The 114,768-nt window shown below is 50.1% G+C and carries 116 protein-coding genes, 12 tRNA genes, 1 rRNA gene and 1 other RNA gene (1 of these 130 only partly in view); 22 read left to right on the top strand and 108 right to left on the bottom strand.

Annotated features, from left to right (window positions below; genetic code table 11):
- The 11 genes from EDM59_RS11840 to EDM59_RS11890 form a co-directional block, all read right to left on the bottom strand.
- Window positions 1-329 (bottom strand): 16S ribosomal RNA (locus tag EDM59_RS11840); the annotation flags it as partial.
- A 281-nt stretch (window positions 330-610) separates the two neighbouring features.
- Window positions 611-687, bottom strand: a tRNA-Pro gene (locus tag EDM59_RS11845).
- 29 nt (window positions 688-716) lie between these two features.
- Window positions 717-793 (bottom strand) — tRNA-Arg (locus EDM59_RS11850).
- Window positions 794-796: 3 nt separating this feature from the next.
- Window positions 797-872, bottom strand: a tRNA-Gly gene (locus EDM59_RS11855).
- Window positions 873-890: 18 nt separating this feature from the next.
- Window positions 891-977 (bottom strand) — tRNA-Leu (locus EDM59_RS11860).
- Between the two features lie 17 nt (window positions 978-994).
- Window positions 995-1,070, bottom strand: a tRNA-Lys gene (locus EDM59_RS11865).
- A gap of 39 nt (window positions 1,071-1,109) precedes the next feature.
- Window positions 1,110-1,186, bottom strand: a tRNA-Asp gene (locus EDM59_RS11870).
- 58 nt (window positions 1,187-1,244) lie between these two features.
- Window positions 1,245-1,321, bottom strand: a tRNA-Met gene (locus tag EDM59_RS11875).
- A gap of 30 nt (window positions 1,322-1,351) precedes the next feature.
- Window positions 1,352-1,427, bottom strand: a tRNA-Val gene (locus EDM59_RS11880).
- Between the two features lie 101 nt (window positions 1,428-1,528).
- Window positions 1,529-1,602 (bottom strand) — tRNA-Glu (locus EDM59_RS11885).
- Window positions 1,603-1,620: 18 nt separating this feature from the next.
- Window positions 1,621-1,713, bottom strand: a tRNA-Ser gene (locus EDM59_RS11890).
- A gap of 449 nt (window positions 1,714-2,162) precedes the next feature.
- Between EDM59_RS11890 and EDM59_RS11895 the strand changes: the two genes are divergently transcribed.
- A complete protein-coding gene (locus EDM59_RS11895; protein ID WP_122923813.1) occupies window positions 2,163-2,630 on the top strand; it encodes a GNAT family N-acetyltransferase in 468 nt (155 codons plus the stop codon).
- A 29-nt stretch (window positions 2,631-2,659) separates the two neighbouring features.
- Here EDM59_RS11895 and EDM59_RS11900 read toward each other — a convergent pair whose 3' ends face one another.
- From EDM59_RS11900 to EDM59_RS11930, 7 genes are all read right to left on the bottom strand, one after another.
- A complete protein-coding gene (locus EDM59_RS11900; RefSeq protein ID WP_122923814.1) occupies window positions 2,660-3,427 on the bottom strand; it encodes a type III pantothenate kinase in 768 nt (255 codons plus the stop codon).
- Between the two features lie 11 nt (window positions 3,428-3,438).
- Window positions 3,439-4,284, bottom strand: a complete 846-nt coding sequence (gene nadC / locus EDM59_RS11905; RefSeq protein WP_122923815.1) for a carboxylating nicotinate-nucleotide diphosphorylase — start codon at window positions 4,282-4,284, stop codon at window positions 3,439-3,441.
- Entirely contained in the window at window positions 4,274-5,896 is a 1,623-nt protein-coding gene (gene nadB / locus EDM59_RS11910) for an L-aspartate oxidase (protein ID WP_122923816.1), read from the bottom strand. Before nadB ends, nadC begins: the two co-directional genes overlap by 11 nt.
- 234 nt (window positions 5,897-6,130) lie before the next feature.
- Complete coding sequence (locus EDM59_RS11915) at window positions 6,131-6,556, bottom strand: Fur family transcriptional regulator (RefSeq protein WP_122923817.1); 426 nt, start codon at window positions 6,554-6,556, stop codon at window positions 6,131-6,133.
- A 42-nt stretch (window positions 6,557-6,598) separates the two neighbouring features.
- Complete coding sequence (locus EDM59_RS11920) at window positions 6,599-7,438, bottom strand: metal ABC transporter permease (protein WP_122923818.1); 840 nt, start codon at window positions 7,436-7,438, stop codon at window positions 6,599-6,601.
- A gap of 33 nt (window positions 7,439-7,471) precedes the next feature.
- On the bottom strand, window positions 7,472-8,242 hold the full coding sequence (locus EDM59_RS11925; RefSeq protein WP_122923819.1) for a metal ABC transporter ATP-binding protein: 771 nt from the start codon (window positions 8,240-8,242) through the stop codon (window positions 7,472-7,474).
- Window positions 8,243-8,401: 159 nt separating this feature from the next.
- Window positions 8,402-9,376, bottom strand: a complete 975-nt coding sequence (locus tag EDM59_RS11930; protein ID WP_122923820.1) for a metal ABC transporter substrate-binding protein — start codon at window positions 9,374-9,376, stop codon at window positions 8,402-8,404.
- A gap of 210 nt (window positions 9,377-9,586) precedes the next feature.
- On the opposite strand from EDM59_RS11930, the gene EDM59_RS11935 reads away from it, so the two are divergent.
- Complete coding sequence (locus EDM59_RS11935) at window positions 9,587-10,078, top strand: PCYCGC domain-containing protein (RefSeq protein WP_122923821.1); 492 nt, start codon at window positions 9,587-9,589, stop codon at window positions 10,076-10,078.
- Between the two features lie 135 nt (window positions 10,079-10,213).
- On the opposite strand, the gene nadA is transcribed toward EDM59_RS11935, so the two are convergent.
- The 18 genes from nadA to EDM59_RS12025 all read right to left on the bottom strand — a co-directional run bounded on the left by nadA (window position 10,214) and on the right by EDM59_RS12025 (window position 30,559).
- The gene (gene nadA / locus EDM59_RS11940) at window positions 10,214-11,158 is read right to left on the bottom strand and encodes a quinolinate synthase NadA (protein WP_122923822.1); all 945 of its coding nucleotides are present in this window, start codon (window positions 11,156-11,158) and stop codon (window positions 10,214-10,216) included.
- Window positions 11,159-11,291: 133 nt separating this feature from the next.
- Window positions 11,292-12,038: an alpha/beta hydrolase gene (locus tag EDM59_RS11945; protein ID WP_122923823.1), complete on the bottom strand. Its 747-nt coding sequence runs from the start codon at window positions 12,036-12,038 to the stop codon at window positions 11,292-11,294.
- A gap of 39 nt (window positions 12,039-12,077) precedes the next feature.
- On the bottom strand, window positions 12,078-14,060 hold the full coding sequence (locus EDM59_RS11950) for an AraC family transcriptional regulator (protein WP_183192897.1): 1,983 nt from the start codon (window positions 14,058-14,060) through the stop codon (window positions 12,078-12,080).
- 130 nt (window positions 14,061-14,190) lie between these two features.
- On the bottom strand, window positions 14,191-15,069 hold the full coding sequence (locus tag EDM59_RS11955; RefSeq protein WP_122923899.1) for an HAD family hydrolase: 879 nt from the start codon (window positions 15,067-15,069) through the stop codon (window positions 14,191-14,193).
- A 99-nt stretch (window positions 15,070-15,168) separates the two neighbouring features.
- Window positions 15,169-17,088, bottom strand: coding sequence for an ATP-dependent zinc metalloprotease FtsH (gene ftsH / locus EDM59_RS11960; protein WP_122923825.1), 1,920 nt, complete (start codon window positions 17,086-17,088; stop codon window positions 15,169-15,171).
- Window positions 17,089-17,157: 69 nt separating this feature from the next.
- The gene (gene hpt / locus EDM59_RS11965) at window positions 17,158-17,697 is read right to left on the bottom strand and encodes a hypoxanthine phosphoribosyltransferase (protein WP_122923826.1); all 540 of its coding nucleotides are present in this window, start codon (window positions 17,695-17,697) and stop codon (window positions 17,158-17,160) included.
- On the bottom strand, window positions 17,694-19,121 hold the full coding sequence (gene tilS / locus EDM59_RS11970; RefSeq protein ID WP_122923827.1) for a tRNA lysidine(34) synthetase TilS: 1,428 nt from the start codon (window positions 19,119-19,121) through the stop codon (window positions 17,694-17,696). Before tilS ends, hpt begins: the two co-directional genes overlap by 4 nt.
- Entirely contained in the window at window positions 19,099-19,545 is a 447-nt protein-coding gene (locus EDM59_RS11975; RefSeq protein WP_092275015.1) for a threonine/serine exporter family protein, read from the bottom strand. Before EDM59_RS11975 ends, tilS begins: the two co-directional genes overlap by 23 nt.
- 4 nt (window positions 19,546-19,549) lie before the next feature.
- Window positions 19,550-20,299 carry a threonine/serine exporter family protein gene (locus tag EDM59_RS11980; RefSeq protein ID WP_122923828.1) on the bottom strand — a complete coding sequence of 250 codons (750 nt, stop codon included), beginning with the start codon at window positions 20,297-20,299 and terminating at the stop codon, window positions 19,550-19,552.
- A 49-nt stretch (window positions 20,300-20,348) separates the two neighbouring features.
- Entirely contained in the window at window positions 20,349-21,299 is a 951-nt protein-coding gene (locus EDM59_RS11985) for a serine/threonine protein kinase (RefSeq protein WP_122923829.1), read from the bottom strand.
- Window positions 21,289-22,050 carry a VWA domain-containing protein gene (locus tag EDM59_RS11990; protein ID WP_122923830.1) on the bottom strand — a complete coding sequence of 254 codons (762 nt, stop codon included), beginning with the start codon at window positions 22,048-22,050 and terminating at the stop codon, window positions 21,289-21,291. The genes EDM59_RS11985 and EDM59_RS11990 overlap by 11 nt, the downstream gene beginning before the upstream one ends.
- Window positions 22,051-22,113: 63 nt before the next feature.
- Complete coding sequence (gene spoIIE, locus EDM59_RS11995; protein ID WP_122923831.1) at window positions 22,114-24,588, bottom strand: stage II sporulation protein E; 2,475 nt, start codon at window positions 24,586-24,588, stop codon at window positions 22,114-22,116.
- 392 nt (window positions 24,589-24,980) lie between these two features.
- Entirely contained in the window at window positions 24,981-25,352 is a 372-nt protein-coding gene (locus EDM59_RS12000) for a S1 RNA-binding domain-containing protein (protein WP_092274998.1), read from the bottom strand.
- A gap of 41 nt (window positions 25,353-25,393) precedes the next feature.
- Window positions 25,394-25,705: an FtsB family cell division protein gene (locus EDM59_RS12005; protein WP_092274995.1), complete on the bottom strand. Its 312-nt coding sequence runs from the start codon at window positions 25,703-25,705 to the stop codon at window positions 25,394-25,396.
- 20 nt (window positions 25,706-25,725) lie between these two features.
- The gene (gene yabQ, locus EDM59_RS12010) at window positions 25,726-26,298 is read right to left on the bottom strand and encodes a spore cortex biosynthesis protein YabQ (protein WP_122923832.1); all 573 of its coding nucleotides are present in this window, start codon (window positions 26,296-26,298) and stop codon (window positions 25,726-25,728) included.
- Complete coding sequence (gene yabP / locus EDM59_RS12015; protein ID WP_092274989.1) at window positions 26,295-26,579, bottom strand: sporulation protein YabP; 285 nt, start codon at window positions 26,577-26,579, stop codon at window positions 26,295-26,297. The genes yabQ and yabP overlap by 4 nt, the downstream gene beginning before the upstream one ends.
- Window positions 26,580-26,685: 106 nt before the next feature.
- The gene (locus tag EDM59_RS12020; protein ID WP_122923833.1) at window positions 26,686-28,716 is read right to left on the bottom strand and encodes a copper amine oxidase N-terminal domain-containing protein; all 2,031 of its coding nucleotides are present in this window, start codon (window positions 28,714-28,716) and stop codon (window positions 26,686-26,688) included.
- A 61-nt stretch (window positions 28,717-28,777) separates the two neighbouring features.
- A complete protein-coding gene (locus EDM59_RS12025; RefSeq protein WP_122923834.1) occupies window positions 28,778-30,559 on the bottom strand; it encodes an SgrR family transcriptional regulator in 1,782 nt (593 codons plus the stop codon).
- A gap of 101 nt (window positions 30,560-30,660) precedes the next feature.
- On the opposite strand from EDM59_RS12025, the gene EDM59_RS12030 reads away from it, so the two are divergent.
- The gene (locus tag EDM59_RS12030) at window positions 30,661-31,944 is read left to right on the top strand and encodes an MDR family MFS transporter (protein WP_122923835.1); all 1,284 of its coding nucleotides are present in this window, start codon (window positions 30,661-30,663) and stop codon (window positions 31,942-31,944) included.
- 31 nt (window positions 31,945-31,975) lie between these two features.
- Here EDM59_RS12030 and EDM59_RS12035 read toward each other — a convergent pair whose 3' ends face one another.
- The 12 genes from EDM59_RS12035 to glmU all read right to left on the bottom strand — a co-directional run bounded on the left by EDM59_RS12035 (window position 31,976) and on the right by glmU (window position 47,647).
- The gene (locus EDM59_RS12035) at window positions 31,976-34,120 is read right to left on the bottom strand and encodes a GDYXXLXY domain-containing protein (protein WP_122923900.1); all 2,145 of its coding nucleotides are present in this window, start codon (window positions 34,118-34,120) and stop codon (window positions 31,976-31,978) included.
- Between the two features lie 185 nt (window positions 34,121-34,305).
- Window positions 34,306-34,602: an RNA-binding S4 domain-containing protein gene (locus EDM59_RS12040; RefSeq protein ID WP_122923836.1), complete on the bottom strand. Its 297-nt coding sequence runs from the start codon at window positions 34,600-34,602 to the stop codon at window positions 34,306-34,308.
- A 3-nt stretch (window positions 34,603-34,605) separates the two neighbouring features.
- Entirely contained in the window at window positions 34,606-36,093 is a 1,488-nt protein-coding gene (gene yabN / locus EDM59_RS12045; protein WP_122923837.1) for a bifunctional methyltransferase/pyrophosphohydrolase YabN, read from the bottom strand.
- A gap of 38 nt (window positions 36,094-36,131) precedes the next feature.
- Window positions 36,132-37,766 carry a putative polysaccharide biosynthesis protein gene (locus tag EDM59_RS12050; protein WP_122923838.1) on the bottom strand — a complete coding sequence of 545 codons (1,635 nt, stop codon included), beginning with the start codon at window positions 37,764-37,766 and terminating at the stop codon, window positions 36,132-36,134.
- Between the two features lie 173 nt (window positions 37,767-37,939).
- Window positions 37,940-38,482 carry a stage V sporulation protein T gene (gene spoVT, locus EDM59_RS12055; RefSeq protein ID WP_092274966.1) on the bottom strand — a complete coding sequence of 181 codons (543 nt, stop codon included), beginning with the start codon at window positions 38,480-38,482 and terminating at the stop codon, window positions 37,940-37,942.
- Window positions 38,483-38,729: 247 nt separating this feature from the next.
- On the bottom strand, window positions 38,730-39,803 hold the full coding sequence (locus EDM59_RS12060; protein ID WP_122923839.1) for a peptidylprolyl isomerase: 1,074 nt from the start codon (window positions 39,801-39,803) through the stop codon (window positions 38,730-38,732).
- 31 nt (window positions 39,804-39,834) lie between these two features.
- The gene (gene mfd / locus EDM59_RS12065) at window positions 39,835-43,383 is read right to left on the bottom strand and encodes a transcription-repair coupling factor (protein ID WP_122923840.1); all 3,549 of its coding nucleotides are present in this window, start codon (window positions 43,381-43,383) and stop codon (window positions 39,835-39,837) included.
- A 131-nt stretch (window positions 43,384-43,514) separates the two neighbouring features.
- Window positions 43,515-43,745 carry an anti-sigma-F factor Fin gene (locus EDM59_RS12070; protein ID WP_092274957.1) on the bottom strand — a complete coding sequence of 77 codons (231 nt, stop codon included), beginning with the start codon at window positions 43,743-43,745 and terminating at the stop codon, window positions 43,515-43,517.
- Window positions 43,746-43,832: 87 nt separating this feature from the next.
- On the bottom strand, window positions 43,833-44,402 hold the full coding sequence (gene pth, locus EDM59_RS12075) for an aminoacyl-tRNA hydrolase (protein ID WP_122923841.1): 570 nt from the start codon (window positions 44,400-44,402) through the stop codon (window positions 43,833-43,835).
- Window positions 44,403-44,574: 172 nt separating this feature from the next.
- Complete coding sequence (locus EDM59_RS12080; RefSeq protein ID WP_122923842.1) at window positions 44,575-45,195, bottom strand: 50S ribosomal protein L25; 621 nt, start codon at window positions 45,193-45,195, stop codon at window positions 44,575-44,577.
- Between the two features lie 94 nt (window positions 45,196-45,289).
- Window positions 45,290-46,240, bottom strand: coding sequence for a ribose-phosphate diphosphokinase (locus tag EDM59_RS12085; protein ID WP_092274948.1), 951 nt, complete (start codon window positions 46,238-46,240; stop codon window positions 45,290-45,292).
- Window positions 46,241-46,261: 21 nt separating this feature from the next.
- Complete coding sequence (gene glmU, locus EDM59_RS12090; RefSeq protein ID WP_122923843.1) at window positions 46,262-47,647, bottom strand: bifunctional UDP-N-acetylglucosamine diphosphorylase/glucosamine-1-phosphate N-acetyltransferase GlmU; 1,386 nt, start codon at window positions 47,645-47,647, stop codon at window positions 46,262-46,264.
- Between the two features lie 196 nt (window positions 47,648-47,843).
- Between glmU and EDM59_RS12095 the strand changes: the two genes are divergently transcribed.
- Window positions 47,844-48,857, top strand: coding sequence for a CobW family GTP-binding protein (locus EDM59_RS12095; protein WP_122923844.1), 1,014 nt, complete (start codon window positions 47,844-47,846; stop codon window positions 48,855-48,857).
- Between the two features lie 57 nt (window positions 48,858-48,914).
- Here the strand turns inward: EDM59_RS12095 and spoVG are convergent, their stop codons facing one another.
- From spoVG to metG, 11 genes are all read right to left on the bottom strand, one after another.
- Window positions 48,915-49,202, bottom strand: a complete 288-nt coding sequence (gene spoVG, locus EDM59_RS12100) for a septation regulator SpoVG (protein WP_092274939.1) — start codon at window positions 49,200-49,202, stop codon at window positions 48,915-48,917.
- Window positions 49,203-49,409: 207 nt separating this feature from the next.
- Complete coding sequence (locus EDM59_RS12105; protein WP_122923845.1) at window positions 49,410-49,793, bottom strand: RidA family protein; 384 nt, start codon at window positions 49,791-49,793, stop codon at window positions 49,410-49,412.
- Window positions 49,794-49,859: 66 nt separating this feature from the next.
- Window positions 49,860-50,684 (bottom strand): pur operon repressor, encoded by an 825-nt coding sequence (gene purR / locus EDM59_RS12110; protein WP_092274933.1) that lies wholly within the window; start codon window positions 50,682-50,684, stop codon window positions 49,860-49,862.
- Window positions 50,685-50,739: 55 nt separating this feature from the next.
- Window positions 50,740-51,618 carry a 4-(cytidine 5'-diphospho)-2-C-methyl-D-erythritol kinase gene (gene ispE / locus EDM59_RS12115; protein WP_092275071.1) on the bottom strand — a complete coding sequence of 293 codons (879 nt, stop codon included), beginning with the start codon at window positions 51,616-51,618 and terminating at the stop codon, window positions 50,740-50,742.
- A 169-nt stretch (window positions 51,619-51,787) separates the two neighbouring features.
- Complete coding sequence (locus EDM59_RS12120) at window positions 51,788-51,973, bottom strand: small, acid-soluble spore protein, alpha/beta type (protein ID WP_092274931.1); 186 nt, start codon at window positions 51,971-51,973, stop codon at window positions 51,788-51,790.
- Between the two features lie 170 nt (window positions 51,974-52,143).
- Window positions 52,144-52,416 (bottom strand): biofilm formation stimulator Veg, encoded by a 273-nt coding sequence (gene veg, locus EDM59_RS12125; RefSeq protein ID WP_055746088.1) that lies wholly within the window; start codon window positions 52,414-52,416, stop codon window positions 52,144-52,146.
- 212 nt (window positions 52,417-52,628) lie between these two features.
- Window positions 52,629-53,525 (bottom strand): 16S rRNA (adenine(1518)-N(6)/adenine(1519)-N(6))-dimethyltransferase RsmA, encoded by an 897-nt coding sequence (gene rsmA, locus EDM59_RS12130; RefSeq protein ID WP_092274928.1) that lies wholly within the window; start codon window positions 53,523-53,525, stop codon window positions 52,629-52,631.
- 3 nt (window positions 53,526-53,528) lie between these two features.
- Window positions 53,529-54,077 carry a ribonuclease M5 gene (gene rnmV / locus EDM59_RS12135; protein ID WP_092274925.1) on the bottom strand — a complete coding sequence of 183 codons (549 nt, stop codon included), beginning with the start codon at window positions 54,075-54,077 and terminating at the stop codon, window positions 53,529-53,531.
- Between the two features lie 168 nt (window positions 54,078-54,245).
- Window positions 54,246-55,337, bottom strand: coding sequence for a resuscitation-promoting factor (locus EDM59_RS12140; RefSeq protein WP_122923846.1), 1,092 nt, complete (start codon window positions 55,335-55,337; stop codon window positions 54,246-54,248).
- Between the two features lie 360 nt (window positions 55,338-55,697).
- Window positions 55,698-56,477 (bottom strand): TatD family hydrolase, encoded by a 780-nt coding sequence (locus tag EDM59_RS12145; RefSeq protein WP_122923847.1) that lies wholly within the window; start codon window positions 56,475-56,477, stop codon window positions 55,698-55,700.
- A 36-nt stretch (window positions 56,478-56,513) separates the two neighbouring features.
- Window positions 56,514-58,544, bottom strand: a complete 2,031-nt coding sequence (gene metG / locus EDM59_RS12150; protein WP_122923848.1) for a methionine--tRNA ligase — start codon at window positions 58,542-58,544, stop codon at window positions 56,514-56,516.
- 818 nt (window positions 58,545-59,362) lie between these two features.
- On the opposite strand from metG, the gene EDM59_RS12155 reads away from it, so the two are divergent.
- Window positions 59,363-59,614 (top strand): AbrB/MazE/SpoVT family DNA-binding domain-containing protein, encoded by a 252-nt coding sequence (locus EDM59_RS12155; protein ID WP_055746082.1) that lies wholly within the window; start codon window positions 59,363-59,365, stop codon window positions 59,612-59,614.
- Between the two features lie 131 nt (window positions 59,615-59,745).
- Here EDM59_RS12155 and rsmI read toward each other — a convergent pair whose 3' ends face one another.
- The 12 genes from rsmI to EDM59_RS12215 all read right to left on the bottom strand — a co-directional run bounded on the left by rsmI (window position 59,746) and on the right by EDM59_RS12215 (window position 68,459).
- Window positions 59,746-60,630, bottom strand: a complete 885-nt coding sequence (gene rsmI, locus EDM59_RS12160; RefSeq protein WP_122923901.1) for a 16S rRNA (cytidine(1402)-2'-O)-methyltransferase — start codon at window positions 60,628-60,630, stop codon at window positions 59,746-59,748.
- The gene (locus EDM59_RS12165) at window positions 60,614-60,928 is read right to left on the bottom strand and encodes a GIY-YIG nuclease family protein (protein ID WP_246011016.1); all 315 of its coding nucleotides are present in this window, start codon (window positions 60,926-60,928) and stop codon (window positions 60,614-60,616) included. The genes rsmI and EDM59_RS12165 overlap by 17 nt, the downstream gene beginning before the upstream one ends.
- Window positions 60,879-61,646: a tRNA1(Val) (adenine(37)-N6)-methyltransferase gene (locus EDM59_RS12170; RefSeq protein ID WP_122923849.1), complete on the bottom strand. Its 768-nt coding sequence runs from the start codon at window positions 61,644-61,646 to the stop codon at window positions 60,879-60,881. Before EDM59_RS12170 ends, EDM59_RS12165 begins: the two co-directional genes overlap by 50 nt.
- A 92-nt stretch (window positions 61,647-61,738) precedes the next feature.
- Window positions 61,739-62,110 (bottom strand): DNA replication initiation control protein YabA, encoded by a 372-nt coding sequence (yabA, locus tag EDM59_RS12175; RefSeq protein ID WP_092274905.1) that lies wholly within the window; start codon window positions 62,108-62,110, stop codon window positions 61,739-61,741.
- 28 nt (window positions 62,111-62,138) lie between these two features.
- Window positions 62,139-62,954 carry a PSP1 domain-containing protein gene (locus EDM59_RS12180; protein ID WP_122923850.1) on the bottom strand — a complete coding sequence of 272 codons (816 nt, stop codon included), beginning with the start codon at window positions 62,952-62,954 and terminating at the stop codon, window positions 62,139-62,141.
- 2 nt (window positions 62,955-62,956) lie between these two features.
- Window positions 62,957-63,937 carry a DNA polymerase III subunit delta' gene (gene holB / locus EDM59_RS12185; RefSeq protein WP_122923851.1) on the bottom strand — a complete coding sequence of 327 codons (981 nt, stop codon included), beginning with the start codon at window positions 63,935-63,937 and terminating at the stop codon, window positions 62,957-62,959.
- A gap of 18 nt (window positions 63,938-63,955) precedes the next feature.
- On the bottom strand, window positions 63,956-64,402 hold the full coding sequence (locus EDM59_RS12190) for a YaaR family protein (RefSeq protein ID WP_092274896.1): 447 nt from the start codon (window positions 64,400-64,402) through the stop codon (window positions 63,956-63,958).
- A gap of 102 nt (window positions 64,403-64,504) precedes the next feature.
- Window positions 64,505-64,834: a cyclic-di-AMP receptor gene (locus EDM59_RS12195; RefSeq protein WP_007719896.1), complete on the bottom strand. Its 330-nt coding sequence runs from the start codon at window positions 64,832-64,834 to the stop codon at window positions 64,505-64,507.
- A gap of 138 nt (window positions 64,835-64,972) precedes the next feature.
- A complete protein-coding gene (gene tmk / locus EDM59_RS12200) occupies window positions 64,973-65,614 on the bottom strand; it encodes a dTMP kinase (RefSeq protein ID WP_122923852.1) in 642 nt (213 codons plus the stop codon).
- Window positions 65,615-65,650: 36 nt separating this feature from the next.
- A complete protein-coding gene (locus EDM59_RS12205; protein WP_122923853.1) occupies window positions 65,651-67,123 on the bottom strand; it encodes an aminotransferase class I/II-fold pyridoxal phosphate-dependent enzyme in 1,473 nt (490 codons plus the stop codon).
- A gap of 97 nt (window positions 67,124-67,220) precedes the next feature.
- The gene (locus EDM59_RS12210) at window positions 67,221-67,403 is read right to left on the bottom strand and encodes a sigma factor G inhibitor Gin (RefSeq protein WP_092275068.1); all 183 of its coding nucleotides are present in this window, start codon (window positions 67,401-67,403) and stop codon (window positions 67,221-67,223) included.
- Window positions 67,404-67,463: 60 nt separating this feature from the next.
- The gene (locus tag EDM59_RS12215) at window positions 67,464-68,459 is read right to left on the bottom strand and encodes a hypothetical protein (RefSeq protein WP_122923854.1); all 996 of its coding nucleotides are present in this window, start codon (window positions 68,457-68,459) and stop codon (window positions 67,464-67,466) included.
- 221 nt (window positions 68,460-68,680) lie between these two features.
- On the opposite strand from EDM59_RS12215, the gene EDM59_RS12220 reads away from it, so the two are divergent.
- On the top strand, window positions 68,681-69,208 hold the full coding sequence (locus tag EDM59_RS12220) for a hypothetical protein (protein ID WP_122923855.1): 528 nt from the start codon (window positions 68,681-68,683) through the stop codon (window positions 69,206-69,208).
- Window positions 69,209-69,227: 19 nt separating this feature from the next.
- On the opposite strand, the gene EDM59_RS12225 is transcribed toward EDM59_RS12220, so the two are convergent.
- The 10 genes from EDM59_RS12225 to EDM59_RS12270 all read right to left on the bottom strand — a co-directional run bounded on the left by EDM59_RS12225 (window position 69,228) and on the right by EDM59_RS12270 (window position 77,955).
- On the bottom strand, window positions 69,228-69,494 hold the full coding sequence (locus EDM59_RS12225; RefSeq protein WP_122923856.1) for a pro-sigmaK processing inhibitor BofA family protein: 267 nt from the start codon (window positions 69,492-69,494) through the stop codon (window positions 69,228-69,230).
- A 12-nt stretch (window positions 69,495-69,506) separates the two neighbouring features.
- Entirely contained in the window at window positions 69,507-69,737 is a 231-nt protein-coding gene (locus EDM59_RS12230; RefSeq protein ID WP_122923857.1) for a DUF2508 family protein, read from the bottom strand.
- 14 nt (window positions 69,738-69,751) lie between these two features.
- Window positions 69,752-70,726: a CPBP family intramembrane glutamic endopeptidase gene (locus EDM59_RS12235; protein WP_122923858.1), complete on the bottom strand. Its 975-nt coding sequence runs from the start codon at window positions 70,724-70,726 to the stop codon at window positions 69,752-69,754.
- A 57-nt stretch (window positions 70,727-70,783) separates the two neighbouring features.
- Window positions 70,784-71,266 carry an SRPBCC family protein gene (locus tag EDM59_RS12240; protein WP_122923859.1) on the bottom strand — a complete coding sequence of 161 codons (483 nt, stop codon included), beginning with the start codon at window positions 71,264-71,266 and terminating at the stop codon, window positions 70,784-70,786.
- A gap of 81 nt (window positions 71,267-71,347) precedes the next feature.
- On the bottom strand, window positions 71,348-71,944 hold the full coding sequence (gene recR, locus EDM59_RS12245; RefSeq protein ID WP_122923860.1) for a recombination mediator RecR: 597 nt from the start codon (window positions 71,942-71,944) through the stop codon (window positions 71,348-71,350).
- Window positions 71,945-72,083: 139 nt separating this feature from the next.
- On the bottom strand, window positions 72,084-72,395 hold the full coding sequence (locus tag EDM59_RS12250; protein ID WP_092275065.1) for a YbaB/EbfC family nucleoid-associated protein: 312 nt from the start codon (window positions 72,393-72,395) through the stop codon (window positions 72,084-72,086).
- Window positions 72,396-72,434: 39 nt separating this feature from the next.
- Window positions 72,435-74,135, bottom strand: a complete 1,701-nt coding sequence (gene dnaX, locus EDM59_RS12255; RefSeq protein ID WP_122923861.1) for a DNA polymerase III subunit gamma/tau — start codon at window positions 74,133-74,135, stop codon at window positions 72,435-72,437.
- 207 nt (window positions 74,136-74,342) lie between these two features.
- Window positions 74,343-75,773 (bottom strand): PAS domain-containing sensor histidine kinase, encoded by a 1,431-nt coding sequence (locus EDM59_RS12260; protein ID WP_122923862.1) that lies wholly within the window; start codon window positions 75,771-75,773, stop codon window positions 74,343-74,345.
- A 262-nt stretch (window positions 75,774-76,035) separates the two neighbouring features.
- Window positions 76,036-76,300: signal recognition particle sRNA large type (gene ffs, locus EDM59_RS12265), an RNA gene on the bottom strand.
- Between the two features lie 71 nt (window positions 76,301-76,371).
- The gene (locus EDM59_RS12270; RefSeq protein ID WP_183192898.1) at window positions 76,372-77,955 is read right to left on the bottom strand and encodes an HD domain-containing phosphohydrolase; all 1,584 of its coding nucleotides are present in this window, start codon (window positions 77,953-77,955) and stop codon (window positions 76,372-76,374) included.
- A 322-nt stretch (window positions 77,956-78,277) separates the two neighbouring features.
- On the opposite strand from EDM59_RS12270, the gene EDM59_RS12275 reads away from it, so the two are divergent.
- Entirely contained in the window at window positions 78,278-79,168 is an 891-nt protein-coding gene (locus EDM59_RS12275) for an EamA family transporter (RefSeq protein WP_122923864.1), read from the top strand.
- Window positions 79,169-79,225: 57 nt separating this feature from the next.
- Here the strand turns inward: EDM59_RS12275 and EDM59_RS12280 are convergent, their stop codons facing one another.
- The 3 genes from EDM59_RS12280 to EDM59_RS12290 all read right to left on the bottom strand — a co-directional run bounded on the left by EDM59_RS12280 (window position 79,226) and on the right by EDM59_RS12290 (window position 81,434).
- Window positions 79,226-80,104 (bottom strand): DMT family transporter, encoded by an 879-nt coding sequence (locus EDM59_RS12280; RefSeq protein WP_122923865.1) that lies wholly within the window; start codon window positions 80,102-80,104, stop codon window positions 79,226-79,228.
- Between the two features lie 81 nt (window positions 80,105-80,185).
- Entirely contained in the window at window positions 80,186-80,824 is a 639-nt protein-coding gene (locus EDM59_RS12285) for a DedA family protein (RefSeq protein ID WP_122923866.1), read from the bottom strand.
- Window positions 80,825-80,846: 22 nt separating this feature from the next.
- Window positions 80,847-81,434, bottom strand: a complete 588-nt coding sequence (locus tag EDM59_RS12290; RefSeq protein WP_092275062.1) for a class I SAM-dependent methyltransferase — start codon at window positions 81,432-81,434, stop codon at window positions 80,847-80,849.
- 249 nt (window positions 81,435-81,683) lie between these two features.
- Between EDM59_RS12290 and EDM59_RS12295 the strand changes: the two genes are divergently transcribed.
- Window positions 81,684-81,992, top strand: coding sequence for a DUF4870 domain-containing protein (locus EDM59_RS12295; RefSeq protein WP_092274849.1), 309 nt, complete (start codon window positions 81,684-81,686; stop codon window positions 81,990-81,992).
- A gap of 146 nt (window positions 81,993-82,138) precedes the next feature.
- Here EDM59_RS12295 and EDM59_RS12300 read toward each other — a convergent pair whose 3' ends face one another.
- Both EDM59_RS12300 and EDM59_RS12305 read right to left on the bottom strand, forming a co-directional pair.
- On the bottom strand, window positions 82,139-82,774 hold the full coding sequence (locus EDM59_RS12300; protein ID WP_122923867.1) for an NAD(P)-dependent oxidoreductase: 636 nt from the start codon (window positions 82,772-82,774) through the stop codon (window positions 82,139-82,141).
- A gap of 158 nt (window positions 82,775-82,932) precedes the next feature.
- Window positions 82,933-83,562 (bottom strand): TetR/AcrR family transcriptional regulator, encoded by a 630-nt coding sequence (locus tag EDM59_RS12305; RefSeq protein ID WP_246011017.1) that lies wholly within the window; start codon window positions 83,560-83,562, stop codon window positions 82,933-82,935.
- 171 nt (window positions 83,563-83,733) lie between these two features.
- Between EDM59_RS12305 and EDM59_RS12310 the strand changes: the two genes are divergently transcribed.
- Window positions 83,734-84,492: an SDR family oxidoreductase gene (locus EDM59_RS12310; RefSeq protein ID WP_122923868.1), complete on the top strand. Its 759-nt coding sequence runs from the start codon at window positions 83,734-83,736 to the stop codon at window positions 84,490-84,492.
- 68 nt (window positions 84,493-84,560) lie between these two features.
- Here EDM59_RS12310 and EDM59_RS12315 read toward each other — a convergent pair whose 3' ends face one another.
- The 8 genes from EDM59_RS12315 to EDM59_RS12350 all read right to left on the bottom strand — a co-directional run bounded on the left by EDM59_RS12315 (window position 84,561) and on the right by EDM59_RS12350 (window position 89,373).
- Complete coding sequence (locus EDM59_RS12315) at window positions 84,561-84,950, bottom strand: rhodanese-like domain-containing protein (protein WP_092274842.1); 390 nt, start codon at window positions 84,948-84,950, stop codon at window positions 84,561-84,563.
- 23 nt (window positions 84,951-84,973) lie between these two features.
- Window positions 84,974-85,240, bottom strand: coding sequence for a metal-sensitive transcriptional regulator (locus EDM59_RS12320; RefSeq protein WP_092274839.1), 267 nt, complete (start codon window positions 85,238-85,240; stop codon window positions 84,974-84,976).
- Window positions 85,241-85,302: 62 nt separating this feature from the next.
- Window positions 85,303-85,785 (bottom strand): DsrE/DsrF/DrsH-like family protein, encoded by a 483-nt coding sequence (locus EDM59_RS12325; RefSeq protein WP_092274836.1) that lies wholly within the window; start codon window positions 85,783-85,785, stop codon window positions 85,303-85,305.
- A 94-nt stretch (window positions 85,786-85,879) separates the two neighbouring features.
- Window positions 85,880-86,671: a sulfite exporter TauE/SafE family protein gene (locus tag EDM59_RS12330; RefSeq protein WP_122923869.1), complete on the bottom strand. Its 792-nt coding sequence runs from the start codon at window positions 86,669-86,671 to the stop codon at window positions 85,880-85,882.
- Between the two features lie 321 nt (window positions 86,672-86,992).
- A complete protein-coding gene (locus tag EDM59_RS12335) occupies window positions 86,993-87,217 on the bottom strand; it encodes a sulfurtransferase TusA family protein (protein ID WP_122923870.1) in 225 nt (74 codons plus the stop codon).
- A 45-nt stretch (window positions 87,218-87,262) separates the two neighbouring features.
- The gene (locus EDM59_RS12340) at window positions 87,263-88,384 is read right to left on the bottom strand and encodes an MBL fold metallo-hydrolase (RefSeq protein ID WP_425455962.1); all 1,122 of its coding nucleotides are present in this window, start codon (window positions 88,382-88,384) and stop codon (window positions 87,263-87,265) included.
- Window positions 88,385-88,454: 70 nt separating this feature from the next.
- Window positions 88,455-89,036, bottom strand: a complete 582-nt coding sequence (locus EDM59_RS12345) for a sulfurtransferase TusA family protein (protein ID WP_122923872.1) — start codon at window positions 89,034-89,036, stop codon at window positions 88,455-88,457.
- A gap of 22 nt (window positions 89,037-89,058) precedes the next feature.
- Window positions 89,059-89,373 (bottom strand): rhodanese-like domain-containing protein, encoded by a 315-nt coding sequence (locus tag EDM59_RS12350; protein ID WP_122923873.1) that lies wholly within the window; start codon window positions 89,371-89,373, stop codon window positions 89,059-89,061.
- A 229-nt stretch (window positions 89,374-89,602) separates the two neighbouring features.
- On the opposite strand from EDM59_RS12350, the gene EDM59_RS12355 reads away from it, so the two are divergent.
- From EDM59_RS12355 to EDM59_RS31585, 4 genes are all read left to right on the top strand, one after another.
- Entirely contained in the window at window positions 89,603-90,133 is a 531-nt protein-coding gene (locus tag EDM59_RS12355) for a hypothetical protein (protein WP_122923874.1), read from the top strand.
- A 17-nt stretch (window positions 90,134-90,150) separates the two neighbouring features.
- The gene (locus tag EDM59_RS12360; protein ID WP_122923875.1) at window positions 90,151-92,313 is read left to right on the top strand and encodes an ATP-binding cassette domain-containing protein; all 2,163 of its coding nucleotides are present in this window, start codon (window positions 90,151-90,153) and stop codon (window positions 92,311-92,313) included.
- A 12-nt stretch (window positions 92,314-92,325) separates the two neighbouring features.
- A complete protein-coding gene (locus tag EDM59_RS12365) occupies window positions 92,326-92,847 on the top strand; it encodes a GNAT family N-acetyltransferase (protein ID WP_122923876.1) in 522 nt (173 codons plus the stop codon).
- Between the two features lie 65 nt (window positions 92,848-92,912).
- Complete coding sequence (locus EDM59_RS31585; RefSeq protein WP_281274561.1) at window positions 92,913-93,038, top strand: hypothetical protein; 126 nt, start codon at window positions 92,913-92,915, stop codon at window positions 93,036-93,038.
- A 125-nt stretch (window positions 93,039-93,163) separates the two neighbouring features.
- Here EDM59_RS31585 and EDM59_RS12370 read toward each other — a convergent pair.
- Window positions 93,164-93,252, bottom strand: a tRNA-Ser gene (locus EDM59_RS12370).
- A gap of 157 nt (window positions 93,253-93,409) precedes the next feature.
- On the opposite strand from EDM59_RS12370, the gene EDM59_RS12375 reads away from it, so the two are divergent.
- Window positions 93,410-94,126 carry a pseudouridine synthase gene (locus EDM59_RS12375; protein ID WP_122923877.1) on the top strand — a complete coding sequence of 239 codons (717 nt, stop codon included), beginning with the start codon at window positions 93,410-93,412 and terminating at the stop codon, window positions 94,124-94,126.
- Between the two features lie 160 nt (window positions 94,127-94,286).
- On the opposite strand, the gene tadA is transcribed toward EDM59_RS12375, so the two are convergent.
- Window positions 94,287-94,772, bottom strand: coding sequence for a tRNA adenosine(34) deaminase TadA (tadA, locus tag EDM59_RS12380; RefSeq protein WP_281274562.1), 486 nt, complete (start codon window positions 94,770-94,772; stop codon window positions 94,287-94,289).
- Window positions 94,773-95,057: 285 nt separating this feature from the next.
- Between tadA and EDM59_RS12385 the strand changes: the two genes are divergently transcribed.
- From EDM59_RS12385 to nagE, 6 genes are all read left to right on the top strand, one after another.
- Entirely contained in the window at window positions 95,058-95,555 is a 498-nt protein-coding gene (locus EDM59_RS12385) for a ribonuclease H-like YkuK family protein (protein WP_092274803.1), read from the top strand.
- Window positions 95,556-95,883: 328 nt separating this feature from the next.
- Window positions 95,884-96,738, top strand: a complete 855-nt coding sequence (glcT, locus tag EDM59_RS12390) for a glucose PTS transporter transcription antiterminator GlcT (protein ID WP_122923879.1) — start codon at window positions 95,884-95,886, stop codon at window positions 96,736-96,738.
- Window positions 96,739-96,865: 127 nt separating this feature from the next.
- Complete coding sequence (locus EDM59_RS12395; protein ID WP_122923880.1) at window positions 96,866-97,360, top strand: PTS sugar transporter subunit IIA; 495 nt, start codon at window positions 96,866-96,868, stop codon at window positions 97,358-97,360.
- A 36-nt stretch (window positions 97,361-97,396) separates the two neighbouring features.
- Complete coding sequence (locus tag EDM59_RS12400) at window positions 97,397-97,660, top strand: HPr family phosphocarrier protein (RefSeq protein ID WP_092274794.1); 264 nt, start codon at window positions 97,397-97,399, stop codon at window positions 97,658-97,660.
- A 32-nt stretch (window positions 97,661-97,692) separates the two neighbouring features.
- A complete protein-coding gene (gene ptsP / locus EDM59_RS12405; RefSeq protein WP_122923881.1) occupies window positions 97,693-99,405 on the top strand; it encodes a phosphoenolpyruvate--protein phosphotransferase in 1,713 nt (570 codons plus the stop codon).
- Between the two features lie 152 nt (window positions 99,406-99,557).
- Complete coding sequence (gene nagE, locus EDM59_RS12410) at window positions 99,558-100,997, top strand: N-acetylglucosamine-specific PTS transporter subunit IIBC (RefSeq protein WP_122923882.1); 1,440 nt, start codon at window positions 99,558-99,560, stop codon at window positions 100,995-100,997.
- Between the two features lie 62 nt (window positions 100,998-101,059).
- Here nagE and EDM59_RS12415 read toward each other — a convergent pair whose 3' ends face one another.
- From EDM59_RS12415 to EDM59_RS12425, 3 genes are all read right to left on the bottom strand, one after another.
- Window positions 101,060-101,923, bottom strand: a complete 864-nt coding sequence (locus EDM59_RS12415; RefSeq protein ID WP_183192899.1) for an IS3 family transposase — start codon at window positions 101,921-101,923, stop codon at window positions 101,060-101,062.
- Window positions 101,884-102,201, bottom strand: a complete 318-nt coding sequence (locus EDM59_RS12420) for a helix-turn-helix domain-containing protein (RefSeq protein WP_122923884.1) — start codon at window positions 102,199-102,201, stop codon at window positions 101,884-101,886. The genes EDM59_RS12415 and EDM59_RS12420 overlap by 40 nt, the downstream gene beginning before the upstream one ends.
- 158 nt (window positions 102,202-102,359) lie before the next feature.
- Window positions 102,360-102,713, bottom strand: coding sequence for a winged helix-turn-helix transcriptional regulator (locus EDM59_RS12425; protein ID WP_122923903.1), 354 nt, complete (start codon window positions 102,711-102,713; stop codon window positions 102,360-102,362).
- A 209-nt stretch (window positions 102,714-102,922) separates the two neighbouring features.
- Between EDM59_RS12425 and EDM59_RS12430 the strand changes: the two genes are divergently transcribed.
- Window positions 102,923-103,333 (top strand): DoxX family protein, encoded by a 411-nt coding sequence (locus tag EDM59_RS12430; protein WP_122923885.1) that lies wholly within the window; start codon window positions 102,923-102,925, stop codon window positions 103,331-103,333.
- A 98-nt stretch (window positions 103,334-103,431) separates the two neighbouring features.
- Here EDM59_RS12430 and EDM59_RS12435 read toward each other — a convergent pair whose 3' ends face one another.
- The 6 genes from EDM59_RS12435 to EDM59_RS12460 all read right to left on the bottom strand — a co-directional run bounded on the left by EDM59_RS12435 (window position 103,432) and on the right by EDM59_RS12460 (window position 108,609).
- Window positions 103,432-104,646 (bottom strand): MFS transporter, encoded by a 1,215-nt coding sequence (locus EDM59_RS12435; RefSeq protein WP_122923886.1) that lies wholly within the window; start codon window positions 104,644-104,646, stop codon window positions 103,432-103,434.
- A 36-nt stretch (window positions 104,647-104,682) separates the two neighbouring features.
- On the bottom strand, window positions 104,683-105,108 hold the full coding sequence (locus tag EDM59_RS12440) for a MarR family winged helix-turn-helix transcriptional regulator (RefSeq protein WP_122923887.1): 426 nt from the start codon (window positions 105,106-105,108) through the stop codon (window positions 104,683-104,685).
- A 131-nt stretch (window positions 105,109-105,239) separates the two neighbouring features.
- Window positions 105,240-106,076: a pentapeptide repeat-containing protein gene (locus tag EDM59_RS12445; protein ID WP_122923888.1), complete on the bottom strand. Its 837-nt coding sequence runs from the start codon at window positions 106,074-106,076 to the stop codon at window positions 105,240-105,242.
- A gap of 77 nt (window positions 106,077-106,153) precedes the next feature.
- Entirely contained in the window at window positions 106,154-107,896 is a 1,743-nt protein-coding gene (spoIIP, locus tag EDM59_RS12450; RefSeq protein ID WP_122923889.1) for a stage II sporulation protein P, read from the bottom strand.
- 205 nt (window positions 107,897-108,101) lie between these two features.
- Complete coding sequence (locus EDM59_RS12455) at window positions 108,102-108,305, bottom strand: hypothetical protein (RefSeq protein ID WP_122923890.1); 204 nt, start codon at window positions 108,303-108,305, stop codon at window positions 108,102-108,104.
- A 227-nt stretch (window positions 108,306-108,532) separates the two neighbouring features.
- Window positions 108,533-108,609 (bottom strand) — tRNA-Arg (locus EDM59_RS12460).
- Window positions 108,610-108,922: 313 nt separating this feature from the next.
- On the opposite strand from EDM59_RS12460, the gene EDM59_RS12465 reads away from it, so the two are divergent.
- Window positions 108,923-110,185, top strand: coding sequence for an MFS transporter (locus EDM59_RS12465; protein ID WP_122923891.1), 1,263 nt, complete (start codon window positions 108,923-108,925; stop codon window positions 110,183-110,185).
- A gap of 91 nt (window positions 110,186-110,276) precedes the next feature.
- Here the strand turns inward: EDM59_RS12465 and aceA are convergent, their stop codons facing one another.
- The 3 genes from aceA to serS all read right to left on the bottom strand — a co-directional run.
- On the bottom strand, window positions 110,277-111,566 hold the full coding sequence (aceA, locus tag EDM59_RS12470; RefSeq protein WP_122923892.1) for an isocitrate lyase: 1,290 nt from the start codon (window positions 111,564-111,566) through the stop codon (window positions 110,277-110,279).
- 27 nt (window positions 111,567-111,593) lie between these two features.
- Window positions 111,594-113,204: a malate synthase A gene (gene aceB, locus EDM59_RS12475; protein ID WP_122923893.1), complete on the bottom strand. Its 1,611-nt coding sequence runs from the start codon at window positions 113,202-113,204 to the stop codon at window positions 111,594-111,596.
- A gap of 477 nt (window positions 113,205-113,681) precedes the next feature.
- Window positions 113,682-114,768, bottom strand: the 3' portion of a protein-coding gene (serS, locus tag EDM59_RS12480; RefSeq protein WP_122923894.1) for a serine--tRNA ligase. The gene runs 194 nt beyond the window's last position; 1,087 of the gene's 1,281 nt are visible here — the last part of the coding sequence; its start codon lies off the right edge, out of view; its stop codon occupies window positions 113,682-113,684.

Genomic DNA, 114,768 nt, shown 5'->3' on the forward strand with positions numbered 1-114,768 from the left:
GGCCGTGTCTCAGTCCCAGTGTGGCCGGTCACCCTCTCAGGTCGGCTACGCATCGTCGCCTTGGTAGGCCATTACCCCACCAACTAGCTAATGCGCCGCAGGCCCATCTCCCAGTGACAGCTTAAAGCCGCCTTTTCTTTTCGGATCATGCGACCCAAAAACCTATCCGGTATTAGCATAAGTTTCCCTATGTTATCCCAGTCTGAGAGGCAGGTTGCCTACGTGTTACTCACCCGTCCGCCGCTAGCCTCCGAAGAGACTCGCTCGACTTGCATGTATTAGGCACGCCGCCAGCGTTCGTCCTGAGCCAGGATCAAACTCTCCAATAAAGTTTGTATCTGGTTCAAAGCTGGCAAATCATTTCATGATAGACTCATCAACGCTTTCGCTGTTCAGTTTTCAAAGAGCATTTTTTAATCCTGTTTAAAAGCGACAGGAATTTCATCTTACTACATCCGAACCTATGAAGTCAAGTGTTTTTTATACCTTATTCAAAGCTCGTTATGTAGTCGCACTCTCTGCGGAGCGCAGGTTTACAATGTATCACATCGCAACCTAGTTATCAACCACCAAAACTTTCCAGTTCAAAGTCGTTTTGAATGAAAGTTCATGGTCGGGAAGACAGGATTCGAACCTGCGACCCCTTGGTCCCAAGCCAAGTACTCTACCAAGCTGAGCTACTTCCCGACTATATCCTTTTCACCTCAGATGAAAAGTGGCGTGCCCTGAGAGATTCGAACTCCCGACCTTTTGATTCGTAGTCAAACGCTCTATCCAGCTGAGCTAAGGGCACATATGGAGCGGACGAAGGGTCTCGAACCCTCGACCTTCGCCTTGGCAAGGCGACGCTCTACCAATTGAGCTACGTCCGCATGTGTTTTGTAGTTGTTTGGTGCGGTCGAGAGGACTTGAACCTCCACGGTGTTGCCACCACTAGAACCTGAATCTAGCGCGTCTGCCAATTCCGCCACGACCGCATGTGAAGTTGTAAAACTGGTGAGCCATGAAGGACTCGAACCTTCGACCCTCTGATTAAAAGTCAGATGCTCTACCAACTGAGCTAATGGCTCGTACTATAAAAATCGCCATGTACACATTTAGAGTATAAATGGCGGAGCTGACGGGACTCGAACCCGCGACCTCCGGTGTGACAGACCGGCGTGAACTCCAACTTCACCACAGCTCCATATTCAGTTGCACCCTATGGGCACTTTGATCTCCCTATGAAATGCAAGGAGAAAATTTGGTTGCGGGAGCAGGATTTGAACCTGCGACCTTCGGGTTATGAGCCCGACGAGCTACCGAGCTGCTCCATCCCGCGACAGGGACCTAATCGGTCAAATAATGATAATGGTGGAGGCTGACGGGATCGAACCGCCGACCCTCTGCTTGTAAGGCAGATGCTCTCCCAGCTGAGCTAAGCCTCCGCGTTTCCCCGACTCATGTCGGGCCCCACAAAGAGACGGTATGCTCTGCAGCATATTCCGAATACTTTGCGGGGGCCCCAACAACTAGTGTGGGTGATAGGTGACCCGTAGGGGATTCGAACCCCTGTATGACAGCGTGAAAGGCTGCTGTGTTAAACCGCTTCACCAACGGGCCAGTATGTAAGGGTGATTATGGCGGATGGAGTGGGATTTGAACCCACGAGACGGGTCGACCCCGCCTACACGATTTCCAATCGTGCTCCTTCGGCCGCTCGGACATCCATCCATGTATGATAAAGGATCGAAGCGATCCGTGTTGTTTCCCTCACGGAATTACTATGTTATCAGATCTCTTTGTTTTTCGCAAGCACTTTTTTAATTTAATTTAAAAAAGTTCAATCAGATAACACATCGCTGTTAGACACAATAGCCATTCTATATCGTGGAACACTCAATGTCAACGATAAACTCCATTCTTTTATCATTTTTTTGTTTTCTCATGGCGCCAAGTGGATCCTGCGATTATCATAACCCTCGAAACCTGAAAATACTCTTCTCATTTCCCCTACAACTTTCAGGTTGATTTCCCATTTTATCCCGCCAAAATTAAAGCAAGGCAACAGATCTAAGTTAACCGACCAGGCATCCTTTATTCCGTACTTGCACATCGCAACATGTTATTCTCTTCGTATGGCATCTCGTCTCTCTCCTAAATCAGAAAGGGGGCTTCCTCTCATGGTCCTAATCCGTCAGGCTACTTTACAAGACCTCACAAAAGTCTGCCAAATCGATGCTGCTGTACTGGGAAATAACAGCCGAGCTCAGGAACTGAGCAGCAATGTGACAGCTGGAGAATGCTTTGTTGCATGCGAAAATGCCGAAATTATTGGTTTTATTGTGATGGATCATAGCTTTTTTAAACAGTGCTTTATCCCACTGGTAATTGTACATCCTCAGCATCAAAATCGAGGAATCGGAGCTGACCTCATTACATATGTAGAGTCGGTTTGCACAAAAGATAAATTGTTCACTTCCACTAACCTTTCTAATCAGCCCATGCAGCGCCTCTGTCAAAAGCTCGGCTTCATTCAGAGTGGAATGATTGAAAATCTCGATCCCGGAGACCCAGAAATCATTTTTTATAAACCGCTCCAGAGAAAAAGCGATTCGGACCCATACAAAACCAAAAGCCGCAAGCTCTAACAGGAGCTGCGGCTTTCTCATCCCACTCATTACTGTTGATTGCGTTCGTAAATCAACCGTAGCCCTTTTAAAGTCAAATACGGATCGACGATGTGGATGCACTCCGTCTCTGTTGCTACTAATGATGCCAGCCCACCAGTCGCAACGACCTTGGGCTGGGTTCCGTACTCGGCAATAATCCGGCGAACGATCCCCTCTACCTGCCCGACAAACCCGTAAAAAATTCCAGACTGCATCGCCGCAATCGTGTTCCGTCCAACGACACTCGCAGGCTTAGCAATCTCGATTCGTGGGAGCTTGGCAGCGCGACTAACCAACGCCTCCGTGGAAATCCCGATCCCCGGGGCAATGGCACCACCCCAATACTGCCCCCGCTCATCCACATAGCAAAAGGTCGTTGCAGTCCCGAAGTCAACCACAATCGTCGGTGTACCGTAGTAGTGGATGGCCGCTACCGCATTCACAATCCGGTCTGATCCCACTTCTCGCGGATACTCGTATTTGATGTTCAAGCCTGTCTTGATTCCGGGCCCGACCAGCAACGGCTTTTGACGCAAATACTTTTCACACATCCGCTCGATCGTATGGTTGGAAGGCGGCACGACAGAGGAAATGATGACCCCACTCACCTCGGAAAGGGTCAAACCTGCATGCTGGAACAGGTTTGCTACCAGCATGCCGTACTCATCTTCGGTCTTGTTCCGATCCGTAGCGACGCGCCATTGCTGCCGCAGCTCGTCGCCAGCATACAGACCCATCACGATATTGGAGTTGCCGATGTCTATCACCAGTAGCATGGCCGTGCTCCTCAGCGCTTACGCGTATTCAAATCAAGGCTGATATCAAATGCCTTGACCGAGTGCGTCAGCGCTCCGACTGATATAATATCCACGCCGGTTCTCGCGATGGAACCGATCGTATCCAGGTTCACTCCACCAGAAGCTTCGACGATAGCACGCCCAGCAATCAGTTGAACCGCCTCCACCATTTGCTCGTTCGACATGTTATCCAGCATGATGATATCGGCCCCTGCCTCCAGTGCTTCCTGGACTTGCCCCAATGATTCCGCCTCTACCTCGACCGTCATCGTATGCGGAATGGCAGCGCGTGCGGCGGCAACAGCTTGCGCAATCCCACCAGCACCCTTGATGTGATTGTCCTTGATCATCACCGCATCGTACAAAGCGAACCGATGATTGTGGCCTCCTCCGACGCGCACCGCGTATTTCTCCAGAAAACGCATGCCAGGTGTCGTCTTGCGTGTATCGACCACGCGGGCCTTAGTGCCAGCTACAGCCTGGACGTACTCATTTGTTTTTGTCGCAATGGCAGACAGGCGCTGCATCAGGTTTAGAGCCAATCGCTCTCCACTCAAAATCGAACGGACAGACCCGCTCACTTCCGCAATTTGCTGGCCGTATTCCACGCGTGCACCCTCCTCTACTTTGGCCGTAAAGGTCAGCTCTGGATCAACCGTTTCAAACACTTGCTGTGCAATTTGCAATCCGGCTACGATTCCCGATTCCTTGGCATAAAGAATCCCGATTCCCTGCTCGCCCTCCGAAATCGTACTCATCGTTGTAATGTCGCCGAAGCCCAAGTCCTCGTGCAGCCACTCTTCGATTTTTCTTTGCAGTTCTCGTTTATTCCACATCGTTTTTGCCACTCTCCTCCTGGACGCCAGCATAGATAGACTGCACCAAGTGCTTGCGCCAAATTAAGTCGTCCTTCTCAGGGAAATCGATGCGATAATGCCCGCCCCGACTTTCCTCCCTCATGAGGGCAGCCCTGGTCGTCAAGACTGCGGTATTCAATAAATTGAGGTATTCAAAATCTTCCCGTTCCACCGGGATATCCTGAAAGTCCTGCTCCATGCGCTCCAGCTCTTCCAGTGCTTTACGCAGTCCCTTTTCATCCCGTTTTACACTCACATAGCGCAGCATCAGCTTTTGCAGCTTCACTCTTTTTTCGCGTGTACCCGCAGCATGACGCTGTCCAGGCTCTGCTACCACCCTCACAGGCAGAACATCCGGCAAATCCGGCAGCTGTTTAATCCGCTCGGAAATCCGATGGCCAAAAACAACAGCTTCTGACAACGAATTGCTCGCCAGGCGGTTGGCACCATGAACCCCCGTGCTCGATGCTTCTCCGCACGCAAATAATCGTTTGGTAGAAGTCTCGCCATGCAAGTCCGTTTGCACACCACCCATCATATAATGGCAGGCAGGCGCTACCGGAATCCAGTCTGTTACCATATCTAAACCATATTGCAGGCAAAATTGATAAATCGTCGGGAAACGATGGCGAATCAATTCCGCTGATTCATGGGTAATATCCAGAAAAACGTTCGTTGCATTCGCTTTTTCCATCTCGGAGACGATCGCCCTAGCCACGACATCACGGGGGGCAAGCTCCTTTTGCGGATGGTACTTGTCCATGAAACGCTCGCCATTGCTATTGCGCAGCACCGCTCCTTCACCTCGAACAGCTTCGGAGATGAGAAAACGTGGTGCGCCTGGATAGTAAAGGGCCGTTGGGTGAAACTGAATGAACTCTACGTCCCTGATGCGAGCACCTGCCCGATAAGCGATCCCGATTCCATCTGCGGTCGCAATTTCGGGATTTGTCGTGTAACGATACAGCTGCCCGGCGCCACCTGTCGCGAGTACCGTCGCATCTGCTTCCAGGAAAAACAGCTCACCGTTTGGCTCCCGCACGATTACACCTACGCACTCGTCATGCTGCGTCACGACATCGATAGCAAAATGATGCTCGAGTACCGCAATGTTCGGCTGTTCCATGACTCGCGCAGATAAAGCACGAACGATTTCCGCTCCGGTGGCATCTCCATTTGCATGCAGGATTCGCCGTTTACTGTGTGCCCCCTCCTGGGTAAGCTCGTAGTGTCCCTGCTCGTCCCGGTCAAACTCGGTACCGTAGGCGATCAGCTCTTGCAGCCGATCCGGTCCCTCATGCACCAGCACGTCCACCGCGTCGTATGAGCAGAGTCCTGCACCTGCGATCAGCGTATCCTGGCGATGCAGCGCTGGCGTGTCTGTTTTGGCTGTCACCGCAGCGATTCCACCCTGCGCCCAGCGAGTATTGCTATCGTCCAATCCCTTTTTACTGATCAATACCACATCTGCATACTCGCTCGTTTGCAAGGCTGTATACAAACCAGCGATCCCTGCTCCAATGATAGCCACTTTCGTTTTCCTTCGCGGCAAAGCGTGCAAATCAAAGTCGACGATATAGCGGGGAATCATCTCGTGTCCCTTCTCTCCTCTTGATAGGTTAAGCATTGAAAAAACCGATGATTTCCAACTCATTATAGCAAATCTTTCGGGTTTATCGACCATGTTCGAAAACTTAGATCGCAAGCCTTTCACACCCAAAGGGGACTTGGCTCTTAAACCGGATAAGGATCTCATCAATCCTTCTTGTACAAAAAAGAGCACCTCCCTCATCGGCAGATGCTCTTCACTGTTTCTAGCAAACGTTTAGTTGGAGTGCTCTACGCAATCCTTACATGTTCCGTACACTTCAAACTTGTGGCCAGTGACCTGAAAATCATCAGGTACAGCTGACATGATATTCATCGGACAGCCGGGTAACGAAGAGGTTTTCCCACATTCCGTACAAATGACGTGATGGTGGTGATGTCCATCTGTCGAACAGGCCAAACGAAATTTGCCCTCCCCGTCGAGCTCGGTTTCCTCGAGAATCCCCAATTCCACAAAAGTGGAGATATTGCGATAAACGGTATCAAAGCTGAGCGAAGGATACAGCTCTTTGATTCGCTCCATAATATCTTTGGCAGACAAGTATCGCTTCTCCGCCGCGCAGATGCGAATCATCTCCTCCCGCTTGCCGGTATACTTGAATCCATGATCTTTTAAGATCTGCAGCGCTTCTTCTACTTTCATCGACAAACTCTCCTTCCTTTTGTCTTTACTGGGTTGGTTGATCTATCGCATGAGAACTCGCAGTTTTTTTACACCTAAAACGACCAGCAAAATCAAAACAGCCATTAACACAATTGTACCACCAGATGCCCAATCTAGCAGGTAGGCAAAATACAATCCGGCCAGCACAGATATTTCCGCAAACAGGATCGAAAAGAAAATCGTCTGGCGGAAGCTCCGAGCGATCTGCAAGCTAGCGGCAACCGGAAGCGTGATCAAGGCCGAGATCAGCAGGACACCGACAATACGCATAGAAGCCGCAATCGTCAACGCCACGAGTACCATGAACCAAAGGTTGATGGCCCGGCGCGCTACACCCGATACACGAGCAAACTCTTCGTCAAAGGAGACCGCGAACAGCTCTTTGTAAATGAGGATCACGGTTCCCAGTACAACAACCGCTACACCGACGAGTGCGTACAAATCCTCGATCGATACCGTCACGATCTTACCGAATAAATAGGAGTACAAATCCGTATTAAAGCCGTCGGCGACACTGATCAGAACCGTAAACAGGCCCAAGCCAGTGGACAGGATAATCGGAATGGCGAGGTCTTGGTATGCTTTGTACACCTTGCGCAGCCGCTCAATAAACAAAGATCCAATCACAGCAAACAGCATCCCGAAAAACAGCGGATTTACAGCTGAGAAAAATGCGATTTTCTTGGAAACCAGCATCCCTGCCGCCACACCCGAAAGTGTTACGTGTGATAGACCATCCGCCATCATCGACAAACGACGTACGATCAAAAAAGTCCCGAGGATGGGACAAATCAGTCCAATCAAAATCCCTGAGAACAGGGTATACCTCAAAAAATCATACTGCCACCAATCAGCAAGCATGTTCATGCTCCTTCTTTTCCATGTTATACACAATCAATGGTGATGAGACAGCAGTTTTACTGAATCACCGTACATTTGCGTCAGGATTTGTTCGTGATTGTGAGCGAACTCGTGCGCCGTTCCGTGGAAATGGATTTTCTTTTGAACGCAGGCTACTTTGTTTACCCACTGCGTCATGACGCCTACATCGTGGCTGACAATCATCATAGTCAAACCATTTTCTTCTTTCAGGGAGCGCAGCAAGCTGTAGAACTGTTCAATCGACTCCTGATCCACGCCGACAGTTGGTTCGTCCAAAATGAGCAGCTCCGGCTCCGCAACCAGGGCACGGGCAATAAATACACGTTGCAGCTGACCGCCCGACAAGCTGCCGATCCTTTGATCGAGCTTGGCTGTCAGTCCCACACGCTCCACCGCATCCCGGACCTTTTCGTGATGGTGAGCCTTCAATCGGCGAAAAAGCCCTACCTTGGCGACCAGCCCGGATGCGACCACTTCCCGCACCGTTGCAGGAAAACCACCTGCGCCATGAGCGACCTGCTGGGCTACGTATCCGATCCGGCTCCAGTCCCGAAACTTCGAGAGCGGCTGCCCGAACAGCTCGACTGTGCCTTTGGTCGGCGATAGAAGCCCAAGAATGAGCTTCATCAGCGTGGATTTACCTGAACCGTTGGGACCAACAATCCCGACAAAGTCACCTCGCTCCAAAGTAAACGCCACCTGGTCGAGAACTAATTTTTCTTCATATTGAAAGGAAACGTCCGTGAGCTTTACCACAGCTTCTCCTTTGGTTATGCGTTCCATGAATCAATCATTCCTCAAATCGGATTTGTTCTGATTTAATCCCCTTCATCCTACTACGATTTTGCGAGGACGACAAGGGCTTAGGTACAAAATATAAAAAGCAAACTCTTCTATAAGCAAAGATGCCGCCCGAAAGAGCGACACCTTCATTATTCCCATTTATTTTAACGCTGCGCGCAGCGTCTCGATATTTTCACGCATGATGGACAGGTAATCACGGCCTGCTTTGACATCCTCTTCCGTCAAGCCCTCCAGCGGATTCAGTGTCGCGGTCTGTACGCCTGCCTCCCTGGCAATCACCTCAGCCACTTTTGGAGACACGAGTGTTTCAAACAAAACGTACGAAATTTGATGTTCTTTCACATGTTCCACCAATTCTTTCAGCTGCGATGGCGATGGCTCATCGGATGGATTCACTCCGGAAATAGCCACTTGTTCCAAGCCGTAGCGTTTCGCCAGATAGCTGAATGCGCTGTGGGAGACCATGAATTCCTTTTTGGAGGACTGCGCTACCATGTCCTTGAATTCTTTATCCAGCTGGTCCAGATCTGCAGACAGCTGCTGGAAGTTCTTCTCGTAGTCGGCAGCATGCGCCTGATCCTTTTTCACCAGAGCATCCTTCACCTTCGCGGCTTGCTCTTTCAGTTTACTAGGGTCCAGCCATACGTGCGGATCTTTGTCCCCATGATCATGACCTTCCTCTTCGGTCGCTGCCTCTCCCTCGTGCTCGTGGTCATGCTCCTCTTCCACCGCATGCAGCAGATCCATTCCTTCTGTCGCATTGACAATGGTCGTTTTACTTTTATCCATACTTTCCACTGCCTTGTCTACCCATAGCTCCAGACCACTGCCGTTAAAGGCAAAGATGTCTGCCCCTGACAATGCCACCATATCTTTGGCTGTAGGCTCGTAATCATGCGGCTCTACCCCCGGCGGAATCAAGTTAGTGACTTCAATATGATCGCCGCCAATCCGTTCGGCAGCGTATTCCAGCGGATAAATGGTCGTGTATACTTTTGGCTTAGCAGCCGCACTCCCCTCTGCTGCTGGAGTGCTTGCTGTTTCCTTGCTTCCGCAGCCAGCGATCCCCACAGCGGTTACGATGCTCAATAAAGCCAACAGGCTCTTCTTCATTTTTCTAGTCATCTCCTTGAGTAATTCATAATCATTCCGATTTACTTGCTTCCCGTTTTTCATTATACGGACAGTCAACCAGAATGTAAATAGGATTTATTACGATTTAATAGGCATATTTAAACATCTATCCCCATACTGCTTTCTCCCGTATGAGTTTGCGCTGGGAAAATCTTATACGGTAAAATAGGCGGGAGGAGGTTTGTCCAGATGAAACGGAAATCATGGTTAGCCATTAGCGTCATGACGGTAGCCCTGTTAACTGGCTGTAGTTCTAACGATCAAGCCGGTCAGGAGCATGCCGGCCATTCCCAACACGCACCAAACGGCGATCTGCAGGAAATGACCGCTTCCGCAGATCAATTGCCGAAATTTCTCGACAATCAGGACCCTGTCATCGTGGAGTCCTACAAAGTGGCCGCTGCCAATCGCGAGCTGTTAAAATCCATCCCTTGCTATTGCGGCTGCGGCGAGAGTGCCGGTCATCAGCATAATGGCAACTGCTTTATTAAAGAAGAAAAATCTGACGGTTCTATCGTATGGGATGATCACGGAACTCGTTGCGGCGTTTGTATGGAGATCGCCGTTATTTCCTCCAAGCTGAAGGAAGCCGGGAAAACGACAAAGGAAATTCGCGATTACATCGACAATACGTATAAAGAAGGGTACGGAAAGCCAACTCCGACTCCCATGCCTTCGTAAGAAATGGAAGGCTACTGCGAAAATGGCAAAGCCCAGAACCATGTGTTCCGGGCTTTTTAACGTTTGGCGGATCGTGGCCTTTCCCATAAAAAAACTGCGCCTGCCGGAGCAAACGCAGCTTGTGATATCCTCTTATCAGCCTGGAGCTACTTCCAGCATTCTTTCCAGCGATGCACGTGCAGCATCAGCCACATCCTGCGGTACGAAAATCTCCGGCTTCATGTTCTCCAGAGCTTCTACGCACTTTTTCAGGTTGTTTACTTTCATGTTTGGACAAACCAGATACTTGGAGGCAAAAATGAAGGTTTTATCCGGACTGTCTTTTTCCAGCATGTAGCGCGTACCGTCTTCGGTTCCGATAATGAATTCCTTGTGGGAGGACTCGCGGCAATATTTCAAAATGCCGGTTGTAGAACCCACATAATCCGCCAACGAAACCACTTCTGGACGACACTCCGGGTGGACGACAATGACTGCCTCCGGATGCTGCTGCTTCAATGTCATGATATCCTCGACAGACAGCTGGTCATGCGTATTGCAGTACCCTTCCCAAATGATCATTTTTTTGTCGGTAAATTGGGATACATAGTGGCCCAAGTTTTTATCCGGCACCCAAATGATCTCATCCGTGTCGAGTGATTCAATAACCTTCTTGGCATTGGACGATGTACAGCAGATGTAGGTTTCTGCTTTTACGTCAGCGGATGTATTAATGTAGGCGACGACCTTTGCGTTTGGATGCTGCGCTTTCAGCTTGCGCAAGCCGTCTACATTCACCATATCCGCCATCGGACAGCCTGCTCGTTCATCGGGAATAATAACCGTCTTTTGGGGATTGAGAATTTTTGCACTTTCTCCCATGAAGTGAACACCACAGAACAAAATCACGTCTGCATCCGTTTCTTTTGCCTTTTGAGCGAGTCCAAAAGAATCCCCGATAAAATCTGCTACTTCTTGAATTTCCGGCCGTTGATAAAAATGTGCCAAGATAATAGCATTACGCTCTTTCTTCAACTGCATCAATCGTTCACGTAACTCAGCGTTGCGCTGGGCTTTTTTTTCTAACGCTAAAGCGTCCATGGAAAAAATCCCCCTACGTAGGTGTCATAATTAGGGTCATTGTAAGCTGATTGCTTGGTCTTGTCAATGTAAGCGGTGTTATACGCCTAATCAAAAAAGCTCATACCCAAAAGGATATGAGCCTTTCTCTTATTTATTCTGACCGAAACAACCATTTTAGGGCAGCTGGAACATATTGCACACCCAATTCGAAGGAATGAAACTCGCTTTCATAAATTTCCTGGTGCACGGTAAAGCCGTTTTGCAGTAAATAATCATACACCCTTTTACTGTTGGGCACCATCCATTGCTGCCCGTTCGTACGAGTAGCTCCTTCGGCATGGCCCAAGTTCATGTAAAGGCGCTGACCCGTATCGATAGTCGTCCGCTGCTTTAGCCATTCGATTATGCCCGGGAACCAGAACGATCCAGAAAAGCTTCCGATCCGCCCAAAAACCTCGGGATAGGTTAAGGCGGTATAGACTGATATGAGTCCCCCCAGAGAAAAGCCCATGATTCCCGTATGCTCTCTTTCAGGCAATGTCCGAAATCGGCTGTCGATATACGGCTTCAGCTCGTTTGCGAGAAACCGGGCGTAGATAGAAGCGCTGCCTCCAAATATCTTGCCTGGCTCAAATACGTTTGGGGACACAAAGGGCGTGTATTCGTCGTTGCGATCAAACGATTCTACCCCTACGAAAATAAAGTCTGGAAGCTCCCCCTGCGTAGCCAGGTCTCGCACCCTCATCAGGACGTCACTATCCTTTGGCTCGATCAAATCCCCGCTGTCTTGCAAATAAACTACAGGATAGCGCTGACCACTGTCCTCATAGCCGTCCGGCAAGTAAACCAGCAGCTGCCTCTCTTGAAAAGCATCGTTTACCACGTCAGACTGACGCATTTGCCCGATCTCCCCTCCGTGCCATATGTAGTTTGGGTGCTATTCCGAAAGAGCACGGAGCAGCTCCTTTGTCGTATACTCCACTGCAATCGGCCCCTTTGTACTGATCGAAACATCTAGCGGATAAACGTGATTTGCTTTTACGGCTTTCAGCGAACGCCACACCTTGCTTTTGTTTAACTCCGCAAGCGTTGTATCGACAGAGTCCAAATGATCGACGAGGAAAATATAATCGGGATCAAGCACCGTTATACCCTCCAAAGTAACGACATCGCCCTCCTGCTTGTACTTGCCGGGAGATGTGAGCCCCAGCCCTGACTTTTCGTCAAAAGCGTAGGATACGTCATTGTCGTCCAGCACATAAAAAGTGCTGCCGTCTCCGGAAGCGCGCAGGAACGTCACGGTCTTGTCCTTTTTCGAGGCCATCTTGTCCTTCGCTTCCGTCATGAGCGCTTCCAGCTTTGCGATGTATGTCTCCGCCAACGGCTCCTTGCCAATGAGCTTGGCGTATTCACGAAGCGTCTGTGCCCATGTCCGCTCCTCGACGTTATCAATCATCGCAACAGTCGAGATACGGCTCAAATCTTCGTAAACATCGTTGTGCGTTCCCGTAAAGGCCACGATCAAGTCTGGTTCGAGCTCTGTCATCAATTCCAGGTTCGGTGTCGTCACTTCACCGATATCTTTGACAGCAGCCGTTTTGGCGTACGGCTTTAACGTTTCAAACGATCCCAGCATGCGCTCAGCCAAAGTAGAAGCAATCGGCGGAGTCTCCAGGGCAAAGAAATATTCCATCATTCCAAAATGAGTGACCACAATGCGCTGCGGCTGCTTGGCCATCACCACTTCTTTCCCCGTCGCATCGACATAGGTTCTCGGCCATTGCTGTTTGGCCTCCTGCGGACTGGCAGCGGCCGGTACGGGGGTGGCTACTTGTGGAGGACTGCTGCTGACTGCACCTCCACTACCAGTACCGGAGCATGCGCTCAACAGCAGGGCAAGCCCCAGCATCCATTTATGCATTTTTCCTTTGGTTCCGTTTCTGAATCGCTGCACACTCTCTCCCTCTTCTTTCTGATAATGATTTTCATTATTAATCAGATTGTAGTAGCGAGGTGAGCTTTGAACAAGAGATGATCTTAGCCTTTTCACAGGATATTCTGAGCCTGCCTCCCAGATTGCCGATTCCGCTTGTTCCTTGAATTGTCCAGGTGTTACTCCCGTATGCTTTTTGAAGGCCCTGATAAAGTACGAAAGATCGCTATACCCAACCCCTTGGGCAATCTCTTGTAAAGGCGCTTCCGTTTGCAGAAGGAACGCTTTTGCCTTTTCCAATCGCACACGAATCAGGTAATCGATCGGGCTATGACCTGTATGTTGCTTGAACTGCTTGGACAAATACGGAGCGCTATAACGCAGCTTTTGTGCGATGGTCGCAAGCGTTATCGGTTCACTGTAATGGGCGTGAATGAATTGCTTAGCTTGCCAAACCAGATCGCCACTCTCCCCCCTCTCCTCTGCATCATGCATTTGCTCCAGGAGCTCTGCTACAAACAGCTGGAACAAAGCCTTGGCATAGAGAGTCTGTGCAGCGGTAGCCGCACCGCCTTGCCATACGTCCTGAAGCTTTTCGATCTTGTCCAGCAGCAAAATCGGACGCGGCACAACAAAATGATAGGGCAGCGAAAACCAGTTACGCATCTCCAAAAGATCCATGATTTCCTGACGACTCTGTAGAGGAATAACCGCTTTATAGAAAAGAATATAGAACTCAAATTCCGTTTTCTCGGCAACGATTTCAAGGGCGATTCCTTTTCCGCAATGAATCACATGACAACCGAAGACAGGATGCACGCGTTCATCGAGCATCACTTCTGCCTGACCGCGAACAGCATATACGTACACACTGGAAGGAAGCGAAGAATAGCTGAATACTTCCATGGGCTGTACAATCTGATGACGTACATCCATGACTTTGACAGAAGCATGATTCCATAGATCCAATAACTCTTTTCGCCTCATACGCATTACCCTCCCCCTGCCCAGTCACTACGCTCATTATAGTTGATAACAATTCTCAGTAACAGACAAAAAAAAACCGTTCGCGTACGAACGGTTTCTTCTCGTGCAAGCTTTACCCAGCTTTTATCCTTTATCGTGAAGGCGTCTCACCAAGGACATGCTTCCAAATAAATTGGGCCACGCCATCCTCATTGTGGTGTGGCGCAACAAATTTGGCGATCTCCTTGATTTTGGACGAGGCATTCTCCATCGCCACCGAGTAGCCAGCCTCGGTCAGCGCCTCCCGATCATTTTCCGCATCGCCAAAAGCCATCACTTTCTCTGGCGCTATCCCCCACAGCTGGCAAAAATGCTGCAGTCCTTCCCATTTGGAAACGCCGTGTGAATTGATCTCGATGTTGGTACTTCCGGATGAAGTAATGGAAATCTGACTTTTCCAGGGTGCAAACTGATCGGCGATCCACTTCAAGCGCTTTGCATCGCTTTCCCAAATGAAAAACTTCACGATCTCAGCTTCACCCGTCTCAATATTTTTCAGCATTTCCTCCAGAGGAGCCACTTTTGCAAGCCTATACAAGGCAAAGCGCCGCATAGAAACTCCCTCTAACGATGTGCCCTGCTCGATGATTGGTTCCAGACGATCCCGATCCTCCTGCACCATCCAGCGATTGCTGTTTGTATCGTGCATTTCGTAGTAAACCGGCTCCGAATCTTGTCTGAGTGCATGGATTGCTCCGATGACCATCTCTTTTGCCAAGGAATAGCGGCGGATCAGTGTACCATCCTTTTCGTAAAGGGCCGCCCCATTGCTGCAAACATAACCGTCGAAGGGAAACGAATCAATCGGAATCTGTGCGGAACCAAACATTCTTCCTGTCGATAGTACCAGCTTGCAGCCTGTTTCCTGCAGCTTGAACAGTGCTTCTCTGTTTCCCTTGGACATTTGTGATGCCTCATTCAACAATGTACCATCCATATCAAATGCTGCCATCCCCGGTGTAAGTAGCATCATTTCTCCCCTCCACTGATTCGGTTGATTATGCTTCTTTATGCTGAGCAAAGTGCCGCTTTTCCCTTTTATGACGAAAAGAGGCACCTGAGGCGCCTCTTATTGTTTCGGTTCTTCGTTTGTTTCGTCTTGTTTTGGTTGAATGTTCACGACCACATCGCTATTTGTCAGTGGATCGTTTTCCATTTTGCCTGTCTCAATCAGCTGTCTGATTTGATCCGCATCGAGAGTCTCGACACGCAGCAAAGTGTGTGCAATCAGATCGAGCTGGTCACGGTGCTTGGTCAACAAGTCCGTACATTTTGCGTAGCATTCGTTGATGATGTTTTGCATCTCCTGATCGATCTCGTAAGCAATCTGATCAGAGTAGTTGCGCTCGTTGCCATAATCACGACCCAGGAATACCTGTCCCTGGCTTCTGCCAAATTGCATTGGCCCCAGACGGCTCATCCCGTATTCGGTAATCATGCTGCGAGCAATGGCTGTTGCACGTTGGAAGTCATTGTGTGCACCGGTACTGATATCCCCGAGCACCAATTCTTCTGCGACACGACCACCCAAAAGTCCGACGATCTTGTCGAGCAAGTCTGTCTTGGTGGCAAAGAAACGGTCTTCTTTTGGCAGCATGACCGTGTATCCGCCAGCCTGACCACGTGGGATGATCGTAACCTTATGTACCATTTCGGCATTTCTCAAATGATAGCCGATGATTGTATGACCAGCTTCGTGGAAAGCAACCAGACGTCTTTCGTCTTCGCTGACAACACGGGACTTTTTGGCAGGACCAGCAATGACGCGGTCGATGGCTTCGTCCACTTCCACCATGTTGATTTGCTTTTTGTTTTTACGGGCAGTGAGAAGGGCTGCTTCATTCAGCAGGTTCTCCAGATCCGCACCGGTGAAGCCCGATGTACCGCGAGCAATCACATCCAGTTTGACGTCCTCACCCAGCGGCTTGTTGCGAGCATGTACTTTGAGTACGGCTTCGCGGCCTTTGATGTCAGGGCGATCCACTGTAATTTGACGGTCAAAGCGTCCCGGACGAAGCAATGCCGGGTCGAGAATGTCTGGTCGGTTGGTCGCAGCCACCATGATGATGCCTTCGTTTCCACCGAAGCCGTCCATTTCTACGAGCAACTGGTTGAGAGTTTGCTCACGCTCGTCGTGGCCGCCGCCGAGTCCAGCTCCGCGTTGACGACCTACAGCGTCAATCTCATCAATAAAGATAATGCAAGGCGCATTTTTCTTAGCATTTTCAAACAAGTCACGCACGCGGGATGCACCGACCCCGACGAACATCTCTACGAAGTCAGAACCAGAGATGCTGAAGAACGGAACGCCAGCCTCACCTGCAACTGCACGAGCAAGCAAGGTTTTACCTGTACCCGGAGGACCTACGAGCAGTACGCCTTTCGGAATGCGGGCACCAACAGCATTAAATTTGCGCGGGTCTTTCAGGAATTCTACAACTTCCTCCAGCTCCGCTTTCTCTTCGTCTGCACCAGCTACGTCGTCAAACGTAACGCGCTTCTTCTCTTCGTTGTACAGCTTGGCACGGCTTTTCCCGAAGTTCATGACTCGGCTGCCGCCACCTTGCGCATTGTTCAGAAGGAAGAAAAACAAGATGAAGATGATCACAAATGGAATGATCGAGGTCAAGAACGTGAGCCAGATGCTGTTGCCCTCCGCCGGATGCACCTCTACCTTTTTCACTTTTTGTTCATCAATCTTCTGCTCTACCAAAGAGATAATGTTGGAATCATACAGTGGAACGTTGGTGAAGAATTTGTTGCTTTCCTGTCCCGGAATTGCTTTAGCCAATGTACCATCCACTCTGTATGTACCATTCTCAGGGCGAATAGCCATCTCTGTGATGTTATCGGCTTGCAACTGTACCCGGAAATCCTGATATGTAAGTTTCCCAACCTTATCAGTACCGGAGAGGATGAAATTCACGATCCCGACCGTGACAAGAAAAATCAGTAGGTAGAACCCGGTATTACGAAAAAAGCGATTCATTCCTTACCTCCTCTCACGAACAGACACTTTTGACATTTTATCATATTAAGCAGGGTCTCCACAACAAACCTACTTTGTGTAGACCTCAGGCTTCAATACCCCAATGTACGGCAGATTACGGTAGTGCTCCGCATAGTCCAGTCCAAATCCGACAACGAATTCGTCCGGAATGTCAAAGCCGCTGTAATCCGGTGAAATGTCCACCTTGCGACGCTCGGGTTTGTTGAGCAGCGTTACTACTTTGACAGAAGCTGCTTCGCGATGGCGCAAAAGCTCTACCAGTCGGCTGAGTGTCAGTCCGCTGTCCATAATATCTTCAACAACCAGGACGTGACGGTTTTGCACCGAGGAATCGAGGTCCTTCAGGATTTTCACCATGCCCGTGGACTCTGTGCCGCTTCCGTAGCTGGAGACAGCCATGAAATCCATTTCGCAGGGAATATCCATATGACGAATCAAATCCGCCATGAAAACAACGGCTCCTTTTAGCACGCAGATCACCAAAGGGTTTTTATCCCGGTATTCTGCAGCCAAAGTCTTGCCCAATTCCTGTATTTTGCCTGCAATTTCGCTCTCAGATAGCAAAATCTTCTCGATGTCTTGATTCATGAAAAAACCTCCCGCCAATCTTCTCCAAACTCTACTCGCACATGTAGGAAACGCTTCGTTCGTTCATCTACAGGCGCTGCGGCGGAACGGCGTACACCCGGTACCAAAACCACTTCATCTCCCGCGATCAAAAGCGGCAGCCGATCTCTCCAGGCTCTCGGAATTTTTGTATCAATCAACAATTCCTTCAGCTTCTTTTCAGAGCCTGAGCCAAATAAAGCGAGACGGTCACCTGGTCTTCGATTGCGCAAAAACAGCGGCCCTGGCAAACGATCGGCATCAAAAACCGCTTCGTTCTCCGGCAGTCGCTCCCAATCCGTAAGGCGTTCCAGATAATTCGTATGTACCCAAACCTCGCTCTCTGCGATCCACACCTTTCCTGGAACAGGGAGCTCATAACAATACATATGTATGCGTTCTTCTCGTCCTTTTGGACAAAAATGAATTCGACCGTACACCCGGCTCACGACCAGCTGTCCAGGCAAATGCAGTTCAGCAGAAGGACGGCTACCACCTGACATGTGCAACACTGCCTCGACATGCTGAGAAGACCACTCAGTTTGTTTAGAGACATAATCTAATATTAGAGTAATCATTCTCCTTTGTAAAGCAACGTCACAGTTTTGAAACGGTTCATTGTCAATCACAATCTCGTCTGGTTTTCGTACGATCAGGACCTTTTCCAGTTGCTCAATCGCGAGTCTCTCCAAAAACGCATGGTCTTGGTGGATCGCCTCTGCCGCCTCGAGAATATGTTCGCGATAACGCTCGTTGACCTCGGCCAGCAGCGGCATGACTTCGAGCCGCAGCAGATTTCGTTTGTACTTGCGGGAGCGGTTGCTGCTGTCCTCGCGTGGATGCAGCCCGTTCTCCTCACAGTAGCTCTCCAGTTCCTTGCGAGTCACATGCAAAAGAGGGCGTACCAGCTCGATGCTTCCCTCTTCCAACCAGCGCCTTTTCGGCATTCCGGACAAACCCTGCATTCTCGTCCCCCGCACAAACCGGAACAAAATCGTCTCAACCTGATCATCGGCATGATGAGCGAGTACCAGCTTGGTCGCTCCTTGCTCTTTTGCTACTTGCCGGTAAAAGCCGTAACGAATTTCTCTGCTGGCCTCTTGTCCCCCCATCCCTGTCTGCTCCATGTAGGCGGGCACGTCGAATTCAAACAGGTGGAACGTGACGCCAAGCTTCCCGCAAAGCTCCTGGGCGTAAGCAGCGTCCTGCCGTGCCTCTTCCCCGCGAAAACAGTGGTTCAGATGAACAGCGTGAAGCTTCCACCCGTAGTGATAGTTTTTATTGAGAGCCACCAAGATATGCAAGAGAGCGGAGGAATCATTCCCTCCGGAAACACCCACGACGAGGGTCTCCCCAGGCAGCAGGAGCTTCTCTCGCAAAATTTCACTGTGCACGCTTGCCAGCATAACGGGCTCCTTTCACGATGGTGACCACGGAAATTCCAAAAATCAGCCCGGAAGCAATAGCTCCCGCTACCATTAAAGTCTTCGTAGCCAACGTTATGCCCTCTACGTAGTCGTTATTCACAAACGCAAGCATGGACTTGTACGCTAAAGACCCTGGAACCAATGGAATAATGCCGGCGACGCTGAAATTAGTAGAAGGCACGCGCAAAAATATCGACATCACTTGGCTGAGCAAGGAAACAATCGCGGCAGATACAAAGGTCGAGAGCAGAACTTCCGCATTTAGGAGCGGCAAGAACGAATAGACGAGAAACCCGACCATGCCGGCGATGCCTCCAGCCAAAATCGTCCGAACCGGCACATTGAACAAAACACACCAAGCCATGGACGAAATGAAGCTGAGCGCCAATCCTTTCAACAACATCTGATCACCTCATAAACCAGAGAATAATTGCTGTAGCCACGGCAACAGAAATAGCGGTCAGCATGGCCTCTACTCCACGTGAAACACCTGCCACCAGATCGCCCGCCATCAAATCACGCAGCGAGTTGGTAATCGCGATCCCCGGAAACATCGGCAGCATCGCCCCAATAATGATGATGCTAATGTGCAGCTCAGGGAAGACAGTCACAGCCAACAAGGCAAACAAGCCACCTAGTAAAGCTGCCGAAAACTCGGTAAAAAATTTCATTCGAACAAACTGTTCCAAATATTCCAGGCTGAGATTGACCGTCAACCCAGCCAGGGCTGACGGAGCGAGATCGTACCAGGTGCCTCCTGCGAGCATGGCAAAAGAGCCGCTGGCAGTAGCGGCCGCCAAATGCTGCATCCACTTCGGGTACAGCGGTTTCTTTTGATCGATCTCACACAATGTCAAATACGCCTGCTCCAAAGTCATGCCTCCACTCACAAAGCGACGGGAAACATCGTTGACCAGCGTAATCTTGTTCAGGTTGGTTGTCCGGGACGGCGTACGCACCATGCGCGTATGGTCCAGACCTTTGCATCGAAAGGAGAGAATAATACTCGTCGGAGTCGCAGAGCTGTTGACGTCATCCATCCCTGCTGCTTGCGCAATCCGCGCCATCGTCTCTTCCGTACGGTAGGTCTCTCCCCCGTTTTTTAAAATTATCGCGCCTGCCAAAAGACAGGTATCCATCACCAAATCTGAGGACAAGACCGTCACATCCTTATCTAAACCTCTATATTGCCTTGTTCCTGCAAACTCACATGAACCAAGCGTAATAAAGTGTGCCAGCCAAAAGCAACAAGGACGCGACAAACAGACCGCTAATCCCCATTCCTCCTGCCCCAGATGTCCGCTTTTGCTTCTGTATGTGCTTCTGCTTTTGCGGGGCGGCAACTGTGAGATCTTTTAAAATCTCCAGCATCTCTGCTCTCATTTCCCCTGCTGTCGAGTACTTCCCGTGAAAGGCTTTCAGGAGTGGCACTCGATAGGGGTACAGGCCGTCACTTTTCCGTATTATATCACAGAGCCATACCGTATGCCGCGATTCACTGTGACTGCTTTTCCACGTTTGCGGATCGACAGCGAGGCGCACCATCATGACTGCCGCAGAAAACAGGTCGTAGCTGATTTCCGCCTTTCTGTCTCCCGCATGCCAGTACGCCCGGTCGTACTCCTCGGTGAACTGCCGAACCGCATTGCCCTGCTTGGTTACTCCCCCAAAATCAATGAGACGGACCTGCTTGCTCGATTTCGTCACCATCACATTTTCCGGCTTCAGATCTCCAAACACCCAACCGTGCTTGTGCAAAACATCGAGACGAGCCAACAGCTGGACGATCATCACAGCGACCCATTCCACTCCGGATTGCCTGATATATCGGTCCAGCTGCTCCCCCTCCAAGTATTCCATCGCGTAAAACGTGCATGGCTTGCCATCAATCACCAGATCGTCCACATCACACAGGAGCGGTCCCACTTGGGAATCCCGCCCCTGCTGCACGCTTTTCAGCACATTGACTTCCATTAAAATATCCATGCCTTCTGCCCCGACCTTGACCGCCCGTTTGACGCCGCCCTGAGTAGTCAAATAAACGGCGCCGTTCGCTCCACGCCCCAACTCCCTTAAGACGTGGTACGATTTTTTATTCCATTTGCCCTGAAACTGACGCGGCAAGCTGGGAATGTGGGGCGCTTGATTAAAAGACATGGTCACGCAGGCTTCCATCTTCGTTATCGTCCGACTCCATGTCGGCATATCGCTCGGATAGAGAGCGCGGGAGCTTCACATGCTCGAACAAGGCGATCGCCTCTACAATAGCCGGACCCGTAGGCGTAATCCCGCTCATCGCCAAATCACTGCTGATCTGATGAGCCTGTTCGACTTTTTCCGTCCATGGAATGCGCACATCCAGGTACTTTTGTTTCCCAGGAAATGAACAAACGGCCATCCGACTCTGACCACTACGTGAGTGCAAGCTGATACTGAAGTCATGTATGGCCTGCTGCACCGCAGACAGCTTTGGCTTCATACTCCCTGAGGTATCCACTAGCATGACGACATTCAGGCTGCTCTTCTCTCCCAGCTCGTCCACCATGCCGGCTACCTGCACTCGTTTTTGAGGCTCCAGCTCTTCTATACCGGAATCGCCCAAAATCTCTTTCAATTCTTTATTGACTACTTGGTGAATCGTACGCGTCATCGCTTTGCGCGTGAGCATTTGCACGGTTTGCGCCAGTTGCTGCGGGTAGACAATATCGCAAAGGCCACCTCCTGCTTCTGCAATCTCGCGGATCTCCATCTCGCCCTTTTCACCCAGTTCGCTTTTTTCAATCACACCGATCACGTTCACCGTAATCCCTTGTTCTCTCGCAAGAGCTGCTGCTGCCACCGGGCTCATCCCGGTATTCGAGCATCCGTCGGTCACAACCAAAATTTGCCGAAGTGTCGCTTCTTTCACAAATTATCTCCCCATTCTGCTTTTTAGCAACAGTATCGACGGGGAGCCGAAAAAACATACTCGCTAACTCACAATCCGAGGCCGCTCCAGCTTCTGCATGCCGTGTACCTGAATGGCCGACCACTGGGGTACAAACCGGTCTATTCGCGCGACCAGAACCGTCATGTCATCGACGATCTGTCCCGAGTGCTGACGAATGACCTTTTCAAGCAACAGATCAGCTACTTCCTGCGGGTCGTCCGTTTCCAGCTCACTGATGATTCGCTTCATCCAAGCTTGGCGATTTTCAATATGCCTTGGCGCTTCGTAAATTCCGTCTGACATCATGATCAGCAAATCTCCGGGCTTGAGGGAACGGGATACGACATCCACCTCGATCTCATCTAGGATTCCCACCGGCAAATTATTAGCTGTGATCGTGATGACATCGGCGTTTCGTTTCACAAAGCTGGGGGTCGAACCGATTTTCACAAAGCGGGTATTCGCCGTCTGCAGATCAATCAGCGCCAAATCAACGGTAGCAAACATCTCGTCGGTAGAGCGCAGCGCTAACACCGAATTGACTGTTTTGATCGAGATTTTCTCGTCCATGCCGGAGCGCAGCAGCTGTTGGAGCATGTCGAGTGCAGACTGGCTCTCTATGGAAGCACGTTCTCCGTTGCCCATGCCATCGCTGATCGCCAATGCCATTTTCCCATTTCCCAGATCCATCGTGCGGAAGCTATCCCCTGATAAAAGCTTGCCGTCCTTGGCTGCACCCGCTACGCCGATATCGATCTCGAAGGTTTTGGCGGATGCGAGGCACATCGTGCATGAGCCGTCTTTTTGGGCTTCGCAGTGCCTTTCTCTGACAACGATGTTTTCCCCCAGGATTTCCGTCAGCATGGGAGCCACGATTTTGGCGCATTCATCGCGCCCGTAGCAGGTAGGCTGACTGATCTCGATATCGACTCTTCCTTCCTCCAGACTGTGTATATCTACGCGGCGCACGGAAAGGCCCAGTCCCTCCAACGCCTGCGATACTTGTTTCTCCTGAAAGCTCAGCTCCATCCCTTCCCGCTGAATCTCCCGAGCAAAATCACTCATAACTCGTGACACGCCAGAGAGCTGATCGGCTACCAGCTTGCGGCTTTCCTTTACCTGCTTTTTCAGCTGTTCAAAGGATTCCTGCCGCTCAAATTCCTGCTCCATGATCGTCATCACTTTTTCGGTCTTGACGCATTTCCGCTCCCACTCCTTTGGTGGTGTAACGCCTGCGAGCGTTCCGTTCTCCTGCACCTTTTCCATGAGCCATCTCATGCCCTGATAGGTCGACTGCATATCCTTTTCCCAGCATTGTTCCTTCTTCCAGCACTTTTGGCAGGTAAATTCCGTGACACGGCTGAGAAAGGCGTCTGCCTGCTCCTCGACTTCCTCAGGGTCCGCCGTCTGGGCGAAGCTGCGAGACAGCTGCGTGAACAGCTCGGAAAACTGCTGGATCTTGCCCGCCGTCACATCCCGTACCCGGCGCATGTACTCTTGATGAGACTGTAGATTTTCCATCGTGCCCGGGATGAATCTCGCGACCTTCTTCCACAGCACAGCCGGTGTCAGGATAAACAGAGTAATGGCAATTGCAGATTCTACGAGGGATAAATACAAGGTTTCCTCCGCACCACCGTAGATCGCCAGGATTGCTGTCCCAATGAGCAAGCCTGCCGAGACACCGACTTTCCCCCCCTCTTTTAGCAAGCCTGCCAACAACCCAGAGAAGGCGAGCAGATTGATTTGCAAAAGGGCACTGACATTTGCCAGACTGAGGATCAGGCCCGTAACGACCCCGACTGCAGCACCCACGGTCCCTCCACCTACAAAGGCGAACAACAGCAGCAAATACCGGGACAGCACGTGCTCCATGGAAATGCCTTCAACCATCCAGTCCACCGTGCCAGTCATCAGCGAGGCTAACAAAATGACCAGAGAGACGATCTCTTCGTTTTTCAAGGGCTCGTAAGGCTTGGCCAGATGAACGATCGAGAGCGATTGAATAAAGATGAGTGTCAGCACAAACCCCAAAACAGCTTCGACTGCGACCATAACCAGCTCGTAAGTATTTACCTGATTGGTCAGCGCATGGTACAGCAGGTGGCTGACAAAGATCGTCGTCATGACGAGCAGTGGCGTTCGGGAAAAATCCTTCCTGCGCATTCGCTGGCTGATCTTGCACGCGGCGAATGCCAGTACAATACTGAGAACCGTCTGCAGCCCGAGCGGCACCGTTTGGGTAAAGGCTCCTAATATCAAAGCGAAGCCGGTCGTAATGATACAATCTCTTCGCAGATAAAACATGACGATGAAGTAGGGGATCACAAAAGGAGTCAGCTCTTCCAAGATGAGAGCCCTTCCTAACAAAAAACCCATTAACAAGGGCAGCACGTTCCACCGATAGGCTGCATCCGCTATTTTTTCTCCCCAGGTCATCGCGGCTGTATCCATTTGCTCAGATACTTGACGCGTCCATACCTGGCCGGTACTCGTAACATTTTTATTTGCGATCATGTCAACACCACCCCGTTCTTGTTCAATGTGTTTCTCAATTATACGGAGGCGGTATTGTAAAATTTGTCAAAAAACCAATGGATATTCCCAGAATCGTCCGACAAATTCATTGACACGTTTGGACATGAGCCCGTGCTTTATGCAGAAGGGGCAACTTGGCCACGCCAGGCTACTAACGAACCTCCAGCGCCTTTGCAAGGGCAAGCTTCTTACCTTCCCTTCTTTTTGCACAAAAAAAACCGACGTTATGGCGGATAACGTCGGCTGACAGGTGATTCGCGCTTTGCGAAACGGGCTTACGATACGTATTCGGCATGATTTACAAAATGCCTTCCTGGTTTTGTAGTCAAAATGCGCAAACTCCAAAGAAAGAAAAGTCAAAATTTTCCGAATTAATGTTGTCGACCGCGGCCCTTCTTGTCCCCATTTTTCTTTAAGGGGGACTGGCGGTCTTCGCTTTCTTTCAAAAATCGATTCAGTTTATCTTCAAAGCCTTCCCCACGTTCACGCTGATGGCGAGGTGGTCGTTCCTTTTCCAACGCCTTTTTTATCGACAATCCGATTTTGCCCTCGCGGATATTCAAGACCTTCACCGTTACGACATCCCCGATTTTCAGGAAATCATGAATATCTTTGACAAACGTGTCTGCGATCTCACTGATATGCACAAGACCGGTCACATTTCCTGGCAGCTCCACAAACGCACCAAATTTCGTGATACCTGTCACTTTTCCTTCAAGTTTGCTCCCGATCTCGACTCCCATGAACGTGGAAAGCCTCCCCCTGCTTGAAGATCAGTCAAACGCTACTCCTCCGGAATCACATAAATGCTCTCGCCAGGCTTGGTATAGTAAATCCGCTTTCTCGCCAGCTCTGCCAAATACTCCTGGTCATTCAGACGACTCGCTTCGTAGGTCAGCTCCTCTTGCTGCTGCAGCAAAACGGCGGACTCCTGCTTCAATGCTTCCAGCTCAGTCTCTTTCTGGGCCAGAACCCCGCTCTGCAAATAAAAGGTATAGCCAGTCCAGACGAAAAAGCAAAGAATGAAAAAGAAAAACAGCCGCATTCTCCGCTTTTGCCCTCTTCGATTGGTTGTAGGGGATGCTGCTTCTTTCATCATTAGGCCACCTCGGATGTTTAATCCCGCTTTCTCTTTGAGTGAAACCAATTCTTCCCATTGGTCCAAATTCCTTTTGTTTTGCCGAACATTTTTTTCCCCAAATGTTGACCCCATCTGGCAAAGGGCGAAGTGACAAAACGCGCCACTTTCCACAAAAAGCCGAGGATCGCGAGCAACACGGAATACAAAAATGCCAGCACCATCAGGATCACTCGGTAAAAAAACAGGATAGGACGCACAACCAGGGTGTCAATGATCTGTAAAACCGTACGGTAAAACCACTGACAAAATTTTATCACGCGGTGTAAAAATTGGATATACTTCTTACTACCTACTACAAAATACACCCAGGCGCCAAAAATCATTCCAAAAAAGATGGGAAACCGAATGATTCCGTCGTTTACTTTCACCAATATCAAGAAAACAGCACCCATGCTGCCGATCCAGAAGAGGACGTCAAAAATGAACACCATCCACAACGGCAGCCTGCTCTTTCCTTTAAAAACATGATACGTATCAAATCCCATTCCCATAAGCGCACCGCACGTGGACATGGCCAGGACCGTCTGAAGCTGGGTTGCGATACTCACTTGAACAGCTTGCCGAAGAATCCTCTCGACCGGTCTCCGGCCTGCCCTTGCTCCAGATAGGCCATTTCATGCACCAGACCCTCGATCGCCACTTCTCCGGTTTCCAAACTCAGATTTTTCATATGCAAATTTTGTCCACGTATGGTTAAAAAGCCGCCTTCTGTCTCCAAGAGAAATTCCTCACTGTCAAAGCTTTCGACGTTCTTCACACCCGAAATCGCCAAAGAGCGCCTGTTGATCATCACGACTTCATGGCGAGGCCGCTTCGTGTGCTCCATCATGCTAACTCCTCCCTTACGTACCCTTCTTGTACAATCGTATGGGAGGGGATGTCCTTTTAGAACAAAAACCCCGCTAGAGAGCGGGGTTAGCAGGGTAGCTTGCTTCTTATTTGTACACGGTGTAGTTGCCGTTGACAAAGATGATTTTGTAGCCAGTCCGGTCGGTAATCGTACGCAGCGGCAAGGTTGGAATGTTGCTCTTCACCTGAACAGCCGTTGGCAGGGTAACATTTTGTCCGTTAATCGTCGCCACATTGGAGCCTACCTTGAACTGCATGACGGTACTGCCGCTAACCACTTTGGCTGTCGTAGCTGTCCAGGTAACGGACATGCCCAAGCCATCGCGGAAGAAGGAAGCAGGCATCAGCGTATTACCGTTCACAATGTAAGGTGCCGCTGTCATTGCTGTCGCTTTTCCTGACTTCGTGAACGAAGCGACGTTTGCCTTGAAGCTGACGCCATTTAGTGCCACGATCGTCGCAGGACGAGCGAACAGAAGACCCTTTTCCTCCGAGGTGTAGACACCAATGCTGTATACCCCCGTAGTTGCCGGATTCACAATGCCTCCTGCCTCCAGCACATTGACCGTCACGGCTGTCTGTGCAGGAATGTCCTGGGACGGAACGATAATCAGGTTTTGGCCCCGTACGCCGACATAGTTGGCAGCCGCACCGTTGACCGTCACGCTCGTCGCCGGTATGTAGGCAGGGACTTTGAAGCCTGCAGGCAGGACTATTTCAAAGAATCCTTGCGAACGTGTGATAGGAGCCCCGAGTCCTTTGATGGCAATCTGCACGCCAGTCGGTGTCGACGCCGTCGCACGAGTCAATCCGATAGTAGCGGCCGTATTGTCCACGGCAGCAGGCGCAGAGGTACCGGAAATTTCAAAGCTTTTGGAACGGTACGTCTTGTTGTCAACCTTGGCAGTCAGGCTGTATGTACCTGCTGTTTTGGGATTCGTCAAATACGCATCATAGGCAAATTTGACGGTCAGGCTGTCCGTGCTTTTAAATCCGCTAGGCGTACGGAAAGAAACCTTGCCATTGCTTGTACTCACGGTATTGACCTGATCCCCGTTCACCGTTACGCTGTAGCCGGATACCACAGGCGGTACCATGTCTGCACTCGGGAACTCAATCGTAATATCCGTATTGGAATACAGCTTTGTCGAAAGATCTATGTCGAAGGAATAGCTGGATCGCGCTCCAGCACCACGATCAGACAAGGCCACATCAAAGGATGACTTCGCTGTCCCGGTCACTTCCATGTCTTCGGAGGTGTACTTTTTGCTGTCGTACTCAATCTCAAAGGTGTATTCGTCATCGGCCTCTGACGGATTCTTGATGCCTGCGGACGAGCTGAACTCCAGCTTGATGTAGCTATCTCCGTCGGCTCCGCTCGGAATCTCGATGCGAATGGAGTCACTGTCCAGGATGCTGACATATTCGGCTTTGGTTCCGTTGACTTTTACGTCGGATTTGCTGATGCTCTTTGGCAGCATATCCTTCGTTGGGAAATCTACATAAATGTATTTTCCCTTTTTCAGTTTCCCTTTGGAGGAAAGGTTGAATTTGCCCAGCGTCAAGGAGATGTCAGCCTCAGCCGACTTGCTGCTCTGGACGACGTCAAACTTGCTGCTACTGCTGCTTCCGCTGCTTGACGATTTGCCGATAGTGATTTTCTCATTTTTATAGGTGGTTTCCTTCGAGGTCTTTACCCCGATCGTGTAGGTTCCTTTGTCCTCGGGATTGGTAATGTTGTCGATTGTCAGTGTGAGCAGGGTGCCTTTGCTGACCTTTTCATCCAGCTCGATCGTCACCACGTTGCCGCTGACCGAAACATCATCGATCTCGACTTCATCGCCATCGTCATCTTCCAAATACACGTCGGATGTTTTCAGCTTTTTATCAACCGTGTAATCCGAAGGGAACTTGACGGAAATTTCGTCACCCGATTTCAGTTCCTTGTCGATTTCAAATTCAATCGTATATTCAGTTTCTTCATCTGCGCTCGTATCATCTGCCGAAATATCTTCAACAGTTAGGGCATAAGCGGCTTTTGGCACCACGACAAATGGACTTGCCAACACCGTAGTCGCCAGCAATACGGAAATACCTGTTTTTGCGCTTTTGTGCAACGGTAACGCCTCCTTTAACCTGCAATTCCTTTTATGATAGGAAAAGAACGGCAGGAAAGGGTTACAGAAGGGTAACGAAAGACTTCACCCAGAGCTTGGAGAAGTCGAGCCAACCAAATGAATTGGCGACAAACCCCTGCAAAGCCGGGTCATAGCGGTCAATCCGTTTTACATGAAAGATGAATAAAATCCACAGCTCCTGACGAAAGATTTCTTCGATTTCCATTAAAGCTTCCATCCGCTTTTCCCGATCCGACATCCGCATCACCGCAGACAATTTCTTGTCCACCGCCTCTCGCATCTCGTCATTCATAAACCGGTAGACGATCGTGCTCTTGTTTTTGTACAATTCGAACAGCCCGAGCTCAACGTCACTTTGCAAGACTTCTCCTATGATAACCATATCTGCCTCACGATCCATAAGATCAGACAGGTAATTTGCTTTTGTCACCGGGACAACCCTGATTTCGATCCCCATTTGACTGCATCTGCGTTTTATCCATTTCCCGACTACGTCAAACAATTTTCCCTCACTGATAAACAACGTGAGCGTCTCTCCCTTGTATGTGCTGCGACGCAGCCAAGAAGCGGCTTCCTTCAAATCAGATGATGGCAACGACATGCTTCTGCTCTTCTTTGGCAAAAAGCTCCCCGCACTAGAAAACGCGTATTCTCCCAGTTTTCCTACCAGCTGATTGCGGTCAACCACGATCTGCATCGCCTGTCGAAAAGCAAAGTCATGGTGAACACCCGGTCTGCGGAAATTAAAAGCGATATAATGACACCCCGTTTCCTCAAAAACGAGGTCTTCCTCCTTGTTCCCGGCCCCAGGCTTTATCTCCCGCTCCGGCAGCTGATACAGCTGATTGGAGGAGTGCCTTCCTGCCACAATCCAGATCTCGACGCGATCGAGCAGCGCCCGCTCTCTGTAGTAATCGTCAAACGCCTCTAGCACAAGTCGCTCATCGGTGTACTCAGCCATCCGAAACGGCCCTGTTCCCACTACGGCTTTCTCTGAAAAGGGCAGATCATACGGCAAGACGGACATCGCCATCGAACCCATGAAGTGGAGAAAAAAACTGTTTGGCTGACGTAAATGGAAGGTAACGATTCTTTCGTTTTGATGCTCGATCCGTTCTATGTCATCGACTTGCCAGCGATAGGGAGAGTCCAGGTCGATGAGACGCTGTACAGTGAATTCAACATCTCTGCCTGTCAGGATACGTCCGTGATGAAAGCGCACCCCTTTCCGCAAATAAAAGGTCCAAGCCGTCTGTTCTTCATTGCTTTCCCAAGCATGTGCCAGCTCGGGAAGGATGGTCTGTGTCTCCTGATCATAGAAGACCAGCCTGTGACACATCTGATAAAGAAAATGACTCTCGGCAGCCACTGACACAAAGGCTGGATCGAGACTGGAAAAACCACGCGACCGAGGAATCCGTAGGACATCAAGATTCGCCGTTTTCCCCTCTTCTGAAACGAACCCGAATTGACTGTCCCACGTTTCCTGTAGGGAATGTTTGATCCTTGGCGGCAGCTTTTTATTTTGAATGAGCTCGATCGCCTCTTTGATTTTCCCTTCCGACAACAGCCTCTTGAAGCAGGATCGGAAAAAATGAGCGGTATCACACAGAATCGTCAATGTCGAATGGTTGCCCCGCCCCACTCCTGCCTTCCAGCGCAGCAGACCCTCGTTTTCCCATTTGCGGAGGATCAGTTTCACATTGCGCGGCGTACAGCAAAGAATTTCCGACAATGCCTCGATGCTTATCGACTGTTCATGATTCGTTTCCCAATCGGATAGACCAAACAGCATCTGCATAAAGTGCTCTTCGCTCTTCATCCCAACCACCCTCCCAAAAGGTGAAATTCTTAAATGAATCTTACCCTTTTTCTTCTCCTTTTGACAGGTAAAATGTAGAAAAACGAAAGGTGGTCTGCTCCATGAGCTTTATGCAGCTGCACCCGAACATTCGAATTCGCATCGTGACTTCCTTTCTGATCAGAGCGGTGGGGACGATGATCTTCCCTTTCATGGCTATTTATTTCTCTGACAAACTCGGTCAGGCATTCGCCGGTTTCCTGCTATTCGCCAACATTTGCGCCCAGATGCTGATGGGCTTCTACGGTGGGTATCTCGCAGATCGTTGGGGCAGAAAAAAGGTGATGGTATATGGGGAGATCGCCCAGTGCATTGCCTTTGTCTTCATGGCGCTCGCCAACTCTCCCCTTTTGGATTCCCCATGGCTTACCTTTGCGATGATGCTCGTTCAAAATGCGAGCAACGGTATGATCGGACCTGCTGCGGATGCGATGCTGATCGATGTCAGCACCAAAGAGAACCGGACCTTTATGTACAGCATCAATTACTGGGCAGTCAATCTGTCCGTAGCGATCGGCTCTGTACTCGGCGGGATCTTGTTTGCGACCCACCGCTTTGAACTGATCCTGGGACTGACAGCTGTCAGCCTGTTCGCCCTTGCTCTCACTGTTTTTTTCATGCAGGAGACTTACAAGCCGAGCACCTTCGACAACGCACCCAAAGCCAGCATTCTAAAAGATGTATTCACCAGCTACAAACAGGTAATGAAGGACCAACGCTTTATCCTGTTTTCTCTAAGTGGATTGCTCATCTTTTCACTGGAATTTCAAACGGCGAATTACATTGCAGTCCGATTGTCCCACGAATTTCAAACGCAAATGGTGCATGTCGGAAACTTGTTTTCCTTTGAGCTGAACGGCCTTAAGGTATTCAGCCTGATCCAGCTGGAAAATACGCTGCTGATTGTCTGCTTGTCGCTTTTTGTAAGCAAGCTCGTTCGGCAGGCAAATGAGGCCAGAACCATGTACACTGGCGGGTTCCTGTTTGTGATCGGCTATTCGGTCATTAGCTACAGCAACTCGCTGGTCGTGATCGTAGCTGCGATGCTCCTTGCGACAATAGGCGAGCTGCTCCACATTCCCACTCGTCAGGCCTACCTTTCGCAAATCGTGAAGGACGGTGCACGCAGCTCATACATGGCAGTGAATGGACTCTTTTTCCAATGCGCCAGACTGACCGGAACGATCGGCATCAGTGTCGGTGCCATCTTACCCACGATGGGAATGTCGATTCTCCTGCTCGTGATAGGACTCTCAGGGCTTCTGCTCTTGCGCCACGTACAGCAACAGGATCAACAAATGGGCATTCGCTACTCGCAGGCCAATGCAAAAGGAGCCGCCGACTAACCGGCAGCTCCTGCTCTCTTTTCTTACGGTTTTACTGGGCCGACAAAGACTCCAGGATCGCATCGCCCTTTTTGCTTACACGCACCTGTGCAAATTTCGCGGAACGCTCGACTTCAAGTCCTGTGCCCTCAGGGACAAAGTAGCTCTCGATCCCATACTCGACTTGGCTGGATCCGATCACATTTCCATTGATCATGACGTCGTCCGGCTGCATCTGATACGCTCTGTTCCAAACACCGTTCTGTTCGTAATAGCCGCTGTAATCATACACGCCATCCGCTTGTGGTCGAAGCACCACCTGAATCTTGCTCTCCATATCAGATATGTTTTCTTGCTCGAGGGTCGAGATTGTGTACCCCAATCGCACATAATCGCCTTGCAGCAGGGAACGTGGATCAATGGGCTCGAGCTGCAGCTTGATAGCGCGACCTTGTGTGAGAATGGTCTCGCTGCTGACGATCTGATAGCCGATCAGCACGAGCTGCAGCAGGATAATGAGGAGGAAGGCGAAGCGCTTTTGTGCAAAAAGAGCCGGTTTAGCCGCTTCCCACTCGGATTTTACAGAACGGTCAAACCAGTAGCTGATAGCGAAAAACACGATACTGAGCAGCAACAGGCTGATGGATTTATGCAGGAGGCTCCACAGAAGATCGTAGTATTTCATGAGCAGGAACGCGAACCAAAAGCCGAGCGCGATGGCAAAGCTCACGCGATCCTTCCTATGCATGGTTCGATACACCAGATACGTAGTGATCACGAAATAAACAAGGCTGATCGCGACATTCCACGCGCCCCCCCACTGATTGCTTTCTGTTAATACCAACAGGGAAAGCAGCCCGTAACCCAAGGAGCTGTTCCGCAGGGCGTTTGGCAAACTCGGCAGCAGATACATGGCCATCTGAGAGACAAAGATGATCGCAAGCACCAGGTCGTGGGTATTTCTCCAGTCACCCAATTTGAAATAAAGGATGAACAGAAAGACAAATTGGGTCAGCAACTTCGTGGGAATTCCGCCTGTGATTGTCCAAGCCGCACACAATCCCGCCAGCAGCACGACCCAATAATACCCATCCAAATACAGGCTCGTGGCGACCCCGATCATACATCCCATCGTCATCAGCGTGTAGCGGACAGTCCCGTTCATTTTGTTCTCGGAAAATACCGGGACCAATAGGCCAATCAATGACAGGAAGAAAAGAAAATAGATGACGGTATCATCATCGCCGATCACCAAGAACAAAAAGCCCGCAAGCGAAACGGCCCCAATCGTAGCTGCCACTAGTGTAACGAGCACCGTAAAGGCTTCCTGAAAAAAGCGCACCCATCTGCTGTCATGAGAGGCTGCCTGTCTTTTCAGCCACTTCATCGCCGCTACGGCTCCCCAGACAATTCCTACCGCAGCCAGCAGGCCAATCAGGAAAAAGCCCTCCGAATAATGCTCAAACATAAACCAGAAAAACTGGGCCAGCAAAAACAGCGCAAGCATCGTCGAGGTCACGATCAGCAGGATACGATTTGGCATCCATTTCAGAAAGCCGAAGAAAAGCACTCCACCGATCACCAGGTACAACAGCTCTGGAAGCCCTCCGTAAACCTCCACGAAGGAAGAGGAGAACAAAGCGAGCTGAAAGGCGAGAAAAGAAAGGTAATAGAGGGGACGAGACTTCAGCCGCTCGGATGCGGTCAGCCAAAACAACAGGAAATTGCCCAGCGCGATCAGCCAAAAGACCATAAACCACCACTGCCCATCCCTGACCACATGTATGACCGATGGCTGCAAAAAGAAGCAAAGGGCCAAATGAGCCAGCACATAGCTGATCACATAGAAGGGCTGGTATCTCGACACGATCGCAAACAACAGATTGGGAATCAGCCAAACGACAAACAGCATGTAGCTGTCCGCGTGGGAATTATAGATCTGCCCGAGCAAAGCTGCACTGATGCCAAAGGCAAGCCCGCCTGCCACCAATAGCCAGTTGCTAAGAAAGGTATGTCTTTTCAGGACGAGGGTGGCTACGTACGAAAATAAATAAAAGAGAACGAGCACAGAGGTACTCACACCGATTTTCTCCCATCGGCTAAGCACGGGCCAGTTGGAGGCAAAGAAGTAAAAAAGTGCAGACAGCAAGAGCGAGATCGCCAAAAAATAACCGAGTCGCACTGCGTTTTGTTGCATGTGTTCACATCCCTTCTTCGTCGTCGTGCCTACATGCGTAAACCCATTATATACCATACCCCTATAAGAAAACCTCCATCGAGGCTTTTTCCAGGAGGAGCGCCCCCCGTTGTAGCGGGAAATTTCCATGCGCTCTGATACGTAAAAAAAGACTACCCGTTTTAGGGTAGCCTCTGCGTATGCTTTTACTGGCCTTTGATGTAGGCGTCCTCTTCTTTTTCATCCCGTGGAACCGGCACCTCTCCCAGGACGCTATAAAGGGATGCCGCCTCTTCCTTGCGTGGATTTTCCTTAATGTCTTCCACTTTCACCGTCACGATTTTCTGTCCGAAGCGAATAGCCAGCTTGTCGCCGATTTTTACATTGCTGGCAGATTTGGCCTGACGATCATTGATCTCGACGCGGCCTTTGTCACAAACCTCTTTCGCCAATGTGCGCCGTTTGATCAGACGGGATACTTTTAAGTATTTGTCCAGTCTCATAGCCTATCCTCTCCTTTTAGCGTGCTGCTTGGCTTCTTCCCACCACTGATCCATCTCTTTCAGATCGGTATCTTCAAAGGATTTGCCTGCCTCACGAAGCTTTTCTTCAATATAGGAAAAACGTTGCTTGAACTTGTTATTGGTCAATGCCAAGGCTTCTTCTGGATCGAGCTTCATGAATCGAGCCAGATTCACGACGGCAAACAGCAAATCGCCCAGCTCGCCCGCACGCTCTTCTTCCGAAGCTTCGCGCAGCTCGCGGTACTCTTCCTCTACTTTGCCGTAGACATCAGCAACATCGTCCCAGTCAAAGCCTACCTGTGCCGCTTTCTTTTGCAGCTTGTAGGCGTACATCAGGGCTGGCAAATCGCGTGGAATACCCGCCAGCTGGGATTGTACGGTGACATCGATTCCTTTTGCCGCTTTTTCCTGCGCCTTGATCTCCTGCCAGTTAGCCAAAGCTTCATCGGAGTCGTTCGCACTCTTTTCTCCGAAGACGTGTGGGTGTCGGCGAATCAGCTTCTCATTTAGCGTCGCAACCACATCATCCACGGTAAAGTAGCCGTCCTCCGAAGCGATTTGCGAATGCAGCATGATCTGCATCAGCAAATCACCCAATTCCTCGCACATGGCATCCGGGTCTTCATCGTCGATCGTCTCCAACACCTCGTACGTTTCCTCGATGAGATTTTTGCGGATGCTCTGATGGGTCTGCTCCCGATCCCACGGGCAGCCGTCTGGACTGCGCAGAATCGCTACAATTTCCTTCAAATAGGAAAACTGGCGGTACGAGATGCGTTCATCGTGCGCTGGTGGTACATAGACGAGCGACAAATTGCCGAATTGGTCCAAGCGATCCAGCTCGAACAAAGGAACCGTTTCGATTCTCTCTTGTCCTGCTACCCCGACGGCAGTCGCTACCGTCACGAGAAAATCATCCGGCAGTACCTCCATCAGCGTCAGTTTGACATCGGATGCGACAAAGGCATCGTATACCTGGGCGATAATGGTATGCAGTCCTGGGGAGACTTGCTCGGTTTTCAGCGCCGTCCCATCCAGCAAGGAAAAGCCCTCAATCGGATCGATCTGTAAACGTGCAAACAGAGGATCAATAAAGCTCTGACCGCCGCCGATCTCGATCTCTACCCCTCGCGATGGACCTTGTTCCAACAGCAGCTGTACGGTACGCTCGGCTACCAATGGATGACCTGGCACGGCGTAAACGATCTTGCCATGCTGCTGGGCTTGGGCAAACAGCACTTCTACGATGTCGGCATACACATCTTCAAAGGATTCGTGCTTCTCATAAGTCTCATCAAAAGACGAAAACGAAATGTTCTCTGCTCCAAGCTGTGCCACTACCGGATGCTCCTGGGTGCGCAAGTAGAGATGCTCAGCCTGTTTGAGCGTTCGATAAATGCCATATGGCAATTGGTCCAGATCTCCCGCTCCCAACCCCACTACTGTAATCGTTTGTTTGGTTGTATCCAATCGTCTCGCCCCCTTGTCGAATCTGCTTTCTTCTATTTTTATTTCGGCAACAGATGCAGCTTGGCCAACAGCGAAGCAATCCGTTTGCCTTTCGGTAAAAACTGAATGTCAGTTCGTGTCAGCCCACCTGTTTTCAGCAGAGCCAGCAAGTACACCAGCGCCCCGCAGCCCACGGCCACCAGACCAACAATCGTATGGATCAACCGCTGCGGTCCTGGCATGTTACCCAGCAGCGCATTGGCCCCCCACTCTACGACCAAAACCACGACCGACATGACAATGACCGATAAAAACGGCTTCAACACCGTCTGACGAAGGCCAATTCCGGCCCCCGTGTACTTTTTCACTGCGAGCACGTTTAATCCCATCGCTACCAGGTAGGCAAGCACCGTGGACAGGGCAGCCCCCGAAATCCCCCAAAACGGTACGAGGACCAGATTGAGGACCAGCTTGACCATCACGCCAATGAAAAGATTCCGTGCCGGGCGCATGACCCGTCCAAGTCCTTGCAAAATGCCTGCACTGGCAATGCTCAAGGTCGCAAAGATAATCGTAAAGGATTGGACAGCCAGTGCCTCCGTGCCGTTGGTATCGCCGTACAGCATCACGTTGATCGGCTCTGCCAGCAAGGCCAGTCCAAACGAAGCAGGCAGTCCCAGCAAAAACGTCAAGCGAATCGCAATCTCCGCACGGTTTGCGATCAACTGATGCTGACGCTGTGCGACCGCTTCACTGATCGCTGGCACCAAGGCCAAAGACAGGGAGGTAGCGAAGAAGGTCCCGAACTGAATCAGCGGCTGCCCGCGGTCAAACGCACCTTTTGCCAGCTTGGCGAGATCTTCCTGCATCCCGCTCCACTGCAGCATGTTGACGACGGTCACCGAGTCTACCAGCGGGATGAGCGGCAGCACTAAAGCTCCCATGCAGATCGGAAGGGCGTAGTACAAGAGACTGCGCAGAACCTGGCGATTGGTCCATTCGGCAACCCCAGAGGATTGCTGCTGCTCCCCTTCCAAATGTCGAATTTGCTTGTCCTTACGCCAATACCACAACAGCACGAGAATGGCTGCTACTCCTCCAGGAAAGGCAGCAAATACGGCGCCTGTCCCGGCCAGATAAGCATCCTGATACACATTCATCGCCCAAAAGGCGGTCAACAGGATGAAGATGACCCGAATCAACTGCTCAACTACCTGAGATACACCTGTGGGCATCATATTCTGATGGCCCTGAAAATATCCGCGCAGGATCGCTGCCATCGGTACGAGCGGCAACGACCAAGCAACTGCCCGAAGCGGAGTCGTCAGGTGTTCATCTCCCATAAACTTTGCAACCATTGGTGCTCCTACATAGAGCAACAGAAAGAAAAACAACCCCAGTATGACCAGCGAAATACTGGCTACTCGAAAGGCGCGACGTGCTCCGATCGCATCACCTACGGCCACTCTTTCGGACACGATCTTGGAGATGGCAATCGGAAAACCCGCCGTCGCCAAAATTAACAGCGTGGTATACAACGGATATACTTGCATGTATACGTACAAACCGATGTCACCGGCAATGTTCTGGTACGGAATGCGGTACACAGCGCCCAAAAGCTTGGAGACAAGACCGGCTACCCCGAGAATCGCGGCGCCTTTCACAAACTGAACAGATGCCTTTTCTTGAACCATACGAGTGAATTTTCTCCTCTCCAACCAGAAACTTCGTACATTATACCACATGCGTTTGGAGATAAAGAAAACTTGCAGCGCTAGAAATTCCTATCTGTGCAACAGAAAAACAGCCTCGGGATTTGGGACTGAGAAGGGTCAGTACCTATCGAGGCTGTCTTTTTAAGTATGGTCTACTGTTCCATTTGTTTGGCTAAGAATCCAGCAGCTGTTTCCGACATTTTCATTTCGAGATCGCTCATCTTGGTTGACTCGTTTTTGTTGAGCAAGATCACGGAACCAATCGGGTCACCACCGGCAACGATAGGCGCTACTACAAAGGATCCATATGTCTCACTCATATCGCGACAAATTTCATACGAGCCTGCGTTTTTCTCCAAGCGCGTCTTGCGCTCCTCCAGGCATTTCTCCACAATGCTGCCAATCGCTTTTTCCAGATACTCTTTCTTGGAAGCCCCCGCCACTGCAATCACGCTGTCTCGATCAGAAATCAGTACGGTATGATTCATGCTCTCATACAGAGAGTCAGCGTATTCTTTGGCGAAATCCCCGAGCTCACCAATCGGCGAGTACTTCTTGAGAATGACTTCTCCATCACGATCTACGAAGATCTCCAGCGGGTCGCCTTCACGAATGCGCAGTGTACGACGAATCTCCTTAGGAATCACGACCCGACCGAGGTCGTCAATTCGACGAACGATACCAGTTGCTTTCATGTCATGTTGCCTCGCTTTCCTAAGAGAAGTGGTAGTGAGAAGCTTTGGTTCGTTACCTGTATTTTTTCCTCAAATTCTAATTTTACCTATGCGTGACGACTGCAACTTTTTCCAGCTTGTTTCAGTTACTCTCCCCCGGGCGGTAGCGAGTGACTATAGTATTTGCCCACGTTTCAAGAATATGCGAGAAAACGAAAAAACAGGGAACCCATGTCCCTGTTTCTTTCCAAGAGCCTGCCTAACCCATTTATTTCGCGGCAGGTGTATTCACTTTAGGAAGATTGTACTTGGTAATGAGCTTGTCCAGCTCGTTTTTACCAAAGGCATCGTATGCTTTTTCCAATGCATTGGCACGCAGGCTTTCCTTCATCTCATCAAAGGTCTTTTCCTTCCGGTTTTCCACTTTGATGATGTGGTAGCCGTAGTCCGTTTTCACAGGTGGACCCACTACACCTACTTCTTGCTTCAAAGCAGCATCCTTGAATTCAGGTACCCATTGAGTAACGTCGGCATCGGCATAGAGACCGCCGTTTTCTTTGCTGCCTGGGTCGTCTGTGAATTCTTTTGCCAGCTTCGCGAAATCCTCGCCTTTTTTCAGACGCGCTTCCAGATCGTTCGCCAGCTTCAGAGCTTCTTCCGGCTTGCGTTTCTCTGTCGAAATCAGGATGTGACGAACAGATGCGGTCGTACGGGATGCTTTATCCATCGTGTCGTACTCTTTTTTCAGCTCATCGTCGCTAATGCCTTTTTTCAGTACATTGATCGAATCGTTGATAAGCGCCATTTGGTTTACAACCAGCTCTTTGCTGACAGATTGTCCTTCCATCAGCTTCGTGAACTTGGCCTCATCCTTGTCGAGCAAGCCCATATACTGGGTTTTGATCTTTTCAAAAGTCTTTTCAGCCAGTTCCTTCGAGTCCTTTTTCATGGTCTCATCCGCACGGGCTGCCAAAATCTTGGTCGCAGTGTATTCACGTGCAAATGCCTTCAACGCATTTTCGTCAGCTGCTTCAATCATGCCGCCTTGCTGTGGGTTCATGAAGTTGATGACACGCAGGAACTCTTCAAATTCTTTCCCATTCATAGTACCGCCCTGATATTCCACCAGAGCTGCATTTGGTTCTACTGTAAACGGCAGTGTCAGCTTTGGAAACTTGACCAATGGGTCGTTCGCATCCGCAGCTTGATTGCCTTGACCGCTGCCTTCTGTCTGATTCGTTGGTGTTTGTGGCTGCGCGTTGTTGTCAGCCTTTCCGCAACCTGCCATCAATGCCATCACGAGCACAGCAGACGACAGAATCGCTACAGAACGTTTCTTCATGAGGATCTCCCTTCCTGGCTAGCCCAGCTGTCTAGGACACGGGGCTCTCCGTACCGGTGTCTTTTCGCACCTGGTGAAATTGACGTAGCAGTTTTTCAACCAGCTGTACGCCCTCGTCTTCTCTCAACCCTTTTACTTTAACAGCAATGACGATCTGTTGTCCACCCGAGAGCCCTACCCTGCGACTCCAACTGCTGGCAAGCGCAAACAACGCACCACCGTCAATATTGTTATTTTGGCTCGGATGGAGGAACAGCTTGATCTCATCCGGATTTTTCTGGCTGATCTCGGTAATATGGTGCTGCAGGGCGTACACGCGCATTCTGGAAATGGTCAGCAGATTCTCAACAGGCTTGGGCACAGGTCCAAAGCGGTCGAGCAATTCCTCTGCCAGGTCGTCCACATCATCCAGAGAGGAGACTGCGACGAATTTTTTGTACATCTCGATTTTTTGGCGGCTGTCCGTGATGTACATCGAAGGGATATAGGCATCCAGCTGCAGGTTGATCTCCACCGTCGTAGCGCTCTCCTGCTTGACCTCGCCTTTCAGCTCATCAATCGCGTCCTTCAGCATCTGGCTGTACAAGTCAAAACCGACTGTATTAATGAAGCCGTGCTGCTCCGCGCCCAACAGATTACCCGCACCGCGAATCGACAAGTCGCGCATGGCGATTTTGAAACCGGAACCGAGCTCTGTAAACTCCTTGATCGCCTGCAAACGCTTTTCCGCGACCTCCGTCAGTACTTTATCCCGTTGGTACGTAAAGTACGCATACGCAATCCGATTGGAACGACCTACACGTCCACGCAGCTGATACAGCTGAGACAAGCCCATTTTGTCGGCATTGTAGATGATCAGGGTATTCACGTTCGGGATGTCCACACCGGTCTCAATAATGGTCGTACTTACCAGAACGTCGAAGTTCCCCTCCAAAAAGTCGAGAATGACGCTTTCCAGCTCGCTCTCGTTCATCTGACCGTGAGCGACTGCGATCCGCGCATCAGGGACGAGCATGGAAATCTGCTCGGCCATCTGTTCGATTCCTTGCACCTGGTTGTAGAGGAAGAATACTTGACCATCGCGAGCCATCTCCCGCTCGATCGCTTCCCGTACGAGTGCCGGACTGTAGTCCATCACGTACGTTTGCACGGGAAAACGATTTTCCGGTGGTGTCTCGATAACGGACAAGTCCCGAACGCCGAGCATCGACATATGCAGCGTCCGCGGAATTGGCGTAGCCGTCAAGGTCATGACGTCTACATTCGTTTTCATTTGCTTCAGCTTTTCCTTGTGACTCACCCCAAAGCGCTGCTCCTCATCCACGATCAGCAGCCCCAGCTCGCGGAACGTCAGATCTTTGGAGAGCAGACGATGGGTACCGATGACTACATCAACGGTTCCTTCCTTGAGGCCCTTCAACGTCCCATTTTGCTCCTTGCGGGAACGGAAACGGCTGAGCACCTCAACACGAATTGGATAGTCAGCAAAGCGCTCGCGGAACGTTTCGTAGTGCTGCTGAGCCAGAATCGTGGTTGGGACAAGTACCGCTACTTGTTTGCCATCCATCACAGCCTTGAACGCAGCGCGAATCGCGACCTCGGTTTTCCCGTAACCTACGTCCCCACATACAAGACGATCCATCGGGCGTCGGCGTTCCATGTCGGATTTAACCTCTGCGATCGCACGCAGCTGATCCGGCGTCTCCTGATAAGGGAACATCGCTTCGAATTCACGCTGTTCGGACGTATCCTGCGAGAACGAGTGTCCGACTGCCGCTTCCCTGGATGCGTACAGCTTGATCAAGTCCTCGGCAATATCCTTGACGGAGGATTGGACCTTGTTTTTGACCCGTTTCCACTCACTGCCGCCCAAGCTGTAGATTTTCGGCTGCGCCTCTTCACTCGCCACGTATTTTTGGACGTGGTCGATTTGATCGATCGGTACAAACAGGCTGTCTCCTGCCGCGTATTGAATATGCAAGTAATCTTTATGAATTCCGAGTATTTCCTTGGTTTCAATTCCAAGGTATTTTCCAATCCCGTGATTGACGTGCACCACGTAATCGCCAGGCTTCAGCTCGAGGTAGTTCTTGATCCGCTCGGCGTTGTTCATTGTCTGCTGGACTTTTCGTGCCTTGCGCTGCTTGGCCGTAAAGACTTCGCCCTCGGTGATGACGACGAGCTTGTTCAAAGGCAGCTCAAATCCTGCCTGCAGGTTGCCCAAAATGATCGTCGGACGACCTGGCGGCACCATGTCCACCGTCTCCGTCAGCACATCTGCTTCCATTTCATAGTCATGCAGGACACGCTCCAGCCTTTTGGCACGTTCTAGATCGGCTGCGACAAATACGATTTGGTCATGAGACTTTTGCCAGCGAGCCAGCTCTGTTTTCAGTACGTTCATCTGACCATGGAAGTTTTGCATGGTACGACAGGTCAGATTGACGATGTTTTGCGGCTGTGTCTTCGGGGACTGCCTCAGGAACAGGGAAAGATAAACGATTTGGCGTTTTTTCGCCATAACGATATCCTCATAGGTGCGGGACAAAGTCAGATTTGCCATGTACTCACCGGACATGATGCGCCCTGTCAGCCATTCGCCTTCTTCCTTTTGCAGCTGTGCTGCAGTGTCCAGAACCCGCGTCGGTTCGTCGACGATCATGAGCGTGTTGGCAGGCATGTAAGACAGCAGCGTTTCCTCTGTCGGATAAATGACAGAAATGTAAGAGTATAGTTGCGGGAAACGTTGACCGTGGCTCATCCGCTCAATATCGGCGCCGATGCGCTCCACAATTTTTTCTTTCGCCGACCCGTCCTTAAGTTTGGCAACGGTTTCACCAAGCTTTTGCTCCAAGCGCACGGCGGATTCTTGCAGTAATGGCGTCGAGGCAATCATTTCTTTTGCTGGACCGAACACATAGGATTGAACCGTTTCCAATGAACGCTGGGAAAGCATATCAAACGTACGGATCGAGTCGATCTCCACATCAAACAGCTCGATTCGCACCGGCCATTCAGAATCGATCGGGTACAGGTCGATGATGCCGCCGCGGACACTCAGCTCCCCTTTTCGCTCTACCATGTCGACTCGCTCGTACCCCAGTTCAATACAGCGGAGTAAGAACGATTCAATATCGAGCTCTTCACCTACCGACAGCTTGATTTGCGATTCCTTCCAAACGTGAGGAGGCACAACCAGCCGACGCATACCGGCAAAAGGTGCAACCAAAAAACCCGTAAAGCCCTCGGCCAAACGGTTGAACACGTGTATTCTCTGCGCCAGCATTTCCGGGCTGGCGATAGCAAGCTCCGAACCGATCAGCTCGTTCCCCGGATAGAGCAGCACCTGGTCACTCGGTACCAGCTCGATCAAATCTTCGTATACCTTTTGCGCCTGATACATGTTATGAGTCACGACGCAAATGGGACGATCCGTCATTTGCTTGAGCGTAGCCATGAGCGCCTGACGAGCAGAACCAGCCAGCCCTGATACCAGCTGCTCATGCAACCCCTTTTCCAGGCCCGCGACAATCGTACCTACGTTGGAATCCTGCTTCATCGGGTTAATGATGACTTGCATTCACTAATCCCCTCTCTACTCTTCTGTCATTCGTATTTGGGTCACCGGCAAGGATCGACCATGCGAAAAGAAGCCTTAGCTCCCCAAGCTAAGGCCTTGTCAGTGCAAGCCTTCCTAACGAGTGTATCCACTTATTGCAGTGGGTTTCCGACCAAGGAAAGCTCTGGATGCTGATTCAGCGCTTCACGGCAATAATCGCACGTGATGCTGACGACCGTATCTCCACTTTGTTCTCTCGATATTATAAGAGCCCGCTCATCTGGGGTCAAGGAATCAAACCCGAGCTGCGCTTCCGATACTTGCGATTCGTCAAATTCCGCGATTTTCATCCCGCAACAACGACATGTATAACGTATGCTCATGTATATGCCACCCCCATACCTTTCATATCGATTAGTATGGACGGCAGGGTGGAAAATCATACTAGACTCGGACCATGCTAGACGTACTTACTGCTTCAAGCTGTTGTAGTGATTCATCACTTTCACGAAGGTCTCGCGGGTCCACATCGCTGCGGCATCGGCAGCCAAACTGACGGCTTCCTGAATGCTTGATCTCTCAGACGCTGGAAACGACTGCAAAACATAATCACTGACACTGCGGCCTGGCTCGGGACGACCAATTCCTACCTTGATCCGTTTGAAATCCTGTGTTCCCAGATGCTGAATCATGGATTTGATCCCGTTATGACCGCCAGCGCTTCCCTTTTCCCGCAAACGCAGCTGACCTGTCGGCATATCCAGATCATCGAAAATGACGACCAGCTCATCGGGGATCAGTTTATAAAACTTGAGGATCTCCGCTACGGATTCACCAGAGAGGTTCATATAGGTTTGCGGCTTCACGAGAAGAACCTTTTCTCCTTCGATCCGCCCTTCCCCCACCAGCGCCCGAAACTTGTTCTGCTGGACGGGAATACCCCATTTGTCGCTTATTTTATCTATGGCCATGAATCCGGCATTATGTCTTGTATCTTCATATTTCTTGCCGGGATTGCCCAGCCCAATGATTACTTTCACCGTGATCCCTCCTACTCTTTCCCCATTGTACTAAAATGGTTCCGTGAACAAAAGACAAAGCAAGACATATGGACATAAGAATGGCTTAGAAAACGAGGGGATAAGAACCAAATAAAATCTCACTGTACAAGAAAAAAAGGCCAGGCAGCTTGCACCTTGGCCTTTTCGCTTTCTATACCCGATTGGACTGCTCGGTCGATCCCGCTGCTTCCGCCACTTGCTCGGCATCATGCTGCGCCTCAATCGATTCCTCGGACTTGGCTTTGACAGGCAGAACGCTGATGAGAACTTCTGCCGCATCCAGACCGAGCTCGACTCCAGCCGGAATCACCAAATCGCTGACGAGCACGACATCGCCAATATTCAAGCCATCTACATCCACGGTAAACGATTCTGGAATATTGCCCGGCAGGCAGCTAATCTCCACGCTATGGCGAACCAACGTAGCCACTCCCAGCTCTGGATCGCCCGTCATCAACACCGGCACAGTCGTATGTACCTTTTCATTCATATTGATCTTTTTAAAGTCGGCATGGAGGATGTTCCCCATTACCGGATGTCGTTGCAGCTCATACACCATGACATCGTAGGAATTGCCATCAACCATAAGTTTGTAAGGTTTATTTGTCGCTTGCCGACGCAATGCTGCATCCAGTTCTTTTCCTTGTACCTGGATCTGTTGATTGGTTATGTCGGAACCGTAAACTATCCCAGGTACCCAGCCGTTTCGCCGCAGTTTCTTGACCGAATTGCCCATTCCCTGCGCTCGTGATTGACCCTGAATCGCTTCCACAAAAAAACCTCCCTTGGTCCGCTAGTAAAAGATTCCTCACTAGCTTGTCCAACGGAGGTTTGTTTCAATCCCCCAACAGTAGGGGGCCTGTCAATTAATCAAACAGCTTGCTTACCGACAGCTCTTCGTGTACGCGGATAATCGCTTCGCCGATGATCGGTGCAACAGAGAGAACGGTAATTTTGTCGATGATTTGCTCTTCGGTGAGTGGGATCGAGTTGGTTACGATCAGCTCACGAATATTAGAGTTGCCGATGCGCTCGATAGCTGGACCGGACAGCACAGGATGTGTGCAGCATGCGTATACGTCACGCGCTCCCGCTTCCACCAGTGCGCTCGCAGCCAGCGTGATAGTTCCTGCTGTATCGATAATATCGTCGATGATGATCGCGGTTTTGCCCTCGATGTTCCCGACGATGTTCATTACCTCCGCTACGTTTGGCTCCGGACGGCGTTTGTCGATGATCGCGATTGGCGCTTCCAGACGCTCAGCCAGTTTGCGAGCGCGGGTAACACCACCGTGGTCAGGAGAGACTACCACGATGTCCGACAGACCTTTTTCAGAGAAGTGTTTTGCCAGAATCGGTACGCCCAACAGATGATCAACTGGGATGTCGAAGAAGCCTTGGATTTGGGTCGCATGCAGGTCCATCGTGATTACGCGTTGTGCGCCAGCTGTTTCAATCAGGTTGGCAACCAGTTTCGCTGTAATCGGATCGCGTGCGCGTGCTTTACGATCTTGACGAGCATAGCCGTAGTAAGGAATCACTACGTTGATGCTCTTAGCAGAAGCACGTTTCAATGCGTCTACCATTACCAATAGCTCCATCAAGTGCTCATTAACGGGAGCAGATGTCGGCTGAATAACAAATACGTCACAACCGCGAACACTTTCATTCAATTTGATTTGGCACTCACCATCACTAAAGCGCACTGCTTGCGCGTTTCCGAGTGGTACACCAATATGTTCGGCGATTTCTTTCGCCAGTTCTGGGTTAGCGTTGCACGTAAATACCTTCAGTTTTGGGTCGCGGTAGTTAGCCATGATCTTCTCAAGAACCTCCCGTTATGATTGCTTTTTGCCCTTGCGAGGCATTCTGTTGGCGTAATCGATTTTATTCACTTGTCGTTCACGAGCGATGGCCAGGGCATTATCTGGCACATCTTGGGTGATCGTAGAACCAGCAGCTACATAAGCATTCTGCCCTACTGTGACCGGAGCAACCAGATTCGAGTTGCATCCGACAAACGCACCATCTTGCACGATCGTTTTGTGTTTGACTGCTCCATCGTAGTTGACCGTAATTGTTCCACAGCCGATATTGACGCCAGCGCCAATCTCAGCATCCCCAACATAGCTGAGGTGAGGAACCTTCGAGCCTTCGCCGATTTTGGCATTTTTCAGCTCAACGAAGTCACCGATTTTTGCTTTTGGACCAATCACACTTCCCGGACGAACATACGCGAAAGGTCCGACGGTGCTCTCGTGCTCCACACGCGCATCCACCATGACAGTGTAGGTCAAGGATACATTGTCTGCAACCGCTACATCCGTCAAATCTGCATGCGGTCCGATGACACAGTCAGATCCGATGGTTGTCCGCCCGCGCAGGAATGTACCTGGGTGGATAACGGTGTCAGATCCGATGGTGACGCCAGCCTCAATGTAAGTAGAGGAAGGATCCAGAACGGTCACGCCGTTGCGCATATGTTCAACAACAATGCGACGTCTCATGTACGCCTCCGCTTCGGAAAGCTGCACGCGGTCGTTTACGCCCATCGTTTCATCAGGGTCCGCCGCTTCAAAGGCCGCTACCTTTTCACCGGCATCCCGCAAAATACCGACAACATCTGTTACATAGTATTCGCCTTGTACATTGTCATTTTTCACTTGCGCCAAGGCTTTCCATAATTTTTGGTTGTCATAGCAGTATATGCCCGTGTTAATTTCCTGGATCGCCCTTTCCTCAGAAGTAGCGTCCTTGTGTTCCACGATTCGCAATACTTCGCCTGCCTCATCGCGCACGATACGTCCATACCCGGTTGGGTCAGACAGCACGGCGGTCAAAACGGTAGCAGCCGCTTCCTGTTCTTCGTGATAGGTCAATAACGCGGCTAACGTCTCTGCAGACAAAAGTGGGACGTCTCCGTACAAAAGAAACGTAGTGCCTTCTTTATCATGTAAAAATGGCGCTGCCTGCTGGACGGCATGCGCCGTTCCCAACTGTTCTTCTTGTAGTGCATATGCAACGTCTTCGCCCAGTTTGGCGCGGACTGCGTCAGCACCATGACCTACGACGACAACGATATCCTTCACCTGCATCGATGCCATCGTATCCACAACATGTTGGACCATTGGCTTTCCGCAAACAGGGTGAAGAACCTTGTACAGCTTCGATTTCATCCGTGTACCCTGACCAGCTGCCAGAACCACGGCATGGATCTTAGACATGACAACCCTCCATCGTAGAAGTTCCACAATGACTATATCTTAATCATATGTGGATTTCAAGACAATCGATTCAGGATTATCGTCGTTTTCCGGACAATGCCGGGAAGTTGGACAAACATCGGACAACATTTAATTTTCTGATAAGAGTGTGATATATTGATGATCGATAGGGTTTTGAAAAGGGAGGTCGATATGGATGAGTGCTCAGGTGTACTTGCTGACAGGTTATTTAGGAAGCGGAAAAACCACCCTATTGCAGAAAATGCTTGCTCATCTGCGCGTGCAGGACGAAAAGGTCGTAGTCGTTATGAACGAAATGGGCGAAGAAGATATTGACGGCGAACAACTGCAAGGATTTGGGTTTCCTGTAAAAAAGCTGTTGGACGGATGTATATGCTGCTCGATTCGGGGAGAAATGACGGAGAGTCTAAAGGAAGTAATTACCTCCGTAAATCCGGATAAAATCCTCATTGAAACAACGGGGGTTGCTGATCCTATCGATGTAATCGACGGCTTGACTCATCCTGAGCTGTACGAGCAGATCGAGATGAAAGGCATTATCTCTGTCGTAGATGCTTCCCGATTTTTGGAGCTGAACTCGCGCTTTCAATCTACCGGTACGCTCGTCAAAACGATACGCAACCAGGTCAAATACGCAGATCTGCTGCTCGTCAATAAAATAGATCGCACCACGGGCGACACCTTGGAGAAAGTAAAGCGAAAGCTGTCCGAGATCAATCCAAATGCCCCACTCTACGACACCGTACAGAGCGACATCGATTTGCACACGCTGCTATCCGTCTCACGTCTGTCTGAAAACATCGAGCTGCGACGAGAGGCGGTCAGCAGCGTACCGGTGCAAAAGACGATCGGACGGATGTCACCCATGGATCGACTGAAGCAATCCCTTGGACTGAGCACGGGCCAGCCATCTTTATATAACAGCATCGAAACCTTTTCCTACCGTTTCAAAGGAGCCGTCGATGCTGGCAGGTTTGAAGACTTTCTGTACGACTTGCCCAAAAACGTCTACCGCGCAAAAGGGTACGTACAGTTTCACGGAAGAGAGGAACTGATTTCTTTTCAGCATACCGACAATCAGGTCCACTTGTTTCCCTTTGAAAATCATGGCCCGAAAATGGTAGCTGTCTTTATCGGTGAGGGAATGAACCGAGATAAAATCATTACTGACCTGGAAAGCTGCTATTGACCATCGACACACATCGAAGCACCCTGCCTATTCAGACAGGGTGCTTGCTTGTTTTACCTACGCACCTGCTTCGATGGTGCTTTCCTCTTCTTGACCTACGCGATCGTACTCCGACAATACGGCTGCCTGGATTTTTTCGCGGGTAGTGGAAGAAATCGGGTGCGCGATATCACGGAACTCTCCATCCGGTGTACGTTTGCTTGGCATGGCAACGAACATGCCATTGTTTCCATCAATCACACGGATATCATGAACCACAAATTCATGGTCAATTGTAATGGACGCAATCGCTTTCATCCTACCATCCGTATTCACTCGGCGAAGTCTAACGTCTGTAACTTCCATCTAGTTCACTCCCTTTATCTATGAAAACGCGTTTAGGAGTATTTCCACCCTTTGGGTAAATATTCCTGCTGTATCTATGCAAATTTTTAAAAAAATATATAAATTTATTCATATCTACAGCATTCGTATGCATCTCAAGAGGGATTTGGTCGAAAAAAATAGCCTGGTGCACGTTAGGCACGAGGCTATTTGGTCCTTTTTTGATGCTTACGCTTCCAGATGCGCAATGATCTCGATCTCGACTTTTACATCGCGCGGCAGGCGAGCTACCTCTACCGTGGAACGCGCTGGCTTGTGATCGCCAAAATATTGTCCGTACACTTCATTCAATTGTCCGAAGTCGTTCATGTCTTTGATAAAGACAGTCGCCTTCACGACGTTCGACAAGCTGCCGCCTGCTTCTGCCAAAACCGCATTGATGTTGGCGAAAACCTGATGCGCTTGCTCGACGATGTCACCTTCTACGAGGGTACCATCTGGGCGGAGTGGAATTTGACCGGATGCAAACAGGAGCGGTCCTACTTTTGTTGCCTGGCTGTAAGGACCAATCGCTGCAGGCGCTTTATCAGTGGATACAAAAGACATTGCCATGTAAATCTACTCCCCTCATTTTTTGAAAACGTGCCCCGTTCTCTCAGAGCAGACAAGAAAAGCCGCCTATCTACCGAAAAAACTTCCGAGCTCGATCTCGATTTGCTTGCCCTTGATGTCTACATCTTGCAGTTTGGCCAACGAAACGTATTCATCGACCAGTCGCTCAGATACGTCTGCTGTCGTTTCTACCAATACGCCACAGCCTACGACGGTAGCACGGAATTCTTGCAGCAGGTCGATCATTCCACGCAGCGTTCCGCCTGCTTTCATGAAGTCGTCTACAATCAGCACGCGGGACTGTTCTGCCAATGCACGCCGAGCCAGTGACATGGTCTGAATCCGCTTGCTGGATCCGGAAACGTAATTAATACTAACGACCGAACCTTCCGTCACCTTGTTGTCACGCCGCACAATCACCACGGGAACATTCAAAAACATCGCAGTCGCATACGCCAGTGGAATCCCTTTGGTTTCCACTGTCATTACCACGTCAACATTTTTGTCCGCGTAAGCTGTCGCAAACAGCTTCCCGATCTGCGCCATCGTGGAGGGGTTACCGAGAACGTCTGACATGTACAGGTATCCGCCTGGCAGGAGTCGATCTGGATTCGCCAGTTGACCAATCAGCTCTTGGACAAAGGTAAGAGCCTCTTCGGTTTTGACTTGAGGAATGAACTTCACTCCACCAGCCGCACCCGCTACCGTTTTCAACAAGCCGACACCCTGTACCTCAAACGCTTCTTTGATGATGGATAAATCTTCGCTAATCGACGATTTCGCCGCCCCGTATTGTTCGGCAAACAGAGTGAGCGGAATCAGCGTATGGGGATGGGCGAGCAAGTGCTGAGTCATATCGACGAGACGAGCACTTCTACGCAATTTCTTCATAGCTCTTCCTCCAAAACCGAATATTATGGTGCTAATGTATCATTTATATACGGGTTCATGCAAGCATTTCCCCTTCTTGGGCACCTAACATTCGGGCAACAAATACATCTTTTACAAATCCGCGCAAAGCATTGTAGATGCGATGCACTTTTGCTTCCTTTTGTACGAGCGCAAAAACGGTAGGGCCGCTGCCTGACATCAGGACTCCGTCAGCTCCCGATGCCATCATCAGCTCCTTGATCTGCCGTACTTGCGGATGGAGAGACAAAGTCACATTCTCCAGAACGTTGCCGAGTGCCTGGCACATCATCGGGAAATCCTGCTCCGAAATCGCCCGCAGCATTTGTCCGGTCAAAGGATGATTGTCGATCTCCTGGACGCGCAGATTTCCGTACACATCCGCAGTCGACACACCGATTGGCGGCTTTGCCAGAATGACCCAGCAGGGAGCAGGCGTATTCAGATGCGTGATCTGCTCTCCTCTCCCTTTTGCCAGAGCTGTTCCGCCGTAAACGCAAAAAGGAACGTCTGAGCCGATCTGAGCCCCAACCGCAGCCAGCTCGTCCAAGGACAGTCCTAGATTCCACAATTGGTTCAGCCCTCGCAAGGTCGCTGCTGCATCACTGCTTCCTCCTGCCAGTCCTGCGGCGACAGGGATCTGCTTATCAATATACAAATGCACGCCTTCGCGTACCTGATAGCGTTCTTTTAAAAGTACTGCCGCTTTGTACGCGTGATTGCGAATATCGTCCGGTACGAAGCTGGCAGAGCAGTCCAGCGTAATCTCTCCATCTCCGCGCAGAGTGAGATCTACACGGTCCGCCAAGTCTACGGTAGTCATCACCATTTCGACTTCGTGATAACCGTCCGGCCGCTTGGCAAGAACATCAAGAGTTAAATTAATTTTGGCCGGAGCTTTGACCGAGATACGCACGTTGTTCACCTCTGACTACTTTCTAATTTTCCTAGTCTCTTATTGTAGCATAGGCATTCTCTTCCATGCCACTCGATCAACCAAAAGAATATGATCAAGAAGATTATAATGGTTCGGAAAATAAGAGTCAGAGACAGAAGACCGGGAAGCCCCCGGTCTCGCCAACGAGTCATGTCGTATGCTGCTTGGCCAATGCTTCCTCGGCAATCTGAATGGCTCGTTTGACTAGGTTACCAGCGTCACTTGTCGTGATCGCTCCCCAGCCCTCGGTTTTCACCTTATCGTAAAATCCAAGCTCCTTGGCGATCTCCATCTTGAACTGCTCAGACATAATGCCTCGTCTGCGACGACCCATAACATCCTCCCCTTCTCGTTGACACAAATAGTTTGTGCAGCCAGTAAGGGATTCAATCTCATTCCAGGACACAGCCAACACTTGGCAGTTAGAAAACGTGGGTGCGCTTAAACTGGTTACGTATCTTATAAATTCTCTCTGCAAAATAAAACAGTAGAACCCAAAGGGCTCTACTGTTGTACAAATGTGATGCGGATGTGCTGATTCTCACGGCACACCGTCAACTCTACTGTTTCCGTCAAGATGTCCGCATAGCTGTAAGAAACCCGCTCGAAAAGTTGATCATCGTCTAGCTTTACTACAAATACTGATGGGTATGTTTCTTCGAGGATGCCACTTCGTTCGACGGTTTTGCGGCGGCCACCATTTGCCTTCAGCAGGATGCGCTCACCAATATGTCCGTCTAAACTGCGTTTAATGTCAAGTAACGCGTTTCTTGCCATTGTTCCATCCACCTCGCTTACATCTATTATAACAGCACACACTTATTTTGTCAAAGAAATAAAAAATTATAGCAACCCAGCGGAGTTTTTGTCAACGGGCTTTTTTTCATGAATTACGTAGATATTTGTCAGTATTATATCGAAAGGAAGACGCAAACACAAAAATCCCTCACTTTTGGCGTTATAAGCCCAAAAATGAGGGATTCCCCAGGCTACTGCCCAATCAATCCACGCCGCAAGCTTTCGTTTGCCAGTCGGGCAAACTCTTCAATGCTGAGCGTCTCCCCACGGCGTGTGGGGTCGATCTGGATGTCGGCAAGCATCTGTATTACTTCGTCTTTCTGTTCTTTGCGAAACAGACCGTTCATTAGGTTGTTTAGGAGCGTCTTTCTGCGCTGTGCGAACGAGCTGCGAACGACCCGAAAGAACATGTCCTGGTCGTCTACCTCGACCGGTGGACGATCCCTTACCTTCAGGCGTATAACCGCAGAATCGACGTTAGGACGAGGGATGAAGACGCTAGCAGGCACGATCATCGCTACTTCTGTCTCCGCATAGAATTGAGCTGCTACCGATAAAGACCCATAGTCTTTCGTACCCGGCTTGGCAGCTATTCTTTCCGCTACTTCTTTTTGAATCATCACCACGATGTTCTCCAGAGGAAGGCGTTCCTCCAGCAGCTTCATCAAGATCGGTGTCGTTACGTAGTAGGGCAGATTGGCTACCACACTGATCTTTTCTACACCTGCCATTTTCTCTGCTAACAATGCCTTCAGATCAAGCTCCAGCACATCGCCGTGCACGACCTCGATATTTTCATAGGGCGACAGCGTGTCCGCCAAAATAGGCAACAGGCGCTGGTCGATCTCGATCGCCATCACCTTTCCTGCTGCTCGTCCCAATTGCTCCGTCAAGGCTCCAATCCCAGGCCCGATCTCTACGGCACCCTTTTCCTTCGTCAGATCGGCTTCTGCGACGATGTTGTGCAGGATGTTCGTATCGATCAGGAAGTTTTGCCCCAGACTCTTTTTAAAAGAGAAGCCGTACTTCTCCAGGACCTCTTTCGTACGCGTAGGTGTGGCAATGTCTTTGCCGGTCATTTGGGTCATGGCTTACTCCCTCTCTTTATCGATAGCTTGCATGGCAGCTTCAAATTCTTCTCGTTTGATCTGAAAGGCATTCAGGCGCGCGAGAAGCTGCTTGGCGTTGGCATAGCCGATCCCTAGCTTCTCACCCAGCTTGATTCGGCGTTCTTTGGAATCTCCGCCTGAGGTCAGCCCGTACGCCAGCATATCCTCTGCCGTGATCTCTCCCGCAGATTCGATCATCTCTGTGCGCACATCTGCGAGAGCTCGTACGATCACTTCGGGAGACGCATTCTCCACTCCGATGTCACCCTTCTTCGTACCGTCCTCCTGAGTGATAAACGCATGCTTGCATCCCGGTACAGCCTTGCTGATGATCCTGCGGATGCGCTCTCCCTGATAGTCCGGGTCGGTGAAAATAATAACGCCTCGCTTTTGCTGCGCCAGGCGGATTTTTTCAATCACCCAAGTATGAATGGCAGATCCGCCTGTCTCGATCGTATCGGCGTTGACAGCCCGCTTGATCGCCACCGTATCGTCCCTGCCCTCCACCACGATAAGTTCCTTGATTTTCATTCCTGTGCTCCCACTTTCGTACATTGTCCATATGGTACAAGTATGCCAAAAAAATGCGGTCAAAAGCCCCAAAAAGGCGAAACGATTTCCGCCCATTCAACGTCTTACTAACAACCAGATTAGCACGGCTCACAACCAAACAGAAGACAGGAGCATGTCGCTCCTGTCCTAAGGCTTCTGCGGTCCAATTATATAGACAGTTTTGTTACGCTTGCGGCCAAACTGAACCGCCTCCGATTCCGTGCTAACAAATACGTCAATCTTGCTACCTTTCATAGCCCCACCAGTATCTTCTGCACGACGGTACCCTACTCCGTCGATGTAGACCCACCACCCGTAAGGAATAACGCGAGGATCTACCGCAATGGTGTGCCCTGCTTGAGCTTTTACCCCAGTCGCAGTACGTCCGTAGCCTGCCGAGCTGGGATGCTTGCCACCGCCTGCTGGCGAGTAAGCGGTCAAGGTAACTCCGTTCAGTACTTTCTTCGGCCTAAAAACTTTTCCACCGCGGGAGACCATCCCCGCCGATGCGACCAGAACTCTTTGCGAACTGTCTTCTGTGCGCATCGCCACCGCAGTCCCTACGGCGATTACATGGTCCTTTTTCGGAGTAACAACATCTCTCGAAACCAGCTCACGGGAGACTTCTTTGCCGTCCACCGTGACTAGCTTGTAGTGTGCAATTGCCTTACCTTCTTGTCCTGTTTGCAGTACTTTTGTTTTTCCTTTTTCCAACGCAGGATCGTTTTTACGGATTTCCTGATAGGTGACGCGCTCTTCTTCGTCTACCATCTTCTCGACAACGCGTCTGACGGTGATGGCTGAAGATTTTGCTAGAGACGCTGTCAAGGCCGGTTCTACCCGGTCCTTTTCACTGAGTGTGATGCCGCCGTCCTTCAACGCGCCAGCAACATCGCGGCTCAGTGTTTGAATCACTTTGGTCTGCCCGTCAATCTGGACTGGTATGGACCAGACTGTATGTAAAGTTATTTCTGTTCCGTCTTTGAGCTTGGTCGTAGGTGCTGGTTGAAGGGAATCCTTTTCCGTCAGGGTGATCTGTCGCTCTGCCAAAAACTCTTCAACGGTCTCGGCTTTGGTAGCTACCTTGCGACTTTCACCATCTAACGAAAATGTGACCTGTTTTGGCTGGGTAGCCTGGGCAGAGAAATACCCAATCATGGGAATGATAACAAGAGCGAGGACCCCAAAGATGACGAGCCCCTTATTCTTATACCTTTCCCACATCGTGCGTAACTCCATTTCCCACACTCCTTTTCCTAGAAAAGCACAAGGCTTTTTCGGTCTAGCCAGGTAAGGGTCGCTGTAATTGCACTAATATTCTGGAAGTGGCCGGTACTAAACAAGATTGGATTTGATTGTATGTCACTTTTCCGGCTTTGTCAAATTTCCCCTACCTTTGGCTGAAGAGAAGATGGTACAAGCCTAGCAAAAAGCGTCTGACGAATCATAGGCAGTTGGTGTCGAGTACCCATGTCGATAGGACAATAATCGTTCGACATATTGTTCATGGTATGCTTCGACAAACAGGGGTAGAACACAGGAAAAACGAACGAAAAAAGCGGAAAACCACGAGCCGCGCCGTGATTTTCCGCTTTTGCTTTATTTTGGGGACTCATTTAGTCGAAATAATCGTCGGGCGTTCTCCGAAGTAATTTCAGCCATTTCTTCGTAAGACAAACCCCGAATGTTCGCCATTTCCTCGCAGACGTAACGGACGTAGCCGCTCTCGTTTCGCTTGCCCCGAAAAGGATGCGGCGTGAGGTACGGACTGTCCGTCTCGATCAACAATCGATCGAGTGGTACTTTGGCCGCAACCTCTTTTGGCTGCTTGGCATTTTTGAAGGTAAGCGGTCCGCCAAAGGAGATGTAGAAATTCATGTCCAAGGCGAGCTTTGCCGTCTCCCAGCTGCCGGAGAAGCAGTGCATGATCCCGCCGACATCAGCAGCCTTTTCTTCCCGGAGTATCGAGATGACGTCCTGATGGGCATCGCGATTGTGGATGATGATTGGCATGTCTACCTTGCGCGCGAGACGAATCTGCTTGCGGAAAACGTCTGCCTGCACGTCCTTTGGCGACGTATCCCAGTAGTAGTCGAGACCCATTTCTCCCAGTCCTACGACTTTGGGATGGCGACTAAGCTCCTCAATCCACTCCAGATGCTCATCTGTCATATCTTTTGCATCCTGCGGGTGCCAACCGACTACCGCATATATAAAGTCATGCTTCTCAGCCAGCTCGATGCACGTCGGGATCGTCTCCGCGTTAAAACCGATATTGACGATCGTGCTGACCCCGTTTTCCCTGGCACGAGCGATTGTCTCTTCGCGGTCCTCGTCAAACTCCTTGGCATTCAGGTGCGTATGCGTTTCAAATAACACGGGCTTGATCCTTCCTTTCCTGCTGAATGCGCTCGCTTACTTCACGATCGCGCCATTCGGCATGCTCGGATCTACAGTCGCAAGTGTCAGCGAATCTCCTGCAGATGCTGCTAGAATCATACCTTGGGACATTTCACCGCGCAGCTTCACTGGCTTTAAGTTCGCGACCACGATGACTTTCTTCCCAACCATATCTTCCGGCGAGTAGTACTTTGCGATCCCGGAAACAACCTGACGTTTTTCATAGCCCAGATCCAGTTGCAGGATCAGCAGCTTGTCGGCGTTCGGGTGCTTCGCGCATTCGACTACCTGTGCGACACGCAGCTCCACCTTTCCAAAGTCATCGATGCCGATTTCTTCCTTAGCATCCGCTGGTTTCTCAGATGCAGCTGCTTCCGCTGCATTTGCTTGTGTTTCGCTCACGCCTGCTCCACCTTCCGTTCCCTCTTGCTTCTTCTTGTTTTCTTCTGCTTGTCGACGCGCTTCCGCCGTTGACTCGTCGATGAATGCCAGTTCTGCCGCAACATCCAAACGCGGGAATAGCAGCTCTTTGCGGCTAACCGTACTACCTACAGGCAATCCGCCCCATGTGCCGGCAGACTCCCAGCTGGTCGCTTGCTCATTTCCTACGATTCCGAGTTGATCCCAGATTTTTGCTGGGGCTTTCGTCATGAACGGTTGAATGAGAATCGAGCTGATGCGAATGCTCTCTGCCAGGTTGTACATAACGGTTGCCAAACGACCTTTGGTTTCTTCCGACTTCGCCAGGTTCCAAGGCATAGTCTCATCGATGTATTTATTGGTCCGTCCCACCAGCTCCCAGATGTGAGCCAGCGCGTTGCTGAAGCGCATTGCTTCCATATGCTCCTCAACCAGACCTTTTGTTTTCACAGCCAGCTCGATCAAGCTGTCATCCGGCTCTCCCGCAACCTCAGCAGCCGGAATCACACCATCGAAGTATTTCTCGATCATCGTCGCCGTGCGGCTCAAAAGGTTTCCGATGTCGTTTGCGAGGTCAAAGTTCAGACGTTGGACAAAGGACTCCGGCGTAAAGATGCCGTCTTGACCGAAGTTGATCTCACGCAGCAGGAAGTAGCGAACACCATCGGAGCCGTAACGGTCGATCAGAAGCTTCGGATCGATTACGTTTCCTTTGGATTTGGACATTTTGCCATCTGGCATCAAGAGCCAGCCGTGACCAAAGATTTGTTTTGGCAGCGGTACATCGAGTGCCATCAACAGAATCGGCCAGTAAATGGTGTGGAAGCGCAAAATGTCTTTTCCTACCATGTGCACATCCGCAGGCCAGAAGCGGCGGTATTTACTGTCATCGTCGCTCAGGTAGCCCAGTGCGGAAATGTAGTTGGTCAAAGCATCAATCCAAACGTAGATCACATGCTCTGGATCGCTTGGCACTTTGATTCCCCAGTCAAATGTGCTGCGGGAGACAGAGAGGTCCTGCAGCCCTGGCTTGAGGAAGTTGTTGATCATTTCATTTTTGCGTGTCTCTGGCTGGATGAACTCCGGATTTTCCTCGATGTGCTTGAGCAGTCTGTCCTGGTATTTGGACATGCGGAAGAAGTAGTTGTTCTCCTTCACCAATTTCACTTCGCGGCCACAATCGGGGCAAAAATAGCCTTTGTCCGTCTTCGCCTGCGTCTCTGTCCAGAACGCTTCACATGGCACACAGTAGTAGCCTTCGTATTCACCCAGGTAAATGTCTCCCTGATCGAGCAGGCGTTGGAACACCTTTTGGACGACTTCCTTGTGGCGCGGCTGCGTCGTGCGGATGAAATCATCATAAGAGATGTCCAGTCGGTCCCACAGGTCGCGAATCCAGTCCACGACAGGGTCGATGAACTCCAGCGGCTCTTTGCCATCTTGGGCTGCGCGCTCCTGGAGCTTTTGGCCATGCTCGTCCGTACCCGTCAGGTAGTAGACATCGTACCCACGCAGGCGTTTGTAGCGAGCTACTGCATCACAGGCAATCGTGGTGTAGGCATTTCCGATATGCAGCTTGTTACTCGGATAGTAGATCGGTGTGGTGATGTAATATGTTGGTTTCATTGCAACAAAACTCCTCCACTTTACGTTTAGTAATTAGAAAACTTGGCTTCGCCATTCCAATGGCGGAGCCTTAGTTGCCCTTATACTGGATAAGAATCTTATAAATTCTTAACTGTATAATAAAAGCCCGCCCCAAAAAATTGGGGCGAGCTCTAACTCGCGGTACCACCCAAACACTCCGTACCCTCACGGCATACGGACTTGGTGAGTCAAGGTCTGACTCTGCCCGTAACGTGGGCGTTGCGTCGCGGACTACTGGAAACGGCTATCCCGATTCGTGTTCATCGGCGAGACTCTGGGTCCATGTTCAGCTTGCTCGCTTATACCGGTTTTCAGCTACCCCGGCTCTCTGAAATAAGGAGGTCCACTTACTCTTCCCATCAAGGTCGTTTGCTATGTTTTGGTGCTTTACACCCTCTATTGTACACGACCAACCTGTTTTGTAAACCTCCCTCACCCTGCTTTCTCCAGAAAAAGGGGCTAAGTAGGAATTAAAGGGAAAACAGTGAAAAAACGGTGATTATGTCGAATGCACAAACGATAATTCGACATGAACCGACTATATGCTAGGCGAAAACTCCCAGTTAATTTTATCCAATTATTTTTATATAAGATTTCCATGTTGGTGAAAAACGTTGCTACAACAGTGTTTTCATTTTCAAAAAAAACTTTTGTTTTCAAAGAATTGTAAATGCTAGGTTGACACCTTTGGGAATCGCTGGTATGATGTTTTCAACAGAAAATGTCGAATATTGACGATAAATGGTTTCCGTTGAACAATAGCATCGACATGTCCATATTTGGGAGGAGAAATCACAATGATGAAATCAACAGGTATTGTTCGGAAAGTGGACGAGTTGGGCCGCGTGGTAATCCCAATCGAATTGCGCCGTACGCTGGGTATCGCAGAAAAAGATGCTTTGGAAATCTACGTTGACGGTGAGCGCATCATCCTGAAAAAATACGAGCCTGCTTGCATTTTCTGTGGTAATGCAGATAAAGTATCTCACTTTAAAGGTAAAATCGTTTGCCAAGACTGCCTGTCCGAGATGCCAGTCGTAAAACGATAGCTTTCTCTCCTTTACATAGGTTGAGCCTTTTGGGGACAAGCCCCGAGAGGCTCTTTTTGCTTTTTTACTGGACCAGAAAATAGAAGCGGCTATCAGGATGCAAAAAAGCTGGCCGTGTAAGCCAGCCAGCACTAATCTTCGTCTTGTTCACGATGGTACTCGTTGTACACATCTCGTTTGGGGACGCCGCGATCATCCGCAGCCTGCTTGATCGCATCCTTTGTGCTTAATCCTTGCTCACAATACTGGTCGACGTGCTGGATGACACTGAGCGCTTGCCACCACACATCTTCCTCCTCTTCCTCGAGAGGACCTGTGTAGCCTTCGACAATCAAGCAAAACTCCCCTCGCGCTTCTCCTTCACGCAGCCACTCAATCAGTTCATCAAGCGTTCCACGCACAAACTCCTCATAGCGCTTGGTCAGCTCTCTCGCCAGCACTGCCCGACGGTTGCCCCATGCATCCCGGATTGCCACCAGAGTTTTGTCAATTCGATGCGGAGCTTCATAGAAGATGAGCGTTTCCGGATACTTTTTCAATCGCTCCAGCTCTTCGCGGCGCTCCTTGTTTTCTCTGCCCATAAACCCGCAAAATACAAAGCGATCTGTCGGCAGACCTGATGCGATCAATGCCGTTAACCCCGCATTTGCTCCAGGAACCGGGATCACCGGATAACCTGCTGCTGTCGCATCGCGGACCAGATCAGCTCCCGGGTCTGATATCGCCGGCAGCCCTGCATCGCTTACCAATGCGATCTGCTTTCCTTCTGCCAGCCACTGCAAGAGACCATTACCACTCGCTTCCTTATTATGCTCGTGATAGCTGACCGTTCGCTTGTCGATATGAAAATGGTTAAGCAGCTTTCGCGTCTGCCGTGTATCCTCACATGCAATCACATCGACAGAGCGCAGCGTTTCCAGACACCGGACCGTGATATCATCCAAATTTCCAATCGGTGTCGCCACCAGATAGAGGACACCGGTCTGCTCGGACGAAAAGCTACGCTGGATATTCACCATGAGGTCCCTCTCCAATCAATTCTTCTTTTTTCGGGCGGGAGAGCCGCTTGATTCCTTCCTCTCTCCTCAGCCCCCAGGAGCGGTCTGTCCCTTCTTCCCAATACAGCAATTCGACAGGTCCGCGTCCACGGGTGTATTTGGCTCCTTTGCCTTCGTTATGTGCTCGCAGTCGTCTTGGCAGCTCGGTAGTGTAGCCAGTGTAAAGACTCCCGTCCGCACAAGATAAAATGTAGACAAAGTGACCTTTATGCGAGGGAATCGCGTCTTCCGAAATAGACTTCCTGCAGCTCTTCACAGTATTCCTCTCCATTTTCATAGACAATCAACGGTGGCTGGATCCGCAGCTCCGGCTTGCCTCCCCGCATCCCTTCGATCAGTACCATATTTGGCTCGGCATCACGACGAGGATACACGAGGCGCATCCGCTTCGGCTCGATTCCGTACTGGCGCATCAACGTAATGATCTCAATCAGACGCGTCGAGCGGTGCACCATCGCGAGCTTTCCTCCGTTTTTCAGCAGCTGGCTGCCTACACGAATCACGTCTTCCAGAGAGAGCATGATTTCATGGCGGGCGATGGCAAAATGCTCACTGATATTTTTCTCCCCACTGGTGGCCGGCATATAGGGCGGATTGCAGGTGATCACGTCAAACTTCGCATGACCAAAGCGCTCCACCGCCTCCTTTACATCTCCGTGGTGCATCGTGATGCGCCCTTCCAGCTGGTTCAGCGCTACATTGCGGCTCGCCATGCTGAACAATCGCTCTTGAATTTCGATTCCTTCAAAGGAGGCTTCTGGTGTCCTGGTCGTCATAATGAGCGGGATCGCCCCGTTACCTGTGCAAAAGTCTAGGATACGACCTCTTTTTGGCGCAGAAGCAAAGCGAGCGAGCAGGACAGCGTCCATCGAAAAACAGAACACTTCATGGCTCTGAATAATTTTCATTTCGTGCGTCAGCAAATCATCGATGCGCTCTGATTCAAAGAGCGGCACATGGGTGACTGGTTCCATCCGTTGTTCATAACCCCTTTGGTTTGCTCATGTATAAAAGCGACCTGACACATGGCCCAGGTCGCTTTTTCATCCGGCTATTGGTACACCGCTTATTTTTGAGGGCCTCCGCTTAAAAACGACAAGCAGAATAAACAATCGCCTTCTTTACGCAAGCTGCCAAAATGCACATTGCAGATATGAAACCCTTCTGCGTAGAGACGAGCAAGATTGTCGTATCCTTCTCCGACGACTGCCTTCTTGGCCTTCTCTTGTGCCACTGGGCGCGTTCCCTTTTGCTTCGGTGAGGTGCTTGTCTTTTTTCTGTCCAGTCGGTTGCGAAGGTGCTGGTTTTCAACGAGTAATTGGGCATTTTCCTCCATCAAAACTACGATGACGTCTTTCAACTCACCGATTTCTTTGTAAAGGTCCCCAATTCGTTCTTCAATGCTCGCCATCTTGACGAAGATTTCCCGTTTGTCCACTCGCTCACCTCTCCCCTACTCCCACCCTTTACTCAAAAGTGGGAAGCCCTATCGCAATCTCATCTAGCCCAAACTCTGTGATCTTTTTATCGATCGAAAGCTCTACTTGAACGGATTGGTCGAGTACATTCACGGATACGACGCGTCCGTTCCCCATCGGGGTGCTTACGACTTTTCCGATGTCAGGCATCTCATCGCGCGTGCTCTCGTAGTTGTCGTTCTCGTATTTTAAACAGCACATCAATCTGCCGCAAAGTCCGGAGATCTTCGCTGGATTCAACGAAAGGTTTTGGTCCTTGGCCATTTTAATCGAAACGGGCTCAAAATCGCCGAGGAATGTAGAACAGCAAAGCAATCGTCCACAGGGCCCGATACCGCCAAGCATTTTCGCTTCATCGCGCACGCCGATCTGGCGAAGCTCGATGCGGGTACGGAATACGGACGCCAAATCTTTAACCAGCTCACGAAAATCAACGCGTCCATCTGCCGTAAAGTAGAAGATGATCTTGTTGCGGTCGAATGTGTACTCCACATCAACCAGCTTCATGTCCAGCTTGTGCTCCCTGATCTTGGTCTGACAGACGGAAAATGCATTCTTGGCGGCCTGCTTGTTTTCGTCCACCTGCTTGGCATCCTTGTCGTCAGCGACCCGAATCACTTTCTTCAGCGGCAATACCACATCGGAATCCGCTACCTGCTTTTTTCCGATGACAACCTTGCCGTATTCGACTCCTCGCGCTGTTTCCACGATGACGGTACAATCTTTCTCGATTGGCAGTCGGTCAGGGTCGAAGTAATATATTTTGCCCGCTTTTTTAAAGCGGACTCCAACAACCTCGTACAAGGTTATCCCTCCTGAATTTGAAGAACCAACCGCTCAAGAGCCAACTGTGCGTTGGCATTTCGCTCTATCCGATTTTTCGTTTCCATGACCAAATCTATCCCGTGCAAGAGCTCAGCTTTTGTCCATACCAGTGCTTGTCCTTGCAGCACATCCTGTTGGTCGCTGTTGATGAGATGGGCATGCCTGCCTACTTGCACATACAGGATATCGCGCAGCCAAAGGATGAGCAAATCTAAAAAGAGGGGTAGTTCCTCTTTAATTTTGTCGCTCTTTTGCAACATATCATGGATGGTAAAAAGCGCAGACGAATTGCGTTGTTTGCACTCCTGAATCAATTGTATCACTAGATTTCTCAGCTGTGCAAACGATTCTGATTGGCTGAGCACCTTGGCCTCTTCCACATTTGTCGTAATGTGGGAGGCAACCTGTGCCATGCCTGCCAAAACGCCTTCTCTTCGCAGTTCTACGGCGATTGCTTCTGCAGAAAGTGGGGAAAATTGTACAATTTGGCAACGCGACAAAATCGTAGGGAGCATCGCATGACTGTGCTCGGTAAGCAGCAGGGCCAACACACCAGCAGGCGGCTCCTCCAAAAACTTGAGCAAGCTGTTGGCTGCCTGCGTCGTCATTTTATCGACATGCTCAATGATGTACACCTTGTGCTGGGATTCTACCGCTCGCATCGCCATTTCCTTTTGCAAGGCACGGATCTGGTCGATTTTGATAGAAGCTCCATCAGGTGTAATGAACAGCACATCGGGATGGTTGCCCCCCTCGATGCGTCTGCATGTAAGACAGGCCCCGCAGGCGTCAGCCTCCCTCTCCGGACAAAACAGGGATTTCGCCAGATGCAGGGCCATCTGCTTTTTGCCCGCGCCCTTGGGACCAGCTAGCAAGTAGGCATGTGCCAGTCGTTCGTTGCGAAGGCTATGGTACAGCAGCTCGGAAGCTCGAGGCTGCTGGGAAAATTGTGTCCATGTCATGTTTCTCTCAACACCTAACTAAAAGTACAGATTGATCAGCATACCGCGAATCTCACCAATGCGGGCGAGCAAGTCGATCATCGGAGCTTGATCACTGAGCAGCTCATCGGTTAGTTTGAGCAGCTCCGCATCTACTTCTTTCACGATCTTGTACAGCCTGCTGCGGCCACGCCGGTTCATCCCCCGTCGATCGTCTAAGGCGATACCGTATTTGACGGCTTCCTCCATGAACTGTTTGACGAGATTTTTATAGGAATAAAAGTCACGTACGGAGCGGGAACGGGCTAAAATCTGCCCTTGCTTGTCGATATCAGACAGCAGCCGGTTCAACCGCTCCTGGGACATGCGTTCATCTTCACCTTGCACCATCGTGCCAAAATTCAGCTTTTCCAGCTGAGGATTTCTACGTGTATCTGCCGTTTTTACCATGTCCAGTTTAGGCCGAAGACCATCGCTGATTTTCAAATCGCCACCTCCGCATCCGATCCACAGGGTTTTGTCCCCTTGAGAATCAGTATATACGAAAGCGGCGAAAAAAGAGAGCAGGAACTACTTGAAAGAGAGCATTTAAAAAGAGTGGAATTCTCCGACGTCGAGTACGAATACGGCAGCTCCGCCTACCTGCACTTCCAGTGGATAAGGCATAAAGGAGTCTACGGCATTGCTGAGTGGGGATACAGGAGTGACCATCTGTTTACGGGATTTGCAGTTATGCGCAATGATGTCGATTACTTCCGGCACGCTTTCGTCAGACGTACCGATCAAGAATGTTGTGTTACCAGCGCGTAAAAAACTACCGGTACTAGCTAGCTTGGTAGCTCGAAACCCTTTTTTCACCAGCTGCTGAGACAGACGACCACTATCTTTGTCTTGGACGACCGCAACTACCATTTTCATCGGCTATCACCCTTTCCGCAAATAATCATTCCCATTAGGATGCTTGGTGTTTCATTGTATGATAAACATGTGGGCGTGGTACGATATTCTTCCTAAACATATTATACAGCATGTACGCGCTGAAACGGTACTGTCACCTTACAGTCTTGCAGTCAAAGCTGCCAAAGCGTCCGCGTACACCTGCTCCTCGGACTGACCGGCATCGATCATAACAAAGCGCTCAGGATCTCGCGCTATTGCCAGCTGGTAGCCTTCCCGGACGAGCTCGTGAAAACGCATCCCCTCCAGATCGAGACGATTGACCTCGCGCCCTCTCGCAGCATTAATTCTCGCCAATCCCACCTCGGGCTGGACGTCGAAAAACAGCGTCAGCTCTGGCATGCAGTCCCCTACGGCAAACTTGTTGATCGCGTACACTTCATCGATGCCCAATCCACGTGCATGTCCCTGATAAGCCAGACTGCTGTCGATAAACCGGTCGCAGAGCACCAGCTTGCCAGCTTCGAGAGCAGGCAGTACTTTCTCTGCCAAATGCTGACCACGAGCAGCTGCATACAGCAAGGCTTCCGTTCTTTTGTCCATTTGGGTATGCGCTGGATTTAAAATAATTTCGCGAATTTGCTCCGCAATATCGATACCACCGGGCTCCCTGGTCAGGAGCACGTCCATACCTCGTTTACGCAGCTCCTCATAAAGCCGCGCGATGATCGTGGATTTCCCCGCTCCTTCACCACCTTCCACCGTGATAAAACGACCTTTTTTTCCTGTTGTCACTTCTATACTCCTCCCAGATCGGTTGAATCGCTTGTCGCTTGCTTATCGAAGTACTTGAATCGTCTGCAGCTGGTCGTCCTGTACACCATGAAAACGAGTCTGACCTTTTCTGAGTTCGAGAAGCATCGCCAAACCTTGGGCATCCACACGCTCTCCCGGGACAAGCACAGGAATCCCTGGCGGATAAGGAATCACCATTTCCGCGACTACTCTTCCCAGCGAGTGGTCCAACGGGATAGATTCCTTTGGTAAATCGACCGCCTCATCCATCGGTACGACCTGCTCACGCAAATAATGCGAGGAGACAACACCTGCCTCCAAAATGCGCTCTGCCCCCGGCTCGACCTCTACGTCCAAGGATTCCAGCAGCCGGGCAAACGAGTCCAGATCGCGGGCGCAGGTCCCAGCCGATGCTGCCAGCAGCACATGAGAGGAATCCGCCAGCTCCGCAAAAATCCCATGCCGTTCCAGGATGTGCTGCAGGGCAAAACCGTCCATTTGCTCCGTACGTACGTGTAAAAACAGCTTCAAAGGATCGAGAGTCGCGTATACACTGCTGGCATCGAGCTTTGGCCACTCCAGCCATTCCAGCCTGCCGGTACGCTCCCGCAGCTTGTCCAGCTGAGGCAAAAGCCGCTCCCATTCCTCTTGGGCTTCCTGCACCAAATGGCGACGGGCCAAATCGAGCGAAGCCATCAGTACATAAGAGGGGCTCGATGATTGAATCATGGCCAAATACCGAAACAGGCGCTCCCGATCAATCCGCTCCCCCTGCAGATGCAGCATCGAGGACATCGTCATCGCGGAAGCCATTTTATGCGTGGACTGCACGGCTGCATCGGCACCGGACTGCATGGCAGAAAGCGGAAAGGCCGGATGGAAGCCAAAATGGGGACCGTGTGCCTCATCAATCAAAAGAGGAATGCCGTGCCTGTGTACGGTAGCTGCCATTTTCTCCAGGTCGATTCCCATTCCATAGTAGGTCGGGTTCGTCAAAAAGACAGCCTTGGCGTCGGGATGTGCTTGCAGGGCTCGTTCTACATCCTCACGCCTGACTCCGGCAGCCACGCCGGTAGCCAAATCTACAGCAGGAACCAGAAAGATGGGCGTCGCTCTTGCCATAATAATCCCGTGATAAACAGATTTGTGGCAATTGCGTTGGACGAGAATCTTGTCCCCTGGTCGGCATACCGTCATGATCAACGCGAGATTCCCTACCGTACTGCCCCCGATGAGAAACCGCGTCTCCTCTGCACCGAACGCCTCGGCAGCAAGCTGCTGCGCCTCGGCGATCACACCCTCCGGCTGATGCAGATCATCGGTACCGTTGATTTCGGTAAGATCGATTTCCAATATACTTTGAAACCTGTGTTTACCTTCTCTGTCAAAGCTATGTCCCATTTTATGTCCCGGAACATGAAACGGATGCGGGCGACGTTTGACGTGCCGTTCCAGCTGTTCATACAGGGGGGCTCGCTTTTGCCGCTCCCGAAAATCAGCATGTTTCCCCAACACGTATGGCTCACGTCCTTTACTGAAATGAATTACCCACTATTTTAGCATGATTTGGCATGAAAAAAGGCATCGGGATTTATCCGTTGCCTTTTTTCCTTCACGCATCTTTCCGTAGCCATATTCTCCGCATCTGGTGAATAAAGAACGGGTACTTTTCATCCTGCACGTCCGTGTTCACCATTTCCTGCTCGCATCTTTCGCAAATAAACTGCTCACAGATGGCGATTCCGTCGCTGCGCTCCAGTTCACAGACGATACATCGCTGAGCAATCTTTTCCATAATATGAACGCCTGCCCTTTTCCTCAATCTACCAAACATTATACCCCATTATAATCAGCATCATTCCCAAACGTTCGTCTTTTCGCCGATAGCTCGGTAGCTGTGGAGCAAGCTGCGTGCTTCCTGAAGGGGAAAACAAGCGCAAGCGTCTAGAACAATCGCTTGTTTCATACATAGAACCAACTCGTGCAGCGGCAGTCCCCTGATGATACCGTCCGCTTTGCCAATCACCAATAAATCCGCGTCCTCAAGCCCTTTTTCCCACGTCCTGTTCGTTGTCCATTCTGGGAAGATGTCGTTCGGAATTGGCTCATCCTCTTGGGCAACCAAGCATACCTCTTTTCCCTGCAGCCAGCTTTTATCCATCTCTCTCCAAAGCGCAGCAGGACCCCATAGCGCGATTCGATGCACGTTCGCCTTTTCTGCTACAAGCCTACCTTCCCGCTCAATCCACTGCATCACGCGCCGGTGGTCCAAACGTTCGGGATACAGCCAGTCCTGCCCTACTCTTCTGTCCATTCCCATCGCGCGCGCTACGGTTTGCAGAGAGATTTCCTCCTGATCGCATACTTCACCGAGCTCCACAAAAAAACGTTCCTTCCACGCCAAATAGAGCGGCAGCTGACGGACTGCCTCGTCCACCTCCTTCGCTTTACAGACCAGCGACACCCGTTGACTTTTGGCAAGCGACCGACAGAGCGTACGCACCCAGAATCCATCTGCGCTTCCACCGATCAACGCCTTTTCACCGTCTGCCACCAGCGCCATCCTGACGACCTCCCATGCTTCATCGCCATCGCTGTTGTCGACCAATCGCTGTGCCCAGCCATATGGGATGCTCGGGCCGTATAATAGCAGCAGGCCAGGAGTCGCACTTAAAACAGGAAGCGCCTCTTCCCAAGCCGCCTGTGACGCCTCTTTGGTCAGCAGCACTCCATCCACCTTTTGTCCAGCCCACTGTGTCTGCTTTCCATAAGGGATCAGCTGTATGCCGCAAGCTTTCAGATCCCGACTCTCCACCGAAGTGATCTCCTCTGACAAAGCCAGTAATCGCAAATCCGTACCTCCTCTACCGCCATGAAACCGAAAACGAGTTCCTCTTCCTTCCTCCTATCCTACCCATTCCTCCCTGCCGCTCATGCCATGGGCGCACACAAGCAAAAAAGCCGCCGGCATCGCCAACGGCTGAAATCTTTCCCATCTGATGCTTTTTCGTCCTGGATGTCTGTGCGATAATAAAAATCGAAATCAAGGCTTGTCAGAAGAGGAAGTGACGTATGAAGGAACCAATCAGTCAAACCATCTACAGCTACAAACTCCTATACCGCTTTCGTTGGGGTATGATTGGTTACATGCTTCAATGGCTGCTGATGGGCTCGTCCTTGATCGGCATCTCCCTGTATCTGAGCATACCTGTTGCCAGGCTGATCGTCACACTCGCGATACTGCCAGCGATAGCCATCTGTCATCTCATCCTTTTTCGTCTGTATGCCCAGATGCGTATGCACAAGCCACAAACGACAGCGGACATGCTTGTCTCTCCTTGGTGGGGAAGCGGCTATCGCCTACCGGTTCCTCTAACCGTCTATCGCTCGGGGGAGAGCACCGTTTTGTTCGGCTGCCTGTTTCTCGCTGCAGCTGCCTATGTATGGCTGCCCGTCGAATACGGATTGACCTTGCTCAGTGGCACAGTAGTTCTATCGCTCCCTCGACTGCTGGCGCTGCTCGCGTCCTTTCGCCAATCCAAGCAGTGCCGGGTAAAATACGAAAACCGCGGCGTCGCCTTCTTGCTAACGGATGGATAAAGCCTTCGTGCTCTGCTCGCTACATCACCCAAAGCTTGATAACTACGAGGGCTGCCAGGCCAGGGAGCCGCAGAAAACCGGCAAGCAGTGCCGTAACCGGATTGATCGGGATGTGAAAGCTGGCAAGCTCCCCGACCAGATTGGCAAAGAACAGCAGGATGGCTCCGATCACCAATTGCATGATTCCAAAGCCAATCCAACGTACGGGGCCCGTCACCGATTTACTGGCCGCAATGACGAGTAAGATCCCCGCAATAATCAGCGCAACAACCCATCCCGTTTCCATGAGCTTTCCCCCTTACGCTTGCTTACGATGATGCTCCCGCTTCGCTTGCGAGAGAAGATACATATAGCGTTTCTCCGTCAACTGCAAATAGTAAATCGCATCATCCAAGCCGCCATCCGGCTCGCTGATCTCGACCAAATGGCGGGCGTGCTGCCAATCCAGTCTCGCCTGATTGACCGCAGCATCCAGCCCCCCTGCATCTACGTCGATCAGTATCCTCGTTTTCTTCCCCCACCTGCTCACACCTGTGTACCTCCTTATTGAAAGTAGTACAGTACGCCAGTCAGATTGTTGACGGCATGCAGCAAAACCGCACCCCATATCGAGTCATAGCGATGGCGGACAAATCCCAATCCAAGCCCAATTACAAAGAGTGGGACAAACAAAGCCAAATCAATATGCAGCAGCGCAAACCACAAGCTGCTCAAGACAATGCCTATGACCGCTCCCACGCGTCGCACCAAGTACGTTTGGATGACTCCGCGAAACAGGATCTCTTCTGCGATAGGAACCATAATTCCAATCACGAGAAAGGACGCCGCTGCGGCCAGCATATCCGTCTGCTTTGCCTGCACAATCTCTTTTTCAATTTGCTGCTCACGCTCAGATGAGAGGGATAGCCCCAGCCAGTCCGACAATGGATTGGTGATCGCCACGTCCAAAACCTTGGCTATAAAGAGAAACAGAATCAACAGTGTGATGAGCATCCGTCCAAGCTGCGCAGGTCGTCGTACGCCGATTTCCCCCAAACGCCCCCGGAACCAAAGCGGGATCACAATCAGAAGAAACACTTGAAACGAAGCGGATTCAAAAGCCCCTCCGATGGTCCCCTCCGTAAAGAGAGTCCCTTCGAGAATCAAACCGTACAAGAGCAGTGTGCATGTCTGAAATACATGCATCCATGCCACCATGTGCAGCACGTCATTGCCCGTCAAATCGCGGTCTCCCCAATGCCATAGCGAGAGGCGGCTTTGTTTCCATACACTGAGTACAAACCCCATCGCTCCGATCAAGCTAAGAGCCGTGATGATCAGCACCGTCAGCGAAAGCCACATGGGCGGCTGCTCCATCGTCGAAGCGACCCAGCGCCCGTCTTCTCCCCGGTAGAAACGTATGACGGAAAACTCTGCGGCAAACATCAGCCAATACCCTATAAACAGCATGATCGCCCACGGAGTAGACCGATGTCTCTCTGGCTCGATCCGCAGCGACATTCCCGGTCCTGTCACCATCTCTTCACGCTCCTATCTTCACTCTATGTCTCGTCCCACCAAAAAAGTCCGGTATTCTCAGACCTTCTTTTCTTCCATCTGCTTGAACTGCTTCTCTGCGACTTGCTTTAAATAGAGATTCCTCTCCAGCAGAAACCGTGTCATGTACGCCTCCAGAACTAGCCTGTCCGCGATTCTTCCCAGGAGCCCAAGCGGTGACGTATAGTCGAATGTATCGAGCATGCGGGTCCGATCTTTTCCAACGGGAATGAATTCATGCTCATGCCGAAAACATTTGAATGCTCCGGAAACCATTTCATCGACAAAATAACGAGGCTGCTCCATCTCTGTAATTTTAGCCGTCAAACGCTGCTTGATGCCAAAGTGCACGGCCTCCCAGGTCACAGACTCTCCCAGCTCGATCAGGCCGCTCGTTACGCCGCCTATCGCCTTCTCGCCCGTCTTGGCTGTTGACTCCATATGCAAATCAATACTTCTCGCTGCATCAAAACACACCTGCTGCGGTGCTTCAATCATCAGCTCTGAACGGATGACAGGCATCCCGCTTCCCTCCCTGCTTGGGTTCAAACATTCGCACAAAGCAAAAAAGACAGGTTCCCCCGTCTTTTTAAGTTACTGCTCCTATAGCTCACGCCGACCTTCCAATGCTTTGGTCAACGTCACTTCATCTGCGTATTCCAGATCGCCGCCCACCGGCAATCCATGGGCAATGCGTGTGACCCGGATTCCAAAAGGCTTGATCAGACGAGAAATGTACATCGCTGTCGCTTCCCCTTCGATGTTGGGATTTGTCGCCAGGATGACCTCTTTGACTTGCTCGTCGCCGAGGCGTTTCAAGAGATCCGGGATGCGAATATCTTCCGGACCGATTCCGTCCATGGGTGAGATCGCACCATGCAGCACGTGATAGTAGCCTTCGAATTCTCTCGTCTTCTCCATCGCCACCACATCCTTGGGCTCCTGTACCACGCAGATAACGGAGCCGTCTCTGCGCTTGTCCCTGCAAATGTGGCAAGGATCGAGATCCGTGATGTTGTTGCAAACGGAACAATAGTGCAGCTGGCGTTTGGCATTCACGAGCGCCTTTGCCAGGTCCAGTACATCGTCCTCTTTCATGTTCAGAACAAAAAAGGCAAGCCGCCCAGCGGTCTTGGGACCGATGCCGGGCAGTTTCATGAAGCCTTCGATCAGCTTGGATACCGGTTCTGGATAGAACATCGCGTCTGCTCCTTCAACTTCCTAATTCATTAAGAAAACTTCTATCGCGGCTTTTCAAGGAGGAGCGACCGCGTTTTTGCGGAAAGTTTTCATGCGCTCCGGAAATTAAAAGCGTAAACGCTTATAAATTCCTTTACGTTTAGAACAAACCTGGGATGTTCATTCCTCCTGTGAATTTGCCCATGTCTTTTGCCATCAGTTCGTCTGCTTTGCGCAGAGCGTCATTCACTGCAGTCAGCACGAGGTCTTGCAGCATTTCTACATCGTCTGGATCGATTACTTCGGGTTTGATGACGATTTCTTTGACTTGCTTGTGGCCGTCTGCTTTTACCAGAACAGCGCCACCACCAGCAGAGCCTTCAACCACTTTATCTTTCAGAGCTTCTTGCGCTTTTTGCATTTCTTCTTGCATTTTCTTTACTTGCTTCATCATTTGTTGCATTTGCTGCATGTTTTTCATGTGAGAGTCCTCCCTTTATTTGGTATAGCTTCAGTCTTTTACTTCAACAAGATCTTCACCTACGAGCTTGATGGCTTCCGTTAAGAACGGGTCTTGCTGTTCTTCGGCAGGCGTATCCTTCTGCCCTACCTGCTGCTCGACCGACTGCCATTCCTCTTCCATGATGGAGAGAAGCTGCAAGGGTCTTCCCAGCACACTTTGCAAGACTCGTTCAACGACGCCCTTCAGTTCAGGCTCCATGGTCTTATCACAGTGGATGGGGCTGGTGAAGGTAACCACCACTGAATCACTCGACGCAGCAATAGGCTGACCGTTTACCAGCCAAGCCTGGTACTGGATTTTCACTTTTTTCAGATCGGTCAATATCTGGCTCCATTGTCCGCGCACCTGACGGGTCAGGTTTTCGTCCATTGCTTTGGCTACCTCACGCACTCTGTTCATCGAGGTACGCGAGCCGCCCCCTGCAGCCGCAATACGTTTCGGCTCCACTTTTCGTGGCTCCTCCGATTTTTGCGTCGGCAAGCTTACCTGCCCCTGTAATACTTGTGTGAGCCGCTCTTCCAAGACACGAATCCGATTTGCCATGCCATTTACTTCTTCATGATTCACTTGCACAGCTGCAGCAGCGGGTGCCCCCGCTTGCTGTGCAGTCGGCTGACAAAGCTTGACCAGCGTCAGCTCTACCAGTACTCTGGCGTACGTAGACCATTTTAGCTGAGATAGCGCCTGGTTGCACGTTTCGATCGCCGCGTACAACTCGGGAAAGCCGTAAAGCTCGGCTACGTGGGAGAACTGATCGTCAATCATCGTCCTCTCCACGATCTCCTCCAATTGCGGGGCCGTCTTCAAGAGCAGCATATCACGATAGTAATACAGAAAATCGTGCAGAAACTGCTCAGGGTCTTTCCCTTGCACCATGATCTGATCGAACTGCTCCATGACCTGTGCTACGTCGCGTTCGGCGATGGACCGTGCCAGGACAGAAAAATACGTCTGGGAAACAGTTCCCGTGATCTGCATGATGTCGCTAGCTCGCACTTCATCACGGCTAAAGCTGATCGCCTGGTCCAGCAGACTAAGGGCATCACGTGCACCGCCCTCCGCCATTTTGGCTACGAGCTGAAGCGCTTGTTCTTCGACTCGAACTCCTTGCGATTGGCAAATCTTCTGAAGCAGATTGACCATTACCTTTAGCGGAATCCGATGAAAATCGAAACGCTGGCAACGAGAAATAATGGTCGCAGGCAGCTTATGTGGCTCCGTTGTCGCCAAAATGAAAATGACGTGCGAAGGCGGTTCTTCCAGCGTTTTTAACAGCGCATTAAACGCCTCCGTCGTCAGCATATGCACTTCGTCAATGATGTACACCTTGTACTTGACATCGCTTGGGGCAAATTTGACTTTATCGCGAATATCGCGAATTTCTTCTACCCCACGGTTGGACGCGGCGTCAATCTCGAGTACATCTGTCACAGAGCCGCTTGTTATCGCCCGACAAGAACCGCATTCATTACACGGCTCACCGTCAATCGGCTGTTCACAGTTCACTGCTTTGGACATGATTTTCGCCGCACTGGTCTTACCCGTACCACGGGGACCATTGAACAAATAGGCATGGGAAAGCCGTCCTTCACGCAAAGCATTGCGCAAAGTAATCGTCACATGTTCTTGTCCGACAACATCCTGAAACGTCTGCGGTCGGTATACGCGATACAGCGCAGTATAAGCCATGTTCGTGTGACACTCCCCATCTGACAGTCCTCTTCTATATCCTTTTCATTATACACTATTGGCCTGGTTGGTACTAGGAAACTTGGATACGCCAATGGGCGGAGCCATAGTTGCGCTTGTACTGGATAGGAATCCTATAATTACTATCTGTACAAAGAAAACGCCCCATACACAAGGCTGCGCGGGACGCTTTCGCTTCTTCGTTTTTTACAGGTAAGGGAGCATGATATGAAAGGTCGTACCGTATCCTTTGGACGAGACGCGGATTTGCCCTCCGATATCGTGAATGATCTTCTGGCAGACAGAAAGCCCCAAGCCTGTTCCTTCTTCTTTGGTTGTGAAAAACGGGTCAAAAATCTTGTCGATGATGTAGAGCGGGATACCTGGCCCCGAATCGTGGATGTCGATGCTCACTTTGTCGCCATCCTGGTCGATGTGATGGGAAATGTGCAGAGTTCCTTGCTCGCCCATGGCCTCGATGCCGTTTTTGCAGATATTGAGGAATACCTGCTTCAGCAGCTCATTGTCCCCCACTACCATCGGAAGCTTGCCATTGGAGGTAAACTTCACGTCGATCCCATACAGAATGGCCTGCGATTCCACGATCGGCAAAATCTCCGCGAAAACAGTATTGAGGTCCACCATGGAATACTGGATATTGCGCGGCTTGCTCAGCAAGAGAAACTCGCTCACCAGGGAGTTGATCCGATTAATCTCAGTCAGCATGATCTCCGTGTATGCCTTTTCCCGATCCATCCCGCTTTCCGCAAACGATTGCAAGAACATTTGCAAAAATCCTTTGATAGATGTAAGCGGGTTACGGATTTCATGGGCTGTCCCGGCAGCGATTTGCCCGATCATGGCTAACCGTTCGTTTCGTTCCAGCTTTTGCTCAAAGGAACGCAGATTTGTAATATCTTTAAAAAGGACAAAAGCGCCTACCGTTTTCCCTGTCTCGTCCTGCAGTGTATTGGCATCTACGATCAGTTCATAGCGCTGATTGTCGTTGGTCCATGACGTGGCGATATTGTGCAATTTGACTCCTTCCAGCAGCTCTTTTTTAATGAGCCGATGCTGCTCCGGAATCCCCGCGAAAACGCGGTCAATGTGTTTGTTGATGACCTGCAGGCGCTCCATACCCAGGAGCTTGCATGCCGTCTGGCTCGCCTCAATAATGTGGCCCTGTTCATCGAGTATAAACAAACCGAGGCTGGTGTCGTGTGTCAGCTTCGTCAGCAGTCGTTGAGACAACGAATGGTTGGTTTCCTGTGCCAACTGGAACAGATGAATCAAATACAAAGGCTGTTCGGTTTGCTGCACCAAAATCATCGCAGGGGTTTTTCCACACTTTCCTTGCCGATTCAGCCATTCTACTTCCACACTACATTCAAGCTGTTCTTCCTTTTGCAGGTGCTCTTCGTACATCTGTTCCATCGTACCATCAAAAGGAAGGATGATTTGAAACGGCCGATTGACAAGTTGGTCGCGTGAAAATCCGGTTACACGAAGCAATTGTTCGTTTACCTCTACGATACTACCCGCCTCATTCACCAGTAAAACAGCAGTAGGCAGTTGATGCATGAAATTCTGCAATCGTCTGGACGAGCCAACGAGATGTAGCGAAAAAGATGCACTCACAGCTTGTCCCCCCTGACCTATGGCGTATTTCAACGTGCAGGAAAGTACCTATTATCTCCCTCTTAAAAAATTTCGCGAAGAACCTCGTAAAACCTGCCCTGAAGCTTGTTCAAGAGGATATAAATGTTTCGCTGTTTATCGTCAAAAAACAACAAAAAAAACGTGGGCCGATTGGAAAAGTTGGCAGGATGGACTTGAATTGTGTAACAAAAATAGCATGCCTCCCGAAGGAAACATGCTATTGCTTTGTCGATATAAGGTACCGTGCACCTATCTTCGATAATCCTCATCCAAGCGTTACTCATGGCAGCAGCTCAGACCAGGCTGCCCTGCGGCACACGCGATGATCCACTTATGGCTGCTTCCTTCCGGACCTGACCAGGTTCATGGGTTCGCGTTGCACAGGACCCGATCCTCAACACCGCCGCCATAAGGCAGCCTCACATGAGGAAACCTATGATAGGAATTCAACCCTGCTATTGCGGATTGCAGGTTACAGGGCACCGCAACCTCCCCGTCTAGCACGGTACGATTAGAATACCAGAGATAGGAGTCGATAGCAAGGCGTAAACCCCAACCAATACAGGGAAACGTCCCCTTACCTTGCTTGTTTGGTTTGTTCCGGCGCTTTTTCCAGCGCGATCGCGCGCGGAATAGACTGCGCCTTTTCTTTTAAATGCCGCTCATGGTATGCCTTTTGAAATACGGTCACGATCTTGGGGTCAAACTGCGTGCCTGCGCATTTCACAATTTCCTCGTACGCCTGATCAAACGTCATCGCCCTTCGGTAGGAGCGGGTCGTCGTCATGGCATCAAAGGTATCCGCGACTGCAATGATTCGCCCGAAGAGGGAGATTTCTTCTCCTTTCAACTGATCGGGATAGCCTTTTCCGTCCCAGCGCTCATGATGATGGCGGACACCTGGACTGACGTGGGCCAAGCTCGCGATCTGTTCGACGATATTGGCACCAATCGATGAATGCTGCTTCATTTTTTCATATTCCTCGTTCGTCAGCTTCCCAGCTTTTAGAAGTACCTGGTCAGGAATCGCTACTTTGCCGATGTCGTGCATTAAACTGGCATAGCGTAAATCATCACGGGAGAATTGATCGCGAGTTTTTTCATCCAAATAATCGTAGAGAATAAGTGCGTATGCCGTGACTCGCTCTGTATGTCCTGCCGTATAGGGATCCTTCATCTCCACAGCCAGATAAAAGCTGCGCACGATTTGATCCAGGCTCTCCTGCATATACTCCCGTTCTCGCTCAATCAAGGTTTGCATTTGACCCGCCATCTGGTTGAATTTCTTTTCCAGCAGCTTGATTTCGTCCATCCCTTCAATCGGGACACGGATCGAGAAATCGCCACGCAAGAGCGAATCCGTAGCGGAGACTAATCTGTAAATCGGCTGTCCGATCCACCGCGAAAAACGATGGGCAACATAAGCAGAAAAACCGACAACCAAGCAAATTGTGACTAACAAGATCAGCTGCAGCCGCTCCAGTCGCTTATTGATTTCATCGGTTCCAATCCATTCCAGATAACCGCTTCCACTGACAGGAGAAACGTAGTATACCGCATAATAGGTTTTTCCCTCGAGCCGGTACGTAAAGACACTGGTAGTCGACTGGCTGCTTACTATACTTCTCACAATATCCCGATTCTCAATCTCCTGTATTTTCTTTCCTATTTGATTTCCTCGGGTTTGGAGAAAAATTTTTCCTGTCTGGTTGATCACCATCAAATTGTCCTGCTCCTTGGAATAGCTCGTACGAATCCACTTGGAGAGGCTGTCCAAACGTATTTCTACCAGCAGTAAAGAGATGGGCTTGTCATCGTTGTCTCTGACTCTCTGTGCGATGTATATCGACCGGGGATTCCCCTCTGCATCCGTTCTGCTCAGTGCCCATATATTGTTTGAACTTTGCTCAAACGATTCCCGGGTGAACGAAATGGAGTCCTCCCCCCCTGTCCATCCCTTCTCAGGGTAAAGGGACGCAATGCTGCGATCACTCCTGATCAAGTGAATGTTCCCCACCATATCCTGATACTGCTTCTGGGAGAACAAGGGACGAAGCACTTCCAGATTGCGCTCGTCCGCACGCAGCAGCGGATGCTTCGCCAGGTGGTTGACCTCATCCTGTACCGTACGTAAAAACAGAGACAAGCGCGCATCAGCCATCTTGAGCTGCCCCTCTGAGTTGGACTTGTACTGTTCAAATATCGCCTCTTTGGCCTCCTTATAAAACAAAAAACAAATAAAGAGAATTGGGAATAGGCTTAACAAAAGAAATGTTGAAAACAATCGATCTTTTACTTTCGATGAAAACATCCGCCCTCCCCTTTCCTTTCATGCGGTCCATTCGTCACTTCCTTATTTCCCGCACGGAGCCAGAGGAAAACCTCGGATTCGAGACAATATGAACGACTCACATAGACAAAGCCTGTAGTGCGTATTATCCTAGCTAAGGACTAAATGACATGCACAAGGAGACTTCCCATATATGCGCTACATTCTACTGGTTTTTTTAGGGGCTTGCAGCTATGGAATCCTCTCTACGATCGTCAAATTGGCTTACGGACAAGGGTACTCTCCAGCTGAAGTGATCGGTGGACAAATGTTCTTCGGACTCGTGCTGACCTTGCTGCCCTCCTTGTTTTTCTTGCGCAAAAGACCGCGCAAAGGCCAATGGCTCCTCCTCGTTGCAGTCGGTTTGACCGTGGGATCGACGGGAATCTTCTACTACAACGCTCTCCAATACATCCCGGCCTCCATCGCAATCGTCTTGCTTTTTCAATTCACATGGATGGGGGTATTCGCAGAGGCCATCCTGAATCGCCGACTACCCGACAGACAAACCGCGAGCTCGCTAATTATTCTGCTGATCGGAACTTTGCTCGCCGGCGGTATTTTCGAGAGTGGCGGGATCGAGGAATTCAATCTGATCGGTGTATGTTTTGGTCTTCTTTCAGCGGTTTCTTATACGTTGTTTCTGCTTTTTAGCGGGAAGGCTGCGACTACGGTACATCCCTGGGTACGAAGCGCAAGCATGGCTTTCGGCTCCTTCCTTTTGGCGAGCGTAATCTATCCGCCTGTTTTCCTTTTCAATGGAGCTTTGTGGGAGGGATTGTTCCCTTACGTTTTTTTGCTCGCTTTCTTCGGAATTTTGCTGCCAACCGTCCTGTTCAACTTTGGCATTCCACACATCGGTGCGGGAATGGCAGCCATCCTCGGTGCCGCCGAGCTGCCCATGGCTGTTGTGTCTTCCTACTTCGTTCTGCATGAATCGGTGAGCATGCTCCAGCTAATTGGCGTGATTGTCATTCTGCTTGGGATCGTACTGCCGGAATGGCTCCGCCAGCGCGGGACCAAACGCAATCCCGCCCGCAACTAATCACACGGGAAACCCCACCAGCTTGCAAAAAGCAAAGGTGGGGTTTTGCATCGACAGCTATGTACGTTGATCGCTGAGCTCCGTAATGTAAATGCCGGCCAGCAATAAAAACACACCCGCCAAAATAGTCGGTGTAACGATTTCTCCCCACAGCAGCCAGGAAAACAGGAATGCAAACGCTGCTTCCAGCGAAAGAATGATGCTGACGTGTACAGGTGGAGAAAATTGCTGCGCCTTGATCTGAACGACATAGGCAAGCAGTGTGCCCAAGAGACAGTCAAACCAATAAGAAAACCATCCGTAGGGGCTGAGCCCATGTGGAACTGGCTCGGTAAACAGCGCAATGACAAGATCGATTACTCCCACAACGAGAAGCTGGATCATGACGAAGCTGAGGGAATCGACATCTGCCTGTTTTTCATAAAAACGGTCAACCATCAGGATGTGCATGGCAAAAAAGATCGCACACAAAAAAACGAGTAGATCCCCGGAAGAAAGCCCTGTCCAATCGCCTTCTCCAGACAAGCAGGCCAGTCCCAAAAAGGCGAGAACGCTGCCGATGATCGCCCCTTTTCCCACAGACTTGCGACGCCAAAGAAAGTAAAGAAACGGGACGAGAATCACATTGGTCCCTGTAATGACCCCAGCTTTCCCCGGAGTCGTCCGATCGATCCCCAACAGCTGCAGCGTGAAGGCAGCGCACAGAACCACCCCACATCCTATCCCTTGCAGCCATACTTCACGAGGAAGTGCTTGCAGCCTCCTCCAGATAAAAGGAAGCAGAATGAGTGCCGCGATGAGAAACCTCGTCCCTAAAAAATAATAGGGTGTCAGCTCCATCAGCAAATCCTTGCTCAAAATGAATGTATACCCCCAGGCCAGCGCGATGACAAACAGCGATAGATCGGCCCAGAGCAATTGTCTTTTTGTTGCCACAATCGTTTGTTCTCCCCTCTCACTCCGGTCTATTATAGTCGAAATTTCAAAATCAAAAAAACCTCCGGGATACCCAGAGGTTTACTTGCTGTATTCTTTGGAGGCAACTGCCCGCTCTTTTCGCCGTTTCCATACCTTGTAGCCATACACAGCCACTGCCGCCACGAGGACAAGACCCGCCACACCTGCTGCCATACCTTGCGTCAGCGTACTCAGATGCGCATTGAGGTAAGCGACGTTATTGCCGGTAATATGGCCAATCACAAACAGAATCAGTGTCCAGACAAGACCTGTCGTATAAGAAAACAATGCGTAGCGGCGAAACGTCATCTTGCCGATCCCCACCAAGTAAGGAACGACGTGGCGGACCACTGGCAAAAAATAACTGATGCACAGCGCATAGCTCCCGTACCGCTCCAAAAGAGACTGCGCATGCGCCACGTACTTGTGCATCCCCTTTTTCCGCCCGATCCAGTTTAAAGCTGGAGCGCCTACGGTTCTGCCCAGGACGTAACCGAGCGACAGCCCGGATACAACCCCCAAATAAGTAGCTACAAAAGCCGGGATGATCTGCAGAACGCCTGTAGAGGTCAATACACCGGCGGATAAAACAATCACTTCATCAGGAATCGGCATTCCCACAATCCCTAGCCACAATAAAAAGAAGAGGGCAAGATAACCAAACTGACCTACCGAATCCGTCAGCATCTCGACTACCATTCTCGTGTATTCCTCCTACGATCTATCCGATTTCCTTTCGGCACACATATACAAATGCAGGGGGAACATTGAATGGCACCAATTTGACAGAAACGTCCGTAAAGACGTCCTTCAGCTGTTTTTTCATTTGCAGCGAATATTGGAACGCTACAAAAACCCCACCTGGCTTCAGGGCAGCATATACCTGCTCCATGATTTGATCGCGCAGCGCCTGAGGAAAATTGGCAAACGGCAAGCCTGAAATGATCCCGTCTGCTTTCCCTAGTCCGGCTTCATTCAAAACACGCACCAGCTCAACCGCATCCTCGTGAAAAAGCGTATCTGGAAATTGAAGCTCCAGTCGCTTGCGCATACTCGTTTCCTTTTCAAAAGATACCAGCGTAGCGTCCGTTCGCTTTAGCTCCTCAATCCATTTGGTAAAAATGCCAGTACCGGCACCCAGCTCTACGATCGTTTGCGCTTTATCCCAGTCGATTGGCTTCATCATTTGTTTGGCTAGCGCATGCGAACTTGGCGTAATACTACCTACTTGACCCGGAGCTTGCAAGAAATTATAGAAGAACATCAGCCGTTCCTTTAAGCTGACCGGTTGATGGCAATGAATCATCATGGTTTGTCTCGCTCCTTTTTCTGTATAGAACATCTCGCTATACATGTCATCATACCCATTTTCCATTTAGAATTACTTATGGAAATACAAAAGATTTTCTTAAGATTCACAGTAACGGATCAGAAAGGAATTTTCCTCCGTCTGCAGTCGGAATCGAAAATCACGCTTTTGATGGTTTTGGTTAGCCATATTCCTCGTATACAATAGGATCATAGAAGTTCGTCAGTGACGACGAGGAGGACTAATTCAATGGATTATAACGGTGTTAAAGCTATCACACATGCGAGTGCGTTTTTTGCTCCCTTCCTGGTGCCATTGGTGGTATGGCTGCTCATGCAGGATCGCGATGCCAAAAATATGGCTTTACAGGCTTTGCTGTTTCACGTCTGCATCGGAGTACTGATCAGCATTTCCTGGGCATTGTCGTTCATTTTGATCGGCATTCCGTTCCTGATCGTATTCGGCCTGATGGGTATCTACTATCCAATCAAAGGCATCATTTACTCCTTAAAGGGAAGACCTTTCCACTACCCGGTGATTGGATCGCTGGTACGATAAATCCTTAGTAAATTTATATGCTTTCCGATAGTATAAAAAAATATAGAAAAATTGAAATAGGAAATTAGAACCTTTAGAAAATAAAATAAAAAAAAGACGTGCATGGAGGACTTCCTCGGCACGTCTTTTTTTCGTTTTCCTGGGATTTACTTCGATCCTACCGTGAATCGTTCGTTACGGTGCTGCGGGTTTTCGATTTCATCCAAAACGGCAATCGCATAGTCAGCGTAGCTCACGTAGCTTTGACCGCTAGCATTTACCAGCAGATGATCTTTCCCTACTACATAGGAACCTGTGCGAGCCCCTTCCGCGTCGAAGAAGGCAGACGGGCTGATGAACGTCCATTGAATGGAATCAGTCCCTTGCAGGATGCGCAGGTTCTCTCCCTGATTTTTTGCAGTTGCCAAAAACATTTCAGGGAAATCAGGAGTTTCCAGCACACGAGTTGTTTTGGCCTCGTCTACAAACAGGCTGCCAGCTCCGCCCACTACCAGCAAGCGAGTGTTTGGGGCCCCCTTCATGGCTTCGATCAGTACGTTTCCTGCCTCTACATGCAGATGTGCTTCATCAAGTGGTGCAGCGAAAGCATTGACGACAACGTCAAATCCTTTCAGATCTTCTGCTTTCAGAGCGAAAACGTCTTTTTCCAAAACCGCTACGTTCGCCTCCGTGATTTTTGCAGCGTCACGTACGATGGCGGTTACTTCATGTCCACGATCCAACGCTTCTTTCGTAATCCATTTTCCTGCTTTTCCGCTTGCTCCAATAATGGCGATTTTCATGCTCATTTCCCTCCGTTAATGTATAGGATTGGTTTTTAAAAGGTATCGTACTTTATCGTTGTAACTATATTTGTTACATCTGTTCCGAAAAAGAAAGAGGCTTGATCACCTCTTGTTGTAATCATTTTAGTTACAACGCAAGAAAATGTCAAGCTGCATTACTTTTCCTTTTCCGAAAATTCGACGGGTGCTTTGTTGACGTACACAGGCTCCGTCATGCGCAGATGAAGAATGCTTAACAGCTGGTCAGCCATGTATGCAGGGGAATACGCATAGCCGCCATCGACCCATTCGATGATCATCCCGAAAAGGGCGTAGGAATGATAGCTGGCCAGGAGGTCTTCGTTGACTTTGATTCTGCCGTCTTTGGGAAAGAGCTCGTGCAAATACAGCTTCTTCAGCTCCAAACAAATCCGGTTTTGGAATCCGGGCAGCGCATTTGATTTGATAATCATCGTATAAAACGAAGCGTGTGCCGCGACGTGTTCAAAAATCTTGATGGCCGAGGCCGACATTTCCCCTACTCGAAAGACCTCGACCTTCTCGTACGGATCTCGATACGAACGGATCAAATCCGTTAACACCTCATCGATCAGCTCATCCAGCAATTCTTCTTTATATTGAAAATGCCGGTAAAAGGTGCCGCGGTTGACGTCAGCTGTCTCCACGATATCGGTAACGGAAATATCGCGAAAGTCCTTTTCCTGCATGAGCGAGATCAAGGAATCCTTTAAAGCGATTTTCGTCTTTTTCACTCGCTTGTCCATTCCGTGCTCTGATTTCATCATTGGCAACCACCACTGTTTCAAAAGTTTTGATTGGAAAAGAGACAAAACTTTGCTCCTATGTACGATACGCAACAGATCCGATCATTTTTGCTGATTGAAGAAGCTGTTTTGCAATCATTATACTAAATTTGTCTTTATGAAAACGCTATCGATTCAAAGGAGGCATATACCATGAAGCTTCAAGACAAAGTCGTCGTCGTTACAGGTGCTGCATCTGGAATGGGAAAAGCAATCGCTGCTCTTTTTGCCAAAGAAGGGGCAAAAGTCGTCGTTTCTGACATGAACCTCGCAGGAGCCCATGCAACGGTTGCCGACATCGAAGCAAACGGTGGAACAGCCATTGCTGTCGCTGCCAATGTCGCCAAAGAAGAAGATGTGCAAAACATGATCGATACTGCCGTAAATACGTATGGCACTCTCGATGTTCTCGTAAATAATGCAGGAATCATGGACAACATGGTACCGGCTGCCGATCTGACCGATGAGCTGTGGGAAAAAGTCCTCGCCGTAAACACGACGGGTCCTATGCGTGCGATCCGAAAAGCGCTCCCCATCTTCATGGAAAAAGGGGCAGGCACCATCGTAAACATCGCGTCCCTAGCAGGTATTAACGGTTCTCGCGCAGGTGCAGCCTATACAACCTCGAAGCACGCTGTCGTTGGCCTGACGAAGAACGTCGCTTTCCAATACGCGACAAAAGGAATTCGCTGCAATGCGATTGCACCAGGTGGCGTTAGTACGAATATTGGTACGACGATGGCTACCCCAAATCCGTTCGGCTTGGAGCGCGCAATGGCCGGAATTTCCGCCAATCCTCGCACAGGAGAAGCGGAAGAGATCGCTACTGTCGCTCTATTCCTGGCATCCGAGGACTCCAAATTCGTCAATGGCGTTGTCATCGCGGCAGATGCCGGCTGGTCAGCCTACTAAGAGCTGAACAACAAAACCCCACAGAGATTGGTGCGCCTGGTGCATCCGTCTCTGTGGGGTTTCTCGTTCTATTTTTTCTTTTTAGCACCTTGCCATGTAGAAATGCCGCCTCGCAAGTGAGCCATTTTGCTAAAACCGTGCTTGCTCAAGATTCTTGCGGCTTGCTTGCTGCGCATGCCGCTTCGGCAGTAGAGCAGAATATCATTTTTGCTGGATATTTCCTTGACGCGCTTGTTCAGCTGGGAAAGGGGAATATTCACAGCAGTCGGAATGAACCCGCTTTTGTACTCGTGCGGCTCTCTCACGTCAATCAAAAGAACTCCGCTCTTCTGCTGGACCCGCTCTTTAAACTGCTCTGCTGATAAGTTTTCCAGCCCCTTCACAGCCCTGAACTTTGAGATTAAATACCAGGTAGTAAACGCATAGGCAATGATCAAGACAATCGTCGACCAAACCATACAAGCACCTCCTCCGTATGTCCTTAGCGGCTTTTCACCAGCAGCTCGACAGCTTCCTTCACCATTTTCCCCGTGTCCCCTCCTGCCGCCTGTTCTTCCAACAGACAGCGCTGGAGATTTTCCGCCACGATCTGGGCAATGGCGCGGTCGGAGGCATTCCGCACGGCAGACAGCTGCGCGACAACGTCCTTGCAGTTTTTCTGCTCGTCCATCATTTTCAGTACGCCGCGAACCTGCCCCTCGATTCTTCGCAGGCGACGCTTGATATCTTCACCGTAGTTGTAGTCCATTTTGAGATACCTCCCGTTTCAGACAATACGTAGACAGGTATATTATACGAGAAAGGCGACTGTTAAATAAACAGATTTACCTTTGCTTGTGTGGCATCGCCCAGATAAGCCGCTACCCCCGCGTATTCCATTCCGTCCAGCAATTCTTCCTGTTTTAAGCCCAACAGATCCATCGTCATCGTGCAGGCAACCAGCTTCACTCCCTGCTCCTGCGCAAGCTCAATCAGCTGCGGCAAGGTCAGGGCGTTGTGCTTTTTCATGACGTGCTTGATCATTTCCGGCCCCATGCCCATCATGTTCATCTTGGACAAGCCGAGCTTTTTCGCTCCGCGTGGCATCATCCAGCCAAATGCTTTTTCGAGAAACCCTTTGTTCACCTTGACGATCTCGTCCTTACGCATGGTGTTCAAGCCCCAAAAGGTAAAAAAGATCGTGACATCGTGGTCATAGGCAGCCGCACCGTTTGCGATAATGAAGGCGGCAATCGCTTTATCTAAATCCCCGCTAAACAGGACAATCGTCGTTTTTTCTTTTTGGTTTTCCATGAAAAGACCCTCCCTTAGTTTTTATACCAATACCCCTATAGGTAATTTACACACGATGGAGAGCTTTTGCAAACGGAAATTTGCAGATTCCCGCCTACAGAAGAATGTCACTCCAAATTTTGATTGCTGTGGCGGCTATCAGGATCAGTAGTCCGTAACGCAACAGATTAATGTTTATCTTGGCACTAACTCTGCTCCCCAGCGGCGCCCCGATGACACTCCCGATCACCGTAAACAGAACGGGCCATACCGGAATATGCCCCGTCGTCAGCTTCCCTAGCACACCACCAATTGCAGAAATGAATACGATAGCGAGTGAAGACGCAATGGTTACTCTGGTAGGGATCTTCAGAACGGTGAGCATGATGGGAATGAGTACAAAAGCTCCGCCTGCCCCTACAATACCTGAAACGATGCCCACCACGAATGCAGACGGAATCGCGATGCCCCGGTTATAGGAAATCTCCTGTGCAGCCTCTTCGCTTCCCTTGTTCTTGATCAGCATGAGGATGACCGCCACTACAGCCAGGATCCCGTAAACGAAATTAATGCTCTCGCCTGACAAATACCGTGAGACAAAAGCGCCAATCAGACTCCCGAAAAGAATGCTGATCCCCATGTCCTTGACCAGCCCTTTGTGAATCAGCGGCGAACCCTTTCCGTTTCTTTTGCGGAAAGCCAGCACTCCTGACAGCGAGGCAAAGAACACCTGGAACATGGAAATCGAAGAGACCTCCTGCGCCGTGAAGTGAGCCACTCCCAGCCAATCGGGGACGAAGAGCAGCAGCGGGTAATTAATAATCGCCCCGCCGATGCCAAGCAGCCCGGAGAAGAAGGAACCGATCAGCCCCAGTATCAGCATGAGTACAAACAATAGAACTTCCATACGTCCTCCCTTCATTCTCAAAGATGGCTTGAGAATGTGCTTTCTGCCTTTTCAAATGAAGGATTATCAGGTAAAATTAATTCCAAGTAATTTAATGCGAATAAGGTGATATAAATGATTCGATATTTGAAATCGATCTTTCAACACCGTTGCCCCACCTGCCAAGAACGATTGCATTCTCATATAGATGGATTACGCTGTGAAAAAACATGTCCAAATGGCCATTACAAAGAGGAAACCTATGCCCATTTAGGTGTACGCATCATTTATGAGGATGGGAAATAAGCGAACACGACGCATCGTGCTCGCCCTTTTTTCTGTTTACGACTTTCTCACGAGAAATTTGTATACGCCGTTTTCTTCTTCGTGGGAGAGCAATTCATTCTTGGTCTGCTTCACCCACGCAGAAAAGTCGTTGAGTGAGCCTTTGTCTGTCGACAGAACCTCCATCGTTTGACCAGACTGCAAGCTGTCCAGAGCCTTCTTCGCTTTCACGATCGGCATTGGGCACGCCATTCCCTTCGTATCTACTATAATATCAGCCATTCTGCATTCCTCCTCTTTATTTTTGACCCTTTTTCTGTGTTGTTTTTATTTATCGTGAACGGCACAGCGATTCGGTCCAATCTCCATTTCTCGCTGCTCATCCTCACTCGGCTTTCTTTTTCCCATGTTGGTTTGTCGAATCTCTTGATACGCATTCGGCTGCGGCGGCAGATTTTCGGTCACAGTTTTGCGGAATACCTCTTCGTCCGCCATTTGCAGACCAGGATTATTCGCAAACAGGTCACCCAAGCGTGCAGATACCACACCTCTCTCACCCAGCTCTGTAAATTGGCCGAAGTGAGCGGGAAGAACCAACAGCTGATCCGACAGCTCCCTATATCGATTATACAAAGTATTCCGCAGATCTCCCACCCAGTCTTCCGCAAGACCTGCCAAGTCAGGACGCCCGATCGAAGCGACAAACAGGATGTCTCCAGTCAGGAAATACGCATCATCAATGATAAACGACGTACTCCCGATGGTATGTCCTGGAGAATAAATCGGCTGAATGGCGATTTTGGCGTTTCCCACCAGGATGTCGCGTCCTTCCTCCAGCTTTTCGTAGGCAAATGTCACCTCTGCCGCATCCTTCTCAGGGAGCCAATAGGTCGCTCCCACCTGCTCGGCCAGCCTTTTCCCGCCCGAGATGTGGTCTGCGTGCAGATGCGTATCGATGGTGTGCGTAATTTTCACCTGCAGCTGTTTGGCAAATTCCGTATACGCCTCTGTCATGCGCAGTGTATCAATTACAGCAGCCTCACCGTTTGAAACGACCATATAGGACAGACAGCCTTTTCCGATTCGGACAAACTGGTACAGCTCTCCCCCAGCGCGCAGGTCACCGACTTTTACCGGCTCCAGATGCTCGCTCCATGCTTTCATACCGCCCTGTAAATAATAGACATTCGTTCTGCCTGCCTCAACCAGCTGCTCGGCTACAAAGATGGACGACCCTTCCTTCGCACAGACGACCAACACCTTTTGTCCCTCAGGAATTTGATCGAGAGCCGCTTCTACACCATCGATCAGATCAAAGTAAGGGATGTTCAGCGTATGGATGTTGTGGCCTTCGATTTTCCAGTCGAGATAATCGCTCTCGTTGCGTACATCCAGAATAAACAGCGGCTGTCTGTCGAAAAGAATATGCGTCAGTTCATGCGGTGTCATCCGTTGCAAAGCTGCCGTTTGTGTAGACATCTTTTATTTCCCCCTTTATGGCTCTTGATTTGAATTAGCATTATTGGTTTTCCGTCGGACCGGTCCAACCTGACATGCCAGGAACGACGTTTTTTACCTGTGAGAAGCCTTTTTCAGCGAGTAGCTGACACGCCATATCGCTACGATTACCAGAACGGCAGATAACAAGTATTTCGTCATTTGGATTTAGTTGATCCAGATTCTCTTCCAATACCCCTAGCGGTATGGAAAGTGCCCCAGGAATGCGTTGAAAGCGATATTCCGCAGGTTCGCGAACGTCCAGCACGACGATCGGCTCTTTCTTTTGCAGCTTAACCGCCAACTCATCGTTGGTGATGGTATGCGGATATTTCGTTTCCAGCTTGGTTTCATTGGCATTTGCTTTGCGCAGAAAATGCTTGAGCACATCTCCCTCATGAATCGTTCCTAAATATTGATGACCCGTATTTTTTGCCCAGCCTTGCAGATCGGCAAGCGAGCCTTTATCAGTCGCTTGGATCTCCATCACTTGTCCGGGCTGCAGCTGGTCAATGGCCTTCTTTGTCCGTACAATCGGCATTGGACATGCCAGTCCTTTGCAATCCAATACTTGATCGACAGCAATCGTTGGTTGATTCGTCATTTCAAAGTTCCCCCTCGTATTTTTATCGCTCCTGTTTCCCAGTCCATGCCAGCATGCCGCCGACCATGTTGTACATTTGGGAATACCCGAGCTGTGCCAGGTACTCACATGCTTTGCCACTCCGGTTTCCACTTCGACAAATAAAAATGACTTCCCGATTGTGATCGATTTCATTTGTGCGAGCAGGCAGCTCTGGCAGCGGAATCAGCTTGGCACCCGGTATATGACCATCCTCATATTCATCCGGATTGCGCACATCGATGAGCTGTATTTCTGGATCACGGGACAATCTTTGTTCTACTTGCTCCGTCGTTACTTCTTGCCATCCTTTGTTCATAAAGAGTGCCTCCCAATCGGTGAATTGTAATTTTGACTTAATACCAATACCCCTATGGGTATAATCTTAATCGGTAGTGCCTTCTTTGTCAACACCTCCCCTTTGCCCTCTTCCTCTTTCCGCAAATGGCCCGATTGATGCGAAAAGGTCGATAGTTACAGCAACTCTATTTGTTTGTTATAGTGGAAAAAGTGAGATTGGAAACCTAATCCAGTGAAGGTGAGCAAAGATGAGCTACGATTTTTCTGTTTGTGCAACCGAGTTCTACATGCAGAATTACCTAGAGTTTTTACTGGAGAACTACTCCAAGCTGAACCTCCCTTATTCATTTCCTGTTACCCTCAGCTATATCGCAAGCCCTGCCTTCATGGAGCAGATCGCTATCCTTTGCTATACCGATGACCACGAAATGATTGGGACGATCGGCTGTATTCTAGGTACAGGAGAGAATGATTACCAGGATACTCACATTGCGCAGATTCAGGTCATTCACTTTTTAGAGCCTTATCGCCGTACCCTGCTTTTCCTTAGGACGATGCAATTTTTTACGCAGCATCTCGCCCAGCTGCCAGTTGATATCCGGGAGCTGCGCTTTTGGGCACCTGCAGACGATTACCTCCGTCCGCTGTTTTCCAAGCTTGCCAAGCAAACAGCCGTTGTCAAAACAGACCACGGTGGTACTCTCATCGAATACCGTGCCTCTTTTTCGGATTGGCACTCCTATGCGGCCAAGTTCCGGCATGATCTATACTACGACTGATTCCAAGGAGTATCACCATGCTGACCGTCATCAAAAGCCTGCTGAGCTACCTGCGCTCCTACAAGCTGCTTACGTCACTCTTTTTATTGGCCTTGCTGTTTGACCTCACTTTCATTTCCCTTGCCCCTTTGAGCTTTACATTCATCATCGACAAGGCAGTTGAACCTCGCGATCTGGACTATTTTTTCTTTATTTTGAAAGTCCTTGTGTCTACCGGTGTCATTTGTCTCGGCATGGGAATCTTGAGCGATTATGCGCTTGCCCGCCTTCATACCCGTGTGCAAGAAGACCTGCACAAACGAGTCTTTGAACACATTCAGCACCTTCCTATCAGCTATTTTCAAAAGAATCGGTCCGGTGATCTTGTTGCCTTTTTCTCCGTCGATTTGCCAGCCATTGGGAGAGTCATGAATGTCCTGTTGACGACAGGCATCCAATCGTTTTTCGTCGTGATCGTCAGTACGGTAGTTTTGTTTTATTTACAATGGAGCATGGCTGTGTTGATACTGGTCGGTGCCTTGGTCATCTTTATCGGTCCCTATTTGTTTGGTCCACGTGCACGCAAAGCGAATGAAGACGATTTACAGCAATTTACCCATATGACCTCAGAGCTGCAGGAGAACATGAAGGCGCAAAATGTCATCAAGGGCTACCATCTGCAGGCTGCTATGATTGAAAAATTCAGTTCGCGTCTTCAATTGCTATCGGCTACCGGCTATCACCGACAGCTCGTGAATCAGCAGCTGGAACGAATCCCGCTGATCAGCCTCCTGTTCATCAACCTGACGATCATCGGACTCGGCTCCTACCTGGCTTTGACAGGTAAAATTACTGTCGGTGCGCTCGTCGCTTTTTTTACGATGTATACCTCCATGGGTAATTCCGTCTTTGGCTTGACCTTTATCATCCCCGCGTTCACAGAAGCACGCGTGAGCATGGAGCGCGTCGCTGACCTGTTGGCGCAGTCTCGGGAAGCAAGTGGAGAGCTGATCCCCTTTTCTTCGGAAAATCAGCGCTCTGTAGACGTTCAGGTGGATCACGTCACCTTTGGGTATGAAGCAAATCAGCCTGTTCTAAAGGAAGTCAGCCTGCATATCCCTTCTGGCAGCCGAGCAGCTTTCGTCGGCTCCAGTGGCTCTGGGAAAAGCACGATGCTCCAGCTGCTGCTCGGTTTTTACGACCCACAGCTTGGGCAAGTAAAAATAAACGGAGCGAGTCTTGCGGATTGGAACCGGGGAGCCTTTCGGGAGCGAATCGGAGTCGTTTTTCAAGACAACTTTTTGTTTCACGGCTCGATCTATGACAACATCCGAATCAGTCGGCCACAGGCTACACGCGAGGAAGTGATTGCCGCGGCGAAAAAGGCGGAGATTCACGATTTTGTTAGCAGCCTCCCCGAAGGCTACGAGACAATGGTTCTAGACGAAGGAAGCAATTTTTCCGGAGGTCAGCGACAACGAATAGCCATCGCGCGAGCCATCCTTCGCGATCCGCCCATCCTTCTTCTGGACGAGGCAACCTCTGCTCTTGACCCGATCTCGGAAGCTTCCATTAATCGAACCTTTGAAGAGCTGGCAAAAGGACGGACTGTTATTTCCGTGACACATCGTCTGGCAGCTATTACGGGGTATGACCAGATTTTCGTCTTTGATCAAGGCAAGCTGGTCGATCAGGGAAGCCATCAGGAGATGCTGGATAGAGGGGGATTTTATAAAAGCTTGTGGGAAAAGCAAAGCGGCTTGTCCCTTTCCCAAAATGGGCAGGAAGCGACAATCGATAAAGAACGTCTGTCTCGACTCCCATTCTTTCAAGGAATTGAATCTGCTATTTTGGAGGAAATATCGGACCTGTTTCAAACCGAAGCCTACACAAATGGACAGGCTGTCATTCACGAAGGAGACGTTGGGGAAAAGTTTTACCTGATTGCTCGTGGAAAAGTGGAGATCACCAAAGCCGCACCTGACTCAGAAACCGGGGAAATCCGTCTGGCCGTCCTTCAGGATGGTGATCATTTCGGGGAAGTCGCGCTGTTGGAGAACGTGCCTCGTACCGCGACCGTAACTGCCTTGACACCGTGTGTCTTTTTGACCCTGCAGCGTAAGGTTCTCTACTATATTTTATCCCGTTACCCGGAAATCGACGCCCACGTGAGAAAAACGTTGGCGCAAAGACGTAGCTAGGAGTGCATGTGAATGCTAGGAAAATTCAGGATGTGCACAAGTGATGCGGACTATGCAAAATTTACGCTGTACTTTATCCGCCACCGCAGAGAGTTCCACCCGTTTTTCACTTTGTACGACACACTGTCGCATATTTTTGTCACTCTGCCCCACGCTCGTATTATCCTCGTGGAGGATTTGAATGATAATGTCATTGGGTGGGGGCATTACCAGTACTACAGCGCCGACTATCAGGACGATCCTCAAGGCGAGATCGTGTTGGTGAATTCCGTTATTCTCGATCAGAAATTCCGAAGCAGTCGACTATTCATCCACGGATTTCGCCATTTAGCCAATCAGATTGCCGAAGAGAATCCATCCATCAAACTCTTCCAGTTTTCCGCAAGAGAGGATCATCCCTATCTCAACCGTCTGTATAGCAAATTTGCGCAGCCTATTGGCAAAAGAGAAGGATATAATGGCACGGAAAATATTTATTCGACAGAATTTGACCGTCTACTATTTTATTTGAATCATCCGAATACCAGGAATTGACGCTAATTCACCTCCAATGTTATGATTTACATAATATGACATTGACAGAAGGGGGGATTTTTAAAATGTTTCCAGTACCTGGATTTGGTAGCAAAGAAATAAAAAAGGGCAGTGGTTTCGGGCGTTTTGGCCTGACTAACCTCTTGAAGCAAAACGAACAACTGAGAACTGCAGCAACTCCAGCAAAATAACCTGTCTTTCATGGACAAGCTGTCATCGAGCGATTGCGATGGCAGCTTGTTTGTTTGTAGGGTCCTGTCAAAAAATGAAAAAAGCACGACTTCGCCAGTCGGCAAAATCATGCTTTCACAATAAGCGGAGAGAGTGGGATTCGAACCCACGCACGCCTCACGACGCCTAACGCATTTCGAGTGCGTCCCCTTATGACCACTTGGGTATCTCTCCAGAATCGATATTCAGTCAGAAACATTACTAACTATAGCAAATCCACCGTAAAATTGCAAGACTTAATCCTTGGTGTTCCTCTTGATTTGCGAGCTGCATTAGGCCAAACTAATAACCATATACCTGTCCTAGAGTAGAAGAAAAGTGAGGAACATCCATGAAACGTGAACGTTTAGATAAAGTACTGGCCAATATGGGTCTTGGCACGCGCAAGGAAGTGAAGGTCCTGGTCAAGCAGGGGCTGGTCGTAGTCGATGATGTCGTCGCTACCGATCCCGGCATGCATGTCATTGCAGAAGAGCAAAATATCGTCGTCGATGGAGAGCCGTTCAACTTTAAACGCTGGGTCTACGTTCTGATGAACAAACCGCCCGGGGTCGTCTCTGCAACCGAAGACAATGTACATGAAACGGTAGTAGATCTTTTGCCTTACGAATGGGCGATCAAGGTGCACCCGGTAGGTCGCCTGGATATCGACACGGAAGGTCTTTTGCTGCTGACCAACGATGGGCAGCTTTCCCACAGTCTGCTCTCTCCGAAAAAGAAAGTGGACAAGGAGTACTTCGCCCGGATCGATGGCCGGGTAACGGAGCGCCACGTCGAGGAATTTGCCAAAGGCGTTGAGCTGGAGGACTTCACGACTCTGCCTGCCAAGCTCGAAATCCTCTCCTCCGGTGAAACCTCCGAGATTCGTGTCACCATCATGGAAGGCAAGTTTCATCAGGTGAAACGAATGTTTGCAGCTTTTGATCTGCACGTGACTTACTTGCAGCGCATCCGCATGGGTCCGTTGCATTTGGATCCCGCTCTGAAGCCGGGGGAATACCGCGAATTGACGGATGAAGAGCTGGACATGCTGCAAAACCAGCGATAAGAAACCCTCTATCGATATCGCGGCCTTCTCAAGGAGAAGCGCCCGCGTTTTAGCGGAAGGTTATTGTTGCTGATTCAGGAAACACAAAAGACCGCTCGGCATTCCATCCAAGGATACGATGCCAGCGGTCTTTTTTTCATGGCCTGCAGAACAGGTGCGCTCAGCTCTCTTTGGACTGCCGTTTCTGACGCAGGGAGCGAAAGAAATCCTTCAGCATTTGCCCGCATTCCTCTGCAAGTACACCTTCGATTACCGGTACCTGATGATTAAAGCGCGGCTCCTCCAGCAGATTCATAAGCGTCCCGGCACAGCCCGCTTTGGGATCGCGTGCACCGTAAACGACTTGCTCAATCCTGCTCTGAACGATAGCACCGGCACACATCGGGCACGGCTCCAGCGTCACATAGAGGGTGCAGCCGATCAGCCTCCAGCCGCCCAGCCGCTCGCTTGCTTCGCGGATCGCGATCATTTCCGCATGGAGCGTCGGATCCTTTTGCGTTTCCCGCAGGTTGTACCCTCGTCCTACAATTTCCCCGTTCCGTACGACGACGGCGCCAATCGGCACTTCTCCGATCGCAGCCGCCTTTTGCGCTTCCTCCATGGCCGCCTTCATATATCGTTCATGCTCTTGCAGATGAGATCCTATCACGGTTCTTTTTACACACCTTTATCTTCATGATTAATCACATGTTTTGTAAATGAGGACAAACTATTTTCTTCATCATATCTTCTTCGTTCCTTTAAGCATACATGGCTGCATGCTGTACGGAAAGCGAAATGTACTCCTCCTGCCGCTTTCCTTCCGGCTGCATCGTTTACCTGATAAGTTTTTTGTCCGACCTGTTCACATACTCTCTGCGAGATTACATACATTAATGATGTACGGATCAGATTTGGAAACTAGAGATTGCCTCTATCTGGAGGGATGTGAGTGGGCTTAACCTCTGCAAATTCTCTGTTCGATTGTTTTCACAGTCCGACTAGAGGGCTGCTTGCCAAGGAGGATGTATTCTCCCATATCGAGCAAACCATCTCGTCAATGGCCGGTCCATTTGAGATTATCGTGGGAGCCGATTCGCAGCTCAAAAGCCGTGGAACCTTTTTTGCGCTAGTCATTACGGTGATTCGCCCTGGTCATGGAGGCACCTTTTTCTATCACAAATTCCAGGAAAGGCGTTACTCCTCCCTGCAGCAGCGCATTTTTCAGGAAGCGATGTACGCAGTGGGTCTCGCTACAGAAGTGCGTCAGTACCTCCGTGATCGCCAGCTCGATACCCCTATTCGCCTGCACTTTGACATCGGAGCGAACGGTCCTACCCGTAAGTTTATCCAGTCCTTGCTAAGCCTAGCAGAAACCAACCATTTTCGGGCAGAAATCAAGCCAAATTCCTTTTGTGCTTCGACCATCGCAGACAAATTCACCAAATAAGAGGCAAGCTGGCGGGTTCCCCTTCATAGCCGTCAGCTTGTTTTTTTGGTATAAGTGCAACTAAGGCTCCGCCACAAAGCCTGGCGTAGCCAAGTTTTCTAATATTCCCCTGCCCTCGTCGATAGAATTTTGGCTGGTAAAATAGGGCGTACAAGCCCGGTGTACAGGGTGATTGACAACCAGAAAAACGTGAGCTATGATAAAAATCAATTGAAGCGTTTTCACACAGGCGTGTTACTGGTTATGCAGGCATGAGCCGAGAAGATCTTTTTAATTGATAAAAAGGTTTTTTCGGCTCTTTCTTTATGTAACAAAGGTGGTGAACTGGTTGTCCCGAGAACAGAAAAAAGTATATACGATCACACGCGTGTTGAACCACAACGTCGTACTGGTTGAAGAGCCTGACTCCCATCAGGAGATCGTGCTGTTCGGAAAAGGCATCGGATTTAGTGCAAAGCCCGGGAACACCATTCCTGCCCAGGACCCTCGTGTGGAGAAGCGCTTTCGATTGGAAAGTGAAAGTCATCAAAAGCAATATCAGACGATACTCAGTCAAGTAGACCCTGCTGTCGTCGGTATTGCGGAAGAGATCATCGCCTTGATCGCGATTGAGATCACACCGAAGCTGAACGAGCACGTGCACGTCGCCTTGCCCGACCATATCCAGTTTGCGATTTATCGGCTGCGAAATGGCATGGAGATCGTCAATCCGTTCCTGTTTGAAGTCCAGACGCTGTACGCCAAAGAGTACGCGCTGGCGAAACGGGCGGCAGACATGATCAAGAAGGCGTTTTCCCTGGATATTCCCGAGAGTGAGATTGGCTTTTTGGCCCTGCATATACACTCAGCAATCAGCTATTTGCCCGTAAACAAGGCAGTTCAATTTGCCAACATCATCAGCGAACTGGTGTCCATCGTCGAACAGCGCACAGGCCAAACCATCGAACGCAGCACAGTCGATTATGTTCGCCTGATCACTCATTTGCGATTTGCCGTAGAGCGTATCCGTCAGCAAAAGTCGATTCAAAATCCGTTGCTGGACCGGGTCAAAACCACGATCCCGGACGCTTACGAGCTTGCCTCTGAGCTGGCTGCTTACATTTCAAACCGACTCGAAGTAACAGTACCTGAAGACGAAATTGGCTATATGGCCATGCACGTCTATCGTTTGCTACAACAATAAATTGATCATAACCTGCGTGTTACTAGGTTCGACTAGGCATGAGCGGTTAGAACATACGGACATAGTATAGATGTCCTGTGTTTAACCTGCTCATGCCTATTTTCGTTCAACGCAAAAGGAGGAACTTATGCTACGCGGTTTGTTTTCCCGTAAGAAACAAGAAGAAGTCACTTTTCTTGCACCACTGACTGGCGCGATCGTGCCTCTTTCCGAGGTGCCAGACCCTGTTTTTGCCCAAAAGGTAGTTGGCGATGGTGTAGCGATTTTGCCATCCGAGGGGCTCCTGCTCGCTCCGATTGACGCCAAAGTCACTCACCTGTTTCCTACTCATCACGCGATTGGTTTAACCAGCGACTCCGGTCTGGAGATTCTCATGCACATCGGGATTGATACCGTCAAATTGAAAGGCCAGGGCTTTACTCCCTTCGTATCTGTCGGTGATCAAGTCAAAGCTGGCGACAAGCTGATCGAGTTTGATGCATCTGTCTTGAAAGAAGCCGGTTGCCCGATTGTCACTCCCATCGTGATTACCAATGGCGATGTCGTAGCAGAAAAGAACGTCGTAGCCAAAGCTGACGTGCAAGCTGGTCGCGAGCCGATCATGACCGTTCTTCTCAAATAATAATCGGCCAAGAGGCTCATGTAACAGGAGGTCCCCATGATTCAGTTTCAAGTAACCGTAACGGCCCCTGGCGGGCTGCATGCTCGCCCGGCAGCTCTCTTCGTTAGCCGCACGTCCCAGTCCCAATCCAAAATCACCTTGAACAAAGGGGAGAAAATGGCTGACGGTCGCAGCATTCTCGGCATCATGACCTTAGGTATTTCCCAAGGTGATCATTTGACCATCCAAGTCGACGGCTCTGACGAAGAGCGCGTCGCAGCTGAAATCCAACAGCTTTTTCAGCAGGAATTCGCAAGCTAATCACACTCCAGAAAGAGGACGGTGAGTTACTTATGTTAAAAGGTATTCCGGTCTCTGCTGGCATCGCGATCGCTCCCATCGTCCGGCTGTCTCAGGATCAACCAATTGCGCACGAGACAGCCATCTCTTCTGCTGATGTAAGCAGCCACCAATCCCGTCTCGCACAAAGCATCGAGCTTGCCCGCCAGCAGCTGGAGCAACTGAGAGTGCAGACGGAAGAACAGCTCGGAGCAGAAAAGGCAGCCATCCTGTCCGCACACCTCGCGTTCTTAGACGATCCCGCGTTCACAGGGGAAATGAATAGCGCCATTGAAAACCAGCTTCTCAGTGCTTCCGCAGCCGTTTCACAGGTAGCCGATCAATTCATCTCCCTGTTCGAGAGCATGGACGATGCCTACATGCGCGAGCGAGCTGACGATATTCGCGATGTGAGCAGACGCCTCATTCGCAACCTTTCCGGAGAAGAATCATCGGTGAGCTTCCCGGAAGAGCCGTTCATCCTCATTGCCGTAGATGTGACCCCTTCCGAAACCCTGCAGCTGCCTCTGTCGCACGTACGGGGCATCGCGACGGTAAAGGGAGGCTCTACCTCGCACGCAGCCATTTTAGCGCGATCACTTGGCATTCCCGCTGTGATGGGTGTAGGGGAGGCTTTGTTTACACAAATGGAGTCCGAGACGCTGCTCATTTTGGACGGCGCGACTGGCCAGCTGTACCCCGCTCCCGACGAGGAAACTCGCAAGCGCTACGAGGCAAAAGCAGAAGAGGAAGCCATCGAGCGAGTTGCCTACGAAGCTATGAAGGACCTGCCTGCAAAGACCCTCGATGGTCACCGCGTTCATCTGATGGCGAACATGGCTGTCCCGGAAGAAGCAGACGCGCTGGTCGCATCGGGAGTAGAAGGGATCGGGCTGTTTCGTTCCGAGTTTCTGTTTATGGACCGCAGTACCCTTCCTGATGAGGAAGAGCAGTTCCAGGCTTACAAGCGTGTAGCCCTTGCCTTTGGCGACAAGCCCGTGATTATCCGTACCTTGGATGTGGGCGGCGACAAGCACTTGCCTGCTCTCGCTCTCGAAAAGGAAGAAAATCCGTTTCTCGGCTTCCGAGCCATTCGTATTTCGCTCGCACGGCCAGAGCTGTTCCAGGTTCAGCTTCGCGCTCTGCTGCGTGCCAGTGCTTTTGGCCGACTGCTCATCATGTTTCCGATGATTTCTCACCTCGAGCAGCTGCGAGCGGCTAAAAGCATTCTGGAGCAAGCCAAATCGCAGCTTCGCGAGGAAGGCGTCGCGTTTGACGAGAACATCGCAGTCGGCATGATGATGGAAATCCCAGCGGCATGCCTGCAGGCAGATGCGTTTGCCAAAGAGGTCCAATTCTTCAGTATCGGCACCAATGATCTTGTGCAGTACACCTTGGCCGTCGATCGCATGAATGCGAATATCGCTGACTTGTACAGCTATTACCATCCGGCGGTTCTTCGTCTGATCTCCCAGGTCATCGAGGCCTCGCACCGTGCTGGTATCTGGACAGGACTGTGCGGGGAAATGGCTGGCGATCCTGTCGCAACAGAGCTATTGCTCGGACTAGGACTGGATGAATTCAGCGGAGCTGCATCCGTCATGCCAAAAGTCAAACAACGCATCCGCACCACAACTATAGAGCAAGCCAAACGTACCGCAAGCCACGTCCTCACTCTTTCGACTACCGAAGACGTCGTTGCGTTTTTGAACAACAAAGCAGAGTAACTGTTTTGTTGTTTTACCCCAGAGCTTGTAAGCGATTTCAATCACATCGATCAGAATAGTCTTCTCCGGGCAATCTTCGTGCTCTCATCCTCTGCCTTTCATCCGGAGAACGGCTTGCTGATATACATCTCATTCCTAAGGAGGTTTTCCTTATGCTCGCCTTTCTGCAAAAGATTGGGAAAGCACTGATGCTCCCAGTCGCCACGTTGCCGGCCGCAGCGCTCTTGCTTCGCTTCGGTGCCATCAACTACGAAACCGAGTTTCACCTGGGATCAGCTGTTGGTGGTTTCCTGAACCAGTACATTGCGCCTTTCCTGCTCGCTGGCGGATCTGCTATTTTCGATAACTTATCTTTGATCTTCGCCGTCGGTGTCGCAATCGGTCTCGCTGGGGACGCTGTAGCCGCCTTGGCTGCTGTGATCGCCTACATGGTACTGACTGCCGTGCTGTCCAAAGTACCGGCTGCCATGCCGTTCATCGCTGATGATGCGAAGCTGAACATGGGTGTTCTTGGCGGTATCCTCGCAGGTGGGGTTGCTGCTTACTGCTACAACCGTTATCACAACATCAAGCTCCCGGAATGGCTGGGCTTCTTCGGGGGAAAACGCTTCGTTCCTATCATCACTTCACTTAGCATGGTCATCATCGGGTTGCTCTTCGGGATCGTTTGGGGTCCAATCCAAGACGCTTTGACCAGCATGGGTAACTGGATCGTCGGTCTGGGCGCACTGGGTGCCGGTTTGTTCGGCTTCTTCAACCGCTTGCTCATCCCATTTGGTCTGCACCACGTGCTAAACGCCATTGCCTGGTTCCAAATCGGTGACTTTACCGATGCAGCAGGAAAGGTTGTCCACGGTGACCTGAATCGTTTCTTCGCGGGTGACAAATCCGCTGGTATGTTTATGACAGGCTTCTTCCCGATCATGATGTTCGCTCTGCCTGCAGCTGCATTTGCCATCATTCACACAGCAAAACCGGAAAAACGCAAGGCAATCGCTTCTGTCTTTATCGGTACTGCGCTCGCTTCCTTCCTGACAGGGATTACAGAGCCATTGGAATTCGCGTTCATGTTCGCAGCTCCCCTGCTGTATGTCATCCACGCGGTTTTGACCGGGGTATCCGGGTATATCGTTACAGCGATGGGCATCAAGCACGGCTTTGGCTTCTCTGCTGGCTTGATTGACTACGGGCTGAACTTCCCGCTCTCCACCAACGCATGGCTGATTATCCCGATCGGTCTGGCGTTTGCAGTCGTTTACTACTTCCTGTTCCGTATCTTGATCGTGAAGATGAACATCAAGACTCCTGGACGTGAAGATGACGATGTCGAAGTCAGCACAACAAGAGGCACCAATACCATGCAGGAGAAAGCACAAAAAGTACTGACTCTCATCGGCGGAAAAGAAAACGTCGTGAACGTAGATGCGTGCATCACTCGTCTGCGCCTCGTCCTCAAAGACGACAAGATCGTCAACGAAAAAGGGCTAAAGGACCTCGGTGCTGCCGGTGTCATGAAGCTTGGTCAGGGCAGCGTTCAAGTCGTTTTCGGTACACAATCCGAGCTGTTGAAGGACGAAATCACAAAGCTCTAAAATAAAATGGCCCGGTAACGGTTTATGGTCAAGACCCCATTTAGTGGACATTGAAAAAAGCCCTAGGCAGTAAGCTGGCGTCGGTACTCTACCGGAGTCAGCTTTTTCAGTTTTCGTTGCGGTCGACTTTCGTTATAAAATTGGATATATTCTTCAATTCGTCTTTGTGCCTCATCCAGATTTCGGATATCATAAGGGTAGAGTCCTTCCGTTTTGAGATGCGAGAAGAAGCTCTCCATAGAGGCATTATCGTAACAATTGCCTCTCCTCGACATGCTGATTTGGGCGCCAACCGTAGGCAGCATGTCGTGGTAATCGTAGGACGTGTACTGGCATCCTTGGTCGCTATGAACGATCAATCCAGTCACGTCTTTCGTCTTTTCAAAGGCTTTCGTAAAGGTTTGAAGGACGAGTTGTCTGTCATTTTTAACGTCCATGTGATAAGCCACGATCTCGTTATTGAATAAATCTTTAATGGCCGATACGTACAGCCAAGTATCTTTCACACGGTACTGCGTGATATCGGTTACCCACTTTTGATTGGGAGCCTGTGCTCTGAAATCACGCTGCAGTACATTCTCAGCAACTCGTCCTCCTTCAGATGAAGCATAATGATTGCGACGAATTCGAGAACGGAGTCCCATTTCTTGCATCAAACGCAGAACCTTCTTATGATTGATCCACACTCCATGATCGTGCAGCAAAAACAATTGGATTTGTCGATATCCATATTTCCCATCATACTTCGTATACACACTCTGGATGAGATCTCTCACCGGTCTGTCTCGATCAGCATTCTGTCGCTTTACATACGCATAGTATCCACTTCTTGAAACGCCAAACAGCTTGCAAAGTTCCGTGACGCTGTACTCGCCAACTGCTGCTTTTATGATGGAGTACTTCTGTGCTGCACCTCCCGCATCCAAATTTCCCAACACTTTTTTAGCATGTGATTCTCCCGTCTCAACTGTTGGACATATCGATCCTGGTCGATATACGCCTGGCGTCGACCTCGCTGATCGAGAAAGCCAAACTCTCCAAGTTGTTTATACTTTTTCATCCATTTCTTTACGCGGTCTTTATCTTGAATACCAAAGTGCTCGGTGATCTGCCGATAAGTCCACTTTTCCTCGAGATGTAAACGAATCGCCTCCATTTTCATGGATTCAGGATACGACTTATACTTCTGACCTTTCATTGCCATAAAAATACACCCCCTAGAATTACATCGGATTTCCCTAGGGGTTTTTCCAATGTCTATTCTAAGGGGTGCACTTCATTTATCCGTTCCGGGCTTATTTTTATTCCTATCCATCGCATCCAGCATCGGTGTCATTTCGGCGCTTCTTTGTTGTTCAGCAGTTACCCATTGGAACGGTCGCAATCCGCCGGGTCCTTTGGGTCCAGCACGATCCATTCCTGTGCCCAGCTCTCGATTCCTTTTAAAACGGGCTCCATGGCAAGCCCCATCTGTGTGAGAGAATACTCTACCCGTACAGGGGCACAATCGGTGAAGACTTCGCGATGCACAAGGCCTTCCTTCTCCAGATCCTTCAATCTTTCAGAAAGTAGCCTTCCGCTAACTGGCAGAGCGCCTTCCAGCGCACAAAAACGCTGCGGTCCCTCCAGTAACTGATATAAGATTAGCCCTGTCCATCGCTTCCCAAGCATTTGCATGCCTTTTTCGAATTTCGGACAAAGGTAGGACTGTTTCATCGGAATCACCTCATTCTCCTTTAGTATAACGCTCTTTTGCTGATCCTTCAAAAGAGAATGCGCGGAAACGGGCGCTTTCTCCTCCGTTTCGATTGGGTGTTTTTTCTTAGAGAGATTAGTTTCTTGACATGAAACTTTTCTTATTATAAACTAACTAACGAAAAGTAACTATGTTACTTAAAATAAATTCTTCTTGGAGGTAATTATACATGTCTTCTCGTTTTGAATGGAGTGCCATTGTTTTACGTTTTATCGCTGGGATCACGTTCGTCATTCACGGTATCGCCAAGTTCCAAATGGGCCTGGATAACGTCGCAGGCTTCTTCGGCACCATGGGATTGCCTGCTTTTATCGCTTATTTTGTCGCTTTCGTTGAAGTCATTGGCGGGATCACACTGATTCTCGGATTGGGTACGCGCATTTTCGCTGGTGTATTGGCGATTGTCATGATTGGTGCCATCATCAAAGCAAAGCTGGCTGCTGGGTTTATGGGCAGCAATGGTGGCGCCGGCTACGAGCTGGAATTGGCTCTACTCGCCATTACGGCATCCCTCGCAATCAGTGGCAGCAACAAGCTCAGTCTGGATAATGCCCTTTTCGGCAAAAAGAACCTCGCGTAAATGATCGTATCTCCAAGTGCTCGAAGCCGCATCCGTGTGGCGGACGGCACTTTTTTTTAGGAGAAAAAAAAGCCCCACAAAGGTAGGGCTCTTCCTGCTTACTGACCGGATGCGGGCAGCGTTACTCGTTTTTCCTGCAGCTTCTTCCTGTTCGAGGCTTGATGGTACAGACGGAAATATACGATTCCCGCAAAGGCGACAATCAGCGAGGAGATCAAGTACATCGAGCTGAAATTCATGGCCGAAGCAATGATCCCCAGCACGAATGATCCGATCCCCATTCCCAAATCGAACAACAAATAATAGGTTCCCGTCGCCACCCCTCTTCTCTCTGTCGGTGCGGACTTGAGCGCGATAGCCTGGAAGCTCGGGAAGACACTGCCGTAGCCTAGTCCAATGACCGCGCTCGCTACCAGGAACAGCATGGGTCCGTTTGCCAGACTCAGTAAAATCAGCCCAATTGCGTACAAAATAATACTCGGGTAAATGACGACATGCTCGCCCATCCGGTCAAACAGCTTCCCGGTAAATGGTCGGGACAGTACGATCATGACTGCATAAATCACAAAGAAATAGCTCGATACCTCTGCTGCCCCAATCTCTTTGGCATAGACGGGGATAAAGGATAAGAGTCCACTGTAGGCAAAGGACATGAGACAAGCAGTCAGTGAGATCGGCATCGCACCTGGTTCAATGAAGTTTTTCCAATCAAACTTTTGATCCGCTCTCTTCTTCACAGATGCCTGAGCTTCCTGCACTTTGGTCAATCCACCGCAAACGAAGGAAATGATAGCAAATACGGAGATCAGCATACATAAAACGGAGAAGCTATACGTGTTCATGATCAGCAGCCCGACAAACGGACCGATGACCATCGCCAAATTCATAAACAGCGCATAGTAGCCAATGCCTTCCCCTTTTCGGGCTTCAGGAACGAGATCGGTGGCAATGGCAGCCATAGCGGTAGTCGCAAACCCGAAGCTCAGCCCGTGCACAAAGCGCAGTCCCAAGAGAAAAAGAAAGCTGAGAGCTCCCGCGTACGTGAAGGCGGAAAGCATAAACAAAGCGGATGCAAGGATGGCTACCTTTTTCTTGCCGAGCTCATCCACCCATTTCCCGGCGATTGGTCGAGCGATTACAGCCGCGATAATAAAGAACGTTAAGGTCAAGCCCACTTCTCGTTCGCCGCCGCGCATCGTATCCATGATATAGATCGGCAGCGTCGCGACGAGAGCATAGTACGTCATAAACAAAAACAAGCTGCTCAAGCATATTTTGATGAAGTCCCTGGTCCATAGGGGCTGTTTATCCAAATGAATCTCTCTCCTATCCACGCGGCACCATTCTTTCTATTCCGCGTTTACATTCTCTCTGATTTTTGAAAGCAATTGCTTCAGAAAAGCGATTTCCTCCTCTGGTATTCCTCTGAGCGCGACCTCGTGGACGTGTTCGTCGATCAGGATCAGCTGATTGGTAATCTCTCTTCCCGCTTCCGTCAGACAGACCAACGAGGAGCGCTTGTCTTCCGGGTTTGGCTGTCTGACCAGATATCCCTTACGCTCCAGCAGGTCCGATATTCTCGTTACATTCGCCTGGTCTTTTCCTACTCGTTTACTCAGTTCCTTTATCGTGAGTCGGTCTTCTTCCTCCAAGCTTTTTAATACCGACCACTGTTCAGTCGTGACATCCATATGACTGAACGCACTCGTCAAAAACCGCGTCATGCTGCGACCCGTATTATTGATCAAAAACCCTACCGCATCATCCAGCTTCAAAAATGCTCCCCCTTTCGCCGTTCCATTTACATGTCATAACATATATGTTGCAGCAAACAAAATAATAACATAGGTAAGGAATCGGACGCAATGCGCGAAAAAGAAAAACGCTTATCCAGATAAGCGTTTCGTTAGGACCAGTGTGTTGGCCGTGTAAACGAGGGTGGCAGCTTTGTACGAGCATCGCCCTTTGCCGCATTTAGTTGTGGCTGGGTTAAGAAAAGGCTGTCGGACAAGTCTGCTCCCCGCAGGTCCGTATCCCGAAAATCTGCGCCGATCAGATCAGCCATTCGCAGATCCGCTTCCCGAAGGTCAGCAGCGATCAGGTATGCCCCTCTCAGGTTTGCGCCTCGAAGATCCGCCCCTCGGAGCTTGGCACCGATCAGATCGGCTCCTCTGCCGAATGTCTTCTTTTTCCCTTTTTGCGAGGACACCGCTTTTGCCCGTACAAGCTCACTCGTCTTGAGTAGCCACTCATTTACTCGTGCCCGATGAGCGGCTATATCTACTTTTTGCAGCGCGTCCGGACGAAGCTCTGTCAGTCTTTTTGTCTCGTCCAAAGCAGTTTTGAGGGAGTCGTGGATAGAGTGAGCGGCGTCCAGTGTCAGTGCTTCCGTCAAATACCAGAGCAGCTCATGCAGCTGCCACATGAGCGGAAACACTTCAAACATCTGCCTCGCCACTTGCGGATGCTGACGCCAATCGCTGCCCTCGAACGTTTTTTGCGAGACCTTTTGTCCCGCTCCAAAGCAGTCAAACACGGTACATCCTCGAAAGCCAATGTCCCTTAGCTTGCTATGGACGCTGCACCGGTAGTCGGACTGCAAGTTGCTACAGGGCTGGCCTCCGTCTTTGTTCTCGGCGAAATCAGATGAAGCTGCAAAGGGCAGTGCAACACAGCACAAGCCATAGCAGCTATCACAATCTCCTTTTAGCAATTGTCTCTCTTGGTCATTTATCTTTGACATAGGGACCTCCTCATACCGTCGTTACAGATAAAAACACGACTCCCCCGCTTCTGGTGGCGAAGGAATCGTGCTTGTCTTTACTGAAATGCGATTTGTGACTCCAGCATATAGTTGGTGAACACGTCGGCGAAGGCCTCTGCCGTGTTGTAGCACTCTTCAAGCGTATTGTTGGTTCCGCCAAACTCAAGCAGCAGACTTCCCTCGGAAACAGACTGATTGTAGACGCCGTTTCCTTCGTTCGTTCCTTTCAAAATCACTCCGCGGGACAAGCCGGGATAGTTCGTTTCCAATCGTGCATGCAGAGCTTCCGCCAGTTTCTTGTTTTCCAGGTAAGTCGGGTTGGCTGTTCCGATTACGAACAAAACTCGCGAATACGTCTTTCCGTTGATGGTGATGGCGACCTTGCTGCGCGGCTCGTCACTATCCCGATGTATATCAAAAATGTATTTCAGATTCGGGCTCACCGCTGCCGCTGCCGCCACCGCTTTATACGATTCCGTGTAGGACATCGCGAAGCTTTTCTTTTGCTCCGCCAGCTTCTGGGCAAAGTCATCCTGGTTGACCATTGTCGCGATCCCTTTGGCTTGCAGCAGATCACCCAAACGTTTTCCAACCAAGGTAATATTGATTTCCGGGTCGTCAACAGAGCTTCCCTGTGTATTGCGGGCAACATTTCTCCACGACTCCCGGTTATGCGTAGAGTAGATGTACACTTTTTCGTTTCCGACCATTCCGCCGTTGTAGCCTACACCCAAGGGATCTACACCGTTAGAAGGGGTGCTGGTCGTCGGCTGAATCAGTTCTACAATCCATCCGGCGATGTAGGCGGTAGAGCCGTCGGACATCCGGATCAAATACCAGTCACCTTCCGATTGCACGATGGGAAACACCTGACCCGGCTGAGCATTCCCCACGACCGGATAATTGGTTCCGGGGCCGCTTCTCAGATTGGTATCGGCATTTTTTACCCGAATCGAGGCTTCCTGCTGTGTCGGAGCGGGATCTGGATTTGGTGCAGGAGTCGGTAAAGGAATAGGATCTAAAGTCACGGATACTTCGCTCGGTACCGTCTGCCCTGTCTCATCCGGTGCGATCGGCTTATAGATGTAGGCGTACGTTCCAGCGTAATTGATCGTATACCAGCCATTTGTATAGCCGTATTGGTTGACAATCGTTCCTGCGCTCAATTGACCAAGCACTGTGCCCAAAAAGTCTGGAGCCGTGTACACATCGACTCCTTCGGTCAGTGCAATCGTTCCTGTCCCTGCATCAACCGGATACGTAGGAGCGACTGGCTCTGTTGGTGTCGGAATCGGCGTTGGTGCCGGGGCAGGGGTAGGTGCTGGCGCAGCTGTTTCAGTCAAATAGCGTACGTTTACCCATCCATTTGCCTGATCGGAAAGCTTGATCTGTGCCCAATCCCCTTGTTTTTTTACTTGCAAAAATACGCCGTTTTTATCGATAATCTGCAAGATTTGGGCAGTTGCATTTGGTTCTGCCCGAACATTCAGCATGTCTACGGTACTTTTAACGTATTTGATCTGAGGGACCTCGATCATTTTTACGTACTTGTTATTGATCCAACCCGTCTTTCCACTGGCAAGCTTCACCTGTGTCCAATCTTTTTGTTCCGTAACGATTGGCAGTCGCGTTGCCTTTGTGACCGTTCCCACGATTTGCGTGGTTGTTCCAGGCGCACTACGAATATTTAACTGATCGACTGCGACCTCGACATGGGTAGCTGCTTCGGCAAATGACGGGGGCATCAGCATCATCAGGAAACAAACAGCTAGTAAGCTCTTTTTTACTCGTACCACCAAGAAACTCGCTCCCCCTCCTCTTTATTTTTTTGGAAAATACATCCTGAGGTAAGAAGTTCTCGGCTCGTCTACATTTTCCTCCATACAGCGACATCTTTTGCCGCCAGCAAATAAAAAAGAGGATGAAGCGACAAGCTTCACCCTTTTCTCCCTCCCTTTATTGCTTAAGCCATGCCTTTAGAGATGAACACCATCGGTAACGGGCTCACTTTTTGCCATATCTCCATAGCATATAGATGTTCACAAGAGAGGTTAGAAAGAGTAATCCCAATAGAACATTGGTCACGATCAACGTGTGAGTCAAGCTCCTGAGGGGTTCATTGATCGTCGCAACCACATTCAGCAGCTTGTTTGGGAGATTGTTGAATGTCGCAAGGATGTCGTTAAAATACTGCACGTAGCTGGCCAAACTCCAATCCTCCTCTGTAGCCTGTTCTCTGTAGAGTTTGATAAAGAGTGCCCGCCTAAACATCCGTGCATTTTTTTAAATGGAGAGCCTCGGATATACAGCTAGGAAATTGCGAGGGGTTCGTTAGGTGCTGGTGGACGAGTTGACGCTGAAGAAGCTCCGCAAAATGAAAACGCGGCTCTCTAAGTAATAGAGAACCGCATTTCGAACAACCATTTGCACCTGTATGGCGTCCCCGAGAGGATTCGAACCTCCGACCTACAGTTTAGGAAACTGACGCTCTATCCTGCTGAGCTACGGGGACATAGTTTGACAACACGCTTACCTTCTTATTATATGCAGGTACTCACTTTTTGGCAAATACAGCAGTGACTCCCTCTGTCCCTTTTATAACTTTCACGGAATTGACTAATATTCGAAATACTATTATAATTCGCTTTAATGTTTTAATTACAAAACATATGTTTTGTAATTAAAACGATGAAATGTAAAGAAAGGAGGCTTACTCGTAGATTCACACTAGCCCGCTCCTACACGAAAGCCTACTCGAAAAAAGAGGACTCCGCCCAAAGATGCCCCTATGTCAATCAACTACCACGATCGAGGTGAAACTTCGCATGCTTACTGAGCAAAAACGCTGGTTCTACGTAGCTCTACCGGTCTTTTTCTTTTGGTTTTTTGGACAAATTGATAAGTTAAGCATTTCCATCATTCAGACCGATCCCCAATTCCTGCAGGATCTCGGATTAACCGGGCCTAATAAAAACGCGTTAGTCGGTTTACTTACGTTAATATTTACGATCGCCTACTCTGTGTCGAATATTTTCTGGGGCGTTATCATCGATAAGCTCGGGGCAAGGAAAACAGCCATCATTGGCCTGAGCGTATGGACTGTGACGATGGTGGCCGGAGGTATGGCACAATCGTATGAGATGTTTATGCTCAGCCGCATTATCCTTGGGCTTGGAGAAGGCATGATGATTCCGGTCTCAGCAAAATTCATCTCGAACTGGTTTAACAGTCGGGAAATTGGGCGGGCTCAAGCATCATGGATTATCGGCAACTATTTGGGACCTGCCATCGGTGCCTTGATTTTAACGTATTTAATCACAACGTATAGCTGGCATGTGTCGTTCTACGTTCTCGCGAGCTTTACTCTCTTTATCTCCCTTCCGCTGTTCGTGTTTTTGGCACGCAATACTCCGGAAGAACATCCTGGCGTCAGCCAAAAAGAACTAGCTCACATCCGTTTGGCTGAGACGACTGCTCGAACTTCAGAAGAGAAAAAGAGCTTCCTCACCAATTACCGGTATTGGATCGTGTTTTTCGGTAATTTGATGTCCTACTTCATTTTTTTCGGTATTAGCATCTGGCTGCCAACGTATTTGGTTGAAGCCAAGCATTTTTCCCGCGAAGCGATGGCCGGTATTACATCCCTCTCTTGGATCTTCGCGCTCTGTTTCGTCATCCTCGGCGGTTTTTTAGCTGATAAAAAGAAGCGCCCGGGCTTGCTCGCTTCCATCTGGTTCATCCTATGCGTGCTGTTCCTCACGTCCGCTTACTTCGCAACCAATCCACTGATTGCCGGAGTATCCCTCGGAATTGCCATGGGTACGCAGGGAGGCATGTTCCATTTAGTAAACCTGTTTGTCGTGAAATATTCCACGAAAGAGACTGCCGGGAAAGCAGCTGGTATTATGGGCTTCACCAATATTTTAGGTGGCTTCTCCAGCTACATCATGGGCTGGATGAGAGATATGTCCGGTGGAGACTTTACACCTACGATCATGCTGCTCATCGTAACTGCCGCTCTTGGATTCATTGCCTACGCTACTACCTTAAAAAAAGAATCGGAAGAAATCCGCAGTTTCCACGCGTAAATCGTGAATGGATAGAGATTTCAGAGAAAATCTGAGTCTCTATCCATTCTTTTTTGATCGCCTTCTATTTACTCAGACATTTGGCATTGCCTTAATTATGCTGAAACTGCTCTTCCTCTGTAGATCCGCTCAGTGCTGTCGTCGAAGAAGTTCCCCCGGAAATAACCTGCGCGACTTCATCAAAGTATCCGGTACCTACTTCACGCTGATGGCGTGTCGCCGTGTAGCCGTGTACCTCGCTCGCGAATTCAGCTTGCTGCAGCTCGGAGTAAGCAGCCATACCGCGATCACGATAGCCTCTTGCCAGCTCGAACATCCCGTAGTTCAGAGCGTGGAAGCCTGCCAGTGTAACGAATTGGAATTTGTAGCCCATCTCACCCAGCTCTTCCTGGAAACGTGCAATCGATTCTTCATCCAGCTTTTTCTTCCAGTTGAAGGATGGGGAGCAGTTGTAGGCCAAGAGCTTTCCAGGGAATTTCTCATGAATCGCTTCGGCAAAGCAGCGTGCTTCCTCCAGATTTGGCTCTGATGTCTCGCACCAGATCAGATCCGCGTAAGGTGCGTATGCCAGACCGCGAGCAATAGCTGCATCCAGACCACCGCGCAGACGGAAGAATCCTTCTGGTGTTCGCTCTCCTGTGAGGAAAGGCTGATCCGCTTCATCGATGTCGCTCGTGATGAGGAAGGCGCCATTTGCATCCGTACGAGCTACGATAATCGTTGGTACCCCCATTACGTCAGCAGCGAAACGGGCAGAGATCAGGTTGCGAACAGCTGCCTGGGTCGGAATCAGCACCTTGCCGCCCATATGACCGCATTTTTTCTCGGAGGCGAGCTGGTCTTCAAAGTGAACGCCCGCTGCTCCCGCTTCAATCATGCCTTTCATCAGTTCAAATACGTTCAGAGGACCGCCGAACCCTGCTTCTGCATCGGCTACGATTGGCGCGAACCAATGCGTGTCGGTTCCCCCCTCCGATTGATCGATTTGATCTGCCCGCTGAAGCGCCTGGTTGATTCGTTTTACCACTTGCGGAACGCTGTTGGCAGGATAGAGACTTTGGTCTGGATACATCTGCCCGGAAAGGTTCGCGTCTGCCGCTACCTGCCATCCGCTCAAGTAAATCGCTTTAAGCCCTGCCTTTACCTGCTGGATCGCCTGATTCCCTGTCAATGCACCCAGTGCCTTGATGTGATGCTCCGTATGAAGCAAATTCCACAAGCGCTCTGCTCCGAGCCGCGCCAAGGTATGTTCCACTTGAACGGATCCACGCAGTCGGACGACATCCTCTGCTGTGTAAGTACGGGTAATCCCTTGAAAACGCTCTTGGCTCCAGCTTTGCTCTACCTGCTTAATCGCTTCCTGCTTGTTTTGTTTGCCCATTTTCGTTTCCCCCACTCATTTTTTTATTTATTGAAGATAGGTATAACCGGGAACAGTTAGGAAGTCCTCAAAATCATCCTCCGTCACAAGCTGTAGAAACAACTGGCCTGCCAACGGGAACTTGCTTGTTTCATATCGCTCTAGACCGATTGCTGTTTTCAATACTTGCAGTTCCTCGGTCAGCATCTGTTTCACCAAAGCTTCCGTGACCTTGCGCCCATCCTGCAAGACGCCGCGTGGATGACGAATCCATTGCCATACTTGGGCTCGGGAAATTTCCGCTGTCGCTGCATCCTCCATCAAATTGTGGATAGGAACGGCACCGTAGCCCCTCAGCCAAGCTTCTACATATTGCAAACCGACACTGATGTTTGTACGGACGCCTTCCTCGGTAATGACTCCTTCTGGTACAGCCAGCAAATCGCTAGCCGTTACCTGTACGTCCTCCCGTTTGTACCAGATCTGATTAGGCTCTCGCATCAATCGGTTAAAGACTTCCATCGCCACCGGTACCAAGCCAGGATGCGCTACCCAAGTACCATCGTGACCGTCATATGCTTCGCGCTCTTTGTCAGCACGTACTTTAGCGATCGCTTCCTCGTTTTTGACCGGGTCGTTTTTCACCGGGATCTGCGCAGCCATCCCCCCGATGCATGGAGCCATCCGTCTGTGGCACGTTTTTACTGCCAACGACGTGTATGCTTTCATGAAAGGAACCGTCATCGTGACCTGGGCCCGGTCTGGGGTGATCACATCAGGTTGATTCCGCAATTTTTTGATGTAGCTAAAGATATAATCCCACCGCCCACAGTTCAGGCCAGCGCTGTGCTCACGCAGCTCATACAGAATTTCGTCCATTTCAAAAGCAGCCAAAATCGTTTCGATCAGGACTGTAGCCCGAATCGTGCCGCGCGGGATATGCAGCTCATCCTGGGCAAACAAGAAGACATCATTCCACAATCGAGCTTCCAGATGACTCTCCAGCTTGGGTAGATAGAAGTAAGGAGCTGTACCATTGGCCATCAGCGCCTGGACATTGTGGTAAAAGTAGAGGCCAAAGTCGAGCAGACTCCCCGAAATCGCTCTGCCTTCCAGCCTGAAATGCTTTTCCTCCAGATGCCAACCGCGCGGACGTACGATCAAGACTGCTGTTTTCTCTTGAAGGGCATACCGTTTACCCTCGGGACTCGTATAGGAGATATTGCGGCGTACTGCGTCCTTCATGTTGATCTGACCTTGGATGGTGTTTTCCCATGTAGGGGAATTCGCATCCTCGAAGTCAGCCATGAAGATACGTGCACCTGAGTTGAGTGCATTGATGACCATTTTTCGATCGCCCGCTGGACCCGTAATTTCTACACGTCGATCCTGCAAGTCCGTTGGCAAAGGAGCCACCGTCCACTCTGCTTTGCGGATCTGTGCCGTCTCGGGCAAAAAGTCCGGCAGCTGCCCCGCATCTATTTTCAACTGCCGCTCCTGACGATCAGCGAGCAGCTGTTGGCGTCTGTCTCCAAATTTCTGTTCCAGCTTGATGATAAACTGAATGGCTTCTGGCGTAAGAACATCGCGGTACCCATCATGCATTTCTCCGGTAATGCTCAGCTCGAGCGGATACGGATTGGTTGGAATCGTAGTCAAATGAGCTCCTCCTCCATCAGAAGAAACATTATTATGGTACAGTATTGATTATTAAAATGTATTATAGTACAGACCACGCAAAAAAAATGGTTCCTACTCCTGATATCCGCTTCCACTGCAATGGCTGCAGCTTACATGACCATCGCCCAGACAATGGTGACAAGCCACCCCATGTTCATCGTGACCGACTCCTCCACACCTCGTGCAATTTTGTTCGCCGTTTCCCTCACAACGGTAGCAGTCCATTTCCCATTCCCTCCGTATCTGTATTAAAACAATATTCTTAAGATTTGTTTTTATTATATAACAGCTATTGATACAGTGCAACATGATTTTTTAAATTTTTCCTTCTGTATTAGTACACAGGATGATTTGACTAGACCAAGCGAAGGACGGACCATCGTTGTACCTATCTGTACAAAAAAACAGCCCTTGTCCCTAGGGATCAAGAGCTGTTCTGCCTGTGTTGCTACTTATTTATTTAGGGGAGACTTTTTCCACTCCACCCATATACGAACGCAATACTTCTGGGATCACGATCGATCCGTCAGCTTCCTGGTAGTTTTCCAAGATCGCGGCAACCGTACGGCCAATCGCGAGGCCCGAGCCGTTCAGGGTATGCACAAATTCAGGCTTCGACTTGGTATCGCGGCGGAATCGAATGTTCGCCCGACGCGCCTGGAAATCCTCAAAGTTCGAACACGACGAGATTTCCCGGTACGTGTTGTTGCTTGGAATCCAGACTTCGATGTCATACTTCTTCGCGGCTGTGAAGCCCAAATCACCCGTACACATGCTCAGGACCTGGTAGGGCAAGCCCAAGAGCTGCAATACCTTCTCAGCGTTGTTCACCAGCTTTTCCAACTCATCATACGAATCTTCTGGCTTGGTGAATTTGACCAGCTCAACCTTGTTAAACTGATGCTGACGAATCAACCCACGCGTATCGCGTCCAGCCGAGCCCGCTTCCGAGCGGAAACATGCGCTGTAAGCGGCGTAGTAGCGAGGGAGCTCTGCGCCATCCATGATTTCATCGCGGTGCATATTCGTCACAGGAACTTCCGCTGTCGGGATCAGGAAGTAGTCAGGACCTTCCAGCTTGAACGCATCCTCTTCAAACTTCGGCAGTTGGCCTGTTCCGGTCATGCTTGTACGGTTGACGATATACGGAGGGATTACTTCTTCATAGCCATGCTCATTTGCGTGCAAATCGAGCATGAAGTTCATCAAGGCGCGTTCCAGACGAGCGCCCATCCCTTTGTAGAACACGAATCGGCTTCCTGTGACCTTTGCTGCCGTCTCAAAATCGAGGATACCTGCCTGGCTAGCCAGATCCCAGTGTGGTTTTGCCTCGAAATCAAAGTGACGAGGCTCACCCCATTTCCTTATCACTACATTGTCGTCTTCCGATGTTCCGACCGGCGTGCTCTCGTGCGGCAGGTTCGGCAGGCTCAACAGGATTTGTTCCTGCTGTTCATCCAGCTGACGCAGCTCTTCATCCAGCACTTTGATGCGGTCGTTTACTTCTTTCATTTCTGCAATCAGATGATCGGCATTTTCTTTA

This window comes from Brevibacillus nitrificans, assembly GCF_003710965.1.
GTDB lineage: Bacteria > Bacillota > Bacilli > Brevibacillales > Brevibacillaceae > Brevibacillus > Brevibacillus centrosporus.

Coding starts and splice junctions, on each gene's coding strand:
- EDM59_RS11975 (WP_092275015.1), bottom strand. CDS start 19,545: ATGTTGTTGAAAGGATTGGCGCTCAGCTTCATTTCGTCCATGGCTTGG.
- EDM59_RS12315 (WP_092274842.1), bottom strand. CDS start 84,950: ATGGTTTGGTCGACGATTGTCTTGATCATTGCCTATGCGTTTACTACC.
- EDM59_RS12285 (WP_122923866.1), bottom strand. CDS start 80,824: ATGGTAGTCGAGATGCTGACGGATTCGGTAGGTCAGTTTGGTTATCTT.
- mfd (WP_122923840.1), bottom strand. CDS start 43,383: ATGCAAGTCATCATTAACCCGATGAAGCAGGATTCCAACGTAGGTACG.
- recR (WP_122923860.1), bottom strand. CDS start 71,944: ATGTTCTATCCAGAACCGGTATCCAAGCTGATCGAAGGCTTCATGAAA.
- EDM59_RS31585 (WP_281274561.1), top strand. CDS start 92,913: ATGTTTCCAGTACCTGGATTTGGTAGCAAAGAAATAAAAAAGGGCAGT.
- EDM59_RS12375 (WP_122923877.1), top strand. CDS start 93,410: ATGAAACGTGAACGTTTAGATAAAGTACTGGCCAATATGGGTCTTGGC.
- aceA (WP_122923892.1), bottom strand. CDS start 111,566: ATGGGCAAACAAAACAAGCAGGAAGCGATTAAGCAGGTAGAGCAAAGC.
- EDM59_RS11920 (WP_122923818.1), bottom strand. CDS start 7,438: ATGCTTGCTGATTGGTGGCAGTATGATTTTTTGAGGTATACCCTGTTC.
- spoVG (WP_092274939.1), bottom strand. CDS start 49,202: ATGGAAGTTACAGACGTTAGACTTCGCCGAGTGAATACGGATGGTAGG.
- EDM59_RS12000 (WP_092274998.1), bottom strand. CDS start 25,352: ATGGGAGTCGAGATCGGGAGCAAACTTGAAGGAAAAGTGACAGGTATC.
- tilS (WP_122923827.1), bottom strand. CDS start 19,121: ATGCTGGCAAGCGTGCACAGTGAAATTTTGCGAGAGAAGCTCCTGCTG.
- EDM59_RS12060 (WP_122923839.1), bottom strand. CDS start 39,803: ATGAAGAAACGTTCTGTAGCGATTCTGTCGTCTGCTGTGCTCGTGATG.
- EDM59_RS12445 (WP_122923888.1), bottom strand. CDS start 106,076: ATGTCAAAGATAAATGACCAAGAGAGACAATTGCTAAAAGGAGATTGT.
- EDM59_RS12085 (WP_092274948.1), bottom strand. CDS start 46,240: ATGGCTAACTACCGCGACCCAAAACTGAAGGTATTTACGTGCAACGCT.
- EDM59_RS12465 (WP_122923891.1), top strand. CDS start 108,923: ATGCTTACTGAGCAAAAACGCTGGTTCTACGTAGCTCTACCGGTCTTT.
- EDM59_RS12290 (WP_092275062.1), bottom strand. CDS start 81,434: ATGATGATTCATTGCCATCAACCGGTCAGCTTAAAGGAACGGCTGATG.
- EDM59_RS12320 (WP_092274839.1), bottom strand. CDS start 85,240: ATGGACTACAACTACGGTGAAGATATCAAGCGTCGCCTGCGAAGAATC.
- EDM59_RS12300 (WP_122923867.1), bottom strand. CDS start 82,774: ATGAAAATCGCCATTATTGGAGCAAGCGGAAAAGCAGGAAAATGGATT.
- spoVT (WP_092274966.1), bottom strand. CDS start 38,482: ATGAAAGCAACTGGTATCGTTCGTCGAATTGACGACCTCGGTCGGGTC.
- EDM59_RS12305 (WP_246011017.1), bottom strand. CDS start 83,562: ATGATGAAATCAGAGCACGGAATGGACAAGCGAGTGAAAAAGACGAAA.
- EDM59_RS12235 (WP_122923858.1), bottom strand. CDS start 70,726: ATGGTGACAGGACCGGGAATGTCGCTGCGGATCGAGCCAGAGAGACAT.
- nadB (WP_122923816.1), bottom strand. CDS start 5,896: ATGATTCCCCGCTATATCGTCGACTTTGATTTGCACGCTTTGCCGCGA.
- EDM59_RS12330 (WP_122923869.1), bottom strand. CDS start 86,671: ATGGAAGTTCTATTGTTTGTACTCATGCTGATACTGGGGCTGATCGGT.
- EDM59_RS11950 (WP_183192897.1), bottom strand. CDS start 14,060: ATGAGGCGAAAAGAGTTATTGGATCTATGGAATCATGCTTCTGTCAAA.
- EDM59_RS12220 (WP_122923855.1), top strand. CDS start 68,681: ATGAAGGAACCAATCAGTCAAACCATCTACAGCTACAAACTCCTATAC.
- EDM59_RS12105 (WP_122923845.1), bottom strand. CDS start 49,793: ATGGCAATGTCTTTTGTATCCACTGATAAAGCGCCTGCAGCGATTGGT.
- EDM59_RS11900 (WP_122923814.1), bottom strand. CDS start 3,427: ATGCTACTGGTGATAGACATCGGCAACTCCAATATCGTGATGGGTCTG.
- EDM59_RS12120 (WP_092274931.1), bottom strand. CDS start 51,973: ATGGGTCGTCGCAGACGAGGCATTATGTCTGAGCAGTTCAAGATGGAG.
- EDM59_RS11925 (WP_122923819.1), bottom strand. CDS start 8,242: ATGGAACGCATAACCAAAGGAGAAGCTGTGGTAAAGCTCACGGACGTT.
- veg (WP_055746088.1), bottom strand. CDS start 52,416: ATGGCAAGAAACGCGTTACTTGACATTAAACGCAGTTTAGACGGACAT.
- nadC (WP_122923815.1), bottom strand. CDS start 4,284: ATGTGGAATAAACGAGAACTGCAAAGAAAAATCGAAGAGTGGCTGCAC.
- rnmV (WP_092274925.1), bottom strand. CDS start 54,077: ATGAAAATCAAGGAACTTATCGTGGTGGAGGGCAGGGACGATACGGTG.
- rsmA (WP_092274928.1), bottom strand. CDS start 53,525: ATGACCCAAATGACCGGCAAAGACATTGCCACACCTACGCGTACGAAA.
- EDM59_RS12325 (WP_092274836.1), bottom strand. CDS start 85,785: ATGGAAAACCAAAAAGAAAAAACGACGATTGTCCTGTTTAGCGGGGAT.
- nadA (WP_122923822.1), bottom strand. CDS start 11,158: ATGGACGCTTTAGCGTTAGAAAAAAAAGCCCAGCGCAACGCTGAGTTA.
- EDM59_RS12240 (WP_122923859.1), bottom strand. CDS start 71,266: ATGCCTGTCATCCGTTCAGAGCTGATGATTGAAGCACCGCAGCAGGTG.
- EDM59_RS12425 (WP_122923903.1), bottom strand. CDS start 102,713: ATGAAACAGTCCTACCTTTGTCCGAAATTCGAAAAAGGCATGCAAATG.
- EDM59_RS12025 (WP_122923834.1), bottom strand. CDS start 30,559: ATGAAGAGCGAAGAGCACTTTATGCAGATGCTGTTTGGTCTATCCGAT.
- EDM59_RS12155 (WP_055746082.1), top strand. CDS start 59,363: ATGATGAAATCAACAGGTATTGTTCGGAAAGTGGACGAGTTGGGCCGC.
- EDM59_RS12070 (WP_092274957.1), bottom strand. CDS start 43,745: ATGAGCATACGTTATACATGTCGTTGTTGCGGGATGAAAATCGCGGAA.
- hpt (WP_122923826.1), bottom strand. CDS start 17,697: ATGAATCAAGACATCGAGAAGATTTTGCTATCTGAGAGCGAAATTGCA.
- spoIIE (WP_122923831.1), bottom strand. CDS start 24,588: ATGATCGCAAATAAAAATGTTACGAGTACCGGCCAGGTATGGACGCGT.
- EDM59_RS12140 (WP_122923846.1), bottom strand. CDS start 55,337: ATGGAGTTACGCACGATGTGGGAAAGGTATAAGAATAAGGGGCTCGTC.
- EDM59_RS12275 (WP_122923864.1), top strand. CDS start 78,278: ATGCGCTACATTCTACTGGTTTTTTTAGGGGCTTGCAGCTATGGAATC.
- EDM59_RS12040 (WP_122923836.1), bottom strand. CDS start 34,602: ATGAGACTGGACAAATACTTAAAAGTATCCCGTCTGATCAAACGGCGC.
- EDM59_RS12295 (WP_092274849.1), top strand. CDS start 81,684: ATGGATTATAACGGTGTTAAAGCTATCACACATGCGAGTGCGTTTTTT.
- EDM59_RS11955 (WP_122923899.1), bottom strand. CDS start 15,069: ATGCTACTTACACCGGGGATGGCAGCATTTGATATGGATGGTACATTG.
- EDM59_RS11895 (WP_122923813.1), top strand. CDS start 2,163: ATGGTCCTAATCCGTCAGGCTACTTTACAAGACCTCACAAAAGTCTGC.
- EDM59_RS12250 (WP_092275065.1), bottom strand. CDS start 72,395: ATGCAGCAAATGCAACAAATGATGAAGCAAGTAAAGAAAATGCAAGAA.
- EDM59_RS12270 (WP_183192898.1), bottom strand. CDS start 77,955: ATGGCTGATGCGCGCTTGTCTCTGTTTTTACGTACGGTACAGGATGAG.
- EDM59_RS12355 (WP_122923874.1), top strand. CDS start 89,603: ATGAGCTACGATTTTTCTGTTTGTGCAACCGAGTTCTACATGCAGAAT.
- metG (WP_122923848.1), bottom strand. CDS start 58,544: ATGAAACCAACATATTACATCACCACACCGATCTACTATCCGAGTAAC.
- dnaX (WP_122923861.1), bottom strand. CDS start 74,135: ATGGCTTATACTGCGCTGTATCGCGTATACCGACCGCAGACGTTTCAG.
- EDM59_RS12360 (WP_122923875.1), top strand. CDS start 90,151: ATGCTGACCGTCATCAAAAGCCTGCTGAGCTACCTGCGCTCCTACAAG.
- nagE (WP_122923882.1), top strand. CDS start 99,558: ATGCTCGCCTTTCTGCAAAAGATTGGGAAAGCACTGATGCTCCCAGTC.
- EDM59_RS12030 (WP_122923835.1), top strand. CDS start 30,661: ATGAGCTTTATGCAGCTGCACCCGAACATTCGAATTCGCATCGTGACT.
- EDM59_RS12345 (WP_122923872.1), bottom strand. CDS start 89,036: ATGACGAATCAACCAACGATTGCTGTCGATCAAGTATTGGATTGCAAA.
- ftsH (WP_122923825.1), bottom strand. CDS start 17,088: ATGAATCGCTTTTTTCGTAATACCGGGTTCTACCTACTGATTTTTCTT.
- EDM59_RS12310 (WP_122923868.1), top strand. CDS start 83,734: ATGAAGCTTCAAGACAAAGTCGTCGTCGTTACAGGTGCTGCATCTGGA.
- EDM59_RS12335 (WP_122923870.1), bottom strand. CDS start 87,217: ATGGCTGATATTATAGTAGATACGAAGGGAATGGCGTGCCCAATGCCG.
- EDM59_RS12170 (WP_122923849.1), bottom strand. CDS start 61,646: ATGGAACCAGTCACCCATGTGCCGCTCTTTGAATCAGAGCGCATCGAT.
- EDM59_RS11945 (WP_122923823.1), bottom strand. CDS start 12,038: ATGCGTCAGTCTGACGTGGTAAACGATGCTTTTCAAGAGAGGCAGCTG.
- yabP (WP_092274989.1), bottom strand. CDS start 26,579: ATGATGGAGCACACGAAGCGGCCTCGCCATGAAGTCGTGATGATCAAC.
- EDM59_RS12400 (WP_092274794.1), top strand. CDS start 97,397: ATGATTCAGTTTCAAGTAACCGTAACGGCCCCTGGCGGGCTGCATGCT.
- EDM59_RS12050 (WP_122923838.1), bottom strand. CDS start 37,766: ATGGTTCAAGAAAAGGCATCTGTTCAGTTTGTGAAAGGCGCCGCGATT.
- EDM59_RS12365 (WP_122923876.1), top strand. CDS start 92,326: ATGCTAGGAAAATTCAGGATGTGCACAAGTGATGCGGACTATGCAAAA.
- holB (WP_122923851.1), bottom strand. CDS start 63,937: ATGACATGGACACAATTTTCCCAGCAGCCTCGAGCTTCCGAGCTGCTG.
- EDM59_RS12340 (WP_425455962.1), bottom strand. CDS start 88,384: ATGACACCGCATGAACTGACGCATATTCTTTTCGACAGACAGCCGCTG.
- EDM59_RS12395 (WP_122923880.1), top strand. CDS start 96,866: ATGCTACGCGGTTTGTTTTCCCGTAAGAAACAAGAAGAAGTCACTTTT.
- EDM59_RS11915 (WP_122923817.1), bottom strand. CDS start 6,556: ATGAAAGTAGAAGAAGCGCTGCAGATCTTAAAAGATCATGGATTCAAG.
- EDM59_RS12430 (WP_122923885.1), top strand. CDS start 102,923: ATGTCTTCTCGTTTTGAATGGAGTGCCATTGTTTTACGTTTTATCGCT.
- EDM59_RS11930 (WP_122923820.1), bottom strand. CDS start 9,376: ATGAAGAAGAGCCTGTTGGCTTTATTGAGCATCGTAACCGCTGTGGGG.
- ptsP (WP_122923881.1), top strand. CDS start 97,693: ATGTTAAAAGGTATTCCGGTCTCTGCTGGCATCGCGATCGCTCCCATC.
- EDM59_RS12095 (WP_122923844.1), top strand. CDS start 47,844: ATGAGTGCTCAGGTGTACTTGCTGACAGGTTATTTAGGAAGCGGAAAA.
- EDM59_RS12210 (WP_092275068.1), bottom strand. CDS start 67,403: ATGGAAAAGATTGCTCAGCGATGTATCGTCTGTGAACTGGAGCGCAGC.
- EDM59_RS12005 (WP_092274995.1), bottom strand. CDS start 25,705: ATGAAAGAAGCAGCATCCCCTACAACCAATCGAAGAGGGCAAAAGCGG.
- purR (WP_092274933.1), bottom strand. CDS start 50,684: ATGAAGAAATTGCGTAGAAGTGCTCGTCTCGTCGATATGACTCAGCAC.
- EDM59_RS12035 (WP_122923900.1), bottom strand. CDS start 34,120: ATGCAACAAAACGCAGTGCGACTCGGTTATTTTTTGGCGATCTCGCTC.
- EDM59_RS12225 (WP_122923856.1), bottom strand. CDS start 69,494: ATGGAAACGGGATGGGTTGTTGCGCTGATTATTGCGGGGATCTTACTC.
- EDM59_RS12195 (WP_007719896.1), bottom strand. CDS start 64,834: ATGAAAATGGTAGTTGCGGTCGTCCAAGACAAAGATAGTGGTCGTCTG.
- EDM59_RS11935 (WP_122923821.1), top strand. CDS start 9,587: ATGAAACGGAAATCATGGTTAGCCATTAGCGTCATGACGGTAGCCCTG.
- EDM59_RS11985 (WP_122923829.1), bottom strand. CDS start 21,299: ATGTCTTTTAATCAAGCGCCCCACATTCCCAGCTTGCCGCGTCAGTTT.
- EDM59_RS12350 (WP_122923873.1), bottom strand. CDS start 89,373: ATGAACAAAGGATGGCAAGAAGTAACGACGGAGCAAGTAGAACAAAGA.
- glmU (WP_122923843.1), bottom strand. CDS start 47,647: ATGTCTAAGATCCATGCCGTGGTTCTGGCAGCTGGTCAGGGTACACGG.
- EDM59_RS12420 (WP_122923884.1), bottom strand. CDS start 102,201: ATGGCAATGAAAGGTCAGAAGTATAAGTCGTATCCTGAATCCATGAAA.